This is a genomic window from Nocardia miyunensis NBRC 108239 (genome assembly GCF_001613065.1).
GTDB lineage: Bacteria > Actinomycetota > Actinomycetes > Mycobacteriales > Mycobacteriaceae > Nocardia > Nocardia miyunensis.
In genome coordinates this window covers 115,344-229,204 of the sequence record NZ_BDBQ01000010.1, presented here as the reverse complement: position 1 = coordinate 229,204, position 113,861 = coordinate 115,344, and the positions used below count along the sequence as shown (strand labels likewise).

At 67.7% G+C, this 113,861-nt stretch carries 92 protein-coding genes, 3 pseudogenes and 1 riboswitch (1 of these 96 only partly in view); of the genes and pseudogenes, 63 read left to right on the top strand and 32 right to left on the bottom strand.

Annotated features, from left to right (window positions below; genetic code table 11):
• Positions 1-164 precede the first annotated feature (164 nt).
• On the bottom strand, positions 165-1,406 hold the full coding sequence (locus NM2_RS06260; protein WP_067665028.1) for an ROK family transcriptional regulator: 1,242 nt from the start codon (positions 1,404-1,406) through the stop codon (positions 165-167).
• Between the two features lie 114 nt (positions 1,407-1,520).
• Here NM2_RS06260 and NM2_RS06255 point away from each other — a divergent pair, with 114 nt between their 5' ends.
• From NM2_RS06255 to recN, 4 genes are read left to right on the top strand one after another with little or no spacing between them, the layout of a single operon-like run.
• Entirely contained in the window at positions 1,521-1,808 is a 288-nt protein-coding gene (locus NM2_RS06255) for a hypothetical protein (protein WP_067665025.1), read from the top strand.
• 1 nt (position 1,809) lies between these two features.
• Positions 1,810-2,625, top strand: coding sequence for a TlyA family RNA methyltransferase (locus tag NM2_RS06250; protein ID WP_067665022.1), 816 nt, complete (start codon positions 1,810-1,812; stop codon positions 2,623-2,625).
• The gene (locus tag NM2_RS06245) at positions 2,622-3,608 is read left to right on the top strand and encodes an NAD kinase (protein WP_067665018.1); all 987 of its coding nucleotides are present in this window, start codon (positions 2,622-2,624) and stop codon (positions 3,606-3,608) included. Before NM2_RS06250 ends, NM2_RS06245 begins: the two co-directional genes overlap by 4 nt.
• Positions 3,586-5,367, top strand: a complete 1,782-nt coding sequence (recN, locus tag NM2_RS06240; protein ID WP_067665015.1) for a DNA repair protein RecN — start codon at positions 3,586-3,588, stop codon at positions 5,365-5,367. Before NM2_RS06245 ends, recN begins: the two co-directional genes overlap by 23 nt.
• A gap of 13 nt (positions 5,368-5,380) precedes the next feature.
• Here the strand turns inward: recN and NM2_RS06235 are convergent, their stop codons facing one another.
• A complete protein-coding gene (locus NM2_RS06235) occupies positions 5,381-5,803 on the bottom strand; it encodes an SRPBCC family protein (protein ID WP_067665012.1) in 423 nt (140 codons plus the stop codon).
• Positions 5,804-6,011: 208 nt separating this feature from the next.
• Here NM2_RS06235 and steA point away from each other — a divergent pair, with 208 nt between their 5' ends.
• The 11 genes from steA (at position 6,012) to der (ending at position 18,585) form a co-directional block, all read left to right on the top strand.
• The gene (gene steA, locus NM2_RS06230) at positions 6,012-7,232 is read left to right on the top strand and encodes a putative cytokinetic ring protein SteA (protein ID WP_067665009.1); all 1,221 of its coding nucleotides are present in this window, start codon (positions 6,012-6,014) and stop codon (positions 7,230-7,232) included.
• A gap of 10 nt (positions 7,233-7,242) precedes the next feature.
• Positions 7,243-8,166 carry a copper transporter gene (locus tag NM2_RS06225; RefSeq protein WP_067665006.1) on the top strand — a complete coding sequence of 308 codons (924 nt, stop codon included), beginning with the start codon at positions 7,243-7,245 and terminating at the stop codon, positions 8,164-8,166.
• 198 nt (positions 8,167-8,364) lie between these two features.
• Positions 8,365-10,092 carry a CTP synthase gene (gene pyrG / locus NM2_RS06220; protein ID WP_067665003.1) on the top strand — a complete coding sequence of 576 codons (1,728 nt, stop codon included), beginning with the start codon at positions 8,365-8,367 and terminating at the stop codon, positions 10,090-10,092.
• Complete coding sequence (locus NM2_RS06215; protein WP_067665001.1) at positions 10,089-10,730, top strand: NUDIX domain-containing protein; 642 nt, start codon at positions 10,089-10,091, stop codon at positions 10,728-10,730. Before pyrG ends, NM2_RS06215 begins: the two co-directional genes overlap by 4 nt.
• Positions 10,731-10,918: 188 nt before the next feature.
• Positions 10,919-11,845 (top strand): site-specific tyrosine recombinase XerD, encoded by a 927-nt coding sequence (xerD, locus tag NM2_RS06210; protein ID WP_067665144.1) that lies wholly within the window; start codon positions 10,919-10,921, stop codon positions 11,843-11,845.
• 438 nt (positions 11,846-12,283) lie between these two features.
• Positions 12,284-13,255: a ParA family protein gene (locus tag NM2_RS06205; RefSeq protein ID WP_218025860.1), complete on the top strand. Its 972-nt coding sequence runs from the start codon at positions 12,284-12,286 to the stop codon at positions 13,253-13,255.
• Between the two features lie 50 nt (positions 13,256-13,305).
• Entirely contained in the window at positions 13,306-14,175 is an 870-nt protein-coding gene (locus tag NM2_RS06200; protein WP_067665139.1) for a segregation and condensation protein A, read from the top strand.
• Complete coding sequence (gene scpB / locus NM2_RS06195; RefSeq protein ID WP_067664999.1) at positions 14,172-14,864, top strand: SMC-Scp complex subunit ScpB; 693 nt, start codon at positions 14,172-14,174, stop codon at positions 14,862-14,864. Before NM2_RS06200 ends, scpB begins: the two co-directional genes overlap by 4 nt.
• 603 nt (positions 14,865-15,467) lie before the next feature.
• Positions 15,468-16,415 carry a pseudouridine synthase gene (locus NM2_RS51385; RefSeq protein WP_245717864.1) on the top strand — a complete coding sequence of 316 codons (948 nt, stop codon included), beginning with the start codon at positions 15,468-15,470 and terminating at the stop codon, positions 16,413-16,415.
• 11 nt (positions 16,416-16,426) lie between these two features.
• Complete coding sequence (gene cmk / locus NM2_RS06180) at positions 16,427-17,149, top strand: (d)CMP kinase (RefSeq protein ID WP_439956841.1); 723 nt, start codon at positions 16,427-16,429, stop codon at positions 17,147-17,149.
• Entirely contained in the window at positions 17,146-18,585 is a 1,440-nt protein-coding gene (der, locus tag NM2_RS06175; RefSeq protein ID WP_067664991.1) for a ribosome biogenesis GTPase Der, read from the top strand. The genes cmk and der overlap by 4 nt, the downstream gene beginning before the upstream one ends.
• 524 nt (positions 18,586-19,109) lie before the next feature.
• On the opposite strand, the gene NM2_RS06170 is transcribed toward der, so the two are convergent.
• Positions 19,110-19,391, bottom strand: coding sequence for a YggT family protein (locus NM2_RS06170; RefSeq protein ID WP_067664988.1), 282 nt, complete (start codon positions 19,389-19,391; stop codon positions 19,110-19,112).
• 156 nt (positions 19,392-19,547) lie between these two features.
• Positions 19,548-20,384 (bottom strand): annotated as a pseudogene (locus NM2_RS06165) (dolichyl-phosphate beta-glucosyltransferase); the annotation flags it as partial.
• A gap of 298 nt (positions 20,385-20,682) precedes the next feature.
• Between NM2_RS06165 and NM2_RS06160 the strand changes: the two are divergent.
• The 5 genes from NM2_RS06160 (at position 20,683) to NM2_RS06140 (ending at position 28,557) form a co-directional block, all read left to right on the top strand.
• On the top strand, positions 20,683-22,185 hold the full coding sequence (locus NM2_RS06160; RefSeq protein ID WP_067664985.1) for a carboxylesterase/lipase family protein: 1,503 nt from the start codon (positions 20,683-20,685) through the stop codon (positions 22,183-22,185).
• A 95-nt stretch (positions 22,186-22,280) separates the two neighbouring features.
• On the top strand, positions 22,281-22,697 hold the full coding sequence (locus NM2_RS06155; RefSeq protein ID WP_157120903.1) for a protease inhibitor I42 family protein: 417 nt from the start codon (positions 22,281-22,283) through the stop codon (positions 22,695-22,697).
• A 216-nt stretch (positions 22,698-22,913) separates the two neighbouring features.
• A complete protein-coding gene (locus tag NM2_RS06150) occupies positions 22,914-26,090 on the top strand; it encodes an acetyl-CoA carboxylase family protein (RefSeq protein ID WP_067664979.1) in 3,177 nt (1,058 codons plus the stop codon).
• A gap of 264 nt (positions 26,091-26,354) precedes the next feature.
• Positions 26,355-26,987 carry a TetR/AcrR family transcriptional regulator gene (locus NM2_RS06145; protein ID WP_067664976.1) on the top strand — a complete coding sequence of 211 codons (633 nt, stop codon included), beginning with the start codon at positions 26,355-26,357 and terminating at the stop codon, positions 26,985-26,987.
• Positions 26,988-27,027: 40 nt separating this feature from the next.
• A complete protein-coding gene (locus NM2_RS06140) occupies positions 27,028-28,557 on the top strand; it encodes a cellulase family glycosylhydrolase (protein WP_169816108.1) in 1,530 nt (509 codons plus the stop codon).
• 307 nt (positions 28,558-28,864) lie between these two features.
• On the opposite strand, the gene NM2_RS06130 is transcribed toward NM2_RS06140, so the two are convergent.
• Entirely contained in the window at positions 28,865-30,103 is a 1,239-nt protein-coding gene (locus tag NM2_RS06130; RefSeq protein WP_067664967.1) for a cytochrome P450 family protein, read from the bottom strand.
• A 198-nt stretch (positions 30,104-30,301) separates the two neighbouring features.
• Here NM2_RS06130 and NM2_RS06125 point away from each other — a divergent pair, with 198 nt between their 5' ends.
• Positions 30,302-31,129 carry a mycofactocin-coupled SDR family oxidoreductase gene (locus NM2_RS06125; protein WP_067664964.1) on the top strand — a complete coding sequence of 276 codons (828 nt, stop codon included), beginning with the start codon at positions 30,302-30,304 and terminating at the stop codon, positions 31,127-31,129.
• Positions 31,130-31,141: 12 nt separating this feature from the next.
• Here NM2_RS06125 and NM2_RS06120 read toward each other — a convergent pair whose 3' ends face one another.
• Positions 31,142-32,338, bottom strand: a complete 1,197-nt coding sequence (locus NM2_RS06120) for an acyl-CoA dehydrogenase family protein (RefSeq protein ID WP_067664960.1) — start codon at positions 32,336-32,338, stop codon at positions 31,142-31,144.
• Positions 32,339-32,546: 208 nt separating this feature from the next.
• On the opposite strand from NM2_RS06120, the gene NM2_RS06115 reads away from it, so the two are divergent.
• The 12 genes from NM2_RS06115 to NM2_RS06060 all read left to right on the top strand — a co-directional run bounded on the left by NM2_RS06115 (position 32,547) and on the right by NM2_RS06060 (position 46,907).
• Entirely contained in the window at positions 32,547-33,506 is a 960-nt protein-coding gene (locus tag NM2_RS06115) for a pseudouridine-5'-phosphate glycosidase (RefSeq protein WP_218025859.1), read from the top strand.
• Positions 33,496-34,197 carry an HAD family hydrolase gene (locus NM2_RS06110; protein WP_084530518.1) on the top strand — a complete coding sequence of 234 codons (702 nt, stop codon included), beginning with the start codon at positions 33,496-33,498 and terminating at the stop codon, positions 34,195-34,197. The genes NM2_RS06115 and NM2_RS06110 overlap by 11 nt, the downstream gene beginning before the upstream one ends.
• Positions 34,194-34,898 carry a uracil phosphoribosyltransferase gene (gene upp / locus NM2_RS06105; RefSeq protein ID WP_067664954.1) on the top strand — a complete coding sequence of 235 codons (705 nt, stop codon included), beginning with the start codon at positions 34,194-34,196 and terminating at the stop codon, positions 34,896-34,898. The genes NM2_RS06110 and upp overlap by 4 nt, the downstream gene beginning before the upstream one ends.
• 87 nt (positions 34,899-34,985) lie before the next feature.
• Positions 34,986-38,717, top strand: coding sequence for an amino acid adenylation domain-containing protein (locus NM2_RS06100; protein WP_157120902.1), 3,732 nt, complete (start codon positions 34,986-34,988; stop codon positions 38,715-38,717).
• Positions 38,704-38,934: a tautomerase family protein gene (locus NM2_RS06095; protein WP_067664948.1), complete on the top strand. Its 231-nt coding sequence runs from the start codon at positions 38,704-38,706 to the stop codon at positions 38,932-38,934. Before NM2_RS06100 ends, NM2_RS06095 begins: the two co-directional genes overlap by 14 nt.
• Entirely contained in the window at positions 38,934-40,181 is a 1,248-nt protein-coding gene (locus tag NM2_RS06090; RefSeq protein WP_067664945.1) for an MFS transporter, read from the top strand. The genes NM2_RS06095 and NM2_RS06090 overlap by 1 nt, the downstream gene beginning before the upstream one ends.
• 3 nt (positions 40,182-40,184) lie before the next feature.
• Positions 40,185-41,372 (top strand): questin oxidase family protein, encoded by a 1,188-nt coding sequence (locus tag NM2_RS06085; RefSeq protein ID WP_084530517.1) that lies wholly within the window; start codon positions 40,185-40,187, stop codon positions 41,370-41,372.
• A 43-nt stretch (positions 41,373-41,415) separates the two neighbouring features.
• Positions 41,416-42,246 (top strand): nitroreductase family protein, encoded by an 831-nt coding sequence (locus NM2_RS06080; RefSeq protein ID WP_169816107.1) that lies wholly within the window; start codon positions 41,416-41,418, stop codon positions 42,244-42,246.
• Positions 42,247-42,264: 18 nt separating this feature from the next.
• Positions 42,265-43,293 (top strand): BMP family ABC transporter substrate-binding protein, encoded by a 1,029-nt coding sequence (locus NM2_RS06075; RefSeq protein WP_067664942.1) that lies wholly within the window; start codon positions 42,265-42,267, stop codon positions 43,291-43,293.
• Between the two features lie 7 nt (positions 43,294-43,300).
• A complete protein-coding gene (locus tag NM2_RS06070) occupies positions 43,301-44,818 on the top strand; it encodes an ABC transporter ATP-binding protein (RefSeq protein ID WP_067664939.1) in 1,518 nt (505 codons plus the stop codon).
• Complete coding sequence (locus NM2_RS06065) at positions 44,815-45,966, top strand: ABC transporter permease (RefSeq protein ID WP_067664936.1); 1,152 nt, start codon at positions 44,815-44,817, stop codon at positions 45,964-45,966. Before NM2_RS06070 ends, NM2_RS06065 begins: the two co-directional genes overlap by 4 nt.
• Positions 45,963-46,907: an ABC transporter permease gene (locus tag NM2_RS06060; RefSeq protein WP_157120901.1), complete on the top strand. Its 945-nt coding sequence runs from the start codon at positions 45,963-45,965 to the stop codon at positions 46,905-46,907. Before NM2_RS06065 ends, NM2_RS06060 begins: the two co-directional genes overlap by 4 nt.
• Before the next feature lie 225 nt (positions 46,908-47,132).
• On the opposite strand, the gene NM2_RS06055 is transcribed toward NM2_RS06060, so the two are convergent.
• On the bottom strand, positions 47,133-48,428 hold the full coding sequence (locus NM2_RS06055) for a hypothetical protein (RefSeq protein ID WP_067664932.1): 1,296 nt from the start codon (positions 48,426-48,428) through the stop codon (positions 47,133-47,135).
• A 308-nt stretch (positions 48,429-48,736) separates the two neighbouring features.
• Here NM2_RS06055 and NM2_RS06050 point away from each other — a divergent pair, with 308 nt between their 5' ends.
• A complete protein-coding gene (locus NM2_RS06050) occupies positions 48,737-49,330 on the top strand; it encodes a DUF4232 domain-containing protein (RefSeq protein WP_174575607.1) in 594 nt (197 codons plus the stop codon).
• A 120-nt stretch (positions 49,331-49,450) separates the two neighbouring features.
• A pseudogene (locus NM2_RS06045) lies at positions 49,451-49,900 on the top strand (LLM class flavin-dependent oxidoreductase); the annotation flags it as partial.
• 18 nt (positions 49,901-49,918) lie between these two features.
• Here the strand turns inward: NM2_RS06045 and NM2_RS06040 are convergent.
• Both NM2_RS06040 and NM2_RS06035 read right to left on the bottom strand, forming a co-directional pair.
• The gene (locus NM2_RS06040; RefSeq protein WP_084530534.1) at positions 49,919-50,698 is read right to left on the bottom strand and encodes a helix-turn-helix domain-containing protein; all 780 of its coding nucleotides are present in this window, start codon (positions 50,696-50,698) and stop codon (positions 49,919-49,921) included.
• A gap of 34 nt (positions 50,699-50,732) precedes the next feature.
• Positions 50,733-51,092 carry a nuclear transport factor 2 family protein gene (locus NM2_RS06035; protein WP_067664926.1) on the bottom strand — a complete coding sequence of 120 codons (360 nt, stop codon included), beginning with the start codon at positions 51,090-51,092 and terminating at the stop codon, positions 50,733-50,735.
• 689 nt (positions 51,093-51,781) lie between these two features.
• On the opposite strand from NM2_RS06035, the gene NM2_RS06030 reads away from it, so the two are divergent.
• The 8 genes from NM2_RS06030 to eccCb all read left to right on the top strand — a co-directional run bounded on the left by NM2_RS06030 (position 51,782) and on the right by eccCb (position 62,949).
• Positions 51,782-52,246 carry a GNAT family N-acetyltransferase gene (locus NM2_RS06030; RefSeq protein WP_067664924.1) on the top strand — a complete coding sequence of 155 codons (465 nt, stop codon included), beginning with the start codon at positions 51,782-51,784 and terminating at the stop codon, positions 52,244-52,246.
• Between the two features lie 9 nt (positions 52,247-52,255).
• Complete coding sequence (locus NM2_RS06025; RefSeq protein ID WP_157120900.1) at positions 52,256-53,074, top strand: hypothetical protein; 819 nt, start codon at positions 52,256-52,258, stop codon at positions 53,072-53,074.
• A 250-nt stretch (positions 53,075-53,324) separates the two neighbouring features.
• Positions 53,325-55,196 (top strand): SCO2524 family protein, encoded by a 1,872-nt coding sequence (locus tag NM2_RS06020; RefSeq protein ID WP_067664920.1) that lies wholly within the window; start codon positions 53,325-53,327, stop codon positions 55,194-55,196.
• Positions 55,189-56,139 carry an SCO2523 family variant P-loop protein gene (locus tag NM2_RS06015; protein WP_281182398.1) on the top strand — a complete coding sequence of 317 codons (951 nt, stop codon included), beginning with the start codon at positions 55,189-55,191 and terminating at the stop codon, positions 56,137-56,139. Before NM2_RS06020 ends, NM2_RS06015 begins: the two co-directional genes overlap by 8 nt.
• A gap of 2 nt (positions 56,140-56,141) precedes the next feature.
• Positions 56,142-57,167 carry an SCO2522 family protein gene (locus NM2_RS06010; RefSeq protein ID WP_067664918.1) on the top strand — a complete coding sequence of 342 codons (1,026 nt, stop codon included), beginning with the start codon at positions 56,142-56,144 and terminating at the stop codon, positions 57,165-57,167.
• Between the two features lies 1 nt (position 57,168).
• Entirely contained in the window at positions 57,169-58,182 is a 1,014-nt protein-coding gene (locus tag NM2_RS06005; RefSeq protein ID WP_067664916.1) for an SCO2521 family protein, read from the top strand.
• A gap of 95 nt (positions 58,183-58,277) precedes the next feature.
• Positions 58,278-58,646 (top strand): hypothetical protein, encoded by a 369-nt coding sequence (locus NM2_RS06000; RefSeq protein WP_067664914.1) that lies wholly within the window; start codon positions 58,278-58,280, stop codon positions 58,644-58,646.
• Positions 58,639-62,949 (top strand): type VII secretion protein EccCb, encoded by a 4,311-nt coding sequence (eccCb, locus tag NM2_RS05995; RefSeq protein WP_067664912.1) that lies wholly within the window; start codon positions 58,639-58,641, stop codon positions 62,947-62,949. The genes NM2_RS06000 and eccCb overlap by 8 nt, the downstream gene beginning before the upstream one ends.
• 48 nt (positions 62,950-62,997) lie before the next feature.
• Here eccCb and NM2_RS05990 read toward each other — a convergent pair whose 3' ends face one another.
• Positions 62,998-63,369, bottom strand: coding sequence for a hypothetical protein (locus NM2_RS05990; RefSeq protein ID WP_067664910.1), 372 nt, complete (start codon positions 63,367-63,369; stop codon positions 62,998-63,000).
• A gap of 140 nt (positions 63,370-63,509) precedes the next feature.
• On the opposite strand from NM2_RS05990, the gene NM2_RS05985 reads away from it, so the two are divergent.
• Both NM2_RS05985 and NM2_RS05980 read left to right on the top strand, forming a co-directional pair.
• Positions 63,510-64,631: an LLM class flavin-dependent oxidoreductase gene (locus tag NM2_RS05985; protein ID WP_067664908.1), complete on the top strand. Its 1,122-nt coding sequence runs from the start codon at positions 63,510-63,512 to the stop codon at positions 64,629-64,631.
• The gene (locus tag NM2_RS05980; RefSeq protein ID WP_067664907.1) at positions 64,628-65,992 is read left to right on the top strand and encodes an NtaA/DmoA family FMN-dependent monooxygenase; all 1,365 of its coding nucleotides are present in this window, start codon (positions 64,628-64,630) and stop codon (positions 65,990-65,992) included. Before NM2_RS05985 ends, NM2_RS05980 begins: the two co-directional genes overlap by 4 nt.
• A 58-nt stretch (positions 65,993-66,050) precedes the next feature.
• Here NM2_RS05980 and NM2_RS05975 read toward each other — a convergent pair whose 3' ends face one another.
• The 4 genes from NM2_RS05975 to NM2_RS05960 all read right to left on the bottom strand — a co-directional run bounded on the left by NM2_RS05975 (position 66,051) and on the right by NM2_RS05960 (position 68,960).
• Entirely contained in the window at positions 66,051-66,329 is a 279-nt protein-coding gene (locus NM2_RS05975) for a LysR family transcriptional regulator (protein WP_067664905.1), read from the bottom strand.
• A 274-nt stretch (positions 66,330-66,603) separates the two neighbouring features.
• Positions 66,604-67,002 (bottom strand): DUF397 domain-containing protein, encoded by a 399-nt coding sequence (locus NM2_RS05970; RefSeq protein ID WP_067664903.1) that lies wholly within the window; start codon positions 67,000-67,002, stop codon positions 66,604-66,606.
• 71 nt (positions 67,003-67,073) lie between these two features.
• On the bottom strand, positions 67,074-67,898 hold the full coding sequence (locus NM2_RS05965) for an SAM-dependent methyltransferase (protein WP_067664899.1): 825 nt from the start codon (positions 67,896-67,898) through the stop codon (positions 67,074-67,076).
• Positions 67,899-68,057: 159 nt separating this feature from the next.
• Positions 68,058-68,960, bottom strand: a complete 903-nt coding sequence (locus NM2_RS05960; protein WP_067664897.1) for a helix-turn-helix domain-containing protein — start codon at positions 68,958-68,960, stop codon at positions 68,058-68,060.
• A 379-nt stretch (positions 68,961-69,339) separates the two neighbouring features.
• Here NM2_RS05960 and NM2_RS05955 point away from each other — a divergent pair, with 379 nt between their 5' ends.
• On the top strand, positions 69,340-69,531 hold the full coding sequence (locus NM2_RS05955) for a hypothetical protein (RefSeq protein ID WP_067664896.1): 192 nt from the start codon (positions 69,340-69,342) through the stop codon (positions 69,529-69,531).
• A gap of 101 nt (positions 69,532-69,632) precedes the next feature.
• Here the strand turns inward: NM2_RS05955 and NM2_RS05950 are convergent, their stop codons facing one another.
• Positions 69,633-70,916 (bottom strand): PucR family transcriptional regulator, encoded by a 1,284-nt coding sequence (locus NM2_RS05950; protein ID WP_067664895.1) that lies wholly within the window; start codon positions 70,914-70,916, stop codon positions 69,633-69,635.
• A 330-nt stretch (positions 70,917-71,246) separates the two neighbouring features.
• Here NM2_RS05950 and NM2_RS05945 point away from each other — a divergent pair, with 330 nt between their 5' ends.
• Positions 71,247-72,290 carry an alpha/beta hydrolase gene (locus NM2_RS05945; RefSeq protein ID WP_084530514.1) on the top strand — a complete coding sequence of 348 codons (1,044 nt, stop codon included), beginning with the start codon at positions 71,247-71,249 and terminating at the stop codon, positions 72,288-72,290.
• 426 nt (positions 72,291-72,716) lie between these two features.
• On the opposite strand, the gene NM2_RS05940 is transcribed toward NM2_RS05945, so the two are convergent.
• The 5 genes from NM2_RS05940 to NM2_RS50095 all read right to left on the bottom strand — a co-directional run bounded on the left by NM2_RS05940 (position 72,717) and on the right by NM2_RS50095 (position 77,443).
• Complete coding sequence (locus tag NM2_RS05940; RefSeq protein ID WP_067664894.1) at positions 72,717-74,027, bottom strand: sensor domain-containing diguanylate cyclase; 1,311 nt, start codon at positions 74,025-74,027, stop codon at positions 72,717-72,719.
• A 131-nt stretch (positions 74,028-74,158) separates the two neighbouring features.
• Complete coding sequence (locus NM2_RS05935; RefSeq protein WP_067664892.1) at positions 74,159-74,494, bottom strand: histone-like nucleoid-structuring protein Lsr2; 336 nt, start codon at positions 74,492-74,494, stop codon at positions 74,159-74,161.
• A 330-nt stretch (positions 74,495-74,824) separates the two neighbouring features.
• Positions 74,825-75,295 carry a MarR family winged helix-turn-helix transcriptional regulator gene (locus NM2_RS05930; protein WP_157120899.1) on the bottom strand — a complete coding sequence of 157 codons (471 nt, stop codon included), beginning with the start codon at positions 75,293-75,295 and terminating at the stop codon, positions 74,825-74,827.
• A gap of 44 nt (positions 75,296-75,339) precedes the next feature.
• Entirely contained in the window at positions 75,340-77,082 is a 1,743-nt protein-coding gene (locus NM2_RS05925; RefSeq protein ID WP_067664890.1) for an NRAMP family divalent metal transporter, read from the bottom strand.
• Positions 77,083-77,266: 184 nt separating this feature from the next.
• A complete protein-coding gene (locus tag NM2_RS50095) occupies positions 77,267-77,443 on the bottom strand; it encodes a hypothetical protein (RefSeq protein ID WP_169816106.1) in 177 nt (58 codons plus the stop codon).
• Between the two features lie 313 nt (positions 77,444-77,756).
• A riboswitch (M-box (ykoK) riboswitch) is annotated at positions 77,757-77,926 on the bottom strand.
• Between the two features lie 152 nt (positions 77,927-78,078).
• Here NM2_RS50095 and NM2_RS05920 point away from each other — a divergent pair.
• Positions 78,079-79,068, top strand: coding sequence for a cation diffusion facilitator family transporter (locus NM2_RS05920; protein WP_067664888.1), 990 nt, complete (start codon positions 78,079-78,081; stop codon positions 79,066-79,068).
• Positions 79,069-79,235: 167 nt separating this feature from the next.
• Positions 79,236-80,213 (top strand): cytochrome c oxidase assembly protein, encoded by a 978-nt coding sequence (locus NM2_RS05915; protein ID WP_067665115.1) that lies wholly within the window; start codon positions 79,236-79,238, stop codon positions 80,211-80,213.
• Positions 80,214-80,263: 50 nt separating this feature from the next.
• Here the strand turns inward: NM2_RS05915 and lexA are convergent.
• A pseudogene (lexA, locus tag NM2_RS05910) lies at positions 80,264-80,929 on the bottom strand (transcriptional repressor LexA); the annotation flags it as partial.
• 430 nt (positions 80,930-81,359) lie between these two features.
• Between lexA and NM2_RS47200 the strand changes: the two are divergent.
• Positions 81,360-81,857, top strand: a complete 498-nt coding sequence (locus NM2_RS47200) for a hypothetical protein (protein WP_157120898.1) — start codon at positions 81,360-81,362, stop codon at positions 81,855-81,857.
• A 126-nt stretch (positions 81,858-81,983) separates the two neighbouring features.
• Positions 81,984-82,475 carry a transcriptional regulator NrdR gene (gene nrdR, locus NM2_RS05900; protein ID WP_067664882.1) on the top strand — a complete coding sequence of 164 codons (492 nt, stop codon included), beginning with the start codon at positions 81,984-81,986 and terminating at the stop codon, positions 82,473-82,475.
• Between the two features lie 276 nt (positions 82,476-82,751).
• Here nrdR and hrpA read toward each other — a convergent pair whose 3' ends face one another.
• On the bottom strand, positions 82,752-87,548 hold the full coding sequence (hrpA, locus tag NM2_RS05895; RefSeq protein ID WP_245717862.1) for an ATP-dependent RNA helicase HrpA: 4,797 nt from the start codon (positions 87,546-87,548) through the stop codon (positions 82,752-82,754).
• Positions 87,549-87,735: 187 nt separating this feature from the next.
• Here hrpA and NM2_RS05890 point away from each other — a divergent pair, with 187 nt between their 5' ends.
• Positions 87,736-88,959 carry an aminotransferase family protein gene (locus tag NM2_RS05890; RefSeq protein ID WP_067664880.1) on the top strand — a complete coding sequence of 408 codons (1,224 nt, stop codon included), beginning with the start codon at positions 87,736-87,738 and terminating at the stop codon, positions 88,957-88,959.
• 110 nt (positions 88,960-89,069) lie between these two features.
• Entirely contained in the window at positions 89,070-89,684 is a 615-nt protein-coding gene (locus tag NM2_RS05885) for a DUF5134 domain-containing protein (RefSeq protein WP_067664877.1), read from the top strand.
• Between the two features lie 302 nt (positions 89,685-89,986).
• On the opposite strand, the gene NM2_RS05880 is transcribed toward NM2_RS05885, so the two are convergent.
• Positions 89,987-90,526 (bottom strand): alkyl hydroperoxide reductase, encoded by a 540-nt coding sequence (locus NM2_RS05880; RefSeq protein ID WP_067664875.1) that lies wholly within the window; start codon positions 90,524-90,526, stop codon positions 89,987-89,989.
• A gap of 27 nt (positions 90,527-90,553) precedes the next feature.
• Positions 90,554-91,141, bottom strand: a complete 588-nt coding sequence (locus NM2_RS05875) for a peroxiredoxin (protein WP_067664873.1) — start codon at positions 91,139-91,141, stop codon at positions 90,554-90,556.
• A 117-nt stretch (positions 91,142-91,258) separates the two neighbouring features.
• Between NM2_RS05875 and NM2_RS05870 the strand changes: the two genes are divergently transcribed.
• The 5 genes from NM2_RS05870 (at position 91,259) to NM2_RS05850 (ending at position 97,802) form a co-directional block, all read left to right on the top strand.
• Positions 91,259-92,167, top strand: a complete 909-nt coding sequence (locus tag NM2_RS05870) for a hydrogen peroxide-inducible genes activator (protein ID WP_067664868.1) — start codon at positions 91,259-91,261, stop codon at positions 92,165-92,167.
• Positions 92,168-92,257: 90 nt separating this feature from the next.
• Positions 92,258-93,100: an MBL fold metallo-hydrolase gene (locus NM2_RS05865; protein ID WP_245717861.1), complete on the top strand. Its 843-nt coding sequence runs from the start codon at positions 92,258-92,260 to the stop codon at positions 93,098-93,100.
• A gap of 58 nt (positions 93,101-93,158) precedes the next feature.
• Complete coding sequence (locus tag NM2_RS05860) at positions 93,159-93,353, top strand: hypothetical protein (protein ID WP_067664866.1); 195 nt, start codon at positions 93,159-93,161, stop codon at positions 93,351-93,353.
• On the top strand, positions 93,350-93,847 hold the full coding sequence (locus NM2_RS05855) for a gamma-glutamylcyclotransferase family protein (RefSeq protein WP_169816105.1): 498 nt from the start codon (positions 93,350-93,352) through the stop codon (positions 93,845-93,847). The genes NM2_RS05860 and NM2_RS05855 overlap by 4 nt, the downstream gene beginning before the upstream one ends.
• A 469-nt stretch (positions 93,848-94,316) precedes the next feature.
• Positions 94,317-97,802, top strand: a complete 3,486-nt coding sequence (locus NM2_RS05850) for an indolepyruvate ferredoxin oxidoreductase family protein (protein WP_067665103.1) — start codon at positions 94,317-94,319, stop codon at positions 97,800-97,802.
• A 30-nt stretch (positions 97,803-97,832) separates the two neighbouring features.
• Here the strand turns inward: NM2_RS05850 and NM2_RS05845 are convergent, their stop codons facing one another.
• From NM2_RS05845 to NM2_RS05825, 5 genes are all read right to left on the bottom strand, one after another.
• Entirely contained in the window at positions 97,833-98,279 is a 447-nt protein-coding gene (locus tag NM2_RS05845) for a hypothetical protein (protein ID WP_067665100.1), read from the bottom strand.
• A 67-nt stretch (positions 98,280-98,346) separates the two neighbouring features.
• Positions 98,347-99,564 (bottom strand): adenosylmethionine decarboxylase, encoded by a 1,218-nt coding sequence (gene speD / locus NM2_RS05840; RefSeq protein ID WP_067664864.1) that lies wholly within the window; start codon positions 99,562-99,564, stop codon positions 98,347-98,349.
• Between the two features lie 8 nt (positions 99,565-99,572).
• The gene (locus NM2_RS05835) at positions 99,573-100,706 is read right to left on the bottom strand and encodes a type III PLP-dependent enzyme (RefSeq protein WP_245717860.1); all 1,134 of its coding nucleotides are present in this window, start codon (positions 100,704-100,706) and stop codon (positions 99,573-99,575) included.
• Between the two features lie 89 nt (positions 100,707-100,795).
• Positions 100,796-103,303 carry a DEAD/DEAH box helicase gene (locus NM2_RS05830; RefSeq protein WP_067665094.1) on the bottom strand — a complete coding sequence of 836 codons (2,508 nt, stop codon included), beginning with the start codon at positions 103,301-103,303 and terminating at the stop codon, positions 100,796-100,798.
• Positions 103,304-103,387: 84 nt separating this feature from the next.
• Positions 103,388-104,344 (bottom strand): proteasome assembly chaperone family protein, encoded by a 957-nt coding sequence (locus tag NM2_RS05825; protein ID WP_067664862.1) that lies wholly within the window; start codon positions 104,342-104,344, stop codon positions 103,388-103,390.
• A 322-nt stretch (positions 104,345-104,666) separates the two neighbouring features.
• On the opposite strand from NM2_RS05825, the gene NM2_RS05820 reads away from it, so the two are divergent.
• A complete protein-coding gene (locus NM2_RS05820; protein WP_245717859.1) occupies positions 104,667-105,389 on the top strand; it encodes a sensor domain-containing protein in 723 nt (240 codons plus the stop codon).
• Between the two features lie 176 nt (positions 105,390-105,565).
• A complete protein-coding gene (locus tag NM2_RS05815) occupies positions 105,566-106,759 on the top strand; it encodes a DUF4192 domain-containing protein (protein ID WP_157120896.1) in 1,194 nt (397 codons plus the stop codon).
• Between the two features lie 32 nt (positions 106,760-106,791).
• Here NM2_RS05815 and galE read toward each other — a convergent pair whose 3' ends face one another.
• Both galE and NM2_RS05805 read right to left on the bottom strand, forming a co-directional pair.
• Positions 106,792-107,772 carry a UDP-glucose 4-epimerase GalE gene (gene galE, locus NM2_RS05810; protein WP_067664860.1) on the bottom strand — a complete coding sequence of 327 codons (981 nt, stop codon included), beginning with the start codon at positions 107,770-107,772 and terminating at the stop codon, positions 106,792-106,794.
• A 3-nt stretch (positions 107,773-107,775) separates the two neighbouring features.
• A complete protein-coding gene (locus NM2_RS05805) occupies positions 107,776-108,462 on the bottom strand; it encodes an iron-dependent transcriptional repressor DtxR (RefSeq protein ID WP_067664858.1) in 687 nt (228 codons plus the stop codon).
• A 246-nt stretch (positions 108,463-108,708) separates the two neighbouring features.
• Here NM2_RS05805 and NM2_RS05800 point away from each other — a divergent pair, with 246 nt between their 5' ends.
• Entirely contained in the window at positions 108,709-109,956 is a 1,248-nt protein-coding gene (locus NM2_RS05800) for an acetoin utilization protein AcuC (protein WP_084530531.1), read from the top strand.
• A gap of 106 nt (positions 109,957-110,062) precedes the next feature.
• Positions 110,063-112,684 (top strand): bifunctional acetate--CoA ligase family protein/GNAT family N-acetyltransferase, encoded by a 2,622-nt coding sequence (locus NM2_RS05795; RefSeq protein WP_245717868.1) that lies wholly within the window; start codon positions 110,063-110,065, stop codon positions 112,682-112,684.
• A 134-nt stretch (positions 112,685-112,818) separates the two neighbouring features.
• On the opposite strand, the gene NM2_RS05790 is transcribed toward NM2_RS05795, so the two are convergent.
• Positions 112,819-113,328: a DUF3291 domain-containing protein gene (locus NM2_RS05790; protein WP_067664856.1), complete on the bottom strand. Its 510-nt coding sequence runs from the start codon at positions 113,326-113,328 to the stop codon at positions 112,819-112,821.
• Positions 113,329-113,435: 107 nt separating this feature from the next.
• On the opposite strand from NM2_RS05790, the gene ppc reads away from it, so the two are divergent.
• Positions 113,436-113,861 carry the beginning of a phosphoenolpyruvate carboxylase gene (gene ppc / locus NM2_RS05785; RefSeq protein ID WP_067665085.1) on the top strand. It continues 2,352 nt past the right edge of the window, so only the first 426 of its 2,778 coding nucleotides appear in the window; the start codon lies at positions 113,436-113,438; its stop codon lies off the right edge, out of view.

The following is a 113,861-nucleotide window of genomic DNA, read 5'->3' as shown; positions in this document are numbered from 1 at the left end:
GCGGCGCGGTGGCGCGCTTCGGTTGGCGTGGACGCGGATCGTTCATCCGCCAGATGACTGCTCATCGTTGAGACCTCAATCCATTCGGATCGCTAAGGATCCGTGAAGTGTGATTGCGTCAACCATACGAGCATTCTGTGATCTGTCAAACAGATCTTGATAAACTATTTAGTATTCGAATAGTCATTGCGAAATTGACGTGTCGTCCATTCGGGCAGCGTGCTGATTCCCTGGGCGGTGAGGGTGAGCACCGATGCCAGGCCGCCCAGCAGCGCCGCGTCCGCACCGATCCGCGCCGCGCGGAACTCGATACCCGGCGACACGGCCAGCAGACTGCTGATCTCCGCCGACGATCGCACACTCTCGAACATGATCGGTCCCGCCTGCCCGAGCAGCCCCCCGATCGCGATGACGCTCGGCGCGATCACTTTCGCCGTGTTCGCCAGCGCGCGCCCCAGCGCGAGCCCCGCCTCGTACAGCACGCGCTGACATGCCGGATCGCCCTCGCGCGCACCATCGATCACCTCCGGGAGCGCATGTTTGATGGTTCCCGAAGCCGCCAACGTCGACAGGATCGAACGTTCCGAGGCGACCGTGGTCAGGCATCCGCGGCTTCCGCAGAAGCACACCGGCCCGTTCCGGTCGAGCACGATGTGGCCGATCTCCCCGGCCAGCCCGTCGCCGCCGCGGTGCACCTTCCCGTCGAGCACGATCCCTCCGCCGATCTGCGCGGAACACATCACGTACAGGAAATCGGTGCAACCGCGGCCCGCGCCCCAGGTCCACTCGGCCAGCGCCGCCAGATTCGCGTCGTTGTCCGCGACGACCGGAACCCCGAGCAGGTCGCCGAGCGTCCCCGCGACCGGAGTGTCGTTCCATCCGGGCAGCTGCAGCCGCGCCCACGACGCCGCGGTGCCGGTCACGGTGGAGATCGGGCCCTGCATGGCCACGCCGACCCCGGCCAGGTCCCCGACCTGCACTCCGGCCTCGTTCGCCAGCGTGTGAATGAGATCGGCGACGTCCCGCGGCCCGCCGCCCTCGATGTCGAAGTCCGTGCCGCGAGTCAGCGCGGCGTCGTGCCGTGATCCGGTTCGGAAATCGAACAGTGCCGCGGTGATCGAGTCGGTGTTCACCTGGGTCGACACCATCACGCCCTGCTGGGCCACCAGCGCCACGAGCGATTCGCGGCCGTTGACGGGCTGGATCTCCGCGGTGCCCTCGGCGCGCAAGTCCTTGACGATGCTGTTCACCGTCGCGGGAGACAGTTGGGTCCGGCGCGCCAGGGCGGCCTGCGAGGACGGCCCATGGGTGCGCAGAGCCTCCAGCAAGCGCTCGACATTGCCCCGGCGGACGCCGGGACCGGAACTCGTACGCCCGTTGCCGGGACGATTCGGATCGGTAGCCACGCTTCCGAGAGTATTGTTCGGAATCCGAATATTCAATTGTCCGGCGATCCGGGCAACCCGAGCCCTGCCTGGTACGTGTGTTCGATTCGACGCTCCGGTAGCGTTATCGGCACCATGACTACGCCGACGTCGCATACGCCTGGCCCCAACGGGCCTCGGCCGGGAGTGCCGCTGCCCGGTCAGCACCTGCAGGGCGCCAATCCGGCGGAGTTCGCCGATCCGGCGGCCGTGCGTGCGCAGATCGACGAGCTGATGGCCGAACTGCGGGCCGTATCGCGGGAAACCGATACGGGCAGCGCGGAATCGGCGGGTGCGGGCGTCGAGATCACCCGGCGTGCCCGCATTCTGGAGCAGGCACACGATGTGCTGGTCCAGGCACTGACGACGGTGGACAAGATCTGAGGTGGCCAAGCGCGCTCGGGTGGACGCGGAACTGGTTCGCCGCGGATTGGCACGCTCGCGGGAACATGCGGTCGAGCTGATCGGCGCGGGCCGGGTATTGATCAACGGTTCGGTCGCCTCCAAACCGGCCACGGCCGTCGAGGCGGGCACCCCGCTGCTGGTGCGGGAGGAGCCCGACGAGGTGCGCTGGGCCTCACGCGGCGCGCACAAGCTGCTCGGTGCGCTCGAGGCGTTCGAGCCCTACGGCCTGACCGTCTCGGGTCGCCGTTGTCTCGACGCCGGCGCCTCGACCGGCGGATTCACCGACGTGCTGCTCACCCGGGGTGCGCGTGAGGTGGTCGCGGTGGACGTCGGCTACGGGCAACTGGTGTGGCGGTTGCAGACCGACGAGCGGGTGCGGGTGGTTGATCGCACGAATGTCCGCGCGCTCACCCCGGACGCGATCGACGGACCCGTCGAACTGGTCGTCGCGGATCTGTCGTTCATCTCGCTGGGACTCGTGCTGCCCGCGCTGGCACACTGCTGCCTGCCCGGTGCGGACCTGCTGCCGATGGTCAAGCCGCAGTTCGAGGTCGGCAAGGACCGAGTAGGCTCCGGCGGTGTGGTGCGGGACCCCGCGTTGCGCGCCGAATCGGTGCGGGAGGTGGCCGCGGCGGCCGCCGCCCTCGGTCTGCGCACCCGCGGAGTGGTGGCGAGCCCACTGCCGGGACCGTCCGGCAATGTCGAGTACTTCCTGTGGTTGCGCCGGGAGGATGACGATGCAGAGATGGATGTGACTGCGCTGGTGCAGCGTGCGGTGGAGGAGGGCCCACAGTGAACCGCGAGATTCTGCTGGTCGCACATCCCGGCCGTGCCGAACTCACCGAGACCGCGCATCGGGTGGCGAAGATCTTCTCCGATGCGGGCATCGGCCTGCGCGTGCTCGCGGACGAGGCGTACAGCACCAAACTCGACTGCGATGAGAACGCCGCACCGGACGGATATCCGGTGCGGGCGGTCGCGCACGGGCCCGATGCCGCGGTGGGGTGCGAGATGGTGCTCGCCCTCGGCGGTGACGGCACCTTCCTGCGCGCGGCTGAGATGGCGCGTCCGGCGCGGGTGCCGGTGCTGGGAATCAACCTGGGCCGCATCGGATTTCTCACCGAGGCGGAGGCCGAGAACATCGACGAGGCGCTGGCGCAGGTCGTGCACGGCGATTACCGCCTCGAGCAGCGGATGACGATAGATGTCAGTGTCCGCGTCGATGATGTGGTGGTGGAACGGGGCTGGGCACTCAACGAGGCCAGTATCGAGAACGCCGTCCGGATGGGCGTGCTGGAATTGGTGCTGGAGGTCGACGGGCGGCCGGTCTCGCAATTCGGGTGCGACGGGGTGCTCATCGCGACCCCGACCGGATCCACGGCCTACGCCTTCTCCGCGGGCGGCCCGGTGGTGTGGCCGGAACTCGAGGCGCTGCTGGTGATTCCGAGCAATGCCCACGCGTTGTTCGCGCGACCGCTGGTGACCAGCCCCGATTCCCGGATCGCGGTGGAAACCGTTGCGACAGGGCATGATGCGGTGGTATTCCTGGACGGCCGCCGCACCCTGGCGCTGCCGCGCGGTGCGCGTTTCGAGGCGGTCCGCGGGGACGAGCCGGTGCGGTGGGTGCGGCTGGATTCCGCGCCGTTCACCGATCGGATGGTGCGCAAATTCCAGTTGCCGGTGACAGGATGGCGAGGACGGCGGCCGGAGCGCACCCGCTCGGGCGAAAGCGAAAACCGCCGAACGGAGAGCACGAGTGCTGACAGAGATACGGATTGACGGGCTCGGCGTCATATCCACCGCCACAGCGCAATTCCATGCGGGGTTGACCTGTCTGACCGGTGAGACCGGCGCGGGCAAGACGATGGTGGTGACGAGCCTGCATCTGCTGAGCGGCGCCCGCGCCGATGCCGGGCGGGTGCGCCGGGGCGCGGCTCGCGCGGTAGTGGAGGGCCGGTTCACCGTCGAGGAGGTGCACGACGCCGCCCGCGACGAGGTCGAGAAGGTGCTGGAATCGACCGGGGCGCAACGCGATGACGACGACAGCGTCATCGCGGTCCGCACCGTCGGCAGTGACGGTCGTTCGCGCGCGCATCTGGGCGGTCGCAGTGTTCCGGCGGCGGTCCTGGGGGATTTCACCGCACCGCTGCTGACGGTGCACGGTCAGAATGATCAGCTGCGGTTGCAACGTCCCGATCAGCAGTTGCAGGCATTGGATCAGTTCGCGGGTGACTCGGTCGCCACGCTGCTGCGCAAATATCGGCTGGCCCGGCGTACCTGGTTGCAGACCCGGGGCGAGCTGCTCGAACGCACCGCCCGCAGCCGCGAACTCGCCCTCGAGGCCGATCGGCTGAAGCATTCGCTCGACGAAATCGACGCTCTGGCACCGGAATCCGGCGAGGACGAACGCATCGTCGCGGAGGTGCGGCGGTTGTCGGATCTGGATTCGCTGCGCGAGGCGGCGACCGGGGCGCACGATGCGCTGGCCGGTCCGGCCGACGCGCCCGGCGAGGGTTCGGGCGCGTTGGATCTGCTGGGCGCGGCCCGCTCGCGGCTGGAGTCCGCACAGGATCCGGCACTGAGTGATCTGGCTCCGCGCCTGGGTGATGCGATCTCGGTCGTGGTGGATCTGACCACCGAGCTCAGCGGTTACCTGTCCGATCTGCCCTCGGATCCGAACGTGCTGGATTCGCTGCTCAACCGGCAGGCCGAATTGAAAACGCTGACCAGGAAATACGCACCCGACATCGACGGTGTGCTGGCCTGGGCCGCGGATGCGCGCGGGCGGTTGGATTCGCTGGACGTGTCCGAAGGGGCGTTGTCCGCGCTGGCAGCGGAGGTCGAAGCCGCCGCCGAGGAGGTGCGTGAGGCCGCGCGCAAACTCACCGCCGCGCGAACCAAGTCGGCCAAGAAGCTGGCCGCCGCGGTGAGCACCGAGTTGGGCGGGCTGGCGATGGGCCGCGCGAAACTCGAGGTGCAGGTGCGGCCGATGCCCGCCGGTCCGCAGGATTCCGCGCCGATCACGGTGGGCGGCAAGGAATTGCATGCCGGATCCAGCGGAGTGGACGAGGTCGAGTTCCGGTTGTCGGCGCATTCGGGAGCGCAGTCGCTGCCGCTGAGCCGCAGTGCCTCCGGCGGTGAGCTGTCCCGGGTGATGCTGGCCCTGGAGGTGGTGCTGGCTCGGTCCGAACACGGCAGCACGATGGTTTTCGACGAGGTCGACGCTGGTGTCGGCGGCCGGGCCGCGGTGGAGATCGGCCGCCGCCTGGCCCGGCTGGCTCGAACCCATCAGGTGATCGTGGTGACCCATCTCCCGCAGGTCGCCGCGTTCGCCGACACCCATCTGGTGGTGGACAAGGTCGACGACGGCAAGGGCGTCAACAGTGGTGTGCGCGCCTTGACCGATGACGAGCGCGTCAAGGAACTCGCCCGCATGCTGGCCGGTCTGGACGACACCGAGACCGGCCGAGCTCACGCGGAGGAGCTCCTCGCCACCGCCAACGCCGAAAAGGAAACCGCGACACCGGCAGCCAGCTGACCGCGGGTCTTCGCTACTTCGCGACCGCCTTGCGGGCCGCCGAAAGGAACGGGTTGATCAGGCCGCGCAGGGCGAGTTCGGTGATGCGGTCGGGGACGGGGATTTTCGGCTCGGATTCCATGCGGTAGGAGACCAGGGTGCCGCCGGGGGCGTCGGCGAAGGTGATGATCCCGACGTGGCGGCGGACCGGGGCGCCGGCGACGATCTTGTATTCCATGCGTTCGCCGGGAACCAGCTCGGTGGTCTCCTCGGTGACGCCCACACCGCCCAGACCGACCAGGAATCGCGCGCCCACGCCGGTGCGCTCGGTGTCGCCGGGCTTCTTCAGCGTGAACCGGATCGGCAGGTATCCGTTGAGGCTGTCGCGTTCGGCGAAGAGTTTGTAGACGACGTCGCGGGGAGCTGAAATCACCGTGTCGATCGTGGTGCCGGCCATGTGCGAATCTCCTTAGGATTCTGTGCGGTGGGCGCGTCCCGCGCCAGTGCCTGTGACATCGTGTCTCATCAATACGCCGTCGGCAAGCGTATCCGTTACCGGTTCCGCGCGCCGTGCGAAGTGTCATTGGCATCGAGGTAACGAATGTGATAGTGAATCCGGCGCGCCTCCACCGATGGTTGAGAGTTTGCGGTCAGTATCGGTTGCCATGAAGATGCTGGCGCTGTTGTCGAAGAACAACGAAATGCTGCCGGGCCGCACGGGACTGGCACGCGTCGACCGCGACACCCGGCGTCTGCTCAAACGAGTGGGACCCGGCGATGTCGTGGTGCTCGACGAGATGGACCTGGATCGGCTCACCGCCGACCGGCTCGTCGAGGCGGGAGTGATGGCGGTGATCAACGCCTCGCCGTCGATCTCCGGGCGTTACCCGAACCTCGGACCCGAGGTGCTGGTGGCCAATGGAATCGCACTGCTGGACGCGGTATCCAACGATGTCTTCGCCAAGATCAAGGACGGCGCGAAGGTGCGCATCGATGGCGGCGTCGTCTACGCCGATCGGTTGACCAAGAAGGAACCCGAGGCCCTGGTCGAGGGGATCGAGCTCACCGCGTCGGCCATCGCCGAACGGATGATCGCCGCGCGCAACGGCCTGGCCGATCATCTGGAGGCGTTCTCGGGAAATACGATCGAGTTCATCCGCACCGAGAGTGCGCTGCTGATCGACGGTTTCGGCGTTCCGGAGCTGGAGCTGAGCCTGAGCAACCGGCACGTCGTGGTGGTGGCCGACGGTCCGGATCATCGCGACGACCTGCGGGCGCTCAAACCGTTCATCAAGGAGTACGCGCCCATTCTGATCGGCGTCGGCCGCGGCGCGGACACCCTGGCCCGATGCGGTTACCGGCCCGATCTGATCGTGGGCGATCCGGACGAGATCACCGCCACCACGCTCAAATCCGGCGCCGAGGTGATCCTGCCCGCCGACACCGACGGTCACGCCAAGGGGCTGGACCGCATTCAGGACCTGGGCATCGGCGCGACCACGTTCCCGTCCTCGGGATCGGCCGCGGACCTGGCATTGCTGCTGGCCGATCACCACGGCGCGGCGTTGATCATCACCTGCGGCGCGGCGGCCTCACTGGACGACTTCTTCGATCGCAGCCGCCGCGAATCCAATCCGGCGACATTCCTGACCCGGCTCAAGACCGGTCCGAAACTGATGGACGCCAAGGCCGTGGCCACGCTCTACAGCCAACGTTCGGCGGGCTGGGCGGTGGCGCTGGTGGTCCTGGCCGCGCTGGTCGCGCTCATCGTGGCGGTGCTCGCCTTGCATCTGGGCGGGGAGGCGCTGGACTGGGCCGCCTCGGTGTGGCAGCAGGCCCGGGGCGTGGGACACGACCTATCGAACTTGTTGAATCGGCAACACTGAAGGGGAACAGGTGATTTCGCTACGCCAGCACGCCATCTCGATTGCGGGGATCTTCCTCGCGCTGGCGATCGGGGTGGTGTTCGGTTCGCATTCGGGGGTGTTGACCGCGCTGCGCCCGGATCACGGATTGCAGTCCAAGCTCGACACGCTGTCCGATCAACACGCCCGGCTCAGCGGTGAACTCGCCGCCTCCGACGCCTTCCTCGCCGGTGCGCAGGGGCGTCTGCTCGGCGGCACCCTCGGCGGGCACAGGGTCATGCTGTTCACCACGCCCGATGCCGATCACGGCGACGTCGAGGCGGTCGGCAAGGCGCTCACCGCCGCGGGCGCGACGGTGACCGGCACGATCGCGCTGACGAATCCATTCGTCGATTCCGGCCAGGGCGACCGGTTGCGCACCGCGGTGACGAACATGATTCCGGCCGGTGCGCAGTTGCAGACCGCCTCGGTCGATCAGGGCAGCCTCGCCGGTGACCTGCTCGGGCTGGCACTGCTCACCGATCCTGCCGACGGGCATCAGCGCGCCACGCCCCAGGAACGCTCCCTGATCCTGAGCACCCTGCGCAGCGGCGGGTTCCTCACCTTCGGTGATGTGCAGCCCGCCCAACTGGCCGTCGTGGTGACCGGTGACGGCGCGCAGGCCGCGCAGGACGATCGGGGGTCGATCATCGCGAAATTCGCGGGCGGGTTGCGGGGACGCGATGCGGGAACCGTGCTGGCTGGCCGGGCCGGATCCGCCGACGGCGCGGGCCCGATCGCGGTGGTGCGCTCGGACGGGCGGCTGGCCGGTTCGGTGACCACGGTCGACAATGTGGATCACGAAATCGGCCGGGTCACAACGGCTCTCGGATTGAGTGAACAACTGAAGGGGCTCACCGGCCGGTACGGCACCGGCGCCAAGGCGAGCTCGCTGACCGTCGCGAGGCTGCCGTAATCGGCGCGTCGGCCGGTGCTCGCGATCACATCGCGGCGTCGCGGGCACATTCGCAGCAGTGATTCGCACTCGGGGTCCGGATGCTGTTCGAAAGGGTCGGGGTGGTGCGGCCGCGGGGAGAACCACCGGCCAGCCACTGTTCGGCTATCTCGTGTGGCATTCGATTTACGGGCCGTTTTCGTGTTAACGTGAAGACCCGTGGTGCAATCACGGATTCCGTCGAGAACGGCTACCAAACACATCTTCGTCAGTGGTGGCGTCGCCTCCTCACTGGGTAAGGGCCTGACGGCTTCCAGCCTCGGCCAGCTGCTCACCTCACGTGGCCTGCGGGTGACGATGCAGAAGCTCGACCCGTATCTGAACGTCGATCCCGGCACCATGAACCCGTTCCAGCACGGCGAGGTGTTCGTGACCGAGGACGGCGCCGAGACCGACCTCGACGTCGGTCACTACGAGCGTTTCCTGGACCGCGATCTGTCCCAGGACGCGAATGTCACTACGGGACAGGTGTATTCGTCGGTCATCGCCAAGGAGCGGCGCGGGGAGTATCTCGGCGACACCGTGCAGGTCATCCCGCACATCACCGACGAGATCAAGTCCCGCATCCTGGCCATGCGGGCCCCGGACCGTGAGGGCAACACCCCCGATGTGGTGATCACCGAGATCGGCGGCACCGTCGGCGACATCGAATCCCAGCCGTTCCTCGAGGCGGCCCGGCAGATCCGGCACGAGGTGGGCCGGGATCACTGCTTCTTCCTGCACGTCACGCTGGTGCCCTATCTGGCGCCCTCGGGTGAGCTCAAGACCAAGCCGACCCAGCACTCGGTCGCGGCGCTGCGCAATATCGGCGTCCAGCCCGACGCGCTGGTGCTGCGCTGTGATCGCGAGGTTCCGCAGGGGCTCAAGAACAAGATCGCGCTGATGTGCGACGTCGAGGTGGAGGCGTGCATCTCGACCCCGGACGCACCGTCGATCTACGACATCCCCCGAGTGCTGCATCGCGAGGGCCTGGACGCCTATGTGGTGCGTCGGCTCGGGCTGCCCTTCCGCGACGTGGACTGGACCGTGTGGGGCGATCTGCTCGAGCGGGTGCACAACCCGCGCGAGCAGGTGACCGTCGCCCTGGTCGGCAAGTACGTGGATCTGCCCGATGCGTATCTGTCGGTCACCGAGGCGTTGCGCGCGGGCGGATTCGCGCGCAAGGCGAAGGTGAACATCCGCTGGGTGCAGTCCGACGAGTGCGAGACCCCCTCGGGCGCGCAGGCGCATCTGGGCGACGTGGACGCGGTGCTGATCCCGGGCGGATTCGGCATCCGCGGCATCGAGGGCAAGGTGGGTGCGATCCGTTACGCGCGCACCCGCGGCATCCCGCTGCTCGGATTGTGTCTGGGCCTGCAGTGCGTGGTGATCGAGGCCGCGCGCGCGGTCGGGCTCGAGGACGCCAATTCGGCCGAATTCGAGCCGGAGACAACGCATCCGGTGATCTCCACGATGGCCGATCAAGAGCAGGCGGTCGCCGGTGAGGCCGATCTGGGCGGCACCATGCGTTTGGGCGCGTATCCCGCGATCCTGGAACAGGGGTCGGTCGTTGCGCAGGCCTACGGCCAGGCCGAGGTCTCCGAGCGGCACCGGCACCGCTACGAGGTGAACAACGCCTACCGCGCCAAGATCGCCGAGGGCGGACTGCGTTTCAGCGGCACCTCCCCGGACGGGCATCTGGTCGAATTCGTCGAGCTGCCCGCCGACAAGCACCCGTTCTTCGTGGCCACCCAGGCCCACCCCGAGCTCAAGAGCCGCCCGACGCGCCCGCATCCGCTGTTCGCGGCGCTGATCGCGGCGGCGCTGAAATACAAAGCGGCCGAGCGTCTTCCGGTCGAAATCGACTGCGATGTGGAAATCGGGGAAGCCGAGAGCGTGTCCCGGTGAGCACTCCTGGCAACCATGATTTCCGGACGGTGTCCAGCCGCGTCGTGTACTCGGGAGCGATCCTGGCGCTGCGCCTGGATCAGGTCGAGATGCCGGGCGGGCGGATCGCCGAACGCGAGGTGATCGAACATCACGGCGCCGTAGCGGTCGCCGCGCTGGACGAGAACGGTGATCTCGTCCTGATCAGTCAGTACCGGCACCCGATCGCACGCCGCCTGCTGGAGCTGCCCGCGGGACTGCTCGACAAACCGGGCGAGGATCCGCTCACCGCGGCGCGGCGGGAACTGGCCGAGGAGACCGGGCTGGCGGCGCGGACCTGGTCGGTGCTGGTCGATGTCGCGTTGTCGCCGGGGTTCACCGACGAGTCACTGCGGGTGTATCTGGCCACCGATCTGCACGACACCGATCGGCCCGAACCCGAGCTGGAGGAGGCCGACCTCGAACTGGTACGGATGCCCGTCGAGGACGCCGTGCGCGCCGCGTTGTCCGGTGAGATCGTCAACGCGACCGCCGTAGCCGGCGTCCTGGCGTTGTCCACCGCCCGTTCGTCGGGAATCGAGCTGCGTCCCGCCGACGCGCCCTGGCCCGGTATGCCGACCAGGTTTCTGGACCGCAAGGCGGCCGCCGGTCACCCCTGATCGCCCGTGCGGCGCTGCGCCGGTGCGGGTAAGGGATTGGGATGGCCACGAATATTCGGGTCCGTGGTACGTCGGTGTGTGGGTTACCGCGGTGGCCTGCCGGTGCACGGCGGTGAAGCGCCCGCACGGGCGATGTCGGGGAGCGTTTCGGGCGGCCGGATGTCGGACCCTGCTGCAATGATGTGGGCGTGTTGCAGCGGGAGATCGATGCGTATCTCGACCATCTGGCGGTCGAGCGCGGGGCCGCGCGCAACACGCTCAGCGCGTATCGGCGTGACCTCGGGCGATATCGGGAATTCCTGACCCACAGGGGGATTACCGGCCTGGCCGAGGTGACCGAGAGCGATATCGGCGATTTCACGGTGTCGCTGCGGGCCGGCGCGCACGGCTATCCGCCACTGGCCGCCAGCTCCGCGGCGCGAGGGTTGGTCGCGGTGCGCGGATTGCATCGTTTCGCCGCGGCCGAGGGCATCACCGCCGGGGATGTCGCCCATGCGGTCAAACCGCCCACGCCCGCCCGGCGTCTACCCAAAGCCCTTCCCTACGAACAGGTTTCGCGGTTGCTGGAGGCGGCGGGAGGCTCCGGCGCGGCCGACGGCGGCCCGCGCGGGCTGCGCGATCGGGCGTTGCTGGAGCTGCTGTACTCGACCGGAGCGCGGATCTCCGAGGCGATCGACCTGGACGTCGACGATATCGACACCGCCGCCCGCGCGGTGGTGTTGCGCGGCAAGGGCGGTAAACAACGCATCGTCCCGATCGGCCGCCCCGCCCTGGAAGCGCTGGATGCCTACCTGGTGCGCGGCCGCCCCGCACTCACCATGCGCGGCACCGGAAATCCCGCCCTGTTCTGTAATGCCCGCGGCGGCAGACTGTCTCGCCAGAGCGCCTGGCAGGTTCTGCAGGACGCCGCCGAACGCGCGGGCATCGCCGCGGCGGTCTCCCCGCACACCCTGCGGCACTCCTTCGCCACCCACCTGCTCGACGGCGGCGCGGACGTCCGCGTCGTCCAGGAACTACTGGGCCACGCCTCGGTCACCACCACCCAGATCTACACCCTGGTCACGGTCACCACCCTCCACGAGGTCTGGGCCACAGCCCATCCCCGCGCACGATGACCGCACCCCGGAATTCGCGTTTTCTCGCGGACAAATCGCATTCGATCGCCGCGATCGGTCACCCCAGCCCGACCCTTCTGCCGCAAACTACCTGCAGTCACAGGCTTCTCGGCGATGCCAACCTGCGCCGAGGCCACGAAACAACGGCAATGCCAGCGCAACAACTGATTTCGTAACAGCACGGGTAACTCGCCGGGTACGTCCAGAGGGTGATCGGCTCCCAGCCGTCGGCTCGAAGGTCGAGTCGTCAGGCGCCGACGGCACGCCGAAGTCCCGGGGAGGCGGGGAGCGACACGCAGAAGTCCCGGAGAGGCGGAAAGGCGGTGTTGTGCTACGAGGCGGTAGCGTCTATGGAAGTGCTTAACGCGGCACACCCTGATGAAGATCGGCCCCGCAGCGCTGGGCGGGGCAATGCAGGACTTGTAAGGAGCAGCGGATATGACGACAGCTGGTGCGGGCGAACCGCATAGGAGAGCTGCGACAGACCCGCTTTCATACAACCGATCAGGATCGCGGATAGAGCATGCGGCCCGAACATTATGGGAGGCGAAGGATATCGTGGCGGACGGCACGGAAGTGGGACCGACCGGACGCCCGTTGCGCGACATACCGGAACCGCCGCCGGTGTCCCGCCACGGAGACGCGTTGGTCGTCGCGATGTGTAACCAGAAGGGTGGCGTCGGCAAGACCACTTCGACCATCAATCTCGGTGCCGCGCTGGCCGAGTACGGTCGCAGGGTGCTGCTGGTGGACCTGGATCCGCAGGGGGCGCTGTCCGCGGGCCTGGGCGTCGCGCACCATGATCTGGATCTGACCGTGCACAATCTGCTCGTCGGCGGCCGGGCCGGGGTCGATGACGTCCTGATGTCCACCAAGGTCGACGGGATGGATCTGCTGCCCAGCAACATCGATCTGTCCGCCGCCGAGATCCAGCTGGTCAACGAGGTCGGCCGGGAGCAGACCCTGGGTCGTGCGCTGGCGCCGTTGACCGATCGGTACGACTACGTCCTCATTGACTGCCAGCCGTCGCTGGGTCTGCTCACCGTCAACGCGCTGGCCTGCGCCGACGGTGTCGTCATACCGATGGAATGCGAATACTTCTCGCTGCGTGGGCTGGCCCTGCTCACCGACACCGTGGACAAGGTGCGGGACCGGCTGAACCAGCGATTGAGCCTGTACGGCATCGTGGTCACCATGTTCGATGCGCGGTTGCTGCACTCGCGGCAGGTGATGGCCCGGGTGGTGGAGGTCTTCGGGGACCTGGTGTACGACACGGTGATCAATCGGACCGTGCGGTTCCCGGACGCGAGTGTGGCCGGTGAGCCGATCACCACATGGGCGCCCAAATCCGGTGGCGCGGAGGCGTATCGGGCGATGGCACGGGAAGTCATTCACCGGTCGGGCCGGTGACCGCGGAGCCGCCCACTGTTACGGATCCACCCGCTCCCGCCGAAGCGGCCATCCCGAGCCCCGAAAACGCTGGGGCCACCGACAATCCGGACAGAACGAACGTATTCCACCTGCGGCTGACCAATTTCGAAGGTCCCTTCGATCTGCTGCTGCAGCTGATCAGCCAGCGTCGGCTCGATGTCACCGAGGTCGCGCTGCACAAGGTCACCGACGAGTTCATCGCGTACACCAAGGCGCTGACCGCGACGTTGCATCAGGATCACACCCTGCGCGCGGACAAGATCCTGGATCTGACCACCGAGTTCCTCGTGGTGGCCGCCACTCTGCTGGATCTGAAGGCGGCGCGGCTGCTGCCCTCGGGTGAGGTCACCGACGCCGACGATCTGGAACTGCTCGAGGCACGCGATCTGCTGTTCGCGCGGCTGCTGCAGTACCGGGCGTTCAAGCAGGTCGCGGAGTTGCTGGGGGAGCTGGAAGCCGCCGCGCTACGGCGTTATCCGCGGGCGGTGTCGCTGGAGGATCGCTTTCTGCAGTTGCTGCCGGAGGTTACCCTGGGGGTCGACGCCGCCGGGTTCGCCGATATCGCGGCGGCGGCGTTCCGGCCGCGTCCGGTGCCGAAGGTGGGTCTGGACCATCTGCACGCCCACGCGATCTCGGTCGCCGAGCAGGCCGCGATGGTGCTGGAGATGTTGCGAGCGCGTGGAGCGGGCAATTGGACGACGTTCCACGAGATCTGCGCCGATTGCGAGGTGCCGGTGCAGATCGTCGCGAGATTCCTGGCGCTGCTGGAGCTGTATCGGGGCAAGACGATCGAATTCGACCAGCCCGATCCGCTGGGGCCCCTGGCGGTCAGCTGGATCGGTGACGTGGAGGATGCGCAAGCGGCGCAGACGGTGACTATCGAAGAGGACTACGGGTGACGGTGACAGCGGGTACCGATGCGGCCGAGGACGGTGACGCGGCCGAGGAACAGTTCGGCGCACAGTCGCTCGGCGAGGACGACTTCCGTTCGGCGCTCGAGGCGATGCTGCTGGTCGTCGACGCACCGGCATCGGTCGAACTGCTCGCCTCGGCCATCGGTGACAGTGAGAAACGCGTCACGCGGACGTTGCGTGAGATGTCGGCCGAACTGACCGCTCGGGGCAGCGGTATGGATCTGCGATACGCCGGTGACGGCTGGCGGTACTACACTCGAACCGAATATGCGCCGTATGTGGAACGTATGTTGCTCGATGGTGCGCGGTCGAAGCTGACCAGGGCCGCTTTGGAAACTCTGGCCGTCATCGCCTATCGTCAACCGGTTACGCGAGCACGGGTCAGCGCCGTGCGCGGGGTGAATGTCGACGGTGTGATCCGCACTCTGGTCGCCCGCGGGCTCATCGCCGAGTCCGGGACCGATCCCGACACCAACGGCACCCTGTACATCACGACCGAACTGTTTCTGGAACGGATCGGGCTCGCGTCGCTGGCGGATCTCCCGCCGCTGGCGCCCCTGCTGCCGGGCGTCGACCTGATCGATGAGATCAACGAGAGTCTGGACACCGACCCCCGGTACACCAGGCTGAAGAAAACCGCCGAGTCGGATATCGACCTCGGCGCCGAGGATTGACAGGACAAAGTGAACACACCCGCTCGCCGAGATGGCACACCGGATCGTAGAAAGAACACAGAACCGCCGCGCGGCGGAACGTCCCGCGGACGCTCGGGGGACCGCGGAGGGTATTCCAGGGGCCGCGGTGAGGACCGATCGGACCGTGGCGGATATTCCTCCGAGCGAGGCTCCGGACGCGGGGGCTACTCGCAAGATCGCGGGACCGGCCGCGGTGGTTATTCGCAGGACCGTGGCGCTGGTCGCGGTGGTTATTCGGAGGACCGTGGCGGTCGTGGCGGTTATTCGTCCGATCGTGGCTCCGGGCGTGGTGGTTATTCGCAGGATCGTGAGTCCGGACGCGGTGGTTATTCGGAGGGGCGTGCCGCCGATCGGGGCGGGTACTCCTCGGAGCGCGGCTCCGGACGTGGTGGCTATTCGCAGGATCGCAGTGGCCGCGGCGGCTACGGGGACCGGCGCGGGTCGGCGCAGGATCGCACCGGCGGTGGTTATTCCCAGGATCGCGGGCGCGGCAGCTATTCGCAGGGACGCCCGACCGGGGGACGAGGCGATTCGCAGGGCGAGCGCGGGGGATACGCGGGCCGCGGGCGCGCGCCCGAGGCATTGCCGGGTCGTGGTGAGGGACGTTCGGTCGCCGGACGCAACACCGCCGGTCGCATCGGCGGCGGGCGGCCGCTGACACCCCAGCCCGCACCCAATCGCAAACCGAAGCCCGCGCCACAGCGCAAGCAGCCCACCGTGCTCAGCTTCGCCAAACCCGCGCGGCATCAGAACGTCGACGGGGAATCCCAGCAGGGCCCGAAGAAGCTGCCCTGGGGCGAGGGCGAGCGGTTGCAGAAGGTGCTCGCCAAGGCGGGCGTCGCCTCCCGCCGGGTCGCGGAGGAACTCATCGAGCAGGGCCGCATCGAGGTCGACGGTGTGATCGTGCGGGAACAGGGTCTGCGCATCGACCCCGACACCGCGGTGGTTCGCGTCGACGGCGTGCGGATCGTGGTGCGCGACGAACAGGTCTATCTGGCGCTGAACAAGCCGAAGGGCTTCCAGTCGACCATGTCCGACGAGTTCAACCGGCCGTGCGTCGGCGATATCGTCGCCGAACGGGTCATGGCCGGACAGCGGCTGTTCCACGTCGGGCGCCTGGACGCCGACACCGAGGGTCTGCTGCTGCTCACCAACGACGGCGATCTCGCCCACCGGCTGATGCACCCCTCCTTCGAGGTGTCCAAGACCTACCTGGCGACCGTGGACGGCGAGGTGCCGCGCGAGGTCGGCAAGCGTCTGCGCAAGGGAATCGAACTCGACGACGGCCCGGCCTCGGTCGACGACTTCCAGGTGCTCGAGGTCGGCGAGGGCCGTTCGCTGGTGAAAGTGGTTCTGCACGAGGGACGCAAGCACATCGTGCGACGTCTGCTGGAAGCGGTCGACCATCCGGTGACCGCGCTGGTGCGCACACGGATCGGCCCGGTCGCGCTCGGCGACCAACGTCCCGGCACGCTGCGGGTGCTCGGACGCGACGAAATCGGCAAGCTCTACGAGGCGGTGGACCTGTGAACGGTGTGAAGATGTCGATCGAGATTCCGGAACGCATGTCGGGTTCGGATTCGCTGGTCATCGCGATGGACGGTCCCTCGGGTACCGGCAAGTCGAGTGTGTCCAGGATGCTGGCCACCCGGCTGGGCGCGCGGTATCTCGACACCGGCGCGATGTACCGGGTCGCGACATTGCACGCACTGCGCGGGGGAGTCGATCTGAGCGATCCCGCGGCGATCGCGGTGGCGGTGAAGGATCTGCCGCTGGGGATCGGCACCGATCCGAGCCGCGAGGTCATCGAACTCGACGACGTGGACGTGTCGGGGGAGATCCGCGGCGATGCGGTCACCAAGGCGGTCTCCGCGGTGTCGGCGGTGGGCGAGGTGCGCGATCAGCTGGTCGCGTTGCAGCGCGAGATCGCCTCTGCCGCAGTACGAATCGTGGTCGAGGGCCGCGATATCGGCACCGTCGTGCTGCCCGGCGCGGATGCCAAGATCTATCTGACGGCGTCGGCCCCGGCTCGCGCGTACCGGCGCAATCAGCAGAACATCGCCGAGGGCCGCGGCGACGACTACGAGGCGGTGCTGGCCGATGTGCAGCGCCGGGACACCCTGGATTCCACCCGTGCGGTGTCTCCGCTGCGTCCGGCCTCGGACGCGATCATCGTGGACACCAGCGAACTGACCCGCGAACAGGTCATCGACGAATTGTTCCAGGTTGTGGCGCAACAGATCTCAGCAGGGGGAGGGCGATGACCTACCCGGACGCCGGCGCCGTCGGCTATGCCGCCGACGGTGTGTGGAACGACGAAACCGATTGGGAGATTGCCGCTCTCGAAGGCGACGTCGAAGGGTACGAGCATGTGCCGATGCCGACCGTGGCCGTCGTCGGACGCCCGAACGTCGGCAAATCGACTCTGGTGAACCGCATTCTGGGTCGGCGCGAGGCCGTGGTGGAGGACGTCCCGGGTGTCACCCGTGACCGCGTCTCCTACGAGGCGTCCTGGGCCGGCCGGCGATTCTTGGTGCAGGACACCGGCGGTTGGGAGCCCGATGCCAAGGGGCTGCAGCAGTCGGTGGCGCGTCAGGCCGAACTGGCCATGCGGACCGCCGACGCGATCCTGCTGGTGGTCGATGTGACCACCGGCGCGACCGCCACCGACGAGGCGGCGGTGCGGGTGCTGCGCCGGTCCAAGACTCCTGTCGTACTGGTCGTGAACAAGGTCGACGGGGAGAAACTCGAGGCGGAGGCGGCCTCGCTGTGGTCGCTCGGACTCGGCGAGCCGCACATGGTCAGCGCCGCGCACGGCCGCGGTACCGGCGATCTGCTGGACGTGGTGCTCGAGGCGCTGCCCGAGACGCCGCGCGAGGACGTCGCCGCGCCCGGCTCCGGACCGCGCCGGGTCGCACTGGTCGGCAAACCCAATGTGGGCAAGTCGAGTCTGCTGAACAAGCTGGCCGGTGACGAGCGCTCGGTGGTGCACGATGTGGCGGGCACGACCGTGGACCCGGTCGATTCGCTGGTCGAATTGGGCGGTAAGCCTTGGCGTTTCGTGGATACCGCGGGATTGCGGCGCAAGGTGGCCAATGCCAGCGGCACCGAGTTCTACGCCTCGTTGCGCACGAAGTCGGCGATCGAGGCCGCCGAGGTGGCGGTCATGCTGATCGACGCCTCACAGCCGATCACCGAGCAGGATCTGCGGGTGATCAGCATGGTCGCCGATGCCGGCCGGGCGCTGGTGCTGGCGTACAACAAGTGGGATCTGGTCGACGAGGATCGCCGCGAGCAGCTCGAGCGCGAGATCGATCGGGAAATGGTGCAGGTGCCGTGGGCGCAGCGGGTCAACATCTCCGCGCACACCGGCCGCGCGGTGCAGAAACTCGTTCCCGCGATGGAAACCGCGCTCGAGTCGTGGGACAAGCGCATCTCGACGGGCCGCCTGAACACCTGGCTCAAGGAGGTCGTCGCGGCCACTCCGCCGCCGATGCGCGGCGGCCGTCTGCCGCGCGTGCTGTTCGTCACCCAGGCGACCACGCGCCCGCCGACGTTCGTGCTGTTCACCACCGGATTCCTGGAGGCCGGCTACCGCCGGTTCCTGGAGCGCAGGCTTCGCGAGGAATTCGGTTTCGACGGCTCGCCCGTGCGGATCTCGGTCCGCGTCAGGGAGAAGCGGGACCGCCGCAAGAAGTAGTTCCGCTTCCGGTGGGCCGGATTCCCGGGCCGCCGGAGCATCTCACATCCGCACCTCTTGGATAGATCCGCACACGTTCCGCGGATCAGCAAGGGGTGCGGATACATTTTCGGGGTGCGGAGAGAGCGTTGAGGCATTGGAACATGCCGGTCTGGAACATGTTCGTACTCAATTATGCGCATTGATACATGTGACTCCGGAATTTCGAAACCGTGCGATCCGGATGTGCCGCCGGTGAAAACGCCCCGACGAGGGGAGGGGCGCGGGGATGGCCGGTTTCCCGGACAGGGTGGCTAGCGGCGCGGTACCTTCAATCCGCTTGTCACACAGTCGAATAAGGAATTCATATGTGGAGTATTGCGGTCCTTGCCGTGGTCAGCGCGGTGGCCATCGGCGTCGCGTTCGTGAAATCGTTTCCGGAGAAGTGAATACGCCGGGCGAACGATGGTTCGATCGCGGCGTGCGGGCGGTATCAGGCTGGGCGGCAGGGGTTCTCACGACATCCGGGGTTCGGACGGGAACGGTCAGAGACTGAAGGCGATCGAGCGCAGGATGATCGCCGCGATGAACACCAGCGTGAATGCCAGGTCGATCGACATGCCGCCGGCTCGAACCGGCGGCAGGATGCGCCGCACCGGCGCGATGATCGGCTCGGTGCAACGGTGGGCGATCTGACGCCCCTTCGCCAGCCATGCCGCACTGGGCGAGGTGCTGAGCATCTGGATCCAGTCCAGCACCATGCGTGCTAGCAGCACGAGGATGAACAGCGACAGCACATACCCGATCAGGGCTCCGATGAGGGTCATGACGAACTCCTTCGTAGTCGTGGGCCCGCTTACCGGTGTCAACGCCCGGTATCGGCCGAAAGTGTCCGCTTTGCGCTGTTCTCAGACGAATATCAGACTCGCACGGTCGGTGCGATCGTGTCGAGCGTGCATATTCGGCAGCGCGCGTCCCTAAGCGACCAGGGTCAGCGGAAGACGTGCGGTCAGGGGCTTGCGCTCGAGTTCGGTGCGCAGATCCTCGATCGGCAGGGTGTGGGTCGCGAATGCGCGGCGCAGCCGCCAGACGCCCTGCAGGTCCTTGCGTGCGGTGTCGACGATGTCGACGCGGCTGTCCGGATCGTCGACCCAGTCGACGGGCACCTCGTGGATGCGCAGACCGCACCGCTGCGCCAGCACCAGCAGCTCGGTGTCGAAGAACCATTCGCCGTCCTGCACCACCGGCAGCAGCACCTGCGCGATATCCGAGCGCATCGCCTTGAATCCGCACTGGGCATCCGAAAAGTGCGCGCGCAGAGCGGCTTTGAGGATCAGGTTGTAGCTGCGGGAGATGAATTCCCGCTTCGGGCCGCGCACGACCCGCGAGGCGGGATCCAGGCGGGTGCCGATCGCGATGTCCGAATGTCCCGAGACCAGCGGGGCCACCAGCGGCAGCAGTCCGTTCAGATCGGTGGACAGGTCCACGTCCATGTACGCGACGACCTCCGCGTCCGAGGCCAACCACGCCGCGCGCAGGGCCCGGCCCCGTCCCTTGCGGTCGAGGTGGATGACCCGGACGTTGTCGAAGTCCGCGGCCAGTGAATTGGCCACCGCGAGGGTTCCGTCGGTGCTCGCGTTGTCGGCGATGGTGATGCGCGCCGAGAACGGAAAACCTTCGAGGTGGGCCAGCAGCCGCCAGACGCATGTGCCGAGGCTGTGCTCTTCGTTGTAGACCGGGATCACGACGTCCAGTGTCGGGACGTGCGGGGCGCTGCCGGTCCGATCCGTGGTGTGCGGTGCAATCGTCGTTTCGCTCATGTCCACAAGATTCGTCCGCTCCGCTAGTGCGGGGCTTGGTTGCCGCTGTGAGATCACTGTGGGCTGAACCGGGCCCTGTACGGGGCGTATACGCGTCAGCGGGTGTCGCTAGGGACCGAGGAGCAACTCGAGCAGACGTTGACTCTCGTACAGGATCATGAACAAGCCGTAGTAAATCGGGAGCACTGAAGCATTGTGCCCGTTGAGGGTGCATACCGTACAACGAACCCGAGAACGGACCCGTGTAGCTCGGGTTGCCCCGGAATGTGCTCATATGGGTCGACTGAGGAGGTTCACTGTGGAAACCATCGTGTCCGTGACGGGCGGCAAGGTTCGTGGGGTCACCCGGGACGGCATCGCCACTTTTCTGGGGATCCCCTACGCGGCGGCGCCGATCGGGCCCGCGCGATTCGAACTGCCCGCGCGGGTGCCGGACTGGGACGGTGTACGCGATGCGCTCGAGTACGGCGCGACGTGCGCGCAGTCGCCGTATCCCGCGCCCATTCACGCGCTGCTGGGCAGTGACGGCATTCCCGGTGACGAATATCTGAACGTGAACGTCTGGACTCCCGAGGCGGGCGGGTCCGGGCTGCCGGTGCTGGTGTGGATCCACGGCGGCGCATTCGTGCGCGGGTCGAACGCGCGACCGATCTATGACGGCGGATCCTTCGCCCGCGACGGCGTGGTGACTGTCTCGATCAACTATCGCCTCGGCGTCTCCGGCTTCGCCGCGATACCGGACGCGCCGCTGAATCGCGGTCTGCACGATCAGGTGTTCGCCCTGCGGTGGGTGCAGGAGAACATCGCGGCGTTCGGCGGAGATCCCGGCAATATCACCGTCTTCGGGGAGTCCGCGGGCGGGATGAGCATCGCCGCGCTGATCGCCTCGCCGGTCACCGAGGGCCTGTTCCGGCGCGCGATCATCCAGAGCGGCAACGGAATCGGGATCGCCCGCGCGGAGGATGCGCGGCTGGTGGCCGCGGTGCTGGCGGACAAGGCCGGGATCGCGCCGACCGCGGCGGCGTTCGGTGAGCTGGGGCCGGATCGGCTGCGGGCCGCGCAGGACGCGATGGCGCTGGAGCTGATGCAGGATCCGGATCCGGCGCGCTGGGGGGAGTCCGTGATCAGCCACGGATTGGGCGTGATGAGCCTGTTCCCGGTGATCGATGGTGAGCTGGTCGAGGGGCTGTCCAGCACGGTGCTCGGCGCGCGACCCGATCGCGCGGTGCCGCTGCTGATCGGCTGCACCGCGGAGGAGTTCCGGTTCTTCACCGTGCCCGCCGGGCTGGCCGCGGGGATCACCGACCAGACGTTGCCGTTCGTGCTGCGCCGTTACGGCCTGGATACCGAGCTCGCGCAGCTCTACGCGGCCAACCGGCCCGATGCCTCGGCCGCGGATGTGTTCAACGCGATCGTCACCGATGTGGCGTTCCGGGAGGATTCGGTGCGCATCGCCGAATCCGTCGCGGCGGCAGGCGAACCCGCGTACATGTACGAATTCGGCTGGCGTTCGGGCATCGAGGGCCTGGGGGCCTGCCACGTGCTCGAGGTGCCGTTCGTCTTCGACCGGCTGGAGGCCGCGCCGAGTTTGACCGGCCCGAATCCGCCGCAGGCGCTGGCGGATCGGGTGCACCGGGCCTGGGTGGACTTCGCCACGCACGGCGATCCCGGATGGGCGCGGTTCAGCGCTGGTCATCGCGCGGTGCAGATCTTCGACGACCCGGATTCGCCGGTGCGGGTGGATCCGCGCGCCGATGAGCTCGCCGCGGTGCGGGCCTGGCGTGACGCGCAACCGAGCTGACGGAACCGGCTGTCGGGGAACGTATTTCGCCCGGCTGTGAGGTTCCTCCGAGATCGCCGGTAAGGTGAGCGCCTCGACAGTGTGAAAGGAATGCGGTGCGTACACCTTTGCGGATGGTTGTTCTCGGTCTGGCCCTCGCGGCCTGCGGTGCGAATGTGGTGGCGGTGGCCGATGCCGTTCCCACCGCTTCACCGGTGGATGAACCGGTCATCGTGGGAACCGACGGGAACGGGCAGAGCCAGTCGCTGTCCGTCGGACAGGAGCTGGCGGTGGCGCTGCCGGACAATCCGTCCTCGGGATACGTCTGGAGGCTGAGTCCGATCGATCAGGGCGTGCTGCATCAGGAGGGCGCACCGCAGTTCCGTTCGACCAACCCGATTCCCGGTGCGGCGGGTACCAGCGTGTGGACCTTCACCGCCGCGGGACACGGCCACACCACCCTGCGTCTGATCTCGGTGCGGGCGGGATCGGCTCCCGCGCAGACCTTCACCGAGAACATCACGGTCGGCTAGTCTTCCGTTGCTGAATTTCATTGTGTGATAATGGGATTCGATGGCAACGAGACAGGCTGGATGTCATCGGGCCGTGCCGGGTGTCGATGGGTGAACACCCGGCACGGTTGCCAGGGGGAGATGTTCGCAGTGTCGTTCCGGGCGGGGCAGGTGCCGGTGGCGTGATGATCGGGGGACCCTCGGTGGCGGTTCGGCGGGGGATGCGAGGCTGGGGGCATGCGTGTTGCAGTGGCCAACAGGGGCGAGGTCGCGGTTCGGATCGTGCGGACCGCCCGCGAGTGCGGATATTCGACGCTGGTGATGCACACCGCCGAGGAGTCCGCGGGACTGCCCGCGCGACTCGCAGACGAGGCGGTCGCCCTGCCCGGCAGCGGCGCCGCGGCATATCTGGACATCGCCGCGGTGGTGTCGGCGGCGAGCCGTGCGGAGACCGGGGCGCTGGTTCATCCCGGATACGGATTCCTCAGTGAGAGCGCCGATTTCGCGGCCGCGTGCGCTGCGGCCGGACTCGTCTTCGTGGGGCCCTCGCCGGAGGTGTTGCGGATCTTCGGGGACAAGGTCGCCGCGCGGGCGGCGGCGGAGGCGACCGGAACGGCCGTACTGGCCGCCACCTCCGCCGAGGCCGGGCTCGACGGTATCGCCGCGCTGCTGGCGAACCATCCGGACGGGGTGATGATCAAGGCGGTCGCGGGCGGCGGCGGGCGCGGCATGCGTGCGGTGCGCGATCCCGGCGAGCTCGCCGAGGCGTACCAACGGTGCCGCGCGGAGGCGCTGGCCGGATTCGGTGACGAGGCCGTCTATGCCGAGGCGCTGGTGTCCGGTGTGCGGCACGTGGAAGTGCAGATTGTCGCCGACGGTCAGCGCGCGGTCGCGCTCGGCGACCGGGACTGCAGTGTGCAGCGGCGTCGGCAGAAGCTGCTCGAGGTGGCGCCCGCGCCGAATCTGCCCGGGGCGCTGCGGGAACGACTGCACCGAGATGCGGTGGCGATCGCGGAATCGGTGCGGTGCCGCGGGGTGATCACGGTCGAATTCCTGGTGCGCGGCGCGGATGCGTGGTTCCTCGAGGTGAATCCGCGTCTGCAGGTGGAACATACGGTCACCGAGGAGGTGAGCGGGGTCGATCTGGTCGCGATCGGGTTCCGGCTCGCGCTCGGGCAGACGCTCGCCGATCTCGAGTTGCCCGAGGGCGGGCCGCGCGGATTCGCGGTGCAGGCCCGCGTGAATGCCGAAATCATCGGTGCCAGTGGTGATCTGCTGCCGAGCACCGGAATACTGACCCAGTTCGGCGCGCCCACCGGCGCGGGGGTGCGGGTGGACACCGCGGCGTGTGCGGGGACGCGCCACAGCGCGCGGTTCGATTCGCTGCTGGCCAAGATCATTGCCCGGGGTTCGTCGTACCCTGCTGCGCTGCAACGGTGTTCGGACGCGCTCGCGGAGACGACCATCGCCGGTGTGGACACCAATGCCACGGTGTTGCGCGCCGCACTGGACGAGCTGCCGCGTACCGAGCCGGTGGACACCTCGTGGTTCGAGCAGAGTGTCGACCGATTACTTTCCCGCGCAGCCGATTACGCGCCGCAGCCGCAGGCGTCTGCGGAGGTGACGACCGCGGCGGAGGTCGCGCTGGACGAGGACGAGCAGGCGCTGCGCAGTCCGATGGGCGCGACCGTGGTGAGCCTGGCCGCGCCCGGTTCGGTACTGCCCGCCGGTGCGGAAGTGGCCGTGCTGGAGGCGATGAAGATGCAGCACGTGGTTCGCGCGGACACCTCGCTGCGGGTACTGCGGCGGCTGGTCGCGCCTGGTGACGTCGTCGATCCGCACGCGATGCTGCTGAGCTGGACCGAGGCCGATCACGACGGCGAGGACCTCGCGGCCGCGGTGGTGGATCTGGACGCCGAGCGGGCCGATCTCGCCGAGGTGCGGGCCCGGCACGAGAACACCGGCGACGCACAGCGTTCCGCGGCCGTGGCAAAGCGGCACCGGCTCGGGCGGCGCACGGCGCGGGAGAACATCGCCGATCTGGTGGACGCGGACAGTTTCGTGGAGTACGGCGCGCTCACCGTCGCCGCGCAGCGGGCCCGGCGCAGTGCCGAGGACCTGATCGCCAATACCCCGGCCGACGGCCTCGCCGCCGGGGTCGCGACCGTCGGCGCGGCCCGGTTCGGCGCGGATCGGGCACGGGTGGTGGTGATGTCCTACGACTACACGGTGCTGGCGGGAACCCAGGGCGTGCGCAATCACGCCAAGACCGACCGCATGCTGCATCTCGCGCACGAACAGCGCGTGCCGGTGGTGTTCTTCACCGAGGGCGGCGGCGGGCGGCCCGGCGACACCGACCACGGCGGCATCTCGATGCTGGACGTCACCACGTTCCGCGTGATGGGTGAGCTGTCCGGGAAGGTTCCGCTGATCGGCATCGTGTCCGGACGCTGTTTCGCCGGAAACGCCGCGCTGCTGGGGATGTGCGATGTTGTGATCGCCACCCCCGACGCCAATATCGGCATGGGCGGGCCCGCCATGATCGAGGGCGGCGGGCTCGGGGTGTACGCGCCGGAGGACATCGGTCCGATCGAGGTGCAGCGTCGCAACGGGGTCGTGCACCTGGCCGCCGCCGACGAGGCCGAGGCGGTCGATCTGGCCCGGCGGTATCTGGCGTATTTCCAAGGGGCCGTGGCCGATTGGGAGGCGCCCGATCCGCGGTCGGCGCGGCATATCGTCCCGCAGGATCGATTGCGGGCCTTCGACATTCGTACCGCGATCGATGCCGTCGCCGACTGCGGTTCGGTGCTCGAACTGCGTCGCGACTGGGGCGTGGGCGTGGTCACCGCCCTGGTTCGCTTCGAGGGACGCCCCTTCGGCCTGATCGCCAACGACTGTCACCACCTCGGCGGCGCGATCGACGCACCGGCCGCCGACAAGCTCGGGGCATTCCTGCGCCTATGCCAATCCCACCGCCTGCCGATCGTATCCCTCTGCGACACACCGGGATTCATGGTCGGTCCCGAGGCCGAGAAGGACGCCACCGTCACCCGCTTCAGCCGCCTGTTCATCGATTCGGCCGCACTCACCGTCCCCTTCGGCACCGTCATCATCCGCAAGGGCTACGGCCTCGGCGCACAAGCCATGGCCGCAGGCTCCTTCCGTTCCCCCCGCTTCGTGGTCTCCTGGCCCACAGGCGAAATCGGCGGCATGGGCCTGGAAGGCGCGGTCCGCCTCGGCTTCGCCAAGGAACTGGCCGCCATCGAAGACCCCGAAGCCCGCCGATCCGCCTTCGACCACCTTGTAGCCGCCGCCTACGAAAGCGGCAAAGCCCTCACCGCGGCCACCGTAGGCGAACTCGACGACGTCATCGACCCCGCCGACACCCGCCGCTGGATAGCCACCCTCCGCTGAGCTCTCGGGCCCAGCGAGGCCGTACTGGAACATGCCCCAGGATTGCCGCCGCTGACCTGGTCTGCCATCTTCGACGGTGGATGACCGGGCAACGAGATATGGAATGACGAGTCGGTAAATCTGGTGACTCATTTCGGGGGCTGATGGTCGGCGGGCCGGCCGTATCGAGTGTGAACGGCATCTCGTTCGGGTCTTCTCACACAGCGGGAGAGCGTCTACGATCGCTACCTACTAAGTACTTAGTAAGTAGCGGAGGGATGCGGGATGAGTGGGACCGCGGGTGTGGTTGGGCGGGTGCGGCGGGGGGATCGGCGGGGGCAGATTTTGGGGGAGGCTATTCGGATCATCGGGCGGCGGGGGTATTACGGGTTCAGTGTTCAGGAGTTGGCCGATGGGTGTGGGCTGACCGTGGCGGGGGTGCTGCATCACGTGGGGACGAAGGAGAAGTTGCTGATCGCGTTGTTGGAAGAGCGTGATCGGCGCGATTCCGAGGCGGTCATCGAGCAACTCGAGCACGAGCTCGGGAGGGTGCCGACCGTGGTGGATGCGCGGCGGGCGCTGTGTACTGTCGTGGCGCGCAACGAGGCTCAGCCCGAGATCGTTCGGCTGCACACGATGTTGCGGAGTGAATCGCTGTATCGGGAACATCCGGCCTACGAGTACTTTCGCGATCGTGAGGCGCGGGTGCTCGACGCGTTCACCCGGATGGTCGAGGGGCTCGGATTGCCGGATGATCCGAGATCCGTTGCGCGCCACCTCATCGCCACCATGACCGGGCTGGAAGAGCAGTGGCTGCGTTGTCCCGATGACATCGATCTGGTTGCCGAGTGGGATCGGGCCGCGGCCCGCATCCTCGGGTGCGTCCGGCGCTCGGACCGCCGGGGGCCGCATTCCTGAAGCACGGCCTCCCGTGATCGCATCGAGAAAAGGAGAACGTATGCGATTCAACGACTTTCGCCATGGCGGCGGAAGACCCGGTCCGGCCCGGAGGTGGCTGCGCCGCCCCTGGGTGGTCGCGCTGTTGCTGATGGTCCTGGCAGTGGCGAGCGTGCCGCCTAGCGCGTCGGCCGAAGCTGCGCGGCCGCCTGCTCGGGCGGGTAAGTGGCTGGTCGACGATCAGGGCCGGGTCATCTCGGTGCACGGGGTGAATCTCGTGCGCAAGACCGCGCCCTACTATCCGGCCAACTTCGGTCAGCAGGACGCCGCGCTGCTGGCGAGCGAGGGGTTCGACGCTGCCCGAATCGGTTTCATCTGGGAGGCGGCGGAACCGCGGCCCGGCGTGTACGACGACGTCTACATCCGGCGGATCGTCGCGCTCAACGATCTGCTCGCCGCGCACGGCATTCGCACGCTCGTCGATTTCCATCAGGACGGCTGGAGTCGCTCGGCGGGGTTTTCCCAGCTCGGCAGCAACAGCGGTGACGGTGCGCCGCAATGGGCCACCCTCGGTGCGGATCCGCACAATGCGCAAGACGACTTCCAGGCATTCTGGAACGACAAGCCCGCCGCCGACGGAATCGGCATCCAAACCCATTTCATCCACCTGTGGCAGCACGTGATCCGGATGCTGAACGCCGGCCCGGGCGGGGCGAACATCGTGGGACTGGACCCGTTCAACGAGCCGTATTCCGGCAGCGGCTACTCGTGTCAGCCGTTCGTGGCCTCGTGCGCGGAGTTCGAACGGGGTGCGCTGGCGCAGTTCTATCGGCGGGTGATCGCGGCGATCCGCGGCACCGGTGACACGCACGTCATCTTCCCCGAATCCGATCCGAACGCCGATGGCAGCACGGCTCTTCCAGCACTGCCGGATTCGGCGGTGGGATACAACTTCCACATCTACTGCTTTCCGGTGCTGGGTGCGGGAATCGTCGGTGCGCCCACCCCGCCGGGTTTCGACGTGGTCTGCCCGCCACAGGAGAATCCGGCCGTCGCCGTCAACGCCGCGCTGGCCGATCGCATCGGCGGACCGGGATTCCTGTCCGAATTCGGCGCGAGCGACGTGAACACCGACAACGCCCGGCTCGTCGATCTGGCCGATGAGCACTTCTGGTCGTGGACCTATTGGGCGTACTACGTCTATCACCCACAGGACCCGGCGAACTCGGACAACCAGGGCCTGCTGATCGACGAGAGCAAACCCGCCTCTCAGGCCAACGCCAAACAGGCCAAACTCGACGCACTGGCCGCGCCGTGGGCACGCGCGGTCGCGGGCACGCCGTCGAAATACCACTTCGACCGCGCCACTTCGACGATGACCCTGACCTATTCGACCGCTGCCGCGGCCGGGGCGCACCTCGCGTCCGGCGCGCGGACGGAGATCTTCGTGCCCGCCCGGCACTATCCGCTCGGATATAACGTGCGGGTGGACGGGGGAACCGTGGTCTCCGCGCCCGGAGCGCGGATCGTGAAGGTCGTATCCACTCCCGGTGCGGCACATGATGTTTCGGTGACCATCACGCGACGCTGATCACCGCTGAAATCCTCACCGCGCGTGGCGGTTTCAGATTCTGGTGACCAGCGCGCGAACGGCATCGGCTACGGCGGCCGGATCCTCGCTCGGTCAGCCACGAATATGGATCCACGCGCGGCCGACCCGCCAACCCCTCTGCCAGCAGGTCGAACACCGTCGGGGAGCACAGTGTCCCGGGCACCGCCACCATGGCCACCGCATCGCTCATGGCCGGGAGTTTACCGACCTTGACCGTGCGGTTGCGCCGATGAGCTGCCGCTTGCCGGAAAGCTTTGCAGCGCATCATAATTCGGTCGGGCCCAAGTCAGGGCAGATACATCGGCGAGCACGCGGGGAAGGTCACCGGAAGGTCGACGAGCGTCCGATGCAGTGGCCCCGGACGCCAGGTCAGCGCGTCGACCGGAACCGCGAGCCGGATCTCGGGCAGGGCGTCCAGGAGTTGGTCGATCGCGGCCTGGGCGATCGGGTAGGCGATGTGCCGGGCGGGGCAGCTGTGCGGGCCCACACCCCAGGCCAGGTGCGCGCGGTTTCCGGTGTGGTAGCCCCCGCCGATGTCCGGATCGTTGTTGCAACCGGCCAGGCTGATCACCACCGGCTGATGCGCGGGCAGCCAGACGCCATCGATGAGGATGGGATGCCGTGGATAGGTGATGCTGGCGTTGGGCAGCGGCGGATCTTCGAACAGGACCTGATCGAGGGCGTCCCGGGTCAGCAGGGCGCCGCCGAGCAGTCCGTCGGCGAATCTGTTGTCGGTCATGATAAGTCGCAGCGCGTTGATCACCAGGCTCGGCAGTGGACCCATGCCCACGCCGTAGATCGATAGCACCTGCTGCACCATTTCGTTTTCGTCGAATCGCGCGGGGTGCTGCATCAGTCGGGTGGTGATGTCGTCGCCGGGGTGATTCTGCTTGAAATGCACCAGTTCCAGAACCGCCTCGTCGAAGCGCCGATTCGCTTCTTCGGCATCGACGCCGTCGAAGACCGAGGCGGTGGCCGCGGCCGCCTTGGCGCTGATCTCCGGAGGGCAGCCCAGCAGTTTGTTGATGATCTCGAAGGACAGCGGCGTGGCGTACTGACTGACCAGATCGGCCGACCCCGCCGCACAGAACGAGTTGACCAGCGAGATCGCCGTTCGCTCAACGAAACCGTGCAGCGCGTTGACATTCACCGCGTCCAGGGCGAGGGTGGTGGCGCTGCGGTAGCGCGCATGTTCGGCGCCGGCGGTGCGAGGTGGGCTGGGGCGATATTGCAGTACCGGAAGTACCGGGCAATCCTTCGGAACACTCTGCTGCCAGATCCGGGGATCGGACGGAAAGTGCTCCGGATCGTTGAGAATTCGCAGTGCGGCGCGATAGCCGACGACCAGTGTCGCCGGGATGCCCGGAGCCAGTTCCGCGGGGACCAGGGAGCCGTAACGACTGCGCATTTCGCGATACGCGCTGTGCGGATCGGCGCTGAACTCCTCGGAATGCAGACTCACCCGCTGGTCGTCGAAATGCGTAGGCGGAGCGGACCGCTGCGCGGGATCCGTGGGTGTGGACAAGGGTGTTGCTCCAGAGATCGCTCGGTATCTTCGCAGCTCGTCGGGCTCTGTGCCCCTTCGGCCGACAGTGGCCTCAGCATAGCCCGCTACCCGGTGGTGAGCCCGGCCAGCGTGGCATGTCTCGACGTCAGGTCTAGACATGCCATACCGTTGAACCTTGTCGGCAACCATGAACACGTCGTGCGGAGGTGGATCGTCATGGGCAAACTCGACGGCAAGGTAGCGTTCATCACGGGGGCGGGGAGGGGCCAAGGACGCAGTCACGCAATTCGTTTCGCCCGTGAGGGCGCGGACATAATAGCAGTCGATACGACCAGACCGGTGGATACCGTTCCGTATCCGCTGTCCAGCGCCGAGGACCTCGCCGAAACGGTGCGTGCGGTGCAGGCCACCGGACGTCGGATCGTGGCTCGCGACGCCGATGTCCGCGACTATGCGGCCCTGGCGGAGACGGTCCGGGAGGGGGTGAGCGCGTTCGGGCGCCTGGACATCGTCGTGGCCAACGCGGGTATCTCGAGTCCGGCCTCGACGCTGGAAATGAGCGAGGAGACCTGGCAGGACATGATCGATATCAACCTGACCGGGGTCTGGAAGTCGTTGAGGGCCTCGGTTCCGCACGTCATCGACGGTGGCCGCGGCGGTGCGGTGGTGATCACGAGTTCGCTGGCGGCGGTGCACGCGAACGAGAACATGGCCCATTACTCGGCATCGAAGGCCGGGCAGGTCATGTTGATGAAGGTGGTGGCGAAAGAGCTTGCGCCGCACAATATCCGGGTGAACACCGTGCACCCGACCACCGTGGCCACGGAGATGATCCTGAACGACGCCACCTATCGCCTGTTCCGGCCGGATCTGGAGAATCCGGGCCGGGCCGATTTCGAAGAGGCCGCGCGCACCCTGAACCGGCTGCCGGTCGCGGCGCTCGAGCCCGAGGACATCACCGCCACGGTGCTGCACCTGGTGTCCGACGACGCGAAATTCATCACCGGCACAACACAATTGATCGATGCCGGTGGTGCGTTGTGATCGACGAGCGGTTCACGTTCGAGGTTCGGTGTCCTGCGCCGCGCTGTTGAGGAAGCTGCGAGGCGCGGTGCCGTTGACGGTGTGATCACCGATCAGCGCGGCCTTGTAGACGGACGGATTGTGTGAGGACACCGTGCGGGCGTTGCGCCAGTGCCGATCCAGGGCGAGACCGGATTTCACGGCACTGGCGCTGCCCGCGTCGAACAGCTGCCAGATCGCCGCACCGGCGAGTTCGGTATTGACGACCTGGGTCGCGGCCGAATCCAGCAGAATGCGCTGCGCCTGCTGCGCCGAAGGGGCGGCGTGGAATTCGTCGAGTGCGTCGGCCAGGAGCAGAACATTGGCACGGGCGGTGTACGCCTTGCTCCACACCTCCCCGACGATCTGCAGCACCTGCGGATCACCGGCCGCGTCGGGCGTGGAGGCCAGGGGATAGGAACGGGTGCGGCCCCGCACCAGGGTGGCCAGATCGTCGGCGGCGGCCCGGGTGATGCCTGCCTGGGTGGCCGAGTGGACGAACTGGTAGAACGCCTCCATGTAGTCGTTGGTAAGCGGATTATGGTGGTGCAGAACGTATTCCGGCTCCACCCGCACCTCGTCGAAGACGGCCGTGCCGCTGGCGGTCAGGCGCTGGCCGAAGCCGTCCCAGTCGTCGACGATCGTGATGCCGGGGGCCTCGCGCGGCACGATCGCGGAGACGAATTCGCCGTTCTCGCGGACCAGGACATTGAGCCAGTTCGCGTACAGACTGCCGGTCGTGTAGTACTTGCGGCCCGAGAGCAGGTAGTGGTCGCCGGATCGGCGCAGACCGGTGCTCAGCGCCGACAGGTTCGTGGTGTTCAGCTCGGCCCCGGCCGGTCCGAAGAACCGGCCCGCCGCCGCGGCGTGCAGCAGCGTCTCACGCGCCGGGCCCGGGGGAGCGAAACGCAGGATCTCGGTGAGTCCGAGGTGGCCGCGGAAGATCTGGGCCAGATTGGAGTCACCGGCGGCGATATCGATCAGGACCTCGGCGAGCACCCGTACCGGCGCGCCGGAGCCGCCGAACTCCACCGGCACCCGCAGCGCCCCGACTCCGGCGTCGAGCAGTTGCCGCAGTTGCTCGGTCGGCAGGATGTGCTCGGCGTCGCGAATCGCCGACTCCTCGGCCAGATCTCGCGTCACGGCGGCGATCGCCGTCAACCGGGCGGGCAGTTCGTCGACAGCGGTCATCGGCCTCTCCGATCAGGTGCGTAGCGCAACGGCGGGAATCGGCGCGGGCCCGATACCCCCACGAAAGATCTACTGGGCCAGACATTTTGCGACAAGAAATATGTTCACGGTGGTCGCAAAGGTGGGACCGGGCAGCCGCGCGGCACACCATGAGAGGCGCACAGGGGGTCGCAGAACCCCGCTCACCGCTGCGAAGGACGTCATCAACGTGCCGGATATCGCTGCTGTCGAATCACCGTTGTTCCGCTTCGCCGACGAGGTCCGCGACGCGCTGATCCGGGGTCTGCCCGTGGTGGCCCTGGAATCGAATGTGGTCGCCCACGGCTTCCCGCCGCCCGGCAACCTCGCCGTGGCACGCGAGGTGGAGCAGGCCGTGCGTGCCGGCGGGGCAGTTCCCGCCACCATCGCCATCGCCGACGGGCAATTCCTGATCGGTTGCGGCCCAAGCGAACTAGAAGCCCTGGCCACCGCCGGAAGGGGCGCGGCCAAGGTGACCAGCCGGGATATCGCGGTGGCGCTGGCCGGTGGCGCACTCGGCGCGACATCGATCTCCGCGACCATGGCGATCGCCGATCGATCCGGGATCGCGACGGTCGCCTCGGCCGGGCTCGGCGGTGTGCACCGCGGTGCGCAGACCACCTTCGACATCTCCGCGGATCTGACCGAATTGGCGCGCACCCGGCTGATCGTGGTGTGCGCGGGGGTCAAGAAGATCCTCGACGCGGGGCTGACCCTGGAATTCCTGGAGACCCAGGGCACCCCGGTGATCGGTTACCGATCCGGCGAATTCCCGGCGTTCTACTGCCGTGACAGCGGTTTTCGCACTCAGGTGCGTCTGGACTCGGCGCGGGAGATCGCCGAGGTGGCCGGGCTGCACCTGGAGTTCGGCGGATCGGGATCCGTGCTGGTGACCCATCCGATTCCGGAGGCCGACGCCCTGGACGGCGACCGGATCGAGGCCGCGATCGGGCAGGCGCTGGCCCGAGCCGAGCGCGAACGGGTCACCGGCCCGGCCGTGACGACCTTCGTGCTTCGCGCGGTCGACGAGGCGACCGGCGGTGAGGCCGCCGCGGCGAACCGCGCGGTGCTGATCAGCACGGCCGCGGCCGCCGCCGAAATCGAATCCGCCCGTGCCGCTCTCGTGAGAGGAGTTCCCGGTGTCCGCTGAAACACCTTCTTCCGCAGTGCTGTTCGATCTGGACGGCACTCTGCTGGACACACCCGGCGCTATCGCCGAACAGTTCGCCTCGGCGGTCGAGGCCGTCACCGGTGTCGATCCGGGCGTGGCCGCGGCGCGTCGCCTGGTCGGCCGGCCGCTGCTCGAGATGGCCGCCGGACTGTCCGGGTCGTCGACAGATTCCGTTATCGCGCAATTGGTTTCGGAGGAGTACCTGACCCGGTACCGCGAACTGATCGTGCCCAAGGCGGCCGATCTGCTGTTCGCCGGTGTGCTCGGCGGACTGGGCCGCCTCGCCGACGCCGATCTGGCGCTGGCGGTGGTGACCAGCAAGAAACACGCCAGCGCGGAGCTGATCTTGGAATCCGCGGGCATCCGCGACGCCTTCGCCGCCGTGGTCGGCGCCGATGACGTCGAATATCCCAAACCCCATCGTGCGAGCGGAGATCTGGCGCTGACCACGCTCGGACTGGCCGAGGCCGGGCCCGCGGGCGCGGTGGTCGGCGACACCGCGTCCGATATCGAATTGGGCGACGCACTGGGCGCTTTCACCGTCGGGGTGACCTACGGGGTCTGTTCCACCCACCAGATCGCTTCCGCCGCACCGGATCACGTGGCACATACCTTCGACGACGTGGTCGACACCCTACTCATCCGAAATCGAAAGCGAGCCAGGCCATGACCACCTGGACCCGTCCGGACATCGGACCGGTCGATCTCGACCGGTACCTGGGCACCTCCGTGTTCGTCCTGCCCGCCACGCCCGGTCTGATCGCCCTGCACACCCAGGCGCGTGACGCCGCCGCCGGGCAGGAGCAGTTCGTTCGCGCCACCGGGCGGATCATCCGCCTGCTGCTGGAAAACGCGCTGTCCCATCTGGATCACCAACCCCATGCGGTGCCCACACCCACCGGATTCGTCTTCGAGGGTGTTCGGCCGGTACAGCCGGAGCTGCACGCGGTGACGATTCCCCGGGCCGGGGACGCCCTCGAGATCGGGCTGCGCGAAATACGGCCCGACGCCCGGTTCGGCAAGATCCTGATTCAGCGTGACCCGGTCACCAAGAAGCCCACGCTGCTGTACCGCAAGCTGCCGCCGGATATCGCGGGCCGACAGGTGCTGCTGCTGGACCCGACCATCGCCACCGGCGGCACACTGCTGACCGCGATCAACGAGCTGGTCGCCGCCGGGGTGGAGGAGTCGGACATCGTCGTGGTCAATGTGCTGACCTGCCCCGAAGCGCTGGCCACGGTGTTGACGCGGCGTCCGGACATCCGGATCGTCACCTCGCACATCGACCGGACCCTGACCGACCAGGCGTTCATGCAGCCGGGCATCGGCGATTTCGGCGACCGATATCACGGCACCGTCGCAACCGCCTGACCGAACCGGCCGGAGGCGGCAGCCCGCGTAACCACGTGGGCCCGCATCGGACGCCATCGACACTGCCTGAGGGGAAGCGTGCATACCGTGGACAATCTCGTCGATCTCTTCGTCGAACGTCTCGGCGCGACGCCGGATGCCGTTGCCTGCGTCGATGATCGGGATACCCTCGATTATCGGGAGCTGGCGGCGCGCTCGGCCGCCGTGGCCGCGTCGCTGCGCGCGGCCGGGGTCCGACCGGGCGACACGGTCGGCGTGCTGCTTGCGCCCTCGGTGCGGTTGGTCGTCGCGGTATGGGCGATTCTGCGTGCCGGAGCCGCGTATCTGCCGCTGGCGGTGGACTATCCGGCCGAGCGGCTGGCGTACATGGCCACCGATGCCGATGTGGCGCTGGTGCTCACCGACGCCGCGACCGACGAACAGGCGAGGCGGATCCTGCCGCAGCGGTCGAACACCCTGCGCGTGGATGCCGCGCACGCGGAACCCGCATCGGCACAGGGGTATTCGGCCGACGACTCCGGTCCGGCCTATTCCATCTACACCTCCGGGACGACCGGCTCGCCCAAGGGTGTCGTCGTACCGCATCGGGCCATCGCCCACCAGCTCTGCTGGCTGCGCGCCGAACTCGGGCTCGGTCCCGGTGCGCGAGTGCTGCTCAAGACGCCGGTGAGTTTCGATGCCGCGCAATGGGAGCTGCTCGCCAACGCCGTGGGCGCGACGGTGGTGATAGCGCCCGCGGGCACCCATGCTCGGCCGGAGTCGATTCTGGAATACGTTGCGCGAGAGAACATAACGATCTTGCAGTGTGTGCCCACGGTCTGGTCCGAACTATCCGGCCTGCGCGCTCCCGCGTCGCTCGGCTCGCTGCGCACGATCGTCAGCGGCGGTGAGGCGTTGCCGGGTGCGGTGGCCCGCCGGATGCGGGCGGCGTTCCCGCAGGCGCGAGCGGTCAATCTGTACGGCCCGACCGAAACCACCATCAACGCGACCTGGTTCGATTTCACCGGTGTCGATCCGGCGCGGACCGCGGTGGTTCCGATCGGGCGACCCGTGGACGGGTGCCGCCTGCTCGTGCTCGACGCTGCGGGTGATCCGGCGGCCGAGGGTGAGCTGCTGATCGGCGGGATTCAGCTGGCCGACGGATATCGCGATCGTCCCGAGGCGACCGCCGAGCGATTCGTCCGGCGCGGATCCGAACGCTGGTACCGCACCGGGGATCTCGTGCGCTACAACGCCGACGGGGACCTCGAGTTCCTGGGTCGCACCGACGATCAGGTCAAGGTCAACGGTCACCGCATCGAGACGAACGAGGTCCGATTCTGGATCGAATCGCATCACTGGGTCCGCGCGGCGGCGGTGGTGCCCTGGCAGAGCGCCCGCGGCGCGACGCAGCTGGCCGGATTCGTCGAACTAGATCCGGAGCAGGCGCCGCTGATGGACGAGGGTTTCGCCGGTCGCCACCACCGGTCCAAATCGACTCGCACCCAGGTGACGGCGCAATTGTCGGATCTGGGGATCCGCCCGGTCGGCGCGGAGCCGGGTATCGCGCTGCCGGGCGCCGAGCCGACCGCCGAGCAGCGGCGAAGAGTGTTCGCCCGCAAGACCTATCGCACCTTCGACACCGCGCCCACATCGCTGAACCGCATCGAGGCGCTGCTGTACCGGTGGCGTGCGATTCGACCGGCGCGCGGCGCGCAGGTTCCCGACCTCGACGGGCTGGGGCGGTTACTGCGCTGGTTCGGGCCGTTCCACAGCCCGGATCGGTTGCTGCCCAAATACTCCTACGCCTCGCCGGGCGCGTTGAACGCCACGCAGATCTATCTCGAGACCGGCGGGCTGAGCGGCATCGCGGCCGGGGTCTACTACTTCCATCCGCTGCGGCACGCGCTGTATCGGGTGGCGGACACCGCTCGGACCGATACCCGGCTGCATCTGGTCGGCCTGCCGCGGGTGATCGAATCGGTCTACACCACCAACGTCCGGGAGGTGCTGCAGTTCGAGGCCGGGCATCTGCTCGGGATGCTGGAGGAGGTGGCGGCCGAATCGGGCTGGCCGGTGAGTTCGGTTGCCGTGGAACAGGTCTCCGGTGTCACCGAGGGAGTGGTGACCGCGTCGGTGCGGTTCGGTGACGTGGCCGAACCGCAACCCGATCCACCCGTCACCGCATGGGTGCAGGTACACGGCGAGCGCAGCCGGGACCGGCACGGCATCTACCGATTCACCGGCGCGGGAGCGAGTTTCGTCACCGAGCAGAAGATCGAGCGCCGCCACGTCGTGGCGATCAATCAGCGCAGTTACGACGATTCCGGCTTCGCGGTCCTGCTCACCACGACCCCGCAGGCCGGGTGGGCGGGATTCACCGCACTCGGCCGGGCGCTGGCGCAGTTGCAGCAGCTGGGCAGCCGGGCCGAGCTGGGTTTCATGTCGGCGGGTTACGCGTCCCTGACCGGTCGGGACCTGCCTTCGGCGCGGCGGCTGGACGACATCCTGGGCCTGCGGTCGCTGAGTTATCTCGCGCTGGCCGGTCCGGTCTCCGCCGAGCAGCTCGCCGCGACGGGAATGACCGAGGACACCGTGCACATGCGCGGGCCGGAGGAACTGCTCGCCGACGATCTGCGGGCGGTACTGCCGTCGGCCATGGTTCCGGCGACGATACATCTCGTGGACCGTATCCCGTTGTCGCGGAACGGAAAACAGGATCGCGCCGAGCTGTCTCGGTTGGCGGCCGAACTCGCCGCCGCCGAACGTCCGGTCGATCCGCCCGCTTCCGAACGGGAGCGTGCCGTGGCTCGGGTGTGGTCGGAGGTGCTCGGCTACGAGCCGGTCTATCGCGGTGACGACTTCTTCGCCCAGGGCGGCAATTCGATGTCGGCGCTGCGCCTGATCCGGCTGCTGGCCGAACGGCTGGAGATCACCCTTGCGGTGCAGTCCCTGTTCCGGCATTCGACCCTCGCCGAATTGGCTTCCGCCACAGCGGAATCCGTGTCGCCGCAGGCGGATCGGCTGCTGCCGCTTGCCGGAACGGGTGCCGGGCCCGCGACCATCCTGTGGCCCGGACTGGGCGGGTATCCCATGAGCCTGCGCGCCCTGGCCGGTGAACTGGCCCAGGACGGCCACACCGTGTACGGAATGCAGGCCCGCGGCCTGAACGCCGGTGAGGTCCCGCACCATCGCCTCGCCGCTCTGATCGCCGACGATCTGGACGAAGTGCGACGGATCCTGCCGAACGGACCGCTGCGGCTGGTCGGCTATTCCTTCGGGGCGCGGATCGCCGCGGAGGTGGCGCAACGCCTGCGCGCGGCCGGACGTCCGGTCGAGGTACTGGTCCTGATCGCCCCCGGCTCGCCGGTGCTGCCCGGACTGCCCGACAACGGTGCGGTCGACTATGCCGCGGGATATTTCAAGCGGGTGCTGGCCTCGGTGTTCACCGGCCGGATCGATCCGTTGTTCGGGACCGAACTGGACCACGCGGTCGGCACGCGCGAGCAGTTCCTCGATCTGATCACCGCGCGGGTTCCCGGGTTCGGGCGCGAGATGGCCGAACGGATCGTCGCGGTGGTCGAGCACACCTACCGGTTCCGGACCGAACCCAGTGGCATCGATCCGGATCTGCTGGACCACAGCGTCTTTCTGCGGGCGCGCGGTGACGGCCCGAGTTTCGCCGACATCCCGGTCGTGCCGCTGCGTGAGCGGGTCCGGCCGGTGGGCAATCTGCCCTATCGCCACTACGAGATCGTGACCGCGGGTGCGCTGGACATCGCCGCCGCGGTTCTGGAACACCGGATGAGCCAGGAGTTGATGACCGATGCCGCACGTTGAGATCTCGCATTTCCCAGCCGAATTGGCCGAGCCGGTCAGACAGCGGCTCGAACAGGACATCGTCGCGGCGGTGACCCGGGCGTTCGAGGTCCGCGCGGGTGCGGTCTCGATCGGTCTGGAGCCGGTCGATCCGGACGACTGGGCCGAGCGCATCTACCGGCCCCTGATCACCGACCGGGCGGACGGCGCCGCGCCGCTGCGGTCGCCGGACTACTGATGGCGGCTCCGGACTCCGGCATCGCGCGGCCGGTGACATTCGCGGCGCTGGTGGTCGTCGTCGCCGTGGCCGCGTTGAATCTGCGACCGGGCATCACCGCGGTGGGGCCGGTGCTCGACACCGTGACGACACAGTACGGCGCGGGCACCCGGGCGGCGGGAATCATCACCGCCGCACCGGTTTTCGCCTTCGCGATCACGAGTCTGCTCGCACCGCTCGTGCTGTCCCGGACGTCGGTGCGCAACGGCCTGTTCGCGTCCCTCGCGCTGATCGGGTTCGGGCTGGTGGTGCGGCCGTGGGCGGATCTGGCGATCTTCGTGGCGGGCACCTTCGTCGCCGCGATCGGGGTCGGGCTGCTGGCGGTCCTGCTGCCGGTCGTGGTGCGCGGCAGCGGTCGGACGGGGATTCTGGTGGCGACGTTCACCACGGCCCTGCAAGCGGGTGCTGCGATCGGATTCGCCGCCGTGGTCCCGCTGACGCATGCGCTGGGCGGCTGGCGGTGGGCGCTGACGCTGTGGGCGGTGCTCGCGGTGGCGGCCGTGGCCGCGCTGTGGCGCACCGGACTCGGCCGGGTGGACAGCCGACCGAAAGGTATTCGGCGAGAGGGCAATCCGATCGCCGTCCTGCGCCGGACCCGCAGTGCGGGGCTGGCGCTGTTCTTCGGATTGCAGGCGATGGTGGCCTTCGTGGTGATCGGCTGGCTGCCCTCGGTGCTCGAGGACGCCGGAGTGAGCGCGGGCGCGGCGGGCGGATATCTGGGCTTGCTCACCTGTCTGGGGGTGCCGATCAGCCTGCTGGTGCCGCCGCTGGTCGCCGCCTCGGCGCATCCCGCGCGCTGGCTGGCCGGATTCAGCCTGTGCACGGTGGCGGGAGTACTGGGATTCCTGGTCGCGCCCGCGGCCGCGCCGCTGCTGTGGTCGCTGGTTCTCGGTGTGGGACTGTCGGTGTTCTCCCTGGCGCTGGCGGTCGTGACGGTGCGAGCGGGCAGCACGCCTCGACCGATCGAATTCTCCAGTGCCGTACAGGGCGTCGGATATCTGATCGCCGCGGTCGGTCCGTACGCGGTCGGCCTGATCCGGCGATTCGCCGACGGCTGGAGTGTGCCGCTGGGCGTGCTGCTGGCGATCGCGGTGCTGCAGACGTTCGCCGGGGCCGCCTGCGGTCGAGCGCCGGAAAGCACTGCGGCGGACTCGGGTTCGAATACGGCGGCGCAGAACGTTCCGGACGATCAGACAGAGAGGCGGTGACCCGTGCCTGGCGATATCGTGGCGAGCGTCGCGGATCTACTCGACGACCGCGGTCATCACATCGAATTCAACGGACATCTCACCAACCACGTCAAACACGCGGTGGTTGCACTGGCCGAACTCGGCGCGCCCGAGGCCCTCATCCGCGACTACTACAAGAACTACGCGCGGCTGACCGCGTACGGCTTCCCGCTCGAGCCCGCGCGCTCCTCGCCCGGGGTGATCGATTCGGGCAATTGGCGCGAGTTCCTCGGGCAGCGTGTGCATTTCGCGGCATACTGCGGATTCTTCGACGCGGAGATCGCGCGGCTCGGCACCGCCGCCGCGGTGGCTCACTACGCGCCGGAACTGCTGCGCGGCTGGATCGGGGCGTTCACCCACGCCGCGATCCACCTGGGCTGGGCGGTGTGGGCCGAACATCCCGGCATGATCGCGGAAGCGCTTGCCTACCTCGCCTTCTCGTTCGTTCCGGCGGTCGACGAGCAGCGGCGTCCGGCGGGGTCGTCAGCGGCGGGGCCGTGGGCGTCACTGCTGGAGTTGAGTCGCGGTTGGGCCGAGGACGCCGCCTTCGGCGACACGGTCCGGGCCGTCATCTCGGACACCGACTCGGTGACCCGGCTGCATCCCGAACTCGAGCGCTCCGGACTGCAGGCCCGGGTCGCGGCCGTCGCGCACAGCGGTATCGGGGAGCTGGCCGCTGAATCACCTTGGGCGGCAGCGCTTTCTCCCGATGCGCGGCGAGCGGAGGTCCGCCGCGCGATCACCCTGCTGTATCTGGCCGAACCCGGCGACTTCGTGGTGCTGCACCTGATCACCTCCCTGTTCGCCGTCGAGGCCGTGGCCCGGACGCTGGACTCCGAACAGGCCACCACGCGGCTCTACGATCTGTACTGGGCCGGTGCGCGGATCATCCTCGCGGCCGAGCGCAAGATCCCACGGCCGGAGAAACTTCGCGCACTCGCCGAGCTGTACCCGGCGAACGGCCGGGACCACTCGGATTCCGCCGCAGCCGAATTCGACGTCATCGCCCGACGTTCCTGGCTCGAAGAAGAGGAACACAATCCCAAGCTGGTCTTCGTACTCCGGCAGTGGTGGAACGAACTGGGCTGGAGCGCCTACCGGCATGCGGCCGGACAGTTCACCCGGACCCCCGAACTGCCACCGAGTTTCGCCGAACCGCCCACCGAATGACCGCGTCCCCACCGCAATCCGACCCGAGGAACAGGAAATACCCGTGACCGAGGTGATCTCGACCGATCTGCAGCGGCAGCTCGACAAACGCTACGGCCCCGACGCCCCGCGCGCGGGGACGGTGGACAACGCCACGCTCGAGGTGCTGTTGCGGCACCGGACGGTCCGGCACTTCCTGCCCGGAGTGATCGGCGAGAACGAATTGGCGCTGATCCTCGCGGCGGCGCAATCGGCCTCGACTTCGGCCAACTTCCAGTTCACCAGCGTGGTGGTGATCGACGATCCGGCGGTGCGGGCCCGGCTGGCGGAACTGGCCGGTAATCAGCAGCTGATCGTCGACGCGGCGGTATTCCTGGTGTGGGTGGCCGACTGGTCGCGCAATATCGCGCTCGCGCGCGAACACGGACACAGTATCGAGGCCACCGGATATCTCGACAGCGCGATTTCCAGCATCGTCGATGTCACCCTGTCCGCGCAGAACGCCGCTGTCGCGGCCGAATCACTGGGCTACGGAATCACTTTCGTGGGCGCGCTGCGCAACAACATCGACGAGGTGATCGAACTGCTGCGCCTACCGGAGTGGACCTTCCCGGTGTACGGGCTGGCCGTCGGCATCCCCGATCCGGCGGACCCGGCCGATGTCAAACCGCGGTACGGGCAGAACGTCGTGGTGCACCGCAATGTCTACGCCCCGCCCGCCGAGGCCGATGTCGCCGACTACCTCGACCGCATCAACGGCTACTACCGCGACCAGGAACTGCCCGAGGACTGGGTGAAGAACCGGCTGGCGGGCCGGATCTCGACCAAGGAGAGCCTGCACGGACGTCAGGGGATCCGAAACACCTTCCACCGCCAGGGTTTCGAGCTCAGATAAGGCCACAGGAGAACTCCGATGCACACAATCAGCCCCATCGCCCGGACCGTCGCGGTCGTCGTGGCCGCGCTCCTGCTCGCCGGGATCGCGGGCTGCGGCACCGAGGCCGGCGGCTCGGGCGACGAGATCATCTACATCACCGACGCACCCATCGGGCAGAACAAGTTCCTGCAACTGGGCAAGACCGGCACCGAACAGGCGGCACGGACACTGGGGGCGACCGCGCGCACCTACGAGAGCACCGACGAGCAGTCCCGCCGCTCGAATCTGGACGCCGCGGTGCAGCGGCATCCGACCGCCGTCGTGCTGATCACCTACGAATTCAACGATCTGGTCAGCGAATTCGCCGACAGATATCCCGATCAGCAGTTCGTGCTGGTGGACGCGTGCCCGAACAAGATCCCGGCCAATCTGCGGTGCGGCACGTTCAAGGAGTACGAACCGTCCTATCTGCTGGGTGTGGAGGCGGGCCTGCTGGATCGCAGCGGGCACATCGGCACGGTGGCCGCGCGGGATTCCGCGTTCTTCCATCGGTGGTCCGACGCCTTCGCGCTGGGGGCGCGCAGCGTGAATCCGCGGGTGACCGATACGCAGCTGTTCGTCGGCGGCGACAATGCCGTCGGCGACCCGGCGCGCTCGAAGGAGTTGGCGCTCACCGCCGTTCAGTCCGGCGTCGATCAGATCTACGGAGTGACCGGCGGCGGCAACGGTGGCGTGTTCGAGGCGGCCGCGCAGAGTCGTGTGCTGGCCTACGGCGTCGACGTCGACCAGTGCCCGGAGCAGCCGGGGGTGGTGGTGGACAATGCGATCAAACGGGTCGACAAGGTGATACTCGATCTGCTGACCCAGATCCACCAGGGCGAACCCGGCGGCTCCTCGACCGCGTTCGGGCTGGCCGAGGACGGCTCCACCATTACGAGCCTGACCTCCGAGGCGGCCGCGAGCGGTTGCGCGATTCTGCAGTACCCGGACGTGCTGGCGCAGGTGCGCAAGGCGCGCGCGGACATCATCGCGGGCCGGATCGCGATTCCGCACGCGGACAAGTGAATTCGCGATGCACACGCTGAAGCTGGACGCGATCACCAAACGGTTCGGTCCGGTCCTGGCCGACGACGCGATCTCACTGACCGTGCGCGGCGGCCGGATACTCGGGCTGATCGGTGAGAACGGCGCGGGCAAGTCGACGCTGGTCTCGATCCTGTACGGGCTGCACCGGCCCGACTCGGGGCGCATCCTGATCGATGGACGCGAGGTGCGGCTCCGGTCGCCGGCCGACGCCATCGCACACGGACTGGGCATGGTGTTCCAGCATTTTCAGCTGTTCGCGGACATGTCGGTGCTGGAGAACGTGGTGTACGGCGCGGAGCCCGGGCGATGGGGAGTGCTCGACCGGCGGGCCGCGGCACGTCGAGTGACGGCCTTGGCAGGGGAGTACGGCCTGGACGTGCCACTGGACGAACCGGTCGGCGCCCTACCGGTCGGGGTGCTGCAGCGGGTGGAGATCCTGAAGGCGCTGTACCGCCGAGCCGAACTGCTCATCCTGGACGAGCCCACCGGCGTGCTGACGCCCCCGGAGACGCGCGCGTTGTTCCGGGTGCTGCGCACGCTGGCCGACCAGGGACACGGGGTCCTGCTGATCACCCACAAACTGGACGAAATCGCCGCTGTCGCAGACGAAGTCGTGGTGCTGCGGGACGGGCGGCGGGTGTTCGACGCCGAGGTCGCCGCGACCACGCCCGCGGAACTGGCCCGGCATCTGACCGGACGCGAGGTCGATCTGCGGCCTCGCCGCGCCGACCGACCGCCTGGCGATCCGGTGCTTACCGTCGAGCACGTGGTCACCACGGGCGCCGGACGGGCCGCGCTGGCCGGGGTGTCGCTGACCGTGCGCGCGGGGGAGATAGTCGGGGTCGCGGGTGTGGCGGGCAACGGCCAGGAGACGCTGGCCGCGATCGTCGCCGGAGCGCGGGTGCCGGATTCCGGCACGGTCACTCTCGGCTCTCACGACGTCACCACCTGGGACAACGCCCGTCGGCGCGATGCCGGACTGACCCATATCCCCGAGGACCGCAAAAGCGCGGGAGTCGCCCTGGACGCGAGCGTGATCAGCAATCTGGCCGCCGGATTCCATCGTCGCGCACCGCTGGGCGCACACGGCCTGGTGAGTCCGCGGGCCATGCGCGAGCATGCGCGAGAACTCGTCGCGCGCTTCGGAATTCGAGTCGCCGACCCGGCCGCGGCGGTGCGCGGACTGTCCGGGGGCAACGTGCAGAAGCTGGTGGTGGCGCGGGAGCTGGCGCATCGCGCACCGTTCCTGCTCGCCGAACAGCCCACGCGCGGAATCGATCTGGGCGCGATCGAGTACGTGTACCGGCAACTCGACGAGTATCGGTCCGAAGGGGGAGCGGTGCTGCTGATCTCGAGTGAGCTGAGTGAACTGCTCGCCCTTGCCGATCGGATCCTCGTGCTCACCGACGGGCGCGTCGTCGGCGAATTCGCCGCCGCCGAAGCCGATCCCGAGCGCATCGGCGCGCTGATGGCGGGCGCCGCGATCGCGGCGGAGCCGATATGACCGTCACGGAGACGGGTGTGGTGCGGCGGCTCAGGGGTTCGGGGGCGACCGTCGCGGACCGGGGGATGGTCGTGGCGCTGACCGTCGCGGTGACCGCTGCCCTGTTCGCTCTCACCGGTCATGATCCGATCGCGGTGTACCGCAGCATGTTTCAGGGTGCGCTGGTCGGCCCCGGCCTGGTGACCACGGTGCAGCGGACCGTCGTGGTGGTCGGGCTGAGCCTGGGATTGTCGTTCGCGTTCCGGGCGGGCCAGTTCAATCTGGGGGCGAGCGGGCAGTTCGTTCTCGGCGGCGCGGCGGGTGCGGTGGTGGCGCTGTACTGTCCCGGACCCGGCTGGGTGGTCGTGCCGCTCGCGTTGCTCGCGGCGACGGCGGCGGGCGCACTGCTGGCGTCGGTGCCCGCGGTGCTGTTCACCGGGTTGTCCGCACCGGTGTTCGCGACCTCGCTGCTGCTGAACTATCCGGCCCTGTCGCTCACCTCGTACCTGATCACGACGTGGTTGAAGGACCCGTCCTCCGATCTGGAAGCATCCCGGCCGATCTCCGTCGCTCGCCGGATTCCCGCGCTCGCCCCGGCGCATTCTGAGCTGGGACGGTTCTTGAATTCGGTTTTCGGACAACGGAATCTGCTCACACTGTTCGGTTCCGAGCTGAATTGGTCGCTGCTCGTTGTGGTGCTGATCCTGGCCGCGGTCCTGGTGATCGAGCGACGCTCGGCACTGGGGTTCGAGACCGGGCTGATCGGGCTCAATCCGCGCATGGCCGGCGCGGTCGGCATCCGCACCGGCCGCGCGATCGTGCTGGCGCTGGCGCTCGGCGGTGCGATCGCCGGGGTGATGGGCGCGCTGGTGGTGCTGGGTGCGCACTATCGGTTGATCGATGGCGGTCTGGACGGAACCGGCTATCCGATCACGGCGCTGCTGGTGGTGATGTTGGCGCGCAACAGTTCTGTCGCCGTCGTGGTGGTCGGCTTCCTGTTCACCGCGATCGGCGTGGGCGGGCAGGAGGTGGAGCGCGATTACGGCCTGTCGTCGTATGTGTCGACCGTGGTGCAGGCGCTGGTCGTCTTCCTGGTCTCGATGCGGCTCACCACCTGGCGGCCACGGCTGAGCCGGGCCAGGAAGCCGGTCGGCGAGGTGGAATCGTGAACGTCCCGGGGATGCTCCTGTCGTCCGCGGTCCTGGCCGCGGTGGTGCGCGGACTGGTGCCGCTGGTGCTGCTCGGCCTGGGCGGGCTGATCTGTCAGCGGGCCGGGGTGTTCAATGTCGCGCTGGAAGGCGTGCTGCTCACCGGCTGCTTCGCCGCGGTGGCGGGTAGCGCGTGGTCCGGCAGTGCGCTGATCGGAGTGCTCACGGCGGCGGTGGCCGGGGTGCTGGTCACCTTCGCGCTCGCGGTCGGGTCGGTCCGGCGTCGCGGCGATCCGCTCGTCCTGGGCACCGCGCTGAATATCGTGGTGTCCGGGCTGACCACCTTCCTGCTGCAGGCGATGTTCCACGTCCGGGGCACCTACCAGCGCCCGGATCTGGCCCGGCTGCCGCACTGGTTCGCCGGGGTGTCGCTACCCTGGATCGGTCCTACGCTCGCCGCCCTGAGTCCGCTGGGATGCTTTGCGATACTTGTGGTTCCGGCCGTGCACGGATTCCTGCGGCACACCGTGCCCGGCATGCGATTGCGTGGAGTGGGCGCCGACGCCGGCGCCGCGGAATCACTCGGCATCCGCCCCGACCGCTACCGCTTCGCGGCCCTGCTCGTCGCGGGACTGCTCGGCGGCCTGGCCGGAGCCGAATTGTCGCTGGGCGCGGTGGCTCTGTTCACCGAGAACATGTCGGCCGGCCGAGGCTGGGTCGTCGTCCTGGTCCTGCTGATCGCCAACGGCCGCCTGCGCGTCCTGCTGCTGACCCTCGTCGTCTACGCCTACGCCCAGGCCGTCGGCTTCCGCCTGCAAACCATCGGCCTGCCGATGCAATTATCCGACGCCGCACCGTATCTGGCCATGATCGCCGTACTGATCCGCTCTGGCCGACACCTCCGACGCCGACCTGCGGACCACCCACCGAGTCCTGACCGCCATGGTCGGCGCGCTACGTGATCACGGTGACGCGGCGTATCGGAGCCGGACCGGTCGAGCCGTCCGGAATAGGTGCTCGACGCGCCCGGCCGCATGTGAGTTCGGGCAGCCCGGTTGGTGTGTGCCGATCATCATGTGGGGCGAAGGCGAAGCGTCGATGACCGTAACGGTATTCTGGCGCAAGCCTTTTCGCTCCGCCGTAGCCGCGAATCGGGTCGGTGGATGTCCTCGCGGCGGTATCCCCACTTACTGGGTGACCGGGTGGGTGGTGAGGACATCGATGCGGATGTCGTCGTTGCGAGGAATGATGAATACGCGGTCGCGGCCGGGCTGCCAGCGGTCGGGGATCACGAAGTAGGCGTCTGCGGAGCGGTCGAGCAGGCGGATGCCGCTGTAGTAGTGGCGGTATTTCTCGCCGGGAACGGTGAGTTGGTTGGTCTGCACGCCGCTACCGTCGATGCCGAGCCGATCGACGCTCAGCAGCAGGAGCCGGGGCCGGGTGTCGAATCCGGCCCCGGCCAGTGCCCTGGCCGCGCTGGTGCCCTGCCGGGCAGCGTAGTTCCCGACCCACCACATCGCGCCGACGAAGCCGATCACGAACAGCGCGACCAGGATTACCGACGCTGTCGCCGAGAATGATTGTCCAGGGCTCGGTTCGGCAGTGGGACGATCGGGATTTGGTGCAGCCGAGGATGTTTCGAGTGTGCTCGCGGTTCGCAGGATTGTGGCGTAACAGAGCAGTGCGCTGCCGATCATCAACATCGCGGGCAGTACGTTGGTGCCGGTCGGCACCACCTTCGACATGATCGACCACGGGACGATATTGCCCGCGACGATCAGTGGTACCGCGAGCATCACCACTCCGACCGCGACGATCATTCCGAACCAGATGCGCAGCGCCAGGTGTGCGTGGCGGGTCGCGCGGGCGATCGCCACCGGTAGCCGTCGCAGTGTGAGCGCGACGGTCAGCGCGGTGAACGCGACGACGATCGGCCAGAAGGACGGGAATATCGCTCGGCGCATTATTCCAGGCGTGGACAGGCCCAGCATGTCCGAATCGACCCCGAAGTACCCGTAATAGGCGCGCGTGTACACCGAACCGAAGTAGTACAGGATCGGGACGAGCACCGCCGCCTGCGATACCGCGACCCCGGTCATCGTCAATGCCGACCGCAGCGGCGACCCCTGCTCCGGCATGTTCACCAGTGGGTGCCCGAGTTCGTCGGAACCGGAGTCGATGTCCTGGAAGTCGTTGTCCGGGAAGGTGTCGTTGTCGTTGTCGGCTCGGTGGTTGTCGGGGACGTCCCGGTCGTCGTCGATTGCGCGGGAGGCAGGGTCGGCGGCGCCTGCGGGCCCTCGGGCGGCAGCGTGGTCACCGGTCCGGGCGTCGCCGTGAACAGCGGAGTAGGGGAGATCGCTGCCGTCTGCCCGCTGGGACCGGAGACCGACGAAGTCTCGGCGGAGGGTCCGGACGTGGCCGATCCCGGGGGAGTCGCGGTGACCGCGGGCGAGGTGCCCGGTACACCGGCGTCGAAGCCGCACGACGCGATCAGCCCCACGCCGATCATCAGTTCGGTGACGAATACAGCTGTGCTGGAGAAGATCTGCCCTCGCCCCCTCGGATATTCCTGTGCCCGTGGACCGATTCTGTCACAGCGGTCCGCACCGTACGCAAGACTTCGCACGGATATCCGTGCCGTCGGCGCGGCGCGGCGATCGCCCGATTTGCCGGATCGTGATAGACAGGGTGCGGCACGGACGTCTCGGCGCAGTGCTGCGGCCCGTGTGCGCATCGAGTACCTCGCGAGACGGAAGCTCTTGGGGTGGAACGTAATTCGAGAGGAGCCAGGGTGAGAACGGGTAATTCGGTCGGCCGGGCGATGCTCGCGGCGAGTGTGTTCGGGGCGGTGGTCTCGACCGGGATCCTTCCGGCGGCGACCGGTTCGGCCGGTCTGCCGGCGTGCGCCGCGGCGCAGTTCGATCTGCGCATCCAGAAGCCCAAGGTGGACGATCCCCAGCGTCCCCATCAATTCGATGTGGTCCTGACGAACAAGGGTGCGGCGTGCACCACCCAGGGTTTTCCGGGCGTGGATCTCACCGGCCCGAAGGATCCGACCTACGGCGCCACGTATTCGCTTCCGCGGCAAGCCGTTTCCGCGCAACCCCTGACGATTCAGCCCAAGAACGCGGTCGTGGCCATTCTGACCTACCAGCCCGGTAAGTGGGTGCCCGCCACGCTGGTCGTGACGCCCCCGGACACGACCACCCAACTGCGCGTGCCGTGGCCTTCCGGTGTCGGTGTGACTCGTCAGGACGGTGCGACCCACCCCCGGTACCTACATCGGACCGTTCTCGCCCCTGTGAGCCCGGTCCGGGATCCCGGTCCGTTCGGATCGGCTCGATCGCAATCGTTGCCTGCTGGTTGCTCGCCTTCGATCAGGTAGTCCGAGCGCGCCGGTGGCCGACGCCGCGTGCGGATGCGGATCCGACGGTTAGGACTTGGGCAAGTGGCTCGGCAACGACATCCGGGTCCCCATCGAGCGCGGAACGCAGGCCGCGGCCACGACCCGATCTCCGGACTCATCACGTTGTCGGTGCACACCGATCACGACTTCTCGCAGTACGACCTGGACGCACCCATCGAGGAGGTCACCGTCCCCGGTACCCAGGGATTGTTCGAGGTGGCGCACCGGCTGAGCGTGAAGAACAATCTGACCCTGCGCGACGTCGGCAAGCTCTACGTTCAGGGCGTTCTGCTTCCGCAGTTCGCCGGAACGCCGGAACAGATCGCCGATCGAATCGAGGAGAGCTTCCACGGCGGCGAGGCGGACGGCTTCATCGTCTCCGCGGCCCAGGCCCCGGGAACCTTCGACGAGTTCGTCGATCTCGTTGTCCCCGAACTCCGGCGCCGCGGCCTGTTCCGCACCGACTACACCGGAACCACCCTGCGCGAGCACCTCGGTCTGGGCCAGGCATCGCTGACCCCGGCCCCGCGCGCGGTCACCGTCTCCTGACTTGATCGGCGAAAGTCGTTATACGGCAAGGAATGCGGCGGTTTCCGGGTCGGCGGGCAGGAAGGTTTCCAGGGCCAGTTCCGAGACCGTGATGTCGGTGGGGGTGTTGAAGGTGGCGATGATGGAGATGAATGCCAGTGTGCGGCCGTCGGTTTCCAGCAGTAGCGGGAGTGCGGGTGCCGCGGTGATCGGGGCGAGTTCCTCGCCGCAGTCCCGCGGTGGGGGATAGGCCTCGACCTCGTCGTAGAGCGCGCGCAGCGGTGCGGAGCGGGTGAGGGCCAGTTGGCGTTGCATCTGCTGCAGCAGATGCGCGCGCCACTGGGCGTAGTTGCGGATGCGGGGAGCCATGCCGCGCGGGTGCAGGGTCAGGCGCATGGCGTTGGGGGTGTCCAGGAGTTCCGCGGCTACACCCGAAAGCAACAGTCCCACACCGCGATTGGCCGCCACCACGTCGTATGCGCCGTCCAGGATCAGGGCCGGGAACGGTTCGTGCGCGGTGACCAGGCGCTCCAGATTGGTTCGTAGTTCGCGCAATTGCGGATCCTGCAGGGAATGCTCCGGGAAATGCGGTGCGTATCCGGCGGCGATCAGCAGCGTATTGCGTTCGCGCACCGGAACGTCCAGGTGATCGGCCAGCCGCAGCACCATCTCGCGGCTGGGGCGCGATCGGCCGGTCTCGATGAAACTGATGTGCCGGGCCGAGGAGTCGGCCGCGAGCGCGAGGTCCAGCTGGCTCAACCGTCTGCGGTTGCGCCACTCGCGCAGCAGGGGGCCGACTCTCGGCGGGGCGGTGGTCATGGTGTGACCGTACCGCGCGGCCGGGCTCATCCGATCAGGCCGGGACACGATCGAGGAAGCCGAGCACGTTGCTGATCCGGCCGTCGGTATCCAGCACGATGACGTCCGAACCGGCCACCGGCGCACTGCCGTCCGGTGCGACCAGTTCCCAGCCGAATCGCGCGGTGTCGTGGTGACCGTCCACGACGCCCAGCGGGCGGAACACGAAGCCCGGGAACTGCTCGTGCACACCGGCGATGGCCGCGGCCAGCTGTTCGTGACCGCGGACCTCGGTCAGCGGGTCGATGTAGGCCCCGTCCTCGGTCCACGCCTTCGCCACCGCGTCGGCCAGTTCGGCGCCGGTGGCGTTCCATGCCGCGAAATAACGCTGGGCCGCATCGTCGTAGGTGCTCATATCGAATTCTCCTTCTTCGAGGTCGTGAACCGAACGAGCACAACCCTGCCGGAGAAGACGACGACGTGCGATTACGCCGGAAGTAATGCCGGGGCACTCGGGGCGTAACGGACCTGGTTGGATCAGGTGCGTTGTCAAAAAAGCGGTGGGGGCGCCCGGAACGAGTGCCCCCACCGATCTTCCCGGCCCGTGTATCGGCGGACCGAATCATCAACGGCTATGGACTAGCTACTCCCGAAGAAGGGGAACCAGCCCGGCCACCACCCAGGGTGCGGCCAACCGCCGTGATGCCATCCGCCATGCCCCCAGCCACCATGGCCCCACATATCCGGCCACATTGTCGTTCACTCCAGACAAATTCGCTTTCCGCGCGCCCGGACGGGCAGCGTGCCCCGACACCACAATCGTAGCCACGACCCGTGGATCGGACGTGAATTCACAGCACATTCCAACCTTTCCGGCGGACTCCGGCATCGTGCGGGCGTGGTAGCCGGTGGTGTGAACGTGCTGGACAGCGCGGTAGCCACAACGTCCGGCGCGGCCGATCGCGCCCGGACGAAATCCGCCGATCGGTCGAATCATGATCTCTCGCACAAAGATACGTACATTCGACGCTAAACTGAACCAGGCGGTGCGGGGAGGCTCCGCGCGCGTATCGGATGGCTTGCTGCAACGGGGCTAGGACTCTGATGGACACTGCGGACGACCGGCAACCGGTCTTTCGGCGGGCGGCCATCGGGGACATGGAAGCCATCGCGGCGCTCGAGGCCGAGATATTCACCGAGCCGTATCTGCAGTTCATGCTGCGCCAGCTGTTCGAATTGCATGGCAACCAATGGCTGGTGGCCGAACTGGACAACGCGCTGACCGGGTACGCGCTGACTCTCGTGAGGGACGAACGGTCGCTGCTGTTCAGCTTCGCGGTACACATGCCACTGCGGAACCGCGGCTTCGGCCGCGCGCTGCTGGACCGGGCCGTGCAGTGCTGCTCCGAGGCAGGTGCGCGGGAGATGTCATTGACCGTGCGGCCGGACAATCAGCCCGCGCTGAACATATTCAAGGCGGCGAATTTTCAGCCCGTCGCATACCACGACCAGTATTTCGGTCCGGGGCAGCCTCGCTGGGTCATGACGCGTCGGCTGGAACGCCGGTAGACTCGTCCCATGGGGGAGGTCTCAGCATTCGTCACCTCGGTCTCAACCCGGATCGACAGGCGCGCTGCGGATTACGCGAGCATGATCGTCAAGGGTGAGATCACCGAGTCGGAGCTGCTGGATTGGCTCACCCGGTACGCCGGCACACTGCAGAACAACTTGTCCGATCACATCGTGCAGTTGCCGTCCGGCCAATCGGGCAACCTGCTGTTCGAGGATATGTACACTGCGGCGCTGCGATCCACGCCCGAGAAGCCGGACGAGGACACGTTGCACAAGCGGCTCGCCGCACTGGTGGCGGCCGAGGCCGAGTTCCGCGGACCGCTGCGACTGGGCGAACGGCAGAGCGTGCACCTCGCCGAGATCTACGAGCGTCTGGGCTTGCTCTTCGCCGGACTTCCGCTGCTCGCCACACTCGCTTGCCAGCGGGCGAGCATGCTGTACCGGATCACGGAGGACATCGACGCGCAGGATCGTTGCGGACTCGCGCTGGCGAAGGCTCGCACCCGTGCCGCACACGGCTGGCCGCGCGCGATCGGTCTGTTCTCGGATGTCTTGTGCGGCTACGGATATCGGCCCTTCCGGCTGCTCGGTTGGGTTCTGGTGCAACTGGTGCTGTTCACCGCGATCGGCCTCTGGGTGGCGGGCGCTCCGGCGGGGAACACGGTGTACATGTGCGTGACCTGCTTCCTCAATCCGATCGGACCGGGTGATCTGCAGGACCTCGACGATGCCGCGCGGCCGTTGTTCGCGGTCGAGTCCTGGGCGGGAACAGTGTCGATGTCGGTGTTCTTCGCACTGTTGGTGCGTAAATGGTTCCGGATGTGAGGCGCTGCGGGCGGGGCGGATGCGGCCACTCAGGCGAGGCGCCGAAGTTCTTGTGCGCCAAGAAAGCCCGAATCGGGCACATTGCGCGATAATGGGTCAGGTCCCGAACGGAATTCGGGAACGGCGTCGACCGTGTTCCGTAGCCGCGCATCGTCGCGCGTGCTAACTTCGCCTCACATCGCCGCAGCGGGAATCGGTCGACCCGTCGGTGCGGCGCGTCCACGATGAGCGGTGAAGGGGACTCCGGTCGATGAGAATCCAGCCACGGCGGCAGATTTTGAACGTGTGGAGTTCGCTGCTGGCAGCATGCTACCGGGATGGTGAGTGGATCTGGGGCGGGTTGGCGGGCTCCAATTCCATCGGCGACGCCGAGCAGTTGTTGTGCATCCTGTACCCGGCCACTCAGATCGAGAGTTTCGCGTTACATGATCCAGACCGGATGGCCGACGACGTCCGGGAAGCGTTGAGCCCACTGGGGCGTCGCATCGGCATGCGGATCGTGCAGGTGCTGGACGACTACCTCCAGCGGTACGAACAGGACGGTCGGCCGACCTTCTCGGCGGACTCCTATCTGCGATATTCCGCGGGCGAGGAACCCGCGGAGTCGCAGCGCGCCCTCGACGTCGTGGACTCGTATTCGATGTCCCTGACGCTGTGCCTGGCGGGGTTGCAGTTCCTCGGTTCCCTGCGCGGGGTGAGTAGCAAGCGGACCGAGAAGCGGCTGGAGGAGATCCTCGAGCCGGTGCAGGCGCGCCTCAACCGGCGACTGACCGCGGCCATGGTCGGACTCGTGCGCAGCTTCGTGGTTCGGTCCGTGGATCCGGTCACCGCGCACGGCCGGGCGATGCTGAGCATGTTCAACCAGACCGATTCCGAGCCCGACGCGGTGGTCGCCGGAGTGGCCCGCAGGCTGGAGCGAGTTCGTAGCCGTCTGCGCCGGGACGTCACGCTCACCAAGACTCCCGACAGCGATCTCGAGGACGAGGGCCTGCTGATCGAATGTGGTTGGAGCTGGGGGGTTGTGCGTGACGCCCAGGAGATCGACTTCGTCGACATACCGCTGTCCTCGTCGAAGGGATACGCCGCCTCGCGACCGTATCTGTATTTCACGATCGTGGCGCTCGATGGCATCAACGACTTGACCCAACCGCGCACCCGCGAACTGGATCTGCTCGACATCGAACAGCGCCGGCTCGCCGACGCACTGCAATTGCGCTGGGATCTGGCCCAGCGCTACTGGTCGGCGATGGCCCGTTACGGCAGCGGCCGTTGGCCGCTGGAGGACATTCCCTGGCGCACCGCCGACGGCGAGGAATCGGACTACTTCAGTCTCTGCATGTCCGCCCTGCTGATCCAGGACCTCGTCGCCCGGGTCGCCAGCGACGACGATCTCACCAGGGCCACACCGGTTTTCGACGAACTGGCCCGACGCGGCCGGATCACCAGCCGACTGACCGTGAACGATCCCGCCCGAGGGCTGCACGTTCCGGGAGTGGCGCTGGCGCTCGAGGGCAGCGAGGTCGTCGACGACGGTCCGCGACTGTACTGGACCGTTTCGGACTACGCGCCGATGTTGTTGAAGCGCACCCTGCAGGCGGCGCAGCTGTCCGGCACGCTCACCACCCGCGATCAATTGCTGGAACTGGCGCAGGACACGATGAGTCATCTGGAACGGCGGGCCTTCCAGGAGGGTCCGGCCAAAGGGCTGTGGGACGACGCGGGCCGGTATTTCTCCGCGTACCACGGGGGTGACGAGGAAGCCGAGTATTCGTCGAACGGGATCGATGCGCCCTCCTGGTATTTCACCGAACGCGTCATCGAATGTCTGGTCGCTGCCGAAAAGGCGTATCGAGATCCGCCGCTGCGGTCGCCCACCTCGGCCTCTCGTTCGCTGGACCTGCTCAACGAGGCGGACCACCTGCTCAATCAGAGATTTCTCGAGCTCAGCGAAAAGGACCACACCCCGAATCGATGGACATTGGAGAATATCGAGAAGAAGTTGCTGCGCGCCCGGGCGCTGATCGACGAGCGTCCCGGCACCGCGCACAGTCTGTGTGCCGACGCCCTGCGGGAACTGGACGAACTCGATTTCGCCACCCTCGATGCCATGAGGGGTGAGTGAATTGGGCGATCGCGATCCGATACTCGTTTTCTCCACGTCCGACAAGGGCGGCACGGGTCGATCCGTGACGAGCTGTAATATCGCCTATCGACTCAGTATTCAGGGCCGCAACGTCGCGTACCTCGATTTCGACTTCGGCTCCCCGACCGCCGGTGCGCTGTTCGAGATCGACCGGATGGATCGCGGTACCACCGAGGGCAACGGACTGCACAGATTCCTGACCGGAAAGAAATCCATCCCGGCGCAGTACGATATTCGATCGGAAACCAAGCGCACGGATCTTCGCGCGCCGCGTCACCCCTACCGGCTCACGCTGTATCCGGGCGATCGTGGCGGCGGTGAATTCGGTGCTACGACCGATGTGGTGAAGCGTTGCGTCGACATACTGGTGATCTGTAAACAGGAATTCGACGTCACCTTCATTGATCTGAGCGCCGGACGATCGGCGGCACTGGAGATCGTGCTCAGTGCCATGGCCGCCACGCAGTTGCGTGGTGCGGTGGCGCGGTGGCTGGTATTCCATCGCTGGACGCGCCAGCACATTCTCGCCGCCAACGGTCTGGTGCACGGGCCGAACGGCCTGCTGGAGAACGGCGCGAAACTCGGTTACGACCCGGGACGACTGCTCGATTCGATGCGATACGTCCGTACCGCGGTGCCCTCGACCAGCGAGGCGCCGGGTGCGAAGGGCAGCGGCCCGCAGTGGGCATGGCTGCGGAAGCAGAACGAGGCGTTGGATCAGCTCGCCCAGGCGAATCAGATGGGCACCAGCGTGACCCTCGGGACGACGCCGGTCGAACCCGTGTTGCAATGGCGCGAACAGGTGATTCTGGATGCCGACGTCGATGCGAAGATCGCCAATCAGGAGACCGTGCGTGCCTTTGCCGCGTTGGCGGACGAACTCGTCAACGACGACACCTGGACGTGGGAGGGGGATTTCTGATCGTGGATTTCAGCACTGGATACAGCGAGGCGACCGAACAGGCGAAGATCGCCAATGTGGAGCTTTCCCATCTGTCGATCGAAACCGGCCACTTCTACATGAAGGACCTGACCGACGGGCTCGAACCCATTCGAACCCAGTTTCGGCGGGTGCAGAAACTGGTCGACCTCTATACCGAGGCCACCCGGGCCGAGTTCGGCAATTCCGCGCGAGTGAGCACCTGTTTTCTGATCGACGACTATTTCGGCCCGAATACCGATCCGACCGAGGTGCTGGCGAAGATTCTGGGCGTCGCGCAGGAATACGGTCTGACCATCGACTATCTCGCCCGTGAGGCCAGCTGCTGGGAATCGCCGCAGTATGTCGATGGCCAGCCGACCGGACATTCGGTTCCGCTGGCGGAGATGATCGCGTCGTGGATCGTGGCCGAACCGGTTCCCGCGACCACCGGCGGTCGCCCGCCGGACGTGGAATCAGGCTGGTTGTGCAATGGCCGGAGGTCCTCGGAATACGATTCGAAACAGGCCATGCAATTATCGGAGTATCGTCCGTCGGAAGAGCTCGGCCGCCGGGAGCATTCGATATTTCTGGATGTCGAGCTCTGGAACGAGAATATCCGCAAGGACGGTTCGAAAAATATCCGCTGGTCGTGTCCCTACCTGGCGTCGATCTGGCAACTTCTGCGGCTGGGAATGGTGCGCTACGACGGCGGGCCGGTGGTTCAGCCCCAGCCGCGCGGCACCGGCTGGCCGGAGCGATGGTGGGAAATGCCCTCGGTGGTACAGCTGAATCCGAAGGCAGCGCCGTTCGCCGCCTACCAGACGCTGTCCATCCTGCCGCAGAGTTATCTGAAGATCGAACATGCGGTTCGGATGATTCTCGACCATGTGCATCTCGACGAGGAACTCGTGGCACAGACCCTCGCGCGCGGTGCTCGCGAGGGTGTCGAGATTCCCCGGGAACTGACCAGACGTCTGCAGCACGTTTTCATCAACGAGGTCTCGGTGAGGCCTGTCGATGGGGCGTGATATGACCGATGCCAATGCGTGTGCGGACGAGTCGATCCTGGCCGTGTTCGGGGAGATCCAGACCTGTCTGCTGCCGTCCCGGCGGGTACTCGACACTCCCGCGAGCGTCGAACTGCTCAGCGCGATGAAGTTCGGAAGCACGGTGACCTCCCGGGAACGTCCTGTGCCCCTGGTGATCTCGCCGAATCGGCTCGAGGGCGTCGACTGCAATCTGGCGCAGTGCCGTCCGGCTCGGGCAGGCGGCAAACGCGTGCACGTGATCGGCACCGTGGCCTCGCGAACGGTGGTGATCGGGGGCCGAGTGCTACAGGGATCGTCGCAGACCACGGTGGTCCGCGCGGGCGGATCCGATCGGCAGCCGTGGGCGCACTATCTGAGCCGGCCGGGGACCGTCGAGGCGGTGAGCGGGTCGGCGTCCAGCGGTTCCCTGGTGGACGGCTATCTGCGGCCGTCCGCGGAGGATCTGCTGGATCTGACCTCGATCTGCGGACGGATGTCGAATCTGACTCGCGTGGATCCGCGGCTCGATCAGCGGATTCCGTTTCGCCGCGCGGGCACCACACGATTGCGCTGGGCGGTCGAGGTGGGCGAGCCGACGAAGCACGCGTTGCCCTTCTCGTTCCGGCTCGACGACGACACCGTGCGTTCTGTGCGAATCGTGTTGCCGCGGGAGCACATCGCGGACGCGCAACGCTTCTGCGAGGATCTCGCGACCCACGATTGGCTGCTGACCGCCATCGGCCGGGTGGCCGGGCGCTTCGGCGTATTCGAGACCCAGCCCGATGCGGTGCTGGACGAATTGTCCCCTGTGCTGGACGAATTGGTGCCGCTGTGGATGCCGGGCGCGCACGCGTCGCCGCAATTGCGGCCGATCTGGGAGGGACTGGAATCCGATCCCGGTTTCACACGGCAGTGGACCGCACGGGTGGGGCAGTTGCGCGACCGGATGACGACAACGACGCTGAAAGTGTTGCAGCACTCCAAGACTCATAATGCGGGTCTGGGAGGCCTGTAGTACCGGCTTCCCATCGCTGCGGTGATCGCCGACCCGAGTGTGGCTAGAGTGGTGATACGCCATCACAGGTGGTCGTCGGTATGGGGAGGCAAGCGATGGCAGAGGTGCTGTTGACCGTCACACTCGATCCGGGTGCGATGCGGCAATTGGATCAGCGGATGAAGGAACTGGAAACGGATCTGCGGGGGATTCGGGGAGTGGCGGTCGGCCGAGGTCCGGTAACCGACATCCCTGGTGCGAAATCAGGTGTCGGCTTCGCCGTCGGTTCGCTGGTCGTGTCCGGTGCGCTCGGCGGCACAGTGACCTTGGCGATTCGCGATGTGCTGATCCAGTTCCTCACGCGGCACCGGGCGAATTCGGTGACGGTGCGCAACGGCGATCGGGAGATCACCATCGACCGGCCTTCCGATGGGCAGGTCGACGCGATCGTCGGGCAGTTGCCGGATCTGCTGAGCGATGAGTGATCTGCGGGGCCGCCGGGTCGCGCTGTTCATCGCCAACGACACCTTCTATTCGCGGTCGCTGTCTCGGCTCTACGCACCGGTATCGGATGCGCGCGCGCTGCGGAACCTGTTGCACGAGCCCGAGATCGGCGGATTCCAGCCCGCGGAGATACTCGTCAACGAGTCGAAGATGGAGATCGAGCGCGGTATCGAGCGGATGTTCCGCGGCGCCGGCCCGGAGGATCTGCTGCTGCTGTACTACTCCGGACACGGCATTCGCACCAGTCAGAACCTCTATCTCGCGGCCAGCAATACCGATGCGAATCTGCCGGGCAGTTCCGGGGTTTCGTCCTCGTTCATCAAGGAGATGATTCGCGAATCGAATGCCGCGTCCAAGATCATCCTGCTGGACTGCTGCTACAGCGGCGCGTTCCTGGGCGGCGATGCGCTCAAGGCGGGAGTCGATCTCGGTGACGGCGTCGGCGAGCATCTGGCCGCGGGAGAAGGGGTCTGCGTGCTCACCGCCTGCACCGGCGTGCAGATCGCCGAGGACGGCACCCGTGGCACAGAGGATTCCGAGCCGATGTCGACCTTCACCGCAGCCATCGTCAACGGTATCGTGACCGGCCTGGCGGGCAATGGATCCGGGCAGATCAGCACGCACAGCCTGTGGACGTATGTCAAGGACGAGGTCCGCCGCCGCACGGACCGCCAGACCCCGGGCAACTACGGCCTGCTGAACGACGAGGCGTACATCGCGCAGACCCGGCGTGGGCCGGGGTCGGCCAACGGTGGCGACCGGGTGCTGCTCGGTAGTCTGCTGGGGCGGCTCGAGCAGGTGCAGGACTCTGGGATGCGTGCGGAAAGCTGGTGGGGGACAAGTAAACTCTGCGTTCCGATCGGCCGGCAACGTCGGCCGGATGGCGCGCCAGGCGATATCGTCCAGCTCGAATTCGCCGCTCCGGACCACGGATTGCTGATCGTCGGTCGTGCGGGTTCGGGCAAGAGCGTGCTGCTGCGTACCCTCGTGGCGGCGCTGGCGCTGACCCATTCGACGGACGAGGTGTGCATTCACGTCCTGGATTCGAGCAATCGCCTGGGCTCGATGGGTGACCTGCCGCATGTCGCCGGAGTGGTCGGCGACGACGAGGCGGAGTCCGTGCAGGCCATGCTCACTGGCGTCACCGAGGAGATCCTGAACCGGAAGAAGCTGTACCGCAACCATCGCATCGATTCCCCGGGCAGACTGCGCGCTGCTCGCGCCGAACTGCCGGGCGGCCCGGTACCCGATCTGTTCCTGATCCTGGACCGGTGGAAGGATTTCGCGCTACTGCCGGGCGTCGAGGAGAAGGTCAGACGCATCGCGGAAACCGGACCAGAATACGCCGTGCACGTGGTCGCCACCTTCCGGGACTGGGACGAGGTGCCGGATTGGGTGGCCAGGCTGCTCAGCGTGCAGATCGAACTTCGACTGCACAGGTCCGGTGATTCGCGGGTCGCGGCGGATCGAGCGGCCAGGCTCCCGGACGGCGCCGGATGGGCGCTGCACGGTGAGCAACCGTTCCGAATCGCGTTGCCCGACATTCGCGAACCCGCCGTTGATCCCGTCGAGTCGGACGATTCCGATGACGGCGCGGCGCAACTCGTGGACCTGTTCCGGAGCCGGGACGACGGCGCGCGGGCCGGTCCGGGTTCGGCGGGCCAGGAACTCGAGGCGAAGTTCGCCGATCTGTACGAGATCGCCGACGTGTCTTCGCCGGACACCGATCGGTGGTGGCGGTCCGGGGAGCCCGATCGGCGTTTGCGGGTGCCCATCGGCGTCGCCGGCCCCGACGAGCCGATCATGTTGGACCTCGAGCAGATCGCCGATGGTGGTACGGGTCCACACGGTTTGGTCGCCGGGGCTACCGGCGCGGGGAAATCGGAGCTGCTGCGGACCATCGTGTTGGGTCTGGCGCTGCGGCACGGCCCGGATCGGGTGAACTTCCTGCTCGTCGGTGTCGATGATCGCGCCACTTTCGAACCCCTGGCTGGTCTGCCGCACGTCGCCGGTCACGTTCGCGGTGCGAAACGTGATCTCTACCTGCTGCAGCGTCTGCAGGCGGTACTCGAGGGCGAGATCTTCGCGCGGCAGCGGTACATCGGGGAGGAGTGCCCGTACCGCACCATCGATGAATACGCGGCCGCCCGGGCGGCCGGGGTATCGCTGCCGGTACTGCCTGCGCTGGTTATCGTCATCGAGGAATTCATGGATCTGGTGGCCGGCGCGTCGAAATTCGCCGAGGTGCTCGTGCGGATCGGGCGGCTGGGCCGGTCGCTGGGAATTCATCTGCTGCTCGGCACGCAGCGCCCCGACGAGTGGCAGCTGCGTGATCTGGACAGCTATCTGTCGTATCGAATCGTGTTGCGCACGTTCTCGTTCGCGCAATCCAATCTGCTGTTGAAAACCGCCGCCGCCTACCGTCTGCCGCGCATTCCGGGCTACGGATACCTGCGGACCGCGGGGGGAATCGCGACGCGGTTCCGGGCGGCGTTCGTCTCGGGTCCCGGGCCGGTCGGCGGTGCGGATCCCGTCGATCGTCCGATGGTGGAACTGCTGGCGAAGGCGCTCACCGGCCGCGCCCCGCGAGTGCGACAGTTGTGGACCGATCCCCTGACCGAGTCGCCGACGGTCGGAATGCTCCTGGAACAGTGGGACGGCGGATCCGGTGCCGGTTTGCCGGGCGCGTTGCGCCTGCCGCTCGGACTCGTCGATGTCCCGGAACGTCACCGTCTGGATGTGATGGTCGCCGACCTGGACGGTGGTTCTGGGCATCTGGTGATCGTCGGCGGCCCGCGATCGGGAAAGTCCACCGCCCTGCGCACCTTGATCGTGGCCGCCGCGGAGCTGTGCACGCCCGAGCAGGTGCAGTTCTACTGCTTGGACTTCGGCGGCGCGCTGGCCGATATGGCCGAGTTGCCGCACATCGGCGCGATTGCCGGGCGACAGGATGTGGAGGGGTTGCGGCGCATCGTCTTCGATGTCGCCGGTCTCCTCGATCGCCGGGTGCGGCTGTTCGAGGACGAGAAGATCGGGTCGCTGCGCGAATTCCGCTCCCACAAGGCCGATTCGGCGGAGCGTGACGCGAAAGAGTCTGCGGTGGAGGTGATTTCGGCGGACGTATACGGGGATGTCTTCCTCGTGGTCGACGGCCTCGATGTGGTCCATCAGGACCATTCGGCGCTCGAGCGCACCATCTTCACCATCGCCGTGACCGGAGCGCGGTACGGCATCCATGTCGTGGTGACACTGCCGCCGTGGACCCAGTTCGCCCTCCCGGACACCGTCGGCGCCCGGATCGAGTTGCGGCTGGGCGATCCCGCGGATTCCCGGTTGGGACGGGACGCCGCGGGGGAGGTCCCGCCGAACCGCCCTGGCAGGGGGTTGGCGCCCGATAAACGACATCTGCTGGTCGCGCTGCCCAGGCTGGATTCCGACACGGATCCGCAGCGGATGGCGGAAGGCGTGGCCGCGATGGTTCGGCACACCCGTGCCCGATACGGTGCGCGACATGCGCCCCAGGTGCTGCCGCTACCGCGAGTGGTGCCGCGTGCCGATGTTCAGCGGGTAGCCCGCGCCGCCGGGCTCGTGCAGGATTCCACACATGTCGTCATCGGACTCGGCGAACGTGAATTATCGCCGTTGACAATGGATTTCGCCGATCATCCGCATCTGATGGCATTCGCCGACACCGGATTCGGCAAGACCACGCTGTTGCGCACCGTTCTGCTGGGCCTGCTCGGGAACGCGACCCCGGAACAGGTCGGCATCCTGCTGGTCGACTATCGGCGCACCCTGGTGCGCTCGGTGGACGGCGGCTCGGCGATCATCGCGGCTCCCTCGGCCGCCGAACTGCGCGAGGAGGTCGAGCGTTTGCGCCTTCGCCTCGTCGAGCGGAGCGAGGGGATCGAAACGGCCGGGCGGCGGGCCCGTGCGGGTACGGCGGGGCCCGAGCTCTATGTGATCGTCGACGACTACGACACGGTGGTCGCGGACGGCGAGGACCCGCTGGCGCCGCTGGAGGAGTTTCTGCCGATAGCCGGTGACCTCGGCTTACACCTGGTCGTCACACGGCGAGCGACCGGTCTGGACGAGGCGCTGAAGTGCGGAATGCTCAGGTGCGTGAACAAACTGGCGACACCGACCCTGATGCTGCGTGCGCCCGTCGAGGAGAGCGCGGTCCTCACCGGCGACCTGAGCGCCGATGCGCTGTCACCCGGTCGCGCCATCCTCCTCGTTCGATCCCGGGAGCCGGAGCTGATCCAGATCTCCCACTCGCCGTGAGCCCGCTCGCTCGTACGAAAGTGGTCGCGGCCCAGTCTCTCCGGAGGCTCAGGCAGGCTGGTCCAGGTGGACGTTCACCGTGACCGCGCCGTTCTCGTCGCGCGTGGTGACGGCGTGTCCGGTGCGGTCGCCGCCGGACAGGTGCAGCGTGATGGGGGCGCCCTCGCCGAGGAAGTTGCGCCACCAGCTCTTCTTGTCGGGCATGGCCACGCCGATCACGACATCCTCCCCGGTGCGCCGGTAGGCGATGGGGGTGCGGAAGGTCTTGCCCGAGCGTCGGCCGACGTAGCTGATCTCGGCCATGCTGCCGCGCAGCCGCTCGCCGAGCACGGGAACCCGCATGAGGGCGACCACGCCGTTGTTGAACCCCCGGACCAGCCCTTTGACCAGACCGTTCGCACCAAGGCCGTTGGAACTCATCGCTATCCTCCCGATCGACGGATGATCGGGAGCCACAGTAGCCGTCCGCGCGACGATACGTCCGGTGGTGTCTTCCCGGTGTTGCGATCACGCCGAGGGAAATGGTGGTCGCCGGGCGGCGGTGCGAGGATCGTCGTAGTATGAGCCGCTTCGCAGTGGGTATCGAACTCGACGGCGCGGGATACCATCCCGCCGCGTGGCGCAGATCGCGGGACGAACCCGCCGGGCTGCTGTCGGCGCGAACACTGCAGGCGCGGGTGAGTGCCGCGGAGAACGCCGGATTCACCCTGGCCACCTTCGATGATTCGATCCTCCCGCCCGGCTTGGGTCCGGCGGGGCGGATCGATGCGCCGACCCGGGCCTCCTTCGTCGCGGCGACGACCAGCACGCTGGGGCTGGTTCCCGCCGTGGCGACCACCTACGCCGAGCCGTTCCACACCGCGTCCGCGCTTGCGACACTGGACTATTCGTCGCGCGGCCGGGCCGGCTGGCTGGCCACGGTGGATCCCGGTGCGGCGGCGGCCTGGGGCCGCGAACCGAGAACCGGCGGACTCGAGGTGCGGCGCGAACAGCGTGATTCGATCGAGGTGGCCCGTCGTCTCTGGGATTCCTGGGAGGACGACGCGGTGATCCGGGACTGGGGCAGCGGCCGGTTCCTGGATCGGGATCGGTTGCACTACATCGACTTCGAGGGGGAGACGTTCTCGGTGAAGGGGCCCTCGATCGTGCCCCGGCCGCCGCAGGGGCAGGTCGTGGTCTTCGCCGACAGCGCGACGCTACTCGCCGACGAATCCGCTCGCGGCACAGCGTTTTCGGAGTCGGGTACCACGTCCTTCGGATCCGCTGACGTCGTCCTGGTGAGTGGAGCCGACGTCGATGCGGCGATCTCGGCGGCCGATCGGGTGGCGGGGGATGCGCTGGTATTCGTCGATCTGGAGGTCGTCCTGGACACTCCGGATCACAGCGCCGCCGATCGTCTGGCCGGGCTGGAATCCCACGCCGCCCGCGAACCCCGTGGCCGCCTGCACTTCTCGGGCCCGCCGGGCGATCTGGTGAGCCTGCTGACCCGGCTGTCCCGGCACGTCGACGGCGTCCGCCTGCACCCCGCCGTCATCGACGAGGATCTGCCGGTCCTGGCTCGATCGGTGCTTCCGCCGTTGTTCCGCGCCGGAACAGCCCACCGGCCCGTCCCCGGCGCGACGCTGCGGGCCAATCTCGGCCTGGCACGCCCGGCCAACCGATATGCGGAGGAGCAGCTGTGAGCCAGGATCGATTCCCGGACAGGAAGGTTCATTTCGGCATCTTCTTCCAGGGGGTCAACCACACGACGATCTGGTCCGATCCCCGCAGCGGCTCGCAGATCGACTTCGAGACGTTTCGGCGTATCGCCACGACCGCCGAACGCGGACTGTTCGACGCCTTCTTCCTCGGCGAGGGCCTGCGACTGCGCGAACAGGACGGCAAGATCCTGGATCTGGACATCGCCGGACGCCCCGACGCGATCACCCAGCTCGCCGCCTTGGCCGGGATCACCCGCCACATCGGTCTGGTGGCGACTCAGAACATCACCTACAACGAACCCGCCGACCTGGCACGCAAGCTGGCCGGGCTGGATCTGCTGTCGGACGGGCGGGCCGGATGGAACGCGGTCACCACCGACAACGCGTGGACGGGGGCGAATTTCCGGCGCGGCGGCTTCGCAGATCATGCCCTGCGCTACGAGCGGGCCGGTGAATTCCTCACTCTCGCACGGCAGATCTGGGATTCCTGGTCCGACGACGCGATCGCGCCCTCGACGCACAGCCCCGATTGGCTCACCCCCGACGCGGTGCGCCCGGTGCACGCCGACACCGATCACTTCCGGGTATCGATCACCCCGACCCTCCCGCGCAGCCCGCAGGGGCATCCGGTCATCTTCCAAGCCGGTGACTCCCCGGCAGGACGGGATTTCGCCGCCGCGCACGCCGAGGTCATCTTCTCCAGGCACGGAACGGATTTCGACGAGGCGTCGGACTTCGCCGAGGACATCCGGGCCCGGCTGCGCGCCGCCGGACGTCCCGAGGACGACATCAGGATCATGCCCGGAACCCAGATCGTGCTGGCGGAGAAGGAATCCGAGGTACCGGACAAGGTCCGCTGGGTTCTGGAGAACCAGATCACCGGCCCGACGGCGCTGTCACTGGTGGGTCAGGTCTGGGGCCTGGATCTGTCCGACCGTGACCCGGACGGCTCGCTGCCCGCGGAAGATCCCGTGCCGTCCGCGATTTCGGGCACCCGCGGCGCCCAGCGCGACGGCCAGGACCGGACCGAGATCGCCCGCGCGTGGCGGGAGCTGGCCGAGGCGAAGAACCTCACCCTGCGTCAGGTGGCCGTGGAAACCTCACACCGCTCGGGATTCGCGGGCACCCCCGGCCAGGTCGCCGACGAACTCACCCGCTGGGTCCGCCAGGGCGCCAGCGACGGATTCAACATCTCGCCCTATCTGGTGCCCACCGGTCTGGACGAAATCGTGGACTGGTTGATACCCGAACTGCAGGAACGCGATTCGTATCGCACCGAGTACACCGGCAGCACCCTGCGCGAACACCTCGGATTGCGCCCGCCGCTCACCCGGCGGGGGTGAGCGTCCGGCGCAGCCGCCGAAGGTTCGGTCGCGGTGGGCGCCGAGCGGCTCGGGCCGATCAGCCCGCCCGGGGCCCCAGGCTGCGGGCGCGCTCTATGGCGTTGTCCACCATCGCTAATGTCGGCCGCACGGATTCCAGTAATGCCGCGCCCGCCGGGGTGAGGCTGACCGATCGTGTCGTCCGGTCGAAAAGGCGTACTCCCACATCGCGTTCGAGCTGCTGGATGATCCGGCTCAGTGCTTGCTGTGAGATGTACAGGCCGCGAGCGGCCGCCGAGTAGTTCAGCTTCTCGGCGACGGCCACGAAATATCGCAGATGTTTCAGCTCCACACCCATATCGAATCGGTGCAACGCGCGGAGGGATTCGGCTATTTCCGGGTCGTGGCGAAATTGGATGGATGTGGCCGGACCAGGGGGATCGTGTGGATTCGCCTGTGCGGGCACACGATCGGGTCATCCGGGCGTGATGAGATCTGTGCGTATCGGTGCGCGCGGCGGGAGTTGCGCTTAAAATAGTTGGTGCGCAAGGGGTTTATCGGAGCGGTCGCGGGGGAACATGCCAGCGGCATACGGAGACCACGCGACCGCCGTCGACGTGTTCGGCTCGGCCTCAGGCGTGATCGAACTCGTGGTTGAACACACCGTCGTGGAAGGCGTCGAGTTCATCCTGATCGAAGACGAGTTCGACTTCGGTGTGTGCCGCATCCGACGACGTTGTCGTGATGCGGAAGATGTACATGCCGTCGGTGCGCCGGGTGACGTTCAGCGGTGAGCGGCCGCTGTCCCCGGCGCGCACGGCGTCCTGGTAACTGTCGAACTGGGCATCGGTGAGCAGGAGAAGTTCACTGTTCGGCAGCATCGTCGCCGGGGTGGTGGCGGCGGTGCTGCGCTTGTCGTCCCAGACGGCCGTCCAACCCTGCTTGCGGGCGACGCGGACGCAGTTCTGATTCGGAGAGCTGCGTGCGGCCTTGCGGAACTCACCCACGGTGAAGGTAGGTAGCAGCGTCATCGGTGTCCCTTTCTACGGAGTAAAAACGCAGACACGCGGGACGGCCCGTCCCGCGCATCTACCGGATATATCTAACCCTTGTAACCAACTGCGGCGAAATTACACGGCCGCGCCGGATCCTGCGGGTCGCCCGGTTGCTCGGGCCGCCAGTCGACCGCGTACACGATGCCCGGTTCGACCAGCTCGAGGCCCTCGTAGAAGGAGGCGAACTCTTCCCGGCTCCGCATCGTCGCCGGATCGGAGGTCTCCTTGTACAGATCGACGAACGCCGCCATCCGGGCGGTGAGCTCCGCGGACACCTCGGACATGGACGCATGGCTCATCCCGACGTAACTGCCTGTCGGCAGCGCCTCGCGCAATCGGGCCATCAGCTCGGTGGGACGGTCGCTGTCCGGCACGAACGGCCACACGCTGACGATCAGCAGACCGACCGGTTCGTCGAAATCGATCAGCCGCCGGGTGTCGGGATGATCCAGGATGACATCGGGCACGCGCAGATCCGCCTCGATGATCGCGGTGTGGTCGAGCGCATCCTGCTCGGTCAGCAGCTCGTGGGCGCGGTTGACCGCCTCCAGGTCGTTGTCGACGTAGACCACCCGGCTCCCGGGGGCCAGCGCCCCCGCGACCTCGTGGGTGTTCCCCACGGTGGGCAGGCCCGAGCCGATGTCGAGGAATTGCCGGATCCCTTGCGCCACCATGAATTTCGTGGCGCGCTGGAGGAACTCCCGATTGTGGTGGGCTATCACGTCGAGGTAGGGGATGGTCTGGAACACCCGCTCCCCGAACACCTTGTCCACGTCGAACACGGCCTCGCCGGACAGGTAGTAGTGGTACATGCGCGCTGCCGAGGGGCGAGTCGCATCGATCTCACGTGATTCGAAGTCCTCGGAACTCATTGCGCCGCTTCCTGGCTCGACGTCATGGTGGTCACCGGGACCGGTGGACGGACCTGCCTGCACATGTGCTCTCTCCTCGTCGGGTCGTTGAATCTCGTTGAGTCGTCGAATTGTTCGCCGACAGGTTTGTCCGGCGAACTCGTGGCGGTGGATCGGCGTTTATGGGTTGCTGAACGTTTTGCGACGGAACGACCGTGCGACATGTTCGATGAACTGCCGCGAATCCTCGGTGCTCAGCGCCGCGGCGGACAGCCGCGACCACACGGCCTCGCGGGCGGTGACGGCCGGTTTGTCGTCGATATAGCGGATGTCGCCCTGGGATTCGACGATCGCCATGTCCAGATCACCGGCCGCGCCGGGGGAGGGCACCCGGATCAGGGTGAACCTGTCCTCGGCTCCCGCGCCGCGGGTGGTGACCGTGAAGGGCAGCACCTGGATCAGGATGTTGGCCCGTTTCGACAGTGCCAGAAGGTGTTCGAGCTGCTCGACCATGACCGAACGTCCGCCGTACTCGCGGCGCAGACACGATTCGGACAGGATCGCATGGAATTCCGGCGGGCGCTGCGCCACCAGGATCTCCTGGCGGGCCAGCCTGGCCTGCACCGATTCCTCCACGCTGACCGTGTCGGGATCCGGATCGGGGGTGGGCTCGGGCTCGTGCAGCGCGCGAATGTAGGACTCGCACTGCAGAAGTCCGGGCATGATCTCGGCCTCGGCCACCCGCAGCAGGCCGGCGTGCGCCTCGAGATCCACGAGCAGACGCAGATCCTCGACGTAGGCGCGGCGGTAGCCGGTGTTCCAGAAACCGCGTCGATGGTTGTCGCGGCGAAGTTCTTTCAGCGATTCGAGATAGGTCTGGTCGGTGAAGCCGAGTTCGGCGGCCAGCCGTTCGAGATCGCCGACCGTGATCGAACCCGTGCCGACGGTCAGCATGGCGATACGGCTCTGGCTGGTCTCGATGATCTTCGCGGCCTCGCTCTGGCTGACCCCGGCGGTGCTGAGCATGTGCTCGATCTCGCGGCCCAGCAGCAGTTTTCGTGCCGTGCGTAATCGTGTACCCATGGCGCATCGGCGCATCGGGTGGAGCGCCTGAAACTCCTTCCGCGGCAACCACTTCCGGGGCCCGATCGCAATCCTGCTGTAGCCCTCGCGTGATAATCACGCTAACATCTATCACGTTCAGATTATCATGTTTTCGGTATCACGGATGGTCTTGCCGGCCACCGGGATACGCCTCGGCGGAGGGGGAGTCGGATGACGACGACCACGCAAATGCGTTCGGCACCTTGTCGATTCGGCGACGGGCGAGTTTGTCGCGACGTCCAGGACGAACTGACCGATCCGCTCGCGCGCCGAATCCTCGGTGTAGAGCACGCGCCCACGTGCGCACGGTGGCTGGATGCCGTGGCGTACCTCTCCGCAGGTCTGGACGACGACTGATATGGATATCTCACTGTGGCCGGCCGGCTGGCCGCACGAGGCCCCCGAGGGCCCGTTGACCGTCAGCGAGGCGCATCTGACGATGCAGCGGCATCGTGGCTGCCTGCGCGAGGAATGTCCGCGTAAGGGCGCCGCGTACCGCACACTCGTCGAGGCCGGGCGGATCCGGCCCGATTCCGCGCGCGAACGCTGAGACAGCTTGGTTCGCAACATGATCGGACAGCACCGGGACCGGAATCGGATCCGGCCGGGTGCCCGGCGCACGCGCTGCTGACGCGGGCGCCGGACGGCGCGTCAGCTCCCGTAGGTGCGGGCGACCAGGGCCGAGCGCAGGTACCACAGGCCGCTGGCCTGGGTGGGATCGAAACCGGTGAGCTGGCCGATGCGCTTGAGGCGGTAGTCGACCGTATTGGTGTGCACGTGTAGCAGCCGGGCGGTGCGCTGGCGGTTGAGGTTGTGCGCGATGTGGGTCTGCAGGGTGTCGAGCAGTTCGGCGTGCTCGTCCAGCGGATCCAGCAGGGAGCCGAGGTATTCGCGGCCCGGCCCCGGACGGGTCAGCTGATATTCCAGGGCCAGATCGTCGAAGCGGTACAGCCCCGGCACCGACTGCAGCCGCTGCACCATGTCCAGCAGTTGATGCGCCTGATCGGCGGCGGTCGGGATCTCCAGGGACGCGGTGGTGACGACCGCGGCGGTGACCGGAACCCGCGCGGCGTGCGAGAGCCGGCCGACGAGCTTCTCCAAACCCTCGTCGTCGAACTGCTCTGCCGGGATCAGCAGCGTACCGCCGTCCACCGACAGCAGTGACAACAGGGAATCGCCACAGCGCAGGGCCAATTCGGCCTGCACGCGCCGAAGTTTGCGCCGTGCCACCACTTTCGAGTCCAGCATCGGGCTGGCCTCCTCGGGATGCGGCGGAATCGCGACCGCGATGACGCGATAACGCTCGGCGATCTCGATCCCGCATTCGCGCGCCATCGTCGAGGTGGGGTGCCCGCCCAGCAGCGCCGAGGTGAGTGTGTGTACCGCGGTGTGATGTTCGCTGACAACCGCTTTGAGTTCGCGCACGTATGCCATCGAGACCGCCGTGGTCATCGTGTCGAGCATCTCCACCACGCGCTTGGCCCCGTCGACGAGGTTCTCGTAGTCGGCTGCGTTCAGGGCGAGCATGGGCTCGTTCGCGTCGTCGCCGCCGCGGTCGGCGCTGAGCGATTGATGCCGCGCCGCCGCACCGGTGATCAGATCCAGCCCGATCTTGAAGCCCTCGTGGATGGCGTGGTGGATGGTGTTGATGGGAACGCCCTCGCGTGCCCATTGACCGGCGGCGTCCTCGAGCCGCTCGGTCTTGGCGCGCACGTCCTTGCCGTCCAGCATGCTGACAGCCAGCTCCAGACAGGTGCGCGTGATGGTGGTGACGTCGCCGTAGATCGCGTCGCCGGGTAATGTCCCGCACGGCGCGACGTTCTCGACGAAGTGGCCCACCATCTGACGCGATAGCGCCCAGACGTCCTTGAGCGGAAGCGACATCGGTCGCCCCGACATGGTCAGGCCCGGCCGGTCCGGAGTGCTGACAGACATTGGCGAACTCCCTTCCACCCCCGCGTTACTGCCCTGCCATATCACCGTAATTGTTTCGAGATTCCGCAGGGCCGGTTTCCTGCACCGTCGTGATGTTTGGGAATGTGGTACCGCACGTTCATAGTGACTGATCACAGTACTGGCCGGTAGCCGGTGGTCCGGCGGCGTCCGCGCGGAGTCCGGCCATCGGCCGCGGCCGCTCTCGGTGATCTGTGCCGCATTCTCCGTGTTCGCGGAACTCCTCCGGTTCACCCGGCCGTTGCCTGGACGGTGCCACGCCGCTGTGGTGATGGTGCCGCATTCTGTCCGGGCACACGGTGAGGCGGCGGTATGAACGATCACACCCGCGGGACGGGCGGGCGATGCCTGGCCACCGCGCTACGGTTCGCGGCGGCGGCCTTGACGGTCGCGGCGGTGCCGGTGCTCGTGCCGGTATCCGCGAGTTCCGCGTTGCCGGTGTCGGCGGGTGCCACGCAGGTTCCGGCGAACGCGGGGGACGGATCGCACATCGACCACACGGTGACCATCGACTCCCGCCGCGCCACCGTCTACGTGTACTCCGCCGCGATGAATCGGGTGATCGCGCTGGACTTCATCCGCGCGGCGGACACCAGCGTCCCGCGGCCCACGCTGTACCTGCTCGACGGCGCCGAGGACGGCATCGGCTGGGACGGCCGGGAGACCTCCTGGGAGACCAAGACCGATCTGATCCCGTTCACGGCGGACAAGAACGTCAACGTCGTCACCGTGCTCGACGGCCGGTATTCGTACTACACCGACTGGCAGGCCGACGATCCCGTGCTGGGCCGCAACAAGTGGACCACCTTCCTGACCCGTGAGCTGCCGCCGATCATCGATGCCGCGTACGGCACGTCGGGACGCAATGCCATCGCGGGCGTATCGATGTCGGCCACCTCGGCCCTGGCGCTGGCCGAGGCCGCGCCCGGGTTGTATCAGGCCGTGGGCTCGTTCAGCGGGTGCGCGCAAACCAGTACCGATCCGGGGCGTCGCTATGTGCAGGCCGTGGTCGCCTCCGGCGGTGGCAATCCGTGGAACATCTGGGGCCCCGACGGTTCGCCCGGTTGGGTGGCCAACGACCCGTCGACCGATGCCAACCTGGCCCGGTTGCGCGGGACGGACCTGTATATCAGCGCGGGCACGGGTGGCCGCGACGCGACCGGGGGGACCCCGCCCTCGGGCGGAATGCTCGAATCGGTGGTGGAGCCCTGCACACGCCAATTGCAGGCATCGACGACCCGGCTGGGTATACCGGCAACCTTTCAGTACGTGCCCGGCGGGCAGCATTCCTGGCCCTATTGGCAGCGGTCACTGCATGCGGCCTGGCCCGAATTCGCGCGAGCACTGGGCGTCTGACGGGCCTCGGGCATCCGCTCGGGCGACGTCCGGCCCATCCGGGGCGCGCGTTGTGTCGAATACCTCACCAGATACCCGGCGGTTCCGGGCAGATGGCGCCGATCCGCGTCTGTGCCACACCGGGTGTACGTCACCCCTCGCGAGACGGAAAGGACTCCGGCAATGATTCCGCATTTCTTCGATCAGCTCGGCTCCACGATCTCCACCTTCCTCACCCGGCTGCTGCTGCCCTGAAACCGCTCGGCCCAGCAGAGGCGCGCGCCCGCGGCGGGGTGAGTCGATCCGGTGTAATACCGTGCACCATGGTCGAATTCGAGCTATCGGCCAGCAGCCGCGGGCCCAGCGTCGCCACGATCTACCCGAAAACGCCCGAGCCGCCAGAACATTCATCACGCTCGTCGGTCGAATGTCTTGTCGCGGATCGACTTATCGCGGATCCGTGAACTCCATCCCCGCCGTCATGTCGACAGTGTGCAACACCCAGCGATTCGGTCCGGCGGCTTTGGCCCGGTACAACCCCGCATCGGCCGCGTCGAGGAGTTTCTCCGCGTCCGCTCCGGATACCGGTGTCACCACCGCGCCGATGCAGGCCGAAATGGTGAGTCGATGTTCGTCGACCGGTATCGGTGCGTCCAGTGCGCCCAGTAATGCTTCCGCGACCGAGGTCACCCGCGTCGTATCGCAGGGCGGCGGGAGCAGAACGACGAATTCGTCCCCGCCGACCCGGGCCAGGGTCGCATCGCCGATCCGCTCGGCCAATCGCCTCGCCACCGCGGTGAGCACCCGGTCACCGACGCCGTGGCCGTAGGTGTCGTTGACGGTTTTGAACCCGTCCAGATCAATGAAGCCCAGACCGATCCGATCATCCGGATCGGCGTCGGCGATTATCCGCGACAGCGTTTCCACCAGTTGACGCCGATTGGACAGCCCGGTCAGCGGATCGTGCCGCGCCTGACGATGTAATTCGGCTTGCAGGGCGCGGCGCTGCGTGGTCTCCTCGCCGACCACCAAGAGATAGGCCGCACGTCCCGCGGACGCCGGCACGAGAGTGACCGCCCAGGACACCCAGCCGCCGCTGTCGTCGGCGCGCAGATATCGCACCTCCAGACGTACCGTGCCGGACCCGGCGGCCATGAGTTCGTCGAAGACGAGTGACTGCACCTTGCCGTGATCGTCGGGATGCACCAGATCCCACACCGGCAGTCCGCGCAGCTCCGGCAGGGGCCGGCCCAGCATGGCGCCCAGTGCCGGATTCGCGTCCAGGACCAGGCCGTTCGTATCGCCGATGCCGATGGCGATGGCGGCGTTGTCGAATACGACGCGGAACCGGGCCTCGGCGGCGATGCGGGCATCGGCCATCGCCGCGTGCAACATCTCCTGATCGCGTGCCCGGATGGCGAGCAATTCCTCGGCGTATCCGCGGGCCATCTCGCCCAGACCCGGAATCAGCCGTTCCTGATACGGGCCGATCAACTCGGTGAGCCGGTTCAGCACGCGGGCCGAACGGGAGAGCACCTCCGGATCGGTCAGATTCGCGCGCACCAGTGCCGCGCCGACCGCCACCGTCTCGCGGGTATCGAAGAATTCGCTGGTGAGCGCATTGATCAATCGATCGAGCAGATCGGAGAGCAGTTGTTCGAGTTCGCGGTGGGACATCGGCACGAAACCGGTATCGACGACCGCGTCACGCCATCGGCCGGCGAGTTCCGCGATGCGGTGATCTCGTGTCAAACCCACCCCCGCTCAATCCGACGCTGCGACTTGCGGGAACGGCGTGGTGCCGAACCGAAATCCCAGGTTACCGGAAACCATCGGGCCCCGGCGGTCGAGCGACCGCCGGGGCCCCGGGAGAAACGCTGAGCGGAGGGCTACTTGTTGGCTTTGTGATAAGCGGCGACGATCTCGGAGGAAATTCGCCCGCGAGCCGACACGTTGTAGCCGTGTTTCTTGGCCCATTCCCGGATGGCCACGGTTTGCTCGCGATCCGCGGCCGACTTCGAGCGTGAGGTGTTGCCCGCCTTCAGTCGTCCGACCTTGCGAGCCTTATCCGTCCAAGCCTCGAGCGAGCCCCGAAGCTTGCCGGCATTCAACGTGGAGAGATCGATTTCGTAGGCCACACCATCGATCGAGAACTGTACGGTCTCATCCGCTTTGGACTTCCCGTCGTAATCGTCGATGAGTGTGACGGTGACCTTCTTGGCCATCACTGAGCCCTTTCGCACGGACACGGATCAACTCGGATTCCATATACCGTACCGCATTACCGGGGAATGCAGCGAATCCGGCGCTATTCGGCGCGTTTCCGGTGCTGGAATGCGGCTAAAGGTATTGAACAATCCCCGATGTTGGAATTGTCCGGGCTGTGGGCATTCGGATATGTGAATCCTGTGACCTCTCACGATCGCGACCCGGCGCGATGATGCGGATGCCCAATGTTCGCCGCAGTTCTCAGATGCACCGACATGGGTGGTGATCGAGCATGCGGGATATTTGCCGAATGCGGTATTCGAGGTGTTCGGGAGGGTGATGCGGTATCAGTGTTCGAGCAATCGCTGCAACAGCGGGATCGCAGCCAGCAGCGCGTCCTGGTCCGCACGAGTCAGTTCGGCGGCCATCGCCTGGGCCAGCCAATCCTCTTTTGCGCTGCGCGCGGCGGCTAGTTGCTGTTCGGCCGCGTCGGTGATCGACAGCAGCACCTGCCGCTGATCGGTGGGATGCGGACTGCGGGAGACCAGGCCGTGTTCCTCGAGCGCTGCCAGGGTGACCCGCATCGACTGCGGGCGCACGTTTTCCGCACGCGCCAGGGCGGCCACGGTCGCGGGACCGTCGCGAAGCAGGCGGCTCAGGACGACGCCCTGCGACGGCGTGACCCCGAGGCCCGAGTGGGTCGCCCGCAGCCTGCGCAGTATGCGGCTGAGGGCGACCCGCAGATCGGCGGCCGATTCGGCCAGTTCGCTCGCGGATCGGGCGGTCGGCTCGATGTCGTCCTGCGGTTCCCCGGTCACGAGTCCAGTATGGAATACGGTCCACCGGCGTGGACTCGGGCGGCCTACCCGCCGATCTGCTGCACGATCTTGACCGCGACCAGGACGACCGCGAGGGCCAGGTAGCCGCGCAGGGCGATCATGCCTGCCATCCGCAGCGGCGAGAAGGCCGGGCGTTCCAGGGTTTCCAGCGCCGGGGTGCGCCAGGCGTCGCGATCAGCCGCCAGGATCGACCTGCGTTCGGAACGTGAGAGCGGCGTGGAGTCCAGCTCCTCGACCTGGTCGGGGTCCAGGCCGCCCAGTTCCACGGCGGTTCGCTCGACGCCCCGGCGTTCGCCGCGGTGCCGGGTGACGGCCAGGGCGACTCCGCCGAGCAGGCCGGTCACCGCGCCCGCGCCGAATCCGAGCTCGAGGCTTGCCGTGGACAGATGCGGGAAGAAGGTCGCCGCGGTCAGGGCCAGCGACAGCAGGACCAGCGCCCACACGATGATGCCCGCGACGATGTTCTGCCGGGTGGTGTTGACCCACGGGCCGAGCACGGCCCGGTCGTTGCACAGCAGGACCAGGAATACCGTGGCCGAGGGCAGCAGCACGCCGGCCAGCGCCTGTACGCCCTGGGTCAGCAGGCCCAGTACGTGGTCGGGGCTGAACGCCACCGCCGCGGCGGCCCCCAGCAGCAGTGCGTATCCGGCGTAGAAGGCCGGGGCCTCACTCATCTTCCAGTGCAGCGAGTGTCGCTTGCCCAGCGTGTCTCCCAGCGTGTACGTGGTCGCCAGGCCGACGGCGTTCGCGCCGATCAGCGACGCGTCCAGCAGCAGGATCGCGAACATCGCACCGACCGTCGTGCCCAGGTGGCCGGACAGGCCGTGCGCGACGGCTCCGGCGTCGGAGAACGCGCCCCGGTCGGCCGGACTCAGGCCGAATGCCGTCGCGGCCATGATCGCGACCGCGCCGATCATCACCACGACGATCCCCACCCACAGGTCCACCCGCTCGTACCGGATCCAGCGCGGGGTGATCCGCTTGTCGACGATGTTGGACTGCTGGAAGAACAGCTGCCAGGGCGCGACCGTGGTGCCGACGATGGCGACGATGATCAGCAGCAGTGTCGAGTTCAGCCCGCCCGGGAACGACGGGATCAGGCCGCGGACCGTAGCCGCTGCGCTCGGGTGCACCATGAAGGCCAGCGGGAACATCACGATGTCGATCGCGATGAGCGTGAACAGGAACCGCTCCCAGCGTCGGAACGATCCGCCCGCGACGACCCCGAACAGCAATACCGCGGCCACCGGCACCGACACCCATTTGGGCAGTCCGAAGTAGCCGAGAGCCATTGAGACACCGATGAATTCGGTGACGATGGTCAGCGCGTCGACCACGAAGAGATCGCCGACGCTGAACGCGCCCCAGAATCTGCCGAACCGCGCGAAGATCAGCCGTGCGTGGCCGACCCCGGCGACCGCGCCGAGCCGCACCACCATCTCCTGGTTGACGTACAGCACCGGGATGAGCAGCACGAGCGTCCACACCAGGGCCATGCCGTAGTTCTGCCCGGCCTGCGCGTAGGTGGCCATGCCTCCGGCGTCGTTGTCGCCGACCATCACGATGAGGCCGGGGCCGATGACGGCCAGCAGCATCCGGAAGCGTTGCCAGCGGCTGCGTCCGGAGTCGGTATCGTCCTGGCGGATGGTGCCCAGCGCACCGACGATGTCGCCGACGTGCGCACTGTCGAGCACGGCGGTGGTGGCGTCGGCCGGTACCGGCGCGGTCGCGGTGCGGCGGGGCGCGCCGTTGGAGAAGAAGGCCATGGCCGTTCCTTCCCTTCCTGAATATGTTGCTGTACTGCACATTTCGCGGCCATGACATCGATGGCAGGACGCGGGGGCGACCCGGTTCGGGGCGATGAGCGGGGAGTGGTTTCTCGTGGCCGGGCAGTCGACGTGCCCGGATCGGACCGCGGCGCTGGATGTTTCGTCCGGATGCGGCGGGCGTCTACCGCTGGTTGACGTGACCGCCGAGAGACGCGGTGACGACCGCCGGCGGGATGTGCGCGAGGTGTAGGTTGTGCCGCTCCTGCGGCGTGAGGTTGTAGCGCGCGCGGATGCGGCGAGCCGACTCGCCGAGGACGGACCGGACGGCGGCGCGGCGGAGGAAGGCGGTGCGGATCATGACGTGCTCCTTACGGAAAGCCAGCCGCCACAACAGGATCCGGGCAGGTCTGAACCCACGGAGACCCGCATCGGCCCGCCCGTGCGGGAGGATCCGCTGGGATGCCGATGGCTGATTTCCGTGACGATCAGGCCGCGAGGAAGTCGCAGCAAGCTGGGAGCGGAACGGGTTTTCGAACCGGACTCGGATACGGACTATCGCCGGATTTCATCTCGTCCCTCACCTCCTTGCCGCCAGGACGCACGTGCGCGTCGTCGTTCGACCGCCTGCACCGCGATGGCAAAAGGGGGAAAGCCCTGCCGGAACGACTGGGCGTGCACCCCTCTCGTCAGAGCTTCGGCACTGTACGACGTATCCCGGACCGGGAAGCCACTTCGGATCACCCCTTAATCCGGGAAGATCTGTCCTAACCCTGGGCGTCTCTCGACGTCGTCGGATCAGTGGCCTGTGTTCGTACAGGAGCCTCGCCTAGCGAGGTGCTGACCCCGAAATATTCGACTGTCCGGCCCGGGAAGTCAAGTCGTCCGTGCTGTGACGGTCCTGATCGGACACCGTGATCCCGACGGTCTTGCATACATAGTGATGTGTGCATACTATCGCGGGAGGAAGATCGTCGACGCCGGAAGGAGATCGGGATGGGGGCAGCTCACGCGGGGCATGGGCACGACCACGCACATACTCATGTGCACGCGAATTCCGACAGCGATCGGCGCTGGCTCGCCGGGGCGCTGGCGGTGATCGCGGCGTTCATGCTCGCCGAGGTGGCCGTCGGCATTGCCGCGGGTTCGCTGGCACTGCTCTCCGACGCTGCGCACATGCTGACCGATGCCGCCTCGATCGCGTTGGCGCTGTGGGCGATCCGGCTGGCCGCGCGCCCGGCCGCGGGACGCATGACCTTCGGCTGGAAGCGGGTGGAGATCCTCTCGGCGCAGGCCAACGGGATCACCCTGCTGCTGCTGTCGCTGTGGCTGGCCTACGAGGCCATCCGCCGTGTGGTACATCCGCCCGAGGTGACCGGCGGCCTCGTCCTGGGCACGGCGCTGGCCGGGGTCGTGGTGAATCTCCTTGCGACATGGATGATTTCGCGCGCCAACCGGACCAGCCTCAATGTCGAGGGCGCGTATCAGCACATCCTCACCGATCTGTTCGCCTTCATCGCGACCGCGGTCGCCGGTGCGGTCATCGTGCTGACCGGATTCGTCCGCGCCGACGCGATCGCGACTCTGGTGGTCGTCGCGCTGATGCTGCGGGCCGGTTGCGCCCTGGTACGCGCGTCGAGCCGGATCTTCCTCGAGGCCGCTCCCGCCGACCTCGACCCGACCGAGATCGGACGCGCGATGGCCGCCCGTGACGGTGTGGTCGAGGTGCACGATCTGCATATCTGGGAGATAACCTCGGGGTCGCCGGCGCTGTCGGCGCACGTGCTCGTCGAGTCCGGACGGGACTGCCACGCCGTGCGCGAGGATCTGTCGCACTGGCTCGATGACGAGCATCACATCGCCCATACCACCCTGCAGGTCGAGCACGCCGGTCCCGAGCTGATCGCCCTCGGTGCGCCGCCCGCGCCGGAGTGTGCCGATGCACACGGACAGGCACATCTGAGCCCGAAGGCAGTGCGCCACTGACCTGTTCAGCGCGGCGATGATCCGCCGCGCGGAGTGAGCGTTCGATCGTTCCCCAGCCGGGCGCCGATACCCGGTGCCCCGTTCGCGCGGCCCGCCGCCCTCGTCGAGGCGGCGATCCGCGCGGGAGCATACTGGCTGCCGTGGGATGGATCGAGACGCCGCTGACCATGCAGTCCGTATTCGAATCCTGGCGCTGGGACACCTCGACGGTCGTGGTGACCGCCGCGCTCGGGGCCGGATACTGGGCGGCCCACGCCCGTGCGGCACGCCGCGGCGGGGCGATTCCCGGTGGGCGGTGGGCGATCTTCGGACTGATGGGTCTGGGCATCTGGTTGCTCAGCGGGATCAGCGTCGTCGGGGTCTATTCCGACACGTTGATGTGGGTGCGGGCGTTGCAGACCCTGCTACTGCTGTACGTGGTGCCGTTCGGGTTGGCCAGCGGACGTCCGCTCACGGTGTTGCGGGAGTCGCTGGGCCCCGCCGGGCAGGCCCGGCTCGACCGGATCCTGGAATCCACCCTCGCCCGTGCGGTGACCTTCCCGCTCGCGCCGTCGCTGGCGATGCTCGCCGTGCCGTGGCTGCTGTTCCTGAGTCCCTGGTACGAGATCGTGCTGCGGCACGGCGCGGCGGACGCGGTCACCCGGATCGTATTGGTGGCCATCGGATTCGTGTACTTCTACTCGCGACTGCAGACCGATCCGGTGCCGCACCGCTATTCGCAGGGGCTGTCTCTGCTGATCACGATCTTCGAATCGCTCGCCGACGGCATCCTCGGCATCGTGCTGTGGTGGGGACCGCTGGTCGCGCTCGACTACTACACCGAGGTCGGGCGGACCTGGGGTCCGGATCTGCGGATGGATCAGACCATCGCCGCGGGCATCATCTGGGTGCTCGGCGATGTGCTGGGGCTGCCGTATCTGCTGGCGCTGATGCGTTCCTGGGCCTCGGACGAACGCCGCAAGGCCGCGGAGTTGGACGCCGAACTCGATGCGGCAGAGGCCGCCGCGGCGACGGCCGCGCCCGCTCGGCGACAGAAATTCAGCCGATCCGATCCGGGCGCCGCGGTCACCGCCGGAGCCGACGCGGTGCAGAGCGGGTTGTGGTGGGAGAACGATCCGCAGTTGCGGCAGCGCTTCCGCCGCTGAAACGCGAACCTGCCGCATCGCCGAGGCGGTACGGCAGGGACGCAGTCGACTCAGATCTTGCGGATGACGGTGACGACCTTGCCCAGGATCTGCGCGTCGTTACCCGGAATCGGCTCGAAGTGCGGATTGTGCGGCATCAGCCAGACGTCCTTACCGTTGCGCTTGAACGTCTTGACGGTGGCCTCGCCCTCGATCATCGCCGCGACGATATCGCCGTTGTCCGCGACGTTCTGCTGGCGTACCACCACCCAGTCGCCGTCGCAGATCGCCGCGTCGACCATCGACTCGCCGACGACCTTCAGCAGGAACAGCGAACCCTCGCCGACCAGTTCGCGGGGAAGGGGGAATACGTCCTCCACCGCCTGCTCGGCCAGGATCGGACCACCGGCGGCGATCCGGCCCAGCACCGGGACGTAGGTGGGGGTCGGCTGATCGGCGGAGTCGGACTCGCTGGGCACCGCGTGCAGTGCCGTCACGCCGGTGACCGCGCGCATCGCCGTCTCGTCCAGACCGCGCACGTCCACCGCGCGCGGCCGGTTCGGATCGCGGCGCAGATAGCCCTTGCGCTCGAGGGCGCGGAGCTGATGGGCGACCGAGGAGGTAGAGGTGAGACCGACCGCGTCACCGATCTCGCGGATGCTCGGCGGATATCCGCGCTCGGTGACCGAGGTGCGGATGACCTCGAGTACCTTGCGCTGCCGGGCGGTGAGATCCGTTCCGGTGCTTGGTGATTCGACGGCATCGTCGGCGACGACGGGACCGGCCGTGTCGTCGCGGCCCTGGGCTGTGCGCTCGTTCACGACCGCACCTCGCCGATGCTCGGTCGGGCGTGCGCGGTGTCCGTGGTTGCCTCGCTGCGCTCACTCACGGTCGTGGTCCTCCCGTTCATGGGTGTGCTTCGTCCTCCTCGGGTCGTGCGCCGACGCTGGGCCACCGCGCCGGCCTGATCCGCTCGTACCGGCCCACGCCGGATCGCGTGCTCCGAATGTAGTCCGGTCTCGGCCAGGTTTCAAACATCTGTTCGACGCATGTCGCGGATGGCGGTGACTTTGTCGGTGGCGCATGGTAAGAATCGAACATCAGTTCTACGAACATATGATCGAAAAACCGGAAATCGATCCAGCACACCCCCCGGAGGTCCGTCCGATGCGCACCACGATCAGCGAAATCGATATCACCGCAAGCGATTCGGGGCACGCCACCGCAGTGCCCGGTCACCGGCCGCGGGCGGCCGGAGCCGCCCGGCGGAATGTGCGGGCCGTGCGGTCGCACACCGCCCGGCCGCCCTCGGGGGTTGTGCGGTACGAGCGCCCCCGGGTCCGCTTCGCCCAGACCCCGCATCCCCAGGCCCGGGTCGAGCAGGCGCGGATCGGATTGGCGACGATGGCGCTGGCCGCTCTGCTCAGTGCGGTGGCGGTGGGCGGCCTGCTCGGGATCGCCCAGCTGCGCGCGGCGTCGGCGCCGAGTCCGGCGACGACGGTCGTGCAGGTGCGCGAGGGCGAGCCGCTGGCGGAGGTCGCGGCCCGGGTCGCGCCGGGGGTCCCGGTGCGGCAGACGGTCGATCGGATCGTGCAGCTCAACTCGCTACGGGGTGCGCAGGTCGCCACGGGCGGGACACTGATCGTGCCGACATCCGGGCGGTAGCGTTCCATGGGCGGTGGTGGCGTCGACGCCGCATCCGAAGCCTGGCGGGCCGACAGGTATCCTCGACAGTGCTGTGGAGATACAGCATGGCTATGGACGACTGCAGGCATCGACGAAGGAACTCGGATGCATTGCCCATACTGTCGGCACCCGGACTCCAGGGTGGTCGACTCGCGTGAGGCCGAGGAAGGCACCGCCATCAGGCGCCGTCGTGCCTGCCCGCAATGTGGGCGACGGTTCACCACCGTCGAGAACGCCATTCTGTCGGTGGTCAAACGCAGCGGTGTCACCGAGCCGTTCAGCCGCGAGAAGGTGATTCGCGGCGTCCGGCGTGCCTGTCAGGGCCGCGAGGTCGACGACGACGCGCTCAACCTGCTCGCTCAGCAGGTCGAGGATGCGGTGCGCGCCACCGGATCTCCCGAAGTCCCCAGTCACGAGGTTGGTCTGGCGATCCTGGGCCCGCTGCGTGACCTGGACGAGGTCGCCTATCTGCGCTTCGCGTCGGTATACCGATCCTTCAGCTCCGCAGACGATTTCGAGCACGAGATCGCGGACCTGCGGCGCCGTCGCGCCGAGCAGGCACGTGAGCAAGCCCCGGTCCCAGCGGGCAAGGACTGAGTCTGCCTCGGTCGCGGCTGTGGGAGAGCACGCAGCGGCGTGTCAGGGCGAACTGTTCCGATCATGTTGAGCCGCTGGTCGCGATCAGCGCCCAGATCGAGGGCGCGCTGCGGACAGCCGGGAGCGCGCCAGCGGTGGTGTCCGATTGCCTTCGGTGACAGAGGACTTCGGCTGTGGTGAGCAGTCCGCGCCCGATCGTAGGGACGGTTCAGCGGGGGAGGGACAGCGCACAGGCAACACAGGGATCGGTGGTGGATCCGCCCGCGGCAGCGGGATTCAGCGGGTACGTGCTGGCGGCGCTGTGCGAACCGAGGTGATCGCGCGTTCGATTCGCTTGGCCGACACCGGATATGGGGTGCCGAGCTGCTGGGCGAAGAGGCTGACGCGCAGTTCCTCGATCATCCACCAGATTTCGGTGACGTCGCGGCCCGTTCGGCGTGCCTCGGGGAGCGCGTCGAGGAGTCGCTGGTAGGCGGCGTGCACGCGGTCGAGTTCGGCCATGCTCTGGCGGTCGCGGTTCGCCGAGGCGGGTAATGCCTCCAACCGCGATGCCGCGGCCTGCAGATAGCGGGGTAGCTCGCGCAGGCGTGCGCTGCCGAATTCGGTGACGAATCCGGCGAATACCAGGTCGTCCAGCTGATGGCGGACATCCTCCGCGATCTCGCGATCGGCGGTGCTCGCCAACGCGCTGCGCACGTGGTGCGCCTCGGTGAGGACCGGGACCACCAGACGCACGATGCGGGCCACCGCCGCGCCGAACTGCGGGCGGATCCGCTCGACCAGCGCCGTGAATTCCTCGGGGGCCCGGACCGGACCGTTGTGCTCGGCGATCAGCTCGTCCGCTGCGCAGGCCCGGCAGTCCTCGATCAATGCGTCCAGCGAGCCGGACGGATTCTGGCTCAGCGCAAGGCGATCGGTGGGTGACAGCCCGGCGGTGGCCGCGCGGGCCGAGGCGGGCAACTGGTTCAGCAGCAGTACCCGGGTACCGGTCCGCATGGCGGCGGCCTGTGCCGCGGGCGAGGCCAGCACCCGCACCGCGACGCCCGCGCCCTCGGGAACCAGCGCCGGATAGCCGGTGATGGTCTGTCCGCCCACCTCCCGCCGGACCGTCGAGGGCAGGGCGCCCAGCGATTCGGAGGTCCACACCGTGGCAGCCGGGCGTTCGGCGGCAGCGGTCGCCCGAGCCACGGATTTCGAGACCTGGTCGGCCAGGCGGGTTTTCAGCGCGGCCAGATCCTTGTCACGATCCACGATCGTGCCGTCGGACGCGGTGGCGGCGAAGGTCATCCGCAGATGGTCCGGCAGTGCCGCTGGATTCAGATCGACGGGCCGTACGGTCACCGAACCGAGCCGGGACAGTTCGCGGGCCAGCCCGGTCCGCAGCGGTTCGGCACGCGGTGTCAGCTGTGCCAGGGCCGCGCGCGCGAAGTCGGGCGCCGGAACCACGCTGCGGCGCAGATGTTTCGGCAGCGTCTTGATCCATGCCGCCGCGAGGTCATCGCGCATCCCCGGCACCAGCCAGTCGAAGCCGACCGCCCGGACGTGCGCCAGCTGGGCGACCGGGATGTGTGCGGTGACGCCGTCGTCGGCCTGTCCGGGCTCGAACTGGTAGGTGAGCGGGAAACTCAGTTCGCCCTGCCGCCAGCTGTCCGGATACGCGGTCGGATCCAGCACGGCCGCATCGTCGTTCACCACGGTCGAGGCGGTGAAATCCAGCAGATTCGGGTCCTGGCGCTGCTGTTTTCGCCACCAGCTGTCGAAATGCCGGACCGATACGATATCGGCGGGAATCCGCTCGTCGTAGAAATCGAAGAGGACTTGATCGTCGACCAGGATGTCGCGACGGCGCGCCCGATGCTCCAGATCGGCCACGTCCTCCAGCAATTCGCGATTGCGGGCGAAGAATTCGTGCCGGGTCTGCCATTCGCCCTGCACCAGGGCATGCCGGATGAACAGCTCGCGCGACAGTTCTGGGTCGATGCGGCCGAAATCCACCCGCCGCTGCACCACCAGCGGGATCCCGTACAGCGTCACCCGCTCGTAAGCCGCGGCCGCACCCCGTTTGGCGGACCAGTGCGGTTCGGAATAGGTGCGCTTGACCAGGTCTCCGGCCAGCCGCTCGGCCCATTCCGGCTCGATCCGCGCGGCGGTGCGCCCCCACAGCCGCGAGGTCTCCACGAGTTCGGCCGCCATCACCCACCGCGGTGGCTTCTTCGCCAGCGACGACCCCGGGAAGATCATGAACTTGGCATTGCGAGCCCCGAGGAACTCCCGCGTCTCCGCCTCACGCACCCCGATATGCGACAGCATCCCGGCCAGCAGCGCCTGATGAATCGACGTCACATCCCACGGCAAACCGCCCGAATCCGGTTCCGCCGCACCGACAGCCAGCACGTCCGCCCGTCCGCCGCGCTTCGCACCGCTCCGTTCGCGTCCGGATTCGGTTGTGCCGTGGCCGGATTCGCGGTTGCCCCCTGATCGACCACGACGGCCCGGGCCATCTGTGCTTCGTGCTGCACCGCCGGGAATGGAGGATCCCGTCCCGCTGTGACCGCGACCCCGGTCGCCCGATGTCGTTGCGGTGTCGTCGGATTCGGTGTTCGATCGGTCGGCGTCGGGATGCCAACCCAGTCCCCGGGTGATCGTGCGCAGTTGGCCGTGCAGGTCCTGCCATTCGCGGATGCGCAGGTAGTGCAGGAACTCGTCGCGGCACATGCGGCGGAACTGGTTGGCGGAACGTGCTTTTCGCTGCTCGCGCAGATAGTCCCAGAGCCGCAGGTAGGACAGGAAGTCCGAGCCCTCGACGGTGAATCGCGCGTGTTGGGCGTCGGCGGCCTGCTGGTGTTCGACGGGACGTTCGCGGACGTCCTGGATGGACAGGGCGGCCACGATGACCAGCACCTCGGCCAGGCAGCCGCCGCGCTGTGCCTCGACCAGCATGCGCGCCATCCGCGGATCCACCGGGATCTGCGCCATTTCGCGGCCGATCGGAGTCAGCGCCAGGGCCGTGCTGGAGGTCGAGCCGGCCTTTTCCCGATCGTCGCGGCGGGTCAGCGCGCCGAGTTCCTCCAGCAGCGCGATACCGTCGCGGATGGCGCGGCTGTCGGGCGGCTCGACGAACGGGAAGCTCTCGATGTCGCCCAAGCCCAGAGCGGTCATCTGCAGGATGACTGCGGCCAGATTGGTGCGCAGGATCTCCGGCTCGGTGAATTTCGGGCGCGCTTCGAAATCGTCCTCGGAATACAGCCGGATCGCGATTCCGTCCGCGACACGGCCGCACCGGCCCGACCGCTGCCGCGCCGAAGCCTGCGAGATCGGTTCGATCGGCAGCCGTTGTACCTTGGTGCGCAACGAATATCGTGAGATGCGCGCGGTGCCCGGATCGATGACGTAGCGAATGCCCGGCACGGTCAGCGAGGTCTCGGCGACATTGGTCGCCAGCACCACTCGCCGCCCGGTGTGCGGCTCGAAGACCCGATGCTGCTCGGCCGCCGACAGCCGCGCGTACAGCGGCAGGATCTCGGTCCGCGGCAGCCGCATATCGCGCAATGTGTCCGCGGCGTCGCGGATTTCGCGTTCCCCGGACAGGAACACCAGAATGTCCCCGTCCCCCTCGGCGAGCAGTTCCCGCACCGCGTCGCCGATGGCGTCGGTCGGATCGCGGTCCACGATCTCGGTGTCCTCGTCATCGAGATCCTCCGAGGTGACCGGAATTTCGAGCGACAACGGCCGGTACCGCACCTCCACCGGAAACGACCGCCCGGATACCTCCACGATCGGCGCCGCCATGGTCGCCGGCGCGCTACGGCTCGATCGCGAGCTCGCGGGGTCCGCGCCTTCGTTTCCTCGTCCGGTCGGAGTCGTCTCAGCGTCCGCCGATCCGCCGGACGTGTCTTCGGCTCGGCTCGAATGCCGATCCGACCGGACCAGGTCCCGGCGACTCGTCCCGGACCCGCCCGATACGCGGCGGGCTTCCGTTGATCCGGCATCCTCTCGCGCCACGGCCGAACCGGCACCCACGACGTTGCTCCGGCGGAATTGCGATTGCGCGGCGGCCGAGGGCTCGGTCTCGTGCCGATTCGCTTGTCGCTCCGTCGAATCGGGATCCGGGTGGGCGTCGTCGGCGGCCGATGTCGTATTGCCGTCCAGGTCGTCCCTGCTCGCGGCGGCGACATCGCTCATGCGGGACTGCGGTGTGCCGGCAGCCGGTTCGGCTCCGTGCCGATTCGGTTGCTGCTGTGTCGCATCGGGATCCGGGTGCGCGGCATTCTCGGTGATCGCCAACGTGCTGTCGCCGGACCTCGCGCTGTCGCTACCTCCGGCGGCATCCGAGGCAACTTGCTCGGTGCCGGAACGTTCCACGGGGGCCGGTGCGCCGAAATGGCGGGCGAACAGTTCCGGATCGATGGTCGCCGAGGTGATGATGACCTTGAGATCCGGGCGTTTGGGCAGGAGCTGTTTCAGGTAGCCGAGCAGGAAATCGATGTTGAGGCTGCGTTCGTGGGCCTCGTCGATGATGATCGTGTCGTAGCGGCGCAGCATCCGGTCGCGCTGGATCTCGGCGAGCAGGATGCCGTCGGTCATCAGTTTGACCAGGGTGCGGTCGGATGCCTGATCGGTGAAGCGGACCGTGTAGCCGACGACATCGCCGAGTTCGGTGCCCAGTTCCTGGGCGATGCGTTCGGCCACGGTGCGGGCGGCGAGGCGGCGCGGCTGGGTGTGACCGATCGTGCCGCGGATGCCGCGGCCCAGTTCCAGGCAGATCTTCGGAATCTGGGTGGTCTTGCCCGAACCGGTCTCGCCGGCGATGACAACCACCTGATGTGCCGCGATGGCCGCGGCGATATCGTCCCGGCGCGCCGAGACGGGCAGCTGTTCGGGATAGCGGATCTGCGGGACGGCCGCGCGACGGGCGGCGATCCGGCCCTCGGCGGCGGTGATCTCGTTCTCGATATCGGCGAGTGCGCCGCCACGGGCCTTGTCGAGCCGTCGCCGTAACCGGTGTTCGTCGCGGATCGAGAGTTGGGCCAGGCGGGTGCGGAGCTCGCGTGGTGTGGCGGCGGTCCTGGTCATTGCGTCCTCCAGCCTAGCGAATTCATCCCCCCGGTCCGCCACCGGTTATCGAGTGTGGCCGGTCGGGGCGATGATCACGCCCGGCGGCGTTCGCACTGCTCGCGACGGTGGCCTTACCCGCGGGTAGTCTGGCCTCGCGCGGGCGGTGGCAGCCGACCCCCGGCAGCGTGGACGAGAGGAGCCGGACATGGGATCGCTGTGGCACGGATTCGCCGATATGGGCGCGGTCGAGCGGGACGGCGCCTTCGTGGTGGCGCGCGGGGAAGGGGCCTACGTCTGGGATGAGGCCGGAACCCGATACCTCGACGCCACAGCCGGGCTCTGGTTCACCAACGTCGGCCACGGCCGCCGCGAGATCGCCGACGCGGTGGCCACGCAGCTGTCCACCTTGGCGCACTACTCCAACTTCGGTGATATCACCGCGCCGGTGACACGGGAGCTGGCCGAACGCCTGGCCGAGCTCGCTCCGGTGCCCGGCAGCAAGATCATGTTCACCTCCGGCGGATCCGATTCGGTGGATACCGCCGCCAAATTGGCGCGCCGGTACTGGCATGAGACGGGCAAGCCCGATAAGACCCTGATCATCGGCCGGCGGCTGGCCTATCACGGAATGCATTACGCCGGAACGGCTCTGGGCGGTATCGCGCCCAACCGCGCGGGCTATGGCGAGCTGGTCCCGGATGCCCGGACCGTGGAATGGGACGACGCCGGATCGCTGACCGCACTCGTCGAGGAGGTCGGCGCGGACCGCATCGCCGCCTTCTTCTGTGAGCCGATCATCGGCGCGGGCGGGGTGTATCCGCCGCCGGAGGGGTATCTCGCCGAGGTTCGGCGCATCTGCCGGGAGAACGACATTCTCTTCGTCGCCGACGAGGTCGTGACCGGATTCGGGCGCATCGGCGGATCCTGGTTCGCCTCGACGCGCTTCGGGCTCGAGCCCGATCTGATGACCACCGCCAAGGGTTTGACCTCGGGCTACCTTCCGATGGGTGCGGTCTTCGCCGCGCCCCGCGTGGCCGAGCCGTTCTACTCCGGCGACGTCTGGTTCCGGCACGGTTACACCTACGGCGGACATGCGGGTGCGGCCGCGGCCGCCATGGCCAATCTCGACATTCTCGAGCGTGAGAATCTGATCGACGCCAGCAAGAATCTGGAATCGCTGCTGCACGAACACTTCTCGCCGCTGGTGGCGCATCCTCGGGTGGCCGAGGTGCGCAGCGGCCTGGGCGCGGTCGCAGCGGTGCAGATGGCCGATCCGGCCGAGGGGCTCGCGATGGTGAAAGCCCTGCGCGCCCAGGGCGTTTCCGGACGCGCCGCAGGACAGGGCGCATTGCAGATCTCCCCGTCCTTCGTCATCACCGAACAGCAGGTCGCGGAGCTGGCGGCGGCCTTCGGCCGCGCCCTGGGCTGAGGTCCGCGCGAGGGCTACCACACCGGACGCCCGAACGAAAGGGTGCCCAGACCCGTCGCGGGATGCGAGCATGGAAAAGGCGTGCTCGGGGCGCGGGAAGGCGGTGGGGTGTGGGTGGTTTCGTGGCGGAATACACGGTGCTGCGGTGGGGGATCGCAGCGGCCTTCGGCCTGGCGGCGGTTCTGGTGGCGAGCAGGCTCCCGGTGTTCGCACTCGGTGGTGTCGCCGGTCGTGCGCCGGGTCCGGGTTCGATCGCCGATCACGAGTCCGATGCCGCGCACCTGCTGATGTGCCTGGTGATGCTGGCGATGCTGGTCTTCCCGATGGCCGCGGCGCCGGACGCCCTGCGCGGCGTACTCACCGCGATGCTGGTGGTGTACGCGGCGGTCCTGACCGAGCGAATATGGGCTTGGCGCAACGGCGACTGCGCACCCGCACGTGCCGCCACGATCGGCTATCACCTGGTGGCGGCCGCGGCGATGCTGTGGTCGATGTCCGGGCACGGGATGAGGATGAGCATGGATCGGCCGCACACCGGGACGGCTGTCCTGATGCTCCTGTTCGCGGCGTTGTTCGTCCTCGACGCCGTCCTGATGTTCGCGCCTGGCCCGAAATCGCTTCTGCGCCATACGATCGGGCATGCGGCCAGCCCGGTGGCGGTGATTCCGCACGTGGTGATGGATCTGGGCACCGCTTATATGCTCGTCGCGGCGGCGCTGAACTGAATTCGGCCCTCTCGGTCGATCATGCCTCGGCCACAAGGGGATTCGGGGCGGAACCGTTTGCGATGGGCCATTCGTTTCGGCTCGCGCTCGGCCCGGGCCGCCAATCCTGAACGGTCCCAAGGGCCTCACGCTGACCCGCGCCCTGCTCAGCGCTGGTGCGGGTTCGCCTCGTCGATTCGGCGGCCGGTCCGGCGACGCTCAGCTGGATCTGCTGGCCGTGCCGTGATCAACGGCGATGGCCGCGTACTCGACGAGTACGCGGCCATCGCGAGATGTGCTGCGGCACTATAACGCCCGTGAGGTCAGACCTCGGCCGCGGCCAGCGCCTGGGTGGACTGCACCGCCTGCCCCACGCCCGCGACGATCGCGGCCGCGCGCAGCGCCTCGAAGATCACCTCACGCGAGACGCCCGCCTCGCGCAGGGTGTTCTCGTGCGCCTCGAGGCAGTGCTGGCAGCCGTTGATCGAGGAGACCGCGAAGGACCACAGCTCGAAATCGGCCTTGTCCACACCCGGATTGCCGATGATGTTCATCCGCAGCCCGGCGCGCAGGTCGTCGTACCGGCCTTCCAGGAACGCCCGGCCCCGGTAGAACACGTTGTTCATGCCCATGATCGAGGCCGCGCCGAGAGCGGCGTTGTACGCCTCCGCCGACAGCGTGTCGGCGGCCTCGTCGGCGATCTCGCGCAGCGTGAGCGCCGAGCGGGTAGCGGCCGCCGAGGCCAGCAGGGTGCCCCACAGCTGCTGTTCGCTGAGCACGGTCGAGCGCGCGATGGACGACAGGTTGAGCTTGAGGTCCTTGGCGTACTCGGGGAGCGAGTTCTTCAGGTTCTCGACGGTCACAGCTGGTAACTCCTTCGGGTTCGGGCTCTAGACGGCGGCGGACAGCAGTTCGCCGGCGTTGATGGTCGGGTCGCCCTTCTTCCAGTTGCACGCGCACAACTCGTCGGACTGCAGTGCGTCGAGCACGCGCAGCACCTCGTCCACGTTGCGGCCGACCGAACCCGCGGTGACCGAGACGAACTGGACCTCGTTGTTCGGGTCGACGATGAACGTGGCGCGGTCGGCGACCCCGTCGGCGTTGAGAACGCCTGCGGCAGTGACCAGTTCACGCTTGAGGTCCGACAGGATCGGGAACGGGAGGGTCTTGAGATCCTCGTGCTGGGCGCGCCACTGGAAGTGCACGAACTCGTTGTCGACCGAGGCGCCGAGGACCTGGGCGTCACGGTCGGCGAACTCCTCGTTCAGCTTGCCGAACGCGGCGATCTCGGTGGGGCACACGAACGTGAAGTCCTTGGGCCAGAAGAACACCACGCGCCACTTGCCGGCGTGGTCGTCGCTGCTGACCTGGGTGAAATAATCGTCGGGCTGCTTCGCGTCGACCTTGGACAGGTCACCGCCGATCACTGCGGTGAGGTTGTACGCCGGGAACTGGTCGCCGATGGTCAGCAGAGCCATGCTGTGAGTCTCCTTCGTCCTTCGTTGTCGGGATTGCCGTGCGGAAGTGTGTTCGCTGTGATCTTGCCCGCAATGCGGCTAAAGGTAAACGTGATCAGTCGCACTATACTGATAGGCGTGACTGATCAGACTTATCAGCCCACCCTGTCACAGCTGCGTGCGTTCGTGGCGATCGCCGAGTATCGCCACTTCGGTACGGCGGCTGCGCGATTGAGCGTGAGCCAGCCCACGTTATCGCAGTCGCTCGCATCGCTGGAAAACGGCCTGAAACTGCAACTGATCGAACGCAGTACGCGGCGCGTTCTGGTGACCCCGGCGGGCAAACGTCTGCTGCCTCAAGCGATGGCGACGCTCGAGGCAGCCGACCGGTTCATCGCCTCCGCGGTCGGCGACGGGCGCGGCGGCACGCTGCGGCTGGGCATCATTCCGACGGTTGCGCCATATGTGCTGCCCGCCGTGCTGCCGGAACTTCGCCGCCGGTTTCCGGCGATGGTGCCGCACGTCATCGAGGATCAGACCGCGCGCCTGCTGGACAGCCTGCGCAACGGCGTTCTGGACGTCGCCCTGCTCGCGCTGCCGTCCGATACCGGCGGCATGCTCGAAATTCCGCTCTACAGTGAGGAATTCGTCCTCGTGGTGCCCGACGGGCACGAATTGTCCGGCCGCACCGGACTATCGCCCGCCGCGCTGGACGACCTGCCGCTGCTGCTCCTGGACGAGGGCCACTGTCTGCGGGATCAGACCCTGGACCTGTGCCGCGCCCAGGATGTGCGCCCGGGACCGGTCGGGGACACCCGGGCCGCCTCGCTCTCGACGGTCGTGCAGTGTGTCGCAGGCGGTTTGGGCGTGACGTTGATCCCGGAGATGGCCGTGGCGGCCGAAACCGCCCGTGGTGCAATGCGGATCGCCCGATTCGCCGCGCCCGCCCCCGGGCGCACGCTCGGGCTGGTGTTCCGCGGATCGACCGCGCGCACCGAGGATTACGAACAGCTCGCCGATGTGATTCGCACGCAGCGTCCGATGTGATCATCTCCGAAGAAACGCGAGGCCGAGTGTCCTCGCGCACAAATTCGGACAGATGCCCAGGCGTCCCGGGCCGATGCGATTGACCAGCAGGTGAGCGTCTGGGACGCTCTCGGCGTGCGGATTCATCATCTCAACTGCGGCAGCATGGCACTGGGTACCGTCGATCACTGTCTGCTCATCGAGACCGGCGCCGGACTGGTTCTGGTGGACACCGGATTCGGTCTCGGTTGTGTGCGTGATCCGGGCACGATGGTGGGGCCGAGCCGTTTCGTGCTCGGTCTCGAACTCGCCGAACACGAGACGGCGTTCCGCCAGATCCAAGGGCTGGGGTACGACCCCGCCGATGTCCGCCACATCGTGCTGACCCACCTGGACTTCGATCACGCGGGCGGACTCTCGGATTTCCCGGAAGCGACCGTGCACGTGCACGGGCCGGAATTCCGGGCCGCGACCGCGCGCCGGACGTTCTCCGAGCGGACCCGGTATCGGGCGCAGCAGTGGGCGCACGGGCCGCGCTGGATGGTGAACGAAATCGACGGCGGCGAGGAGTGGTTCGGTTTCCGCGCGGTGCGCGATCTGCCCGGTCTGCCGCCGGAGATTTTGGTGGTGCCGCTACACGGTCACACTCGCGGGCACGTCGGCGTCGCGATCGATACGGGCCGCGGATGGCTGCTGCACGCGGGCGACGCCTTCGGCGTCGGCAGCGAAATCGATCCGGCACAACCACATACGCCGTTGCTGTGGCGGCTGTACGAGCTGGCCGCGGTGGCCGGATTGCCCTACCGGGACAACCGTCGTCGGCTGCTGGAATTGAACCGCGCGCACGGCGCCGATATCACCATTTTCAGTGCTCACGACGGCGCGGCGTTCACCCGCCTGACCTCCTCGACGGTGCGCCCCACGCGATGGCGTGGCGGCGAATCCGGAGCGTGAGTCAGTTCACCACCCCCAATATCATGTTTCCGGCGCGCCGATGAGGCACCATGGGTACATGACACGTAATGCGCCCCAGCTCGATTCCGATGTGCCGGTCGCGCGCCCCGATCAGATCGCGCGAATCGTCGCGGCGTTGGCCGCGCTCGATACTCCGGCACCGCAAATAACTGGCGAACTCGCCGGCGGTACTCGATTCCGCGTCGCGTACCGCGTCCTGCCCGACGGGCGGGTCGAACGCGGACTCGCGTGACGGAAGACGCCGTGGGCGGCCCAGCCGGGCCGCGCCGCGATACCGCCGCGCCCGCGGGCCGGTCGAGTTCGCTATCGCGGCAGGCTGACACGCTATTCGCCTATGGCACGTTGCAGTTCGGTCCGGTGCTCGTGGAGTTGCTCGGGCGGGTGCCCGACGCGGAACTCGGCGTGGTCCGCGACCGGCGGGTGGCGGCGTTACCGAAACGTGCCTATCCCGGCCTGGTCGCCGAACCGGGCCGAATGGCCTCCGGGCTGGTGTTGCAAGGACTTACCCGGGCGGACTGGGAGGTCATCGATGCGTTCGAGGACGAGCAGTACGAGCTGCGTACGGTCCGCGTGATCGGCCGGGACGAGCCGGTGCCGACCTACGTGTGGACCGACGTCGTCACCGAACAGGACTGGTACCCTGAGCAATTCGCCGTCGACCACCTCCACGGATACGCCACCCTGTGCGCCCGCTGGCGCGCGGAATTCGCCCGCCGGGCGCGCTGAGAACGTTCGCTGTGCGAAAATAATTGCGGTAGTTGAGTTTTCAACTCCGAGATCGGAATGTCCCCCGGAGACGGGAATCTTCGGCCGCGTCGTCGGCCTGTCGCGGTTGAGCTGGGGAGCGTGTCATCACCGGGGCAGTGCGCGATGGGCGGTTTTCGTTACGGAGGGTCGCGGCCGCTCCGGATGTCGAGGTGCGTGATCGCGGTGCGCGTACGGTGACGATATCCGCTGCGGGAGCTTCCGCGGCGAGGATGAGCCACCGGTAGACGGGTTGATTCGTGCGTGGCCGCAGTCACATTCCGAGGTCGCAGGCTGCATAATTGCTGCACAGCCGCGGCGATCCCAACTATGCAGGATGCTCAATCTTCAGTGCGAAGGTTGTTCATTTCGCGCTACGGGGACAGTATGGCGACGTCGAATGCTCAATCTAGGCCGCACCCGATCGGTGCCGGCCGGACGGGTGGAACTGATGACCGAGCTCGCAGACCGCGATCTGATCCCAGCACCGTACGATCTCGCAGACCGTTATCGAGTCGGCGCGGGAACCGTCGTCCTGACCGGAGTCCAAGCGATCGCGCGACAGTTGGTGGAACAGCACGTCCGGGATCTGCGTGCGGGCAGGCGGGTGGGCACCTTCGTCTCCGGGTATCAGGGCTCGCCGCTGGGCGGTGTGGATCGGCTGCTGGGCGAGATGCCCGAGGTACTGTCCGAGCACGACATTCATTTCGTACCGGCTGTGAACGAGGAGCTCGCGGCCACGTCGGTGTGGGGCTCTCAGGCCGATCTGCCCGCGGGGAATTCCACGCACGACGGGGTTGTCGGGGTCTGGTACGGCAAGGGGCCCGGACTCGATCGCGCCACGGACGCGTTACGTCACGCGACCGTGTACGGCGTCAACTCCCGGGGAGGGATGCTGCTGCTGGTCGGGGACGATCCGGCGGCGAAGTCCTCCACGGTGCCCGCGGCGTCGGAACGATCCCTGGCCGCGATGAACATTCCGGTGCTGTTTCCGCGCAACGCCGGTGAGATCGTCACGATGGGGCTGCACGGTGTCGCGCTGTCGCGGGCCTCGGGTTGCCCGGTGGCGCTGAAGATCGTCGCCGATGTGGCCGACGGCGCGTGGACGGTGCCCGCGACGATCGGCGACATCGATATCGTCGTCCCCGAAATCTCCTGGGAGGGTGTGCCGTTCACGTTCCGGCAGCGGCCGATGGGTGCACCCGCGGACAGTCTGCTCGGCGAGGCGGATCTGCACGGTCCGCGCTGGGCGACCGTGCTGGCCTACAGCACGCTCAACGATCTGGACGTCATCGAGGTGAACCCCGAGCGCGCCGAGATCGGTATCGCGGCAACCGGAACCGCATACGATGCGATGCGCCAGGCCCTGACCGATCTCGGCGTGGACGACGCCGCGCTGCGGAGCGCCGGGGTACGCCTGCTGCGCATCGGAATGCCGTACCCTCTTGCCCCCGAACGGGTCCGCGAGTTCGCCGCGGGTCTGTCCCGGCTGGTCGTGGTGGAGGACAAGACAGCCTTCGTCGAGACGCAGATCCGCGAGATCCTGTACGGCACGACGGATGCTCCGCATATTCTCGGCAAACGCGATGACGAGGGCCGGCCGTTGTTCGCCTCCGACGGCGAGCTCACCGCCGGGCGGATCCTCGCGCCGCTGCGCCGCGTGCTGGACGGGCACCTGGAGATGAAACGTCCACTCCCGCAGCCGCTGTCGCTGTCGGTGCTGCCGACGAAGCGCGCCGCCTATTTCTGCAGCGGCTGCCCGCACAACCGCTCGACCGCCGTGCCGGAAGGTTCCCTGGCCGGTGGTGGAATCGGGTGTCACACCCTGGTGACCATGTCCGATCGGACCGACAGCAAGGTGGTCGGGCTGACTCAGATGGGCGGGGAGGGCGCGCAGTGGATCGGGCAGGCCCCGTTCACCGATGTGCCGCATCTGTTCCAGAACATCGGTGACGGAACGTATTTCCACTCCGGTCAGCTGGCCGTACAGGCATGTATCGCCGCCGGGGTGAACATCACCTACAAGCTGCTCTACAACGACGTGGTCGCGATGACCGGAGCGCAGAATGCCGAAGGGGCGCTGGCGGTTCCACGGCTGACGCGCAAGCTCACCGACGAGGGTGTGCGGCAGATCGTCATCTGCGCCGACGAACCCGGTAAATACCGTAAACGCGACCTCGCGCCGGGAACCCTGCTGTGGCACCGCGATCGGCTGGACGAGGCGCAGCGGATGCTGCGCCTGGTTCCCGGGGTCACGGTGCTGATCTACGACCAGCACTGCGCGGCGGACGCGCGTCGCAAGCGCAAGCGCGGCGCACTGCCGGTGCGGCGCACCCGCGTGGTGATCAACGAGGCGGTCTGCGAGGGCTGCGGCGACTGTGGTGTGCAGAGCAACTGCCTGTCGGTGCAGCCGGTGGACACCGAATTCGGGCGCAAGACCCGGATCGATCAGACCTCCTGCAATACCGATTACAGCTGCCTGAAGGGCGACTGCCCCTCCTTCGTGACGGTGGAACTGCCCGAACCGGGCGATCAGTCGTCGCGGAAAGCGCAGCGCGGCAAGCGGGTTCGTCCCGAACCGCCGACGCTGCCCGATGTCGGCGTCGAGGCGCCGAACGGCACCCAGAACGTCTTGCTGGCCGGAATCGGCGGTACCGGCATCGTGACCGTCAACCAGGTCCTGGCCACCGCCGCCATGCGAGCCGGATACCGGGTCGCGGGCCTGGACCAGATCGGGATGAGCCAGAAGGCCGGTCCGGTGGTGTCCCATATGCGTTTCGCCGCGACCTCGCTCGAGCCCGCCAACCGGCTCACACCCGGCTCGGCGGACTGCATTGTGGCCTTCGATCTGCTCGCCGCGGTCGATGCGAAGAATCTGGCCTACGGGTCCGCGGCGGAGACGATCTCGATCGCCTCGACCAGCCGGACGCCCACCGGTGCGATGGTGTACGACGCGGCGGTCCGGTATCCCGAGACCGAGGATCTGCTGGCCCGGCTGTCCGCGGTGTCACGCTCGGTGACCTCGTTCGACGCGCTGGCCGCCGCGCAGGCTCTGTTCGGCAATGCCACGGCCGCCAACTTCCTGCTGGTCGGGGCGGCTTACCAGGTCGGTGGGCTGCGGTTGCCCGCCGCGGCGATCGAGGAGGCCATCGAGATCAACGGCGTCGCGGTCGCCGCCAATATCGCGGCCTTCCGGTGGGGGCGTGCGGCGGTGGCGCGTCCCGAGGAATTCGCCGCCGCGACCGCACCGCGTTCCGGCGGGCGCAGCGTACCCGAGACTCCGGCGGAGCTGCTGGACGGTCTGAGCGCGACCGGGGAGACCCGGCGGCTGGCCGAGCGGCGTGCGGGCGAGCTCGTCGGTTTCGGGGGCGTGCGCGTGGCCCGCGAGTACATCGACCTCGTTCAGCGGGTGTGGGAATCCGAACGGAAGGTCACCGATCGAACCGAATTCAGCGAGCAGGTGGCGCGCGGGCTGTACAAGCTCACCGCCTACAAGGACGAATACGAGGTCGCTCGGCGCCTGACCGATCCGGCGTTCCTCGACGAGGTCGCCGCCGCGGTCCCCGACGGCGCGAAGCTGACCTATCGGCTGCATCCGCCGATCCTGCGCGCACTGGGTCGCACCGAGAAGATCGGTCTCGGCCCGCGGACACATCTGGCCCTGCGCCTGCTGGCCAAGGGGAAGCGTTTGCGCGGCACCGCATTCGATCCGTTCGGTCATACGCACGTGCGCCGCGTCGAACGCGCCCTGCTCGCGCACTACACCGAGATGATCGATACGCTCCGCACCACTCTGTCCGCCGATTACGACGGCGCAGTCGAAGCGGCCGCCCTGCCCGAGGTGATCCGCGGCTACGAGCAGATCAAACTCGACAACGTCGAGACCTATCGGAGTCGCCTCCGGGCGTTGGAAATCGACCCGCCGGTTCTGCCGTAGCGGCACTCGCGGGCCGGGAGCGCGCGAGGCTCAGAACCCTCGCCGCTCCCGGGGCACGAGCAGGCAGAGCAGGGCGACGATCAGGCCGCCACCCACCGCGTAGAGCCCCCAGGTGCCGCTGAACAGGTGGTGGTAGTCGTTGCGGATCTGATCGCCGAGGGAGCTGTCCAGACGCCAGGCCAGGACGCCGAGGGCAGCCAGGCCGACCAGGACGCTCAGCCAGCCCAGCAGACGCGAACCGAACAACGTCGCCAGCAGGATCACCGCGGCGACGCCGAGCAGAACTATCGCCAGCGACGTCTGCAGGCTCACCGACTGGGCCTGGATCTGGTCGAGGCTGCGACCGGCGGGGAACCCGTCGCGTAGTTCGGTGAGCTGCACATGACGAGCCTCGACCGTGCCGATGAGCGGCCCGAAGGTTCCCACCGCCACCGCGATAGCACAGAGCAGCAGCAGGAGGTGGACGAAAGTGCGCATACTCCAGGGTATTGCGAACCAGGTGATTTCGCCCACAACTTGCGGACGTCGAGCCGACGCGCAGGTCTCAGCCGACGCCCACCGGCGACCGCAGCGCGTGCGGTTCGATCGCGCCGCGAATCAGGGCCCGCTCGTCGACCGTCTCGGCGCGATACGGCAGCTTCGACAGGGTCGCGGTCATCTTCGCCACCGGATCGTCGATCACCTTCGGCGTGCCGAACAGGAAGGTCCACTCGTGCTCGTCGCTGACGTACGGCACGACCGTGGGGAACAGGGCGTGGAACCGGGCCCACGAACGCTTGAGCGTCTCGTTGCGCCACATGGTCTGACACCCCGCCTGGACGGCCAGCACACCGCCCTCGGACAGCAGCGCGCGGCATCGCTCCAGGAATTCGTCCTCGTACAGCCGGTTGTGCTGCGCCTCCTCGACCCGCTCGTCGGGCAGATCGATGCAGATCAGGTCGTAGCGCACACCCGCGGCCTCGGCCTCGGCCAGGAAATCCCAGCCGTCGGCGAAATGCATCTTGACCGGGCCCGACTGCGCGACCGCCTCGGCCAGATCCGCCGGAGAGTATCCGTAGGGGAGGTGCTCGGCGCACAATTCCACCTCTTGCCGGTCGATATCCACGTGGTCGACGATCGACGCGCCCGCGGCCACCGACATCTGCGAGGCCACCCCTTCGCCGGAACCGACGATCAGCACGCGGTCCAGCTTCTCGGCCAGCGCGTCACCGGGCACGAGCATGGCCTCGTGATAGGTCAGCTGGGAGAATTCGGTGGACTGGCGATCTTCGTCGGAGAACAGGCTCACGCCCTGTTCGGTACGCGCGATCACCATGTGCTGGAACGGAGTTCGGGTGTCGACGATGACGTCGTGCAGATCCCACACCCGGGTCGTGCCCGGGCCGACCGGCTCGTGGATACGCCGGCCGCCGCGCCCGCGCTGGATCACCTCCGTGTGCACCGACGTCGGGGAGAGTTCCTGTTGCAGCAACTCCACCGCCGTGGTCGCGCCCGCACCGATACTTCCGCAGGTGAAAACGTCGACGAAGATGTCGCCGGATTCCGGATAGGTGTGGATGGACGCATGGGATTCGGAGAGCAGCGCCAGCACGGTGACGCCCTGCGGATCGAACTTCTTGTGCACGACATCGCAGATGGTCACCCCCGCGGCGACCAACGATTTTCGAAGGGCTGCTTCGAGTCGTTCGAGATCGTCGCACAGGGCCGTGTCGACACCACCGAACTCGGCCAGCACGTGCCAGCCGGTGAATTCTGCTGTCATTGCTGAACTCACTCTCGCTCAGCGCCGATGACATGAACAGTCAAAGGCGGAAAACCGTTGAAGGACACCGACGAATAGCTCGCCGTATAGGCGCCGGCATCGAGGATCCGAACGGGATCGCCGGCTCGCAGCGTGGTCGGGAGAAGGACCCGCGTGCGTTGATAGAGTACGTCGTCCCCGTCGCAGGTCGGACCGGCAATCACCGCCTCGTCCGCTGCGTCACCGTCTCGCGAGGTCACGATCCGGTAGGCGATGTACTCGTTCTCGGTCTCGGCCATTCCGTTGTACCGGCCGATGTCGAGGTATACCCAGCGCCGCCCGTCCGGCGCGATGCGCACGTTGACGACCTCGGCGTGGATCACTCCGGCATTGCCCACCAGGGCGCGGCCGGGTTCCACGACGACGTCGGTGTGCTCGGGAAGGTGGCGTGCGGCCGTCTCGGCGATCACCGCACCCAGCTCGGACAGCTCCGGCGCCGGATCGGCGTACGAAATCGGCAGTCCGCCACCGATGTTCACCGATCGCACCGGAATGTCCTTGACCGCCAGCGCCTCGGTGATCGCGGCGGCCTGCTCGATGCCGATCTGCCACGCGGACGGATCGAGCTGCTGCGAGCCCACGTGGAAGTAGGGGCCCACCGGTACGAGTCCGAGATCGCGGGCGCGCACCAGCAGCCGCACCGCCTCACCCGGGGCGCAGCCGAATTTCGTGCCGAACGGCGTGCGCGACTGCGGCGTCGAGGCCAGGAACCGGCACTCCACCTGCGAACCCGGCGCGTGTTCGCTGATCCGGGTCAGATCGTCCTCGCTGTCGAAGGCGTAGCGGCGCACGCCCGCCGCGTAGGCCGCCGCGATATGGGCGGCCTTCTTGATCGGGTTGCCGAAGCACAGCGTCGCGGGATCGACGCCGAGGGCGAGGCACTGCTCGATCTCACCGATACTGGCGACGTCGAACTCCGAGCCCTCGTCGGCGAGCAACCGGATGATCTCCGGCATGGGAGATGCCTTGACCGCGAACCGAATTCGTATCGGATGACGGTTCCCCAGGCCACTGAGCGCGGATCGCAGTGCGCGGAAGTTGTCGCGCACCCGGGCGAGGTCGATGACGAGATAGGGCGACTCGGGCGCGTGTGGACCGAACAATCTGAGCGAACTCTCTTTCTTCCGGGCAGTCTCCCACGGCGGACAGCGAGCGAGAGCGTATCAGCGGGAGGCGGTGTGGAACGAACTGCTCATCCCGCACTCACCGTGACCTCGTCGAACACCACTTCGCCGGCGGCATCGGAGGCGGGCAGATCGACCACCGCGTCGATCGACCAGCCGTGGTCACCGGCCGGATCGTCGAGTACCTGACGCACCCGCCACAGATCGGGTCTCTGCTCGATCTGGAACAGCCGTGGCCCGCGGGCCTGCGGGCCGGTGCCGATTTCGTCGTATTCGGCGAAGTAGGGTTCGAGTTCGGTCTCCCAGTCCGGGCCGTCGTCGAGGTCGTCCAGGGCCGCCCAGCGTCCCAGTGCCGCCAGCTCCACGCGGCGGAACATGGCATTGCGCACCAGGACTCGGAACGCGCGCTCGTTGGCCGAGATCGGCCGGACCGTCTCCGAGCCGAAGGCCAGCTGTTCGGAATCGTTCTCCGCACCCGGATTGGTGAGCTGCTCCCACTCGTCCAATAGACTCGAATCCACTTGGCGCACAAGCTCGCCCAGCCATTCGGTGAGGTCCTCGAGCTCCTCGGTGCGTGCGGATTCGGGCACCGTGCGGCGCAGCGCGCGGTAGGCGTCGGCCAGATAGCGCAAGACCACGCCCTCCGAGCGAGCCAACTCGTAGTTGCTCACCAGTTCGGCGAAAGTCAGTGAGCGCTCGATCATTTCGCGCACCACGGATTTGGGCGACGGTGTGAATTCCGACACCCACGGATGACCGCCGCGATAGGTCTCGAAGGCGGGCTCGATCAGCTCGGCCAGGGGTTTGGGCCAGGTGACCTCTTCGAGCAGTTCCATCCGCTCGTCGTATTCGATGCCGTCGGCCTTCATCTCCGCGATGGCCTCGCCGCGCGCCTTGTGCTGCTGGGCCATCAGCAGCTGACGCGGATCCTCGAGGGTGGACTCGATGATGGAGACCACGTCGAGGGTGTAGGTGGGCGCGGAGTCGTCCAGCAGATCGAAGGCGGCCAGTGCGAAGGGCGAGAGCGGCTGATCGAGGGCGAAATCGCGTTGCAGATCGACGGTCAGGCGTGCGCGTCTGCCGAGGGCGTCGGGTTCGTCGAGTTGCTGCACCACTCCAGCATCGCGCAGCGCGCGGTACAGGCGAATCGCCTTGACGATATGTTTGCGCTGCGCCGGACGCGGTTCGTGATTGTCCTCGAGCAGATGCCGCATCGCGTCGAAGCAGTTCCCGGGCCGGGCGATGACGTTGAGCAACATCGCATTGGTGACCTGGAACCGCGACACCATCGGTTCGGGCGCGGCGGCGACCAGCCGGTCGAAGGTCTCCTCCGACCAGGACACGAAGCCCTCCGGCGGTTTGCGCAGCTGCACCCGGCGCTGTTTCTTCGGATCGTCGCCCGCCTTGGCGCGCAGACGCGCGTTCTCCACCTCGTGCTCGGGCGCCTGCACCACGACCGTGCCCATGGTGTCGTATCCGGCGCGTCCGGCCCGTCCGGCGATCTGATGGAATTCCCGCGATTTGAGCCGGCGCGTGCGCACACCGTCGAATTTGGTCAGGCCGGTCAGCAGGACCGTACGGATCGGTACATTGATGCCGACGCCGAGAGTGTCGGTGCCGCACACCACTTTCAGCAGACCTTCCTGGGCGAGGCGTTCCACCAGGCGGCGATATTTCGGCAGCATTCCGGCGTGATGCACGCCGATCCCGTGCCGGATCAACCGTGAGAGCGTCTTACCGAAGCCGGTGGCGAATCGGAATCCGCCCAGCGCCTCGGCGATCGCCTCCTTCTCCGCCTTCGAGGCGAAGTTGACACTCGTGAGCGCCTGGGCGCGTTCCAGTGCGGCGGCCTGGGTGAAGTGCACGACGTACACCGGGGCCTGGCTGGTGGTGACCAGATCCTCCAGGGTTTCGGTGATCGGGGTGCGCACGTACGAGAACATCAGGGGTACAGGACGTTCCGTGCCGCTCACGATCGCGGTCGGGCGTCCGGTGCGGCGGTGCAGATCGTCGGCGAAGAAGTCGACCTCGCCCAATGTGGCCGACATCAGCAGGAATTGGGCCCGCGGCAGTTCGAGCAGTGGCACCTGCCAGGCCCAGCCGCGATCCGGATCGGCGTAGAAATGGAATTCGTCCATCACCACTTGGCCGACATCGGCGTTCGCGCCCTCGCGCAGAGCCAGATTCGCCAGGATCTCCGCGGTCGCGCAGATGATCGGCGCCTCCGGATTCACCGCGGCGTCACCGGTGACCATGCCGACCCGGTCCGCGCCGAACACCTCGCACAGGGCGAAGAACTTCTCGCTGACCAGGGCTTTGATCGGTGCGGTGTAGTAACTGCGCTGGCCGGTGTTCAGCGCCGCGAAATGCGCGCCGATGGCGACCATGGATTTACCGGAGCCGGTCGGAGTCGACAGGATCACATTGGCCCCGGTCATTAGCTCCAGCAGCGCCTCCTCCTGCGCCGGATACAGCGTCAGCCCCTGGTCGGAGGCCCAGCCGGAGAACGACTCGAACAGCCAATCGGGATCCACGTCGGGCACGGCACGGTCGGGGATCAGTTCGGACAGCTGCACTGTGCCCATTCTGCCTATGCGCTCGTCCGGCATCCGCACGGCCCCCGCGGCGTTCTGTCAGGCCAGGATGCAGCGGTTATCCGCTCAGCGCAGGTCGCCGTTCTCGGGGGTGTCCGAGTCGCCGAATCCGGACTGCTCGGCCAGGAAACGCTCGAATTCCGCGCCCAGCTCCTCACCGGTCGGCAGATCGGCATCGCTGGCCAGCAGGCTGGACTGACGCTCCTGGGCGGTGACGAAGCTGTCGTACTGGCGCTCGAGCGCCTGAACGACCGTCTCCACCTCGGTATTGCCCGCGATGTGCTCGTTGACCTGCTCGCGCACCCGCGCCGCGGCCTCGCCCAGCGCGGCCAGCGGCAGATCCAGACCGGCGTTGTCGGCGACGTTCTCCAGCAGCGTCTGCGCGGCCTCGGGATATGCGGTCTGCGCCAGATAGTGCGGCACGTGGACCGAGAAGCCGATCGACTCGTGACCATGCTGGGCCATCCGGTACTCCAACAGCGACGACGCGCTGCCCGGCACCTGCAACTCGCCCGGCCAGCGCTGATGCTCACCGATCAGGTCGCGGTCGTTGGCATGTGCGGTGACGCCGAGCGGGCGGGTGTGCGGGATCGCCATCGGAATGGCGCTCAGGCCGATCGTGCGGCGCACCCCGAGCTGTTCGGCCAGCAGCCGCACCGCGGTCACGAACTTCTCCCAGCGCAGATCCGGCTCCAGCCCGGCCAGCAGCAGGAACGGGGTCCCAGCGCTGTCTTTCACGGCCCACAGGGTCAGCTCGGGTTCGGCGTAATCCGAGAAGTGGTCGGTCTTGAACGTCATGAGCGGACGACGCGAGCGGTAGTCCAGCAGCTCGTCCACATCGAAGGAGGCGACCAGCTCCGCTTCGAGACTCTCGCGCAGATGGGTGGTGGCCAGACGTACCGCATGTCCGGCGTCGGTGAAACCTTCCAGGCCGTGTACCAGCACCGGACCCGCACCGTCGTCGGCCGACAGCTGCGGAGCGGGGAACTCCAGTTCGTACATTCGCGACTCGTAATCCTCCATCGCTTACTCCTTCCTGGTGGTCCGCCACAACCGGCCGGCGGGCGGGGCGGTGGCGAACCGTGCGCCGCCTGCCGATGTGGTCTCCTCGGACCACCTTCCATTGTCCCTCATACCGTTCCGGGGCGGCGCCGTCGGTCTCGCTTCGCGAGGCCGCGCCTGCCTGACAACATGTCGGCGGGCGATCTCATTCCGCGATTGTGGGCTGGATCTCGTTTTCCGCACGCGAATCTCCTGCCCGCGTCGTCACTTTTCGCGCACACCGCCCGCCTGCCTCCGGCGTGGCGGCGCGGACAGCGTGCGAGCATTGGGCATAGTGTGCCGAGTGAACGTGCCGGAGGCTCCGGGTCCGCGACCGCGCCGATTCGGGCGCGGCGGCCTCGCCGGGTGCGCGGCGCTGGGACTGTTGCTGACCGCATGCGGGCAGACGGTCTCCGGACATCCCGGCGCCGAATCGCCGCAGGTCACGGTGGCCAGGCATATCGCCTCGGAGCTCACGTCGATGCTACCGACCGCCGGACAGTTTCCCGATGAGTATCCGCCGACGGTGTTGTCCGCTTCGGATGCCATCGGCGCCGACGCGGATCTGCGCGGCATTCCCTCCGGCGCGGCGGTCGATCCGGTTGGTTGCGCGGGCTCGCCTCCGTCCGATCCGGCGCGGATCGCGGCGACGGTCGGCACCGACGAGGACACCCGCGCGAGCATCACCGTCGAGCTGATCCGTACCACGGACCCCCTCGCGCGGTTGCGCGCCCAGCTGCAGCGGTGCGGCACGGTGCACGCACAGCACGGGCCGGTCACCAATACCATTGTCACCCAACCGGATCCGCCCGCCCCGGTCGATGCCGACGATTCACTCGCCTGGCGGCGCACGGTGAGTGGCCAGCGTGGTGGACCGGGGCTGACCCGGTCCATGCGCGCCCTCGCGGCGCAGATCGGTGATGTGCGGATCATTGCCACCTATCTGACCTTCGGCGCGGACAAACCCGATATGACGGCGCTGGACCAGGTGTTCACCGCGGCGGTGCAGGACGTCCGCAAGGGCTGAGACCTTGACGCGCCAGCGTCCCCCGGCAGGGACCGTAGCAGGCTCGTCCGACAGGAAAGGGCTCGCCGCGGCCCGATCGGCTGCGTGATGCACAGATCCGGTGATTGTCCCCAGGTCTGGTGAACGCCCAGTTCATCGATGCTCTGCCGGACCGCGTGGCGGTCATCGTTGGACGCATGACGACCGCCATCGAACCCACACCGGCCGACGACGAGTGCGCCGGGACCCCCACCGAATCGCCCACCCCCGCCCGGGGCGCGAGGACCGATCGGCCGGCATTACGGGCAGACGATCCGCGCGAATGTATTGCCGCGGTGCCCGCGCTGCTCGGATTCGTCCCGCGCCGATCCCTCGTGGTCTATCTGCTGCGCCAACCGCCGAGCGGGTCGGGTCCGGCGTCGTTGAGTGCGGTGGCCCGCCACGATCTGGAGCCGCCCGGCCGCGGTGGCTGGGCGCGGCTGGCCACGCATCTGACCGCGCTCTGCGTGCGGGAGAACACCGTCGCCGTGCTGGCTTTGATCGTCGACGATCGCGCGGGTGCACCTCATTCGGGCAAGCCGGGTGTGCGGTCGGGCCGACATCGCTATCTGATGCGCGCACTCGAACGGGCCCTGGTCGCCGAGCACATCATGCTGGACGAGGTGTGGGCGGTACGGGAGATCGCGGCAGGGGAACCGTGGTGGGCCGTCGAGGATCCCGCGGTCGCCGGGGTGCAATCCGATCCGGCCGCCTCACCGATCGCCTTGGCCGAGGCCGTGGACGGCTATCGGATCAAAGCCTCGCGCGAGGACCTGGAGGATCTGGTCGCGGTGGATGCGCAACTGTGCGCGGAAGTGCGGCCGGAGGTGGACCGGGCGGGGATACTGGCGGGCCAGCGATTCCGGACCGCGATCTTCCGCGACGAGCTGGATCGCTACCGCCGGTCCCTGCTGAACCGGGTTCTCGATCGGGTGGCGGTGCTGGCCTCCGACGGTACGGTGGATGCCCGGGCACTCGCGGAAACCGCTGTCGCACTGCGGGATCCGACCGTACGCGACGCGGTGTTCGCGCTGGCGGGAGGCCATCGGGCCGAGGCCGCCGCACGGCTGTGGGCACAGCTGTGCCGGGTCCTGACCGGATCGGACCGGGCCGAGGCGGCCACCCTGTTCGGTTACAGCGCCTACACGCGCGGTGACGGCGTCCTGGCCGGAATCGCACTGCGGGCCGCGCTGGAATCGGATCCGGACCACACCATCGCCCGGTTGCTCGATACCGCTCTGGGCACGGGCATGCCGCCGCACGAGGTTCGCAAACTCGCGTACAGCGGCCGCGCCAAGGCCGCGGAACTGGGTGTCGAGTTCGACCTGCGAGCCGATTGGCTGCAGCCGTGAGGGCCCCGGGCGGGGCCGCGCCGGGGGTGGTGTTATCGGGCGCTGTGCGCGCGGTCGCCCAGCGACTGCAGGAAAGCCCAAGCGTCGGTGACGATCTCGTCGAGATCGTTGTGCTCCGGCTGCCAGCCCAACTCGGCGATGGCGCGCTCGCTCGACGCGATCAGTACGGCCGGATCGCCCGCGCGCCGCGCGGTGTCGACCGAGGCGATCTCCCGGCCGGTGACCCGCTCGCAGGCCGAGATGACCTGGCGCACAGAGAAACCCGTGCCACTGCCGAGATTGAAGATGCGATGCTCGCCCGGGCGGGACTGCGCGAGCGCCAGCAGATGGGCCTGTGCCAGATCCCGGATGTGGATGTAATCGCGCACCGCGGTGCCGTCGTCGGTCGGATAGTCGGTGCCGAAGACGGAGATCGACTCGCGGTGGCCCAGTGCGGTCTGCAGGACGAGGGGGATGAGATGGGTTTCCACGACACGGTTCTCGCCGAGCCCGCCGTAGGCGCCGGCGACGTTGAAATAGCGCAGGCTCGTCGCGGCGAGTCCGTGCGCCGCCGCATAGGAGGTGATGGCGTGGTCGATCGCGAGCTTGGAGGCGCCGTAGGGGTTGGTCGGCCGGGCGGGGGCGTCCTCTGTGATCGGCACCTGCTCGGGCTCGCCGTACACCGCCGCGGTGGAGGAGAACACCAGTCGCGGGGTCTCGGACCGGCGGATCGCCTCGAGCAGGGCGAGCGTCTTGACGACGTTGCCGTGCCAATACTTCTCCGGTTTCTGCACCGACTCACCGACCAGCGATTGCGCGGCGAAATGCAGGACACCGTCGAAGGATTCGGATTCGACGAGTTCGACGCCGACGGTGGCGATATCACCATCGACGAATTTCGCACCGCTGGGCACGCCCTCGGCATTGCCGGTGGACAGATCGTCGACCACGACCACGTCGTGACCGTCCTCGATCAGCACCTGGGCGCAGACGCCGCCGACATAGCCCGCGCCGCCGGTGACAAGAAGTTTCATATTTCAGACCAGCCTCACCTGGATGGCGTGCGCCATCTCGTCCGACAGTTCGAATCCACCGTGACCGGGCACCGAGATGACCACCACGCCCGGCCGGGTCTCGACGGTGACGCGGGCATCGGGCACCACGCCCACCTCCCGGAGCTGGCCGATGACCTCCGGATCGGTCTGGATGTGCTCGGACAGGCGCCGCACCACAACCGCGACGATCTGACCGGGCGACAGATCCGACAGCCGGATCAACTTCTCCTCCGAGGAACCCGCGGCGAGCACCCCCAGCTCGTCCAGGCCCGGAATCGGGTTGCCGTACGGGGAGGTGGTCGGGTTGTCGAGCACCTCGACCAGGCGGCGCTCGACATCCTCGCTCATCACGTGTTCCCAGCGGCACGCCTCGGCGTGCACGTTCTGCCAATCGAGTCCGATGACGTCCACCAGCAGTCGCTCGGCCAGGCGGTGCTTGCGCATCACCGCGACCGCCATGGACCGGCCCTTGTCGGTCAGCTCGAGGTGGCGGTCGCCCGCGACCAGAAGCAGCCCGTCGCGTTCCATGCGGGCAACCGTCTGGCTCACCGTCGGGCCGCTCTGCTCGAGGCGTTCGGCGATGCGTGCGCGCAGTGGTGTGACACCCTCCTCCTCGAGGTCGTAAATGGTACGGAGATACATCTCCGTGGTGTCGACCAGATCCTTCACCTGTTACCCCTTCGTCGGCAAAGATTCTACCCACGCGCGGTCGCGGATTGGTGCGCGAGGATATTCGGCTTGTGCTGCGGAAACGCCGAGCTACCCGGGCGCGGCCCGGCAACGGCGGATCCCGGCGCGCCGTACTGCCTAGCATTTGTACTGCATGGCAACGACAAAACGGGTTCGTCCCTTCCCGTGTTCGGTTGTGGATCACAGCACGGCCACCCGCCGACGACGTGCATTAGCGTGGCATTCATGGCAAGCGCAGCGCCCGGCGGCGGCCCGGCGGTCGTGTGGACCGACCGGTTCCTGGATTACACCTGGACTCCGGAACATCCGATGAAACCCGCTCGGCTGCGGTTCACCATGGACCTGGCACGCGGTCTCGGTCTGCTGGAGGGCGTCGAGACTCTCGCGCCCTCGACCGCCGGCGAGGCGGATCTGCTGCGCATCCACACGCCCGCCTACCTGGACGCGGTCCGTCACGCCGAGCCCGCCGCTCCCGGCGTCCCGCCGCCGAACACCGCGCCGTACGGGCTGGGGACACAGGACAATCCGGTGTTCCCGCACATGCATGAGGCGGCGTCGGTGATCGTCGGCGGCACCCTGGCCGCTGCGGGTGAGATCGCCGCGGGCCGGACCCGGCGCGCGGTGAGCATCGGTGGTGGTATGCATCACGCGATGGCCGACTCGGCTGCGGGGTTCTGCGTCTACAACGATGTGGCCGTGGCCATCTCGTGGTTGCTGGACCACGGTTTCGACCGCATCGCCTATGTCGATGTCGACGTCCATCACGGCGACGGTGTGCAGCGCGCCTTCTACGGCGATCGACGGGTGCTGACCATCTCGGTCCACCAGCATCCGGCGACGCTGTGGCCGAATACCGGATGGCCCGAGGAGACCGGCGCGGGCGCGGGCGAGGGTTCGGCGATCAATCTCCCGCTGTTGCCGGGCACCCGGGACGCCCAGTGGCTACGTGGATTTCACGCCGTCGTGCCCGGTGCGCTTGCCGCGTTCCGGCCGCAGCTGCTGATCAGTCAGTGCGGTGTCGACACCCACCGCGAGGACCCGCTGGCGGATCTGGAGTTGAGCGTCGACGGGCAGCGCGCGGCGTTCCGCGCGATGCGCGAGTGGGCCGATCGATATGCGCAGGGCCGCTGGCTCGCGGTCGGCGGCGGGGGATACGGCCTGGTCCGGGTGGTGCCCCGGGCCTGGACCCATCTGCTGGCCGCGGTGCTGGACCGAGATATCGATCCGGCGACCGAGATCCCCCTGGACTGGCGCGAACAGATGCGCGCCTACGCGCCCACGGTCGAACCGCCGCGCACCATGGGCGACGGAATCGCACCGGAGTTCGCCCGCTGGGACGGTCCGGGTGGCGCGCCCGATTCCGGTGACGCCCGCGCCGACCGGGCGCAGCGCGCGGTGGACACCGCTGTATTGGCCACGCGCCGCGCAGCGTTCCCGCTGCTGGGCCTGGACCCGGAGGACCCCCGTGACTGACGCCGAGCACACCCCGCCCGCACAGGAGCCGCCCGCCTGGCTCGCCGACTTCGGGCCCGACACACCGCGGAACCCGCCGCCCCCGCCGCAACATTGGCTCGCCGATGTGCTCGCCTCCGACGGCGGCGTGGTGCGGCTGCGCCCCATCACGCCGGACGACGCCGCGGCGATGCAGGAATTCCACGCGAGTCTGTCCGACCGGACCCGGTACCTGCGCTACTTCGGTCCCTATCCGCGGATGACCCCCAAGGATCTGTACCGGACCACCCATGTGGACTATCACGATCGGGTGGGCCTGGCGATCGAGCTGGGCGAGGTGATCATCGCGGTCGGACGCTACGAACTGCTCTCGGACCGGGAGGGCCCGCGCGCGGCCGAGGTGGCGTTCGTGGTCGCCGACGCGCATCAGGGCCGCGGCCTGGGCTCGATTCTGCTCGAACATCTCGCCGGTGCCGCGGCGGAGAACGATATCGCTACCTTCGTCGCGGAGGTCCTGGCCGAGAACAACACGATGGTGACGGTCTTCCGGGACGCGGGATATCAGATGCAGCGCAGCCGGGACGGGTCGGTCCTGCACCTGGAATTCGCCATCGATCCGACCGAAGCGCTGCTGTCGGTGCGTGATTCGCGCGAACGGGCATCGGAGGCCCGCAGCGTCGGCAATCTGCTGCATCCGAGGTCGATCGCGGTCATCGGCGCCACGCCGTCCGCGGGCCGGGTCGGCGGTGCGGTGCTGGCGAATCTGCTGTCCGGGGTGTTCCAGGGCCCGGTCTTCCCGGTGAATCCGAATCGCAGCTCGGTGCGCGGAGTACGGGCGTACAACACCGTTCGTGACATCCCCGACGAGGTGGATCTGGCGGTGGTCGCGGTGCCTTCCGCGGAGATCCCCTCGGTGCTGGACGACTGTATGGCAAAGGGCGTCAAGGGACTCGTGGTGCTGACCGCCGGATTCTCCGAGACCGGCCCGGCGGGCTATGCGGCCGAACGCGATCTGGTGGCCGCCGTCCGCGGGCACGGCATGCGGGTGGTGGGCCCGAGCGCGCTCGGCATCGCCAATACCGATCCGGCGATCTCACTGAACGCCACGCTGGCCTCGGTCATGCCGGGGCGCGGGCGGGTCGGATTCTTCTGTCAGTCCGGGCCGTTGGGTGCGGCGATCCTCGGCGAGGCCGCCGCGCGGCGGCTCGGACTGTCCACATTCGTCTCGGCGGGCAACCGCGCCGATGTGTCCGGCAACGATCTGCTGCAGTACTGGGACAGCGACCCGGACACCGATGTGGTGCTCTTGTATCTGGAGACCTTCGGCAATCCGCGCAAGTTCTCCCGGATCGCGCGCCGAGTCGCGCGCACGAAACCCATTGTGGCCGTGAGCAGTGGCCGCAACGCCACCCGCACCACACCGCCCTCCTCGCTGGAACGTTCGGTGGAGCGCGATCTGTTCGCGCAGGCGGGCATCATCCAGGTCGATACGATCTCCGAACTGTTCGACTGTGCGATGCTGCTGGCCTATCAACCGCTGCCCGCGGGGCCGCGGCTGGCGGTGATCGGCAACAGCGCCGCCCTGGGCTGGCTGGCGGTCGACGCGGCGCGCGGCGCGGAACTCGACGTGCGCGATCCGGTGGATCTGGGGCCGCAGGCCGGACCGGAGGATTTCCATGTGGCGGTGGCTTCCGCGGTGGTATCCGCACAGGTCGACGCGGTGATCGTGATCTTCGCGCCGCCGGTGCCGACGGCGGTGCCCGCCTATGCCGAGGCGATCCGGTCCGGTGCCGAATCCGCCGCAAAACCGGTGCTGACCACGTTCGTCGCCGACCACGGAATGCCGAATCTGCTCGCCACGCGGGGGACCGGCGGCGTGGTAGGGAGCGGGTCCATTCCGTCCTATCCGGACCCCGAACGCGCGGCGCGGGCGCTGGGCCGTGTGCAGCGCTATGCCCAGTGGCGCGACACGCCCGTCTCGGCGACGCGGCGACCCGCGGGTCTGGATACCGAACGTGCGCGAAACCTGGTGGAGCAGTGGATGGTCCGCTCACCCGAGGGGGATTGGCTCGGCGACCTCGAGGCGGTGGAGCTGCTGGAGTGCTACGGCATCGGGATCGTCGAGTTCCGTGAGGTTCGCGATGCCGCGGCGGCGGAGGCCGCGGCCGCGGACCTCGGCTACCCGGTCGCGGCCAAGGCGACCGGTGAATTGTGGCGCAACCGTTCGGATCTCAATGGCGTGCGACTGGATCTGTGGCGGCCCTCGGCGGTGCAGCGCGCCTACGCCGATCTGGCCGAGGTGTCGGGCAACGCGGTCGTGCATATTCAGCGGATGGCCACCAAGGGAGTCGGCTGTGTGCTGCGTGTGCAGGACGACCCGTCGTTCGGATCCGTGATCAGCTTCGGATTGTCCGGCACGATCATCGATCTGCTGGGCGACCGGGTCTATCGTGCCCTGCCGCTGTCCGAGGGGGAATCGATCGCACTCATCGATGCCCCGCGGGCCGCGCCGCTGCTGGACGGCAGAGCCGGTGTGTCGGGCAGAACCATCGGCGAGCCGGTGGACAAGAGCTACCTGTCCGAACTGGCACAACGTATTTCGGCGCTGTGCGATGACCTGCCGGAGGTGCGCGAGCTGGCGATCGAGCCGATTCTGGCCTCACCGGAGGGCGCGGCCGTCCTGTACGGCCGCGTCCGCATCGGCCCCGAACCCAACCACTTCGACATCGGCCCGCGCCGCCTGGGATGAGCGCGGGCGGGCCGGCGACCCGACGATCAGGTCGTGCCCGCGACCTTTTCGACCGCGAGCAGTGCCTCGGGCGGCGCGCTGGACCCCTTGTCGAACAGGTGGTCGTGGAGTTCGGGTGACGGGTGGTCGGCTGATCAGGCCGGGCAGGTCAGGTCCTCGTCGGCCGGGCGGACGTCCGAGGCCGAAGGTTCTGATGCGGAAGGTGCCGGGAACGCGTTGCGGAAGGTGAAGGCGTATTCGGTCGGGCCGTGTGCACGCAGGCGAGTGATCCGCTGCTCGGCCTCGGCCACGGTGGGCAGGTGGCCCGCAGGCACCCACCACAGCGCCTGATACGCCTCGGACATGGTTTCGAACCAGCCGCGGCGCTGACGCATGATCCGCACATGGTCGCTGCGGTAGACGAATTCGGTGAGCGATGCCATCGAGGACCAGACGCTCATATTGACGATCAACCGGTCGTCGTCGAGTAGCCGGATGGCGGTCGCGTCACCGTCCTCGGTCTGTAGTCGCCAGATGAAACCGGTTGCGGCGTCGGCGAGGGAGTTGATCTCGTCCAGGGCGGCGACGAAACCGGACAGTCGTGCGGAGCCGAGCGGTTCCAGGGGCAGGGCGATATTCACTTGGGCGAGGTGATGACCGGGCATGAGACGAGGGTAACCCGGAAATGAGGAGATCTTCTCAGTATGACGATTGTGTGGTGTGCGGGACCGCCGACATGGCATTGATCCGGCGGTGGTCGATACTGGAGGCCATGCGCGAAGATCAGATCGAGACCGCCACTGCGCCGCTGCGAGATGACATCCGCTACCTGGGAGCGATCCTGGGCGAGACGATCAGAGATCACGAAGGGCACGAGGTGTTCGATCTCATCGAACGGGTCCGGGTCGAGGCGTTCCGGGTGCGGCGATCCGAGGTGGAACGGAGTGCGGTCGCGGATATGGTGCGCGACACCGATATTCGCGTCGCGCTCCCACTGATCCGGGCGTTCAGTCACTTCCTGCTGCTGGCGAATTTGGCCGAGGATCTGCAACGTGACAGGCGTCGCGCGGTGCACGTGGCGGCCGGGGAGCCGCCGCAGGAGTCCAGTCTCGCGGCCACCTATCGCAAACTCGACGCCGCGCGTCCCGACGGCGAACTGGTCGCCGATCTGCTCGACGACGCGGTGATGTCGCCGGTC

Coding starts and splice junctions, on each gene's coding strand:
- NM2_RS06255 (WP_067665025.1), top strand. CDS start 1,521: ATGACTACGCCGACGTCGCATACGCCTGGCCCCAACGGGCCTCGGCCG.
- NM2_RS06235 (WP_067665012.1), bottom strand. CDS start 5,803: ATGGCCGGCACCACGATCGACACGGTGATTTCAGCTCCCCGCGACGTC.
- steA (WP_067665009.1), top strand. CDS start 6,012: ATGAAGATGCTGGCGCTGTTGTCGAAGAACAACGAAATGCTGCCGGGC.
- NM2_RS06205 (WP_218025860.1), top strand. CDS start 12,284: ATGACGACAGCTGGTGCGGGCGAACCGCATAGGAGAGCTGCGACAGAC.
- cmk (WP_439956841.1), top strand. CDS start 16,427: ATGTCGATCGAGATTCCGGAACGCATGTCGGGTTCGGATTCGCTGGTC.
- der (WP_067664991.1), top strand. CDS start 17,146: ATGACCTACCCGGACGCCGGCGCCGTCGGCTATGCCGCCGACGGTGTG.
- NM2_RS06170 (WP_067664988.1), bottom strand. CDS start 19,391: ATGACCCTCATCGGAGCCCTGATCGGGTATGTGCTGTCGCTGTTCATC.
- NM2_RS06150 (WP_067664979.1), top strand. CDS start 22,914: ATGCGTGTTGCAGTGGCCAACAGGGGCGAGGTCGCGGTTCGGATCGTG.
- NM2_RS06145 (WP_067664976.1), top strand. CDS start 26,355: ATGAGTGGGACCGCGGGTGTGGTTGGGCGGGTGCGGCGGGGGGATCGG.
- NM2_RS06140 (WP_169816108.1), top strand. CDS start 27,028: ATGCGATTCAACGACTTTCGCCATGGCGGCGGAAGACCCGGTCCGGCC.
- NM2_RS06125 (WP_067664964.1), top strand. CDS start 30,302: ATGGGCAAACTCGACGGCAAGGTAGCGTTCATCACGGGGGCGGGGAGG.
- NM2_RS06120 (WP_067664960.1), bottom strand. CDS start 32,338: ATGACCGCTGTCGACGAACTGCCCGCCCGGTTGACGGCGATCGCCGCC.
- upp (WP_067664954.1), top strand. CDS start 34,194: ATGACCACCTGGACCCGTCCGGACATCGGACCGGTCGATCTCGACCGG.
- NM2_RS06095 (WP_067664948.1), top strand. CDS start 38,704: ATGCCGCACGTTGAGATCTCGCATTTCCCAGCCGAATTGGCCGAGCCG.
- NM2_RS06090 (WP_067664945.1), top strand. CDS start 38,934: ATGGCGGCTCCGGACTCCGGCATCGCGCGGCCGGTGACATTCGCGGCG.
- NM2_RS06075 (WP_067664942.1), top strand. CDS start 42,265: ATGCACACAATCAGCCCCATCGCCCGGACCGTCGCGGTCGTCGTGGCC.
- NM2_RS06070 (WP_067664939.1), top strand. CDS start 43,301: ATGCACACGCTGAAGCTGGACGCGATCACCAAACGGTTCGGTCCGGTC.
- NM2_RS06065 (WP_067664936.1), top strand. CDS start 44,815: ATGACCGTCACGGAGACGGGTGTGGTGCGGCGGCTCAGGGGTTCGGGG.
- NM2_RS06040 (WP_084530534.1), bottom strand. CDS start 50,698: ATGACCACCGCCCCGCCGAGAGTCGGCCCCCTGCTGCGCGAGTGGCGC.
- NM2_RS06035 (WP_067664926.1), bottom strand. CDS start 51,092: ATGAGCACCTACGACGATGCGGCCCAGCGTTATTTCGCGGCATGGAAC.
- NM2_RS06030 (WP_067664924.1), top strand. CDS start 51,782: ATGGACACTGCGGACGACCGGCAACCGGTCTTTCGGCGGGCGGCCATC.
- NM2_RS06025 (WP_157120900.1), top strand. CDS start 52,256: ATGGGGGAGGTCTCAGCATTCGTCACCTCGGTCTCAACCCGGATCGAC.
- NM2_RS06020 (WP_067664920.1), top strand. CDS start 53,325: ATGAGAATCCAGCCACGGCGGCAGATTTTGAACGTGTGGAGTTCGCTG.
- NM2_RS06005 (WP_067664916.1), top strand. CDS start 57,169: ATGACCGATGCCAATGCGTGTGCGGACGAGTCGATCCTGGCCGTGTTC.
- NM2_RS06000 (WP_067664914.1), top strand. CDS start 58,278: ATGGCAGAGGTGCTGTTGACCGTCACACTCGATCCGGGTGCGATGCGG.
- eccCb (WP_067664912.1), top strand. CDS start 58,639: ATGAGTGATCTGCGGGGCCGCCGGGTCGCGCTGTTCATCGCCAACGAC.
- NM2_RS05990 (WP_067664910.1), bottom strand. CDS start 63,369: ATGAGTTCCAACGGCCTTGGTGCGAACGGTCTGGTCAAAGGGCTGGTC.
- NM2_RS05985 (WP_067664908.1), top strand. CDS start 63,510: ATGAGCCGCTTCGCAGTGGGTATCGAACTCGACGGCGCGGGATACCAT.
- NM2_RS05975 (WP_067664905.1), bottom strand. CDS start 66,329: ATGGGTGTGGAGCTGAAACATCTGCGATATTTCGTGGCCGTCGCCGAG.
- NM2_RS05970 (WP_067664903.1), bottom strand. CDS start 67,002: ATGACGCTGCTACCTACCTTCACCGTGGGTGAGTTCCGCAAGGCCGCA.
- NM2_RS05965 (WP_067664899.1), bottom strand. CDS start 67,898: ATGAGTTCCGAGGACTTCGAATCACGTGAGATCGATGCGACTCGCCCC.
- NM2_RS05960 (WP_067664897.1), bottom strand. CDS start 68,960: ATGGGTACACGATTACGCACGGCACGAAAACTGCTGCTGGGCCGCGAG.
- NM2_RS05955 (WP_067664896.1), top strand. CDS start 69,340: ATGGATATCTCACTGTGGCCGGCCGGCTGGCCGCACGAGGCCCCCGAG.
- NM2_RS05950 (WP_067664895.1), bottom strand. CDS start 70,916: ATGTCTGTCAGCACTCCGGACCGGCCGGGCCTGACCATGTCGGGGCGA.
- NM2_RS05945 (WP_084530514.1), top strand. CDS start 71,247: ATGAACGATCACACCCGCGGGACGGGCGGGCGATGCCTGGCCACCGCG.
- NM2_RS05935 (WP_067664892.1), bottom strand. CDS start 74,494: ATGGCCAAGAAGGTCACCGTCACACTCATCGACGATTACGACGGGAAG.
- NM2_RS05925 (WP_067664890.1), bottom strand. CDS start 77,082: ATGGCCTTCTTCTCCAACGGCGCGCCCCGCCGCACCGCGACCGCGCCG.
- NM2_RS50095 (WP_169816106.1), bottom strand. CDS start 77,443: ATGATCCGCACCGCCTTCCTCCGCCGCGCCGCCGTCCGGTCCGTCCTC.
- NM2_RS05920 (WP_067664888.1), top strand. CDS start 78,079: ATGGGGGCAGCTCACGCGGGGCATGGGCACGACCACGCACATACTCAT.
- NM2_RS05915 (WP_067665115.1), top strand. CDS start 79,236: ATGCAGTCCGTATTCGAATCCTGGCGCTGGGACACCTCGACGGTCGTG.
- NM2_RS47200 (WP_157120898.1), top strand. CDS start 81,360: ATGCGCACCACGATCAGCGAAATCGATATCACCGCAAGCGATTCGGGG.
- nrdR (WP_067664882.1), top strand. CDS start 81,984: ATGCATTGCCCATACTGTCGGCACCCGGACTCCAGGGTGGTCGACTCG.
- hrpA (WP_245717862.1), bottom strand. CDS start 87,548: ATGACCAGGACCGCCGCCACACCACGCGAGCTCCGCACCCGCCTGGCC.
- NM2_RS05890 (WP_067664880.1), top strand. CDS start 87,736: ATGGGATCGCTGTGGCACGGATTCGCCGATATGGGCGCGGTCGAGCGG.
- NM2_RS05875 (WP_067664873.1), bottom strand. CDS start 91,141: ATGGCTCTGCTGACCATCGGCGACCAGTTCCCGGCGTACAACCTCACC.
- NM2_RS05860 (WP_067664866.1), top strand. CDS start 93,159: ATGACACGTAATGCGCCCCAGCTCGATTCCGATGTGCCGGTCGCGCGC.
- NM2_RS05850 (WP_067665103.1), top strand. CDS start 94,317: ATGACCGAGCTCGCAGACCGCGATCTGATCCCAGCACCGTACGATCTC.
- NM2_RS05845 (WP_067665100.1), bottom strand. CDS start 98,279: ATGCGCACTTTCGTCCACCTCCTGCTGCTGCTCTGTGCTATCGCGGTG.
- speD (WP_067664864.1), bottom strand. CDS start 99,564: ATGACAGCAGAATTCACCGGCTGGCACGTGCTGGCCGAGTTCGGTGGT.
- NM2_RS05825 (WP_067664862.1), bottom strand. CDS start 104,344: ATGGAGGATTACGAGTCGCGAATGTACGAACTGGAGTTCCCCGCTCCG.
- NM2_RS05815 (WP_157120896.1), top strand. CDS start 105,566: ATGACGACCGCCATCGAACCCACACCGGCCGACGACGAGTGCGCCGGG.
- galE (WP_067664860.1), bottom strand. CDS start 107,772: ATGAAACTTCTTGTCACCGGCGGCGCGGGCTATGTCGGCGGCGTCTGC.
- NM2_RS05800 (WP_084530531.1), top strand. CDS start 108,709: ATGGCAAGCGCAGCGCCCGGCGGCGGCCCGGCGGTCGTGTGGACCGAC.
- NM2_RS05790 (WP_067664856.1), bottom strand. CDS start 113,328: ATGCCCGGTCATCACCTCGCCCAAGTGAATATCGCCCTGCCCCTGGAA.